The sequence below is a fragment of the Parapedobacter sp. 2B3 genome (genome assembly GCF_041925275.1).
In the GTDB taxonomy this organism is placed as follows: domain Bacteria; phylum Bacteroidota; class Bacteroidia; order Sphingobacteriales; family Sphingobacteriaceae; genus Parapedobacter; species Parapedobacter pyrenivorans_A.
Genome location: NZ_JBHEUZ010000005.1, coordinates 56,666 through 172,008, shown reverse-complemented (window position 1 = coordinate 172,008; position 115,343 = coordinate 56,666). Strand labels below are relative to the sequence as shown.

Below are 115,343 nucleotides of genomic sequence, written 5' to 3'. Positions count from 1 at the left end.
ATCGAGGGTAAGCAGCTGAAAATCCAGCTGGACGTAGTGGGATTAGCCGAACGGCTGGACGAACAGACTGAAACCGTGCTGTACCGGGTCATTCAGGAAACCGTCACGAATGTAATCAAACACGCCCAAGCCACTAAACTCAGCATCCAATTGGTGCGCGACAACGACGGCATCGATGCGACGATCGAGGATAACGGCATCGGTTTCGAAACGGCCCAGATCGCCGGAGGGGAAGGCATCGGCCTGAAAAGCATTTTTTCACGTATCGCTTTACTTAACGGAACCGTTGAGATGGATACAGCTCCCGGACGGGGAACACTGGTGGCCATTCATATTCCCGCCTGATGATATGCATTACTTGCCTTTCAGGGACGGGCTTGTCGTGCGGAGATCCAGAAGTTGTTGAACCCAAGCCCGCTCTGTAATTCGAGCAATTGTTGCTGTAGCATCTCCAGAATGGCCAAGAAGTTGTATACGAATTGGACTTTGTTTTCGGAGTGTTTCACAACCGCGTTGAAATCCAACTTTTCATTAATGGCTAGCAATGAGGCGATGGCCTTCTTCTGCTGTTCGATGGTGTACGGGTATTTCACCACGGTATGGCGAACTTCGTTGCTGCGTGAGGTATAGCGGTGCATTGCCCGCTCATAGACCAGCATGAGCTTGTAGAGATCAACGGTGGTAAGTTCGTCGCCCTGTTCGGCATAGTCGCCCGCCCTATGTAAATCGGCAAGGATGTTCCCCCGCTTGGCCCGCAGGTGCCGGGCCTCTTCAAGCGCCCGTAATTGCTCCGATACCTCCTTGAATTGTTTGTACAGGACCAATTTCTGTATCAGATCCTGTTTGGGGTCTATCTCGTTTCCGGCTTCATCGAGCTCCGGCCGGGGCAAAAGCATCTTGGCTTTGATACGCATCAGCGTGGCAGCCACGAATATAAATTCGCTCGCCAGCTCCATATTGAGTGCCTGCGCCCGCAAGAGGTAGTCGAGAAAGTCGGTAGTGATTTTGGCAATGGGGATATCGTGGATATTCAATTCGTCACGTTCGATGAAAAACAGCAACAAATCAAACGGGCCTTCAAACTGAGGTAGTTTTATTTCATATCCATCGGACTGCATTGAGGTCAAAGGTACTATTTCGTCGGGATATTTAACGGCGGCGGGTTGCTAAACAATATGCCTGCGGTGTTGTTCATCTTTATAAATTCAGGTAGTAAATCCGTACGAAATTCGGAACGCCCGATATCAATAATTATTAGTTACTTTGTATCGATTTTCCAAACCGGACATTATGGAGATTGACGCCGGAGAACTGCTGAAGAAAATAAATACGCCTGCGGACTTAAAGCTACTGAGCCAAGCTGAGCTGGTAAAGGTATGCGGCGAGCTGCGCCAATACATCATCGATACCGTATCGGTGCATGGAGGGCATTTCGCGGCGAGCTTGGGTGTCGTGGAGTTGACCGTGGCCCTGCATTATGTGCTGAATACGCCCTATGACCAATTGGTATGGGATGTGGGACACCAGGCGTACGGGCATAAGATCCTTACCGGCAGGCGCGACGAATTCCACACAAACCGTGTGTTGGAAGGCATCAGCGGATTTCCGAAACGTGGTGAGAGTGCGTACGACGCATTCGGCGTGGGCCACTCGTCTACGTCTATTTCCGCAGCATTGGGGATGGCAGTGGCGTCAAATTATAAAGGAGAGACGGATCGCCAGCACGTCGCTGTAATCGGCGATGGGGCTATGACCGCGGGCATGGCGTTTGAGGCGCTCAACCATGCGGGCATCGAAAAGTCCAATCTGTTGGTCATCCTCAACGACAACTGCATGTCCATAGACCCGAATGTGGGCGCGCTGAAGGAATACCTCACCAGTATTACCACGTCGCGGCCGTGGAACCGGTTTAGGGACGATATCGTACACGTATTGACGAAGATCTCGGAACTCGGACCGGATGCGCTGGGTGTCGCCAAAAAAATAGAGAAGAGTATCAAAGGAACGTTGCTCAAAAACAGTAACCTTTTCGAGTCACTCAATTTCCGTTATTTCGGTCCGGTGGATGGGCATGATGTGAAGCGGCTGGTCAACACGCTGGATGACCTTCGGGGCATCCCGGGGCCCAAGTTGCTGCATTGCATCACCGTGAAGGGGAAAGGGTATGCACTGGCTGAAAAGGATCAGACAACCTGGCACGCGCCGGGCCTGTTTGATAAAATCACGGGTGAGATAAAAAAAGCGAAAAGTGATAAGCCCGTAGCCCCGAAATACCAGGAAGTATTTGGGCATACGCTCGTGGAACTTGCCGAGAAAAACGACCGCATCATGGGTATTACGCCCGCCATGCCGTCGGGCTCATCCATGAACATCATGATGAAGGCCATGCCCAGCCGGGCGTTTGATGTCGGTATTGCCGAGCAGCATGCCGTTACGTTTTCTGCCGGATTGGCTACCCAGGGGATGGTGCCTTTTTGCAACATCTATTCGAGCTTCATGCAGCGGGCCTATGACCAGGTTATTCACGACGTGGCCATCCAAAACCTGCACGTGGTATTCTGCCTCGACCGTGCCGGCATAGCCGGTGCCGATGGGCCCACGCACCATGGAGCTTACGACCTGGCCTACATGCGCTGTATCCCTAATCTTACCGTGTCTGCGCCGATGAACGAGGAGGAGTTGCGTAACCTGATGTATACGGCACAGCAGGAGGGTATGGGCCCGTTTGTGATCCGGTATCCACGCGGACAGGGCGTTATGCCCGACTGGCGGCGGGCGTTCCAGCCAATCAAAGTGGGAGAAGGCCGTAAACTATGCGATGGCGAGGAGCTTGCTTTGTTGACTATCGGGCATATTGGCAATGAGGCGGTCAACGCACGGATGACACTTAATGAAGAAGGGATATTCCCGGCCCATTATGACCTGCGCTTCGTAAAACCGCTGGATGAGGCATTGCTGCACGAAGTCTTCGGTAAATTCAAAAAAATCATTACCGTTGAAGATGGCTGCATACAGGGCGGCATGGGCAGCGCGGTCTTGGAGTTTATGGCCGAACACGGTTACCAGGCTACCGTTGTGCGGCTCGGCATACCGGATAAGGTGGTCGAACATGGCGAACAGCGCGAACTGTGGGCACAGTGCAACTATGACGCTCCCGCCATCGTGGAAGCGGTACGGAAAATAGCCGTAAGCCGAAAAACCGATAGCTTGGCCGGATAAAAATTGCCGGCAAATAGTTAAGTTTGCGAATGCATTGATTCGATAGCGTTTGCAAACTTGTTTTCCAATGATTTACCGTTTTACTGTATCGAGATCCCAATCAACCATCCTACTCGGGTTTTTCTTGTTTGCCCTAATGCATCCTGCCATAACAAGGGCCCAGCTGGACGGCGCTAAGCATGCCATCTCCGTAAAAGCACAATACGGTGTGGACGTCAATTCGGACAACCCCAACCGGAAGGAAAACTACTTATATGGCCTGCATATCAGCTACGATAAAAATGTGGCACATAGTGGCAAGGAATGGGTACGTGTACTGAACGCGAAAAACGTGTCTTTCGGAGCTACATGGCACAACCTGAACGATATGGAAGAAGTTGTGGACGGCGTAGCGTATTCCGGAGGGCAGGCCTTCGGGGCATTGGCGGAGGTCGACCTGCAACTTTTGAAATTAGGTAATGCAAGGCTGCTGGTCACACCGGGCCTCGGTTTGGCGTACATCACGGAGAATATTTTTACGCAGCCAGCCACGTCAACCATTGGTAGCCACCTAAACTTGATGGTAACTGCAGAGGTAAGCGTTGAAGTTCCCGTGAGCCGGAGCACCAGCCTGGTGGCGGGCGGACATATCCAGCATTATTCCAATGGTGGTGTGGTGGTGCCGAATGGTGGTTGGAATACGGTTACGGGGTCTATTGGTATAAAGACAGCACTTGGCCGGGCACAAGCACTTACCGACGAACTTGAAAATTACCCCCACATAGAAGGCAACAGCGCCGAATTATGGTTTGGGGCCGGTGTGCGCGGGCGCTACCGCGATCGGCACGGGAAATTCTTCCGCTCGGGGGCGTATGCCGGCTACAATTTTTACCTCAACCGGGCAATCAGCCTCAAGGCAGGCTCACATATGGTCTACTACCATACCGTGTTTGACCCCGATCGGTTTGACGAGACCTTCCAATATTACGGGTCGTCGTTAGACCCAATCCGATGGGGCGTAGCTGCGGGCGCCGATTTCACGATGGGCCGTATGGTCATCAATGCCATGTATGGCAAGTACCTGCATTATCGCAACTACCACAACGTCAAATGGTATTGGGTAGCGGGCGCCCGGTATTACTTTACCCCTCACATTGGCATACAAACCACCCTGAACCTGCACGGCGTGCAGGCAGACTACGCAAATTGGGGGCTGATCCTGCGCATCTGATGTGCAGGAACGCAACAAGCTTGTTACATCCCCCTTGCGATTTCGCAATTGGAATTATTAAATTAGCCGCCCAATACCCGCCGAATCATGGGTGTCCAATCTCAATAAGATACAACAAGATGAACCCTACATGGTTAAAATAATTAGTAAGCACACAAGGCAATGATTATTTTAACCATTAAAGGCTCCATCTGACGACAAAGAACAAAAAATAAGCGGATGAAATTAAAGAAACAATTTTTAGCGGTGCTAGCGGTTGGCCTATTGGTGGGCCCTGTCTGCGCACAGGAACGCGTTGAACGGCCAAAATTGGTCGTTGGGCTGATGGTAGACCAGATGCGGTGGGACTACCTGTACCGGTTTTATGACCGCTATGGGGAAGGCGGGTTCAAGCGTTTGTTGGGTGAGGGCTTTTCCTGTGAGAACACCTATATACCCTACGTCCCTACCTATACCGCAATTGGCCACAGCACCGTATACACGGGCAGCGTACCTGCTATACACGGCATCGCAGGCAACGACTTCATTATCCAGCAAACGGGCCAGCGTATGTATTGCACGCAGGATGACGACGTGGACGGGGTAGGCACGGATTCAGATGCGGGTAAACAGTCGCCCCGCAACCTGTTGGCCTCCACCATCACCGACCAACTCAAACTCGCTACCAACTTTCGCTCGAAGGTGATCGGCATAGCCATCAAAGACCGGGGTGGTATCCTTCCCGCCGGGCATTTCGCGGATGCTGCCTATTGGTTCGAAGGCAATTCGGGCGACTGGGTATCGAGTAGTTTCTACATGCAGGAACTGCCAGATTGGGTAAAGCAGTTCAATACGCAGAAGTTGGCGGAGAAATACCTGCAGCAAGACTGGAATACGCTTTATCCCATCGATACGTATGTGCAAAGCATTGCCGACGACAATGCTTATGAGGCGACCTACCGGGGTGAGGAAGCCCCCGTATTCCCCAAGAAACTGGGAACCTTGGTTAAAGACAACGGTTTGGGTATGATACGCGCCACCCCGTTTGGCAATACGCTTACGCTGGATTTGGCAAAGGCCGCCATTAGCAATGAACAATTGGGGCACAATACGGACGGGGTTACGGATTTCCTGTGCGTAAGTCTGTCGTCTACCGACTATGTAGGCCACCAGTTTTCGGTCAATGCCATTGAGATCGAAGACACTTATTTGCGGCTCGATAAAGAATTGGAAGCATTTTTCAAGTACCTGGATAGCCAGGTAGGGGCAGGTGAATACACCTTGTTCATCACCGCCGATCACGGCGCTTCCCATAACCCCCTTTTTTTTATGGATAAACGCGGCAACGCCGGCTATTTTGACGAGCGGAATGCGCTTTCGGGACTTAATGAGTTGTTGGAAAAGGAATTTGGGCAAGAGAAGATTGTGCGTAGCCTGATGAACTACCAGGTACACCTCAACTACGAAACTATCCATGCCAATAACCTCGATGAAGACGATATTAAAGAGCGGGCCGTCAAGTTCCTACGTACATTGGAGGGCGTCGCGTTCGTAACCGATATGGAAAAGGCCAGCACATCCAGTATACCCGAACGCATAAGGGAACGTATTGTGAATGGATACAACCCCAAACGAAGCGGTTGCATCCAGGTTATTTTGGAGCCGCAGTGGTACAGTGGATCACCGCGCTCGCGGGGTACGACCCACGGCACTTGGGCGTCATATGATGCCCATATCCCTTTCGTGATGATGGGCTGGGGCATCAAACATGGCACTACCAACCGGGAGACACATATGACCGATATTGCACCAACCATTGCGGCGTTGCTCCATATCGAGGAACCGAATGGGAATATTGGCCAGCCTGTGCAAGAAGTATTGGGGCGCTAACATGGCCTAACGGTCAAACCGTGGCAACCCGGCTTTTTGCATGGGTTGCCATTGTTGTTTCAATCTTGATACTAAAAAAATTATCCGTACTTTTGTAGACCCCGAATCGGTATCTACGGGGCGATTTATGCATATGAATATAGCAACGCTCGATCCCAAAACCCACATCGTCATCAAAGGCGCACGTGTCCATAACCTCAAAGATGTGGACGTGGCTATCCCGAAAAACAAGCTGGTGGTTATCACTGGCATGTCGGGATCGGGTAAGTCGTCACTGGCTTTCGATACGCTGTATGCGGAAGGCCAACGTAGGTATGTGGAGAGTCTCTCGGCCTACGCCCGCCAGTTCATGGGCCGGATGAGCAAGCCGGAGGTCGATTATATCAAAGGCATTGCCCCTGCCATTGCTATCGAGCAACGTGTTATCACGAGCAACCCCCGCTCTACGGTGGGGACATCCACGGAAATATACGATTACCTGAAGCTCCTCTATGCCCGCATCGGGCGAACGTATTCACCCATATCGGGTGAGGAAGTGAAGAAAGATACCGTTACGTCGGTGACCAATTTCGTGACCGCCTTGCCGCAGGGCACCGCTGCAACCATCAGCACTCCCCTGCATCCTACCAATAACCGCAAGCTGAAAGAAGAGCTGGCCATCCTGCTGCAGAAAGGGTTTGTACGGGTTATCCATCAAGGGGCGTTGCAGAAGATCGAATCGTTGCTCGAAGATGCGGCCATTGAAAACAAGGCCACCAAAACGGATGACCTCCTTATCGTGATCGACCGGATTGCGGTAGATGGCGAGGAAGATACGGTGAATCGGATAGCGGATTCCGTGCAGACGGCATTTTTCGAAGGCAAGGGCGACTGCTATGTCGAAGAGAACGGGACGGTGCATACGTTTTCGGACCGGTTTGCGCTGGACGGCATCACATTTGAAGAGCCCATTCCCAACTTTTTCAGCTTCAATAATCCCTACGGTGCCTGCCAACGCTGTGAAGGATACGGGCGGGTCATCGGCATCGATCCGGACTTGGTGGTTCCCGATAAAAGCCGGTCCGTATACGATGGTGCCATCGCGCCTTGGCGCGGTGAAAAAATGGGCGAATGGCTACAGCAGCTTATCCGCAACTCTGCGAAGTTCGATTTTCCCATACATCGTGCTTATGCCGACCTCACTTCGGCGCAGAAAGAATTGCTATGGACGGGTAATAGCCATTTCCAGGGGCTGAACAAGTTTTTTATCGAACTGGAAGAGCAAACCTATAAAATCCAATACCGGGTGATGCTTTCCCGTTACCGGGGGAAGACCAACTGTCCGGAGTGCCACGGCACCCGCCTTCGCAAAGATGCGACGTACGTGAAGATAAACGGAAAATCCATCTCGGATGTTGTGTTGATGCCGTTGGACGTGGCCCTCGCGTTTTTCCAGCAACTCGAACTAAGCGAGAACGAAGCGAAGATTGCCAAACGGCTCCTTATGGAAATCAACAATCGCCTGCAGTTCCTTACGGACGTGGGGCTTAGCTACCTGACCCTGAACCGGCTATCGAACACGCTATCAGGGGGCGAATCACAACGTATCAACCTGGCGACGTCGCTAGGCAGTTCATTGGTGGGGTCTATCTACGTGCTGGATGAGCCAAGTATCGGACTACACCCCCGTGATACGCAACGCCTCATCGGTGTGTTGAAATCGTTGCGTAACGTAGGTAACACGGTGTTGGTAGTGGAGCATGAACAGGAGATGATGCAGGCGGCAGATTACCTAATCGACATCGGGCCCGAAGCCGGTGTAAACGGGGGACAGCTGGTTTTTGCCGGTGACTATGCCGACATTTTGCGTGATGAGAACAGCCTGACCGGCAGGTATCTAAGCGGAAGGGAACAGATTCCGGTGCCCGCCAATAGACGTAAGTGGCACGACGCGATTGCAATAAGAGGCGCGCGTGAGAATAACCTCCAAGGCATTGATGTTCGCTTCCCGCTCAATGTGTTTACCGTGGTAACCGGTGTTTCCGGATCGGGGAAGACCTCGCTCGTGAAGCGGATCCTTTACCCGGCATTGCAGAAGGCCCTGGGAAACTATTCGGGCGAGCAAACGGGGCTGTACGATGGGATCGATGGCGACATCCAGCGAATCGAGCAGGTTGAGTTGGTAGACCAAAATCCGATTGGGCGTTCATCGCGTTCCAACCCGGTAACCTACGTGAAGGCGTGGGACGAAATTCGTGCCCTCTACAGCGCGCAGTCCGCCGCAAAGGCGGCAGGATTGAAGCCAGCCGCCTTTTCGTTCAATGTAGAGGGGGGGCGCTGCGACGTGTGCCAGGGTGAAGGGGAGGTGAAGATCGAGATGCAATTTATGGCCGATATCGTGCTACCTTGTGAGGCATGTGGGGGCAAGCGGTTTAAACCGCATGTGCTGGACGTCACATGGAAAGAGAAGAACGTTTCGGATATCCTCGGCCTCAGCGTGGATGAGGCGTTGGCAATCTTTGCCGACCAGCCGAAAATCATGGCGAAGCTACAGCCGTTGGCTGACGTGGGGTTGGGTTACGTCAAACTAGGCCAATCATCGAGCACCTTGTCCGGCGGCGAGGCACAACGTATCAAGCTGGCATCGTTCCTCATCAAGGGAAACACCAATAAAAGCACCTTATTCATCTTTGACGAGCCCACCACCGGACTGCATTTCCACGACATCAAGAAGCTGTTGAAGTCGTTCGACGCGCTGATCGCCCAAGGGAACAGCATCCTGGTCATCGAGCACAATATGGACATGATCAAAAGCGCTGACTGGATTATTGATATTGGTCCTGAAGGCGGAGAAAAAGGCGGTGAATTGATCTTTGAAGGCACGCCGGAACAGATGGTTGCCAATGCCGATTCGCATACAGCCCGGTTTTTGAAAACATACATGGCCGACCGTCCCTAACCCATAGTTTAAATTATATGGTGATACCCATAAGAATAGGGTACGTTCTCGGCGACCAAAACACGAGACATTAGTAAAGACAGTTCTTTTTGTTGCAATTTTGTAGTAGGTTTGTAGTTCATTAGACAGTTATAAACTTATACTTACAAAATGTCTTCCGTTGATTCCTCGACTATCCGGCGTTTGATTGCCGGCGACGAAGTCGCCTTCGGCGGAGTCTATGATTTCCATAGCGGGCAAGTATACCAGTTGGCTTTCCGTTTTTTAAAAGACACGGCTTGGAGCGAGGAGATCGTACAAGATGTGTTTTTGAAACTGTGGCTAAATCGAGAGGGCTTGGACGAGCAAGGTAATATCTGGCTCTATTTGTATGTGTTAACCAAGCGGCTATGTCTAAACAAGTTAAGGGAAGTTCGCAAATCCGCGGTGTTGTTCGAGCAGCTGATGCGGAATATGGAAATCGCAGGCAATCTATCGGAAGAACAACTCATGGCCGATGAATTGGAACGTCATGCGCAGCGACTTATTTCGCGCCTTCCTAAGCAACAGCAACTGATATTTAAGCTAAGCAGGGAAGAAGGGCTTACACACAATGAAATTGCCCAGCGGCTCGGCCTTTCGCCCAATACCGTAAAAAACCACATGGTACAAGCGCTAAAAACCCTGAAAAGTACCCTCCAGCAATCCGGTTACAACTATGTATTGGCGTTGATTTTCCTAAGCCAAGTGGCATCGTAAAGTTTTTCCAAAAAAAACAACGGCCGCACTAGTCCTACCCCTGCCTTTTTGTGTTCTATATATGTAAGCGGCCCTTCGGGGCGCCCGATTATAACTAGATACATGGACAACACCCGTTTGCAACAGTTGCTGACGCACTATTTTGAGAACACCATCACCCGGGCGGATTGTGAGGAGTTATTGGCTTATTTGGATGAAGGGGGCCCATCGGTCATATCCGGTGCTATCGATCAAGTGCTGCAGGTGAGTCCTTCAAAAGCTTCGCCGTTTGATCTAGGTAGGAAGACCGACGTGTATAATCAGCTAATAGCTGAAATACACCAACGGCAAACGCCGGCCAACCAACCACCTCCACGTAAGTTAAGCATCGCCCCCTGGCTAAGGGTCGCGGCACTTCTGGTAGCCGTTACTTCAATCGGCATTTGGTTATACACTACCGGGGTAGCAGATTTCGATGCATCCGCCATCGTTTCTGAAACGGAAAATGACATTACGCTGCCCGAGTATAACGAGGCGACGCTCACCCTTGCAGATGGCCGTACCATTGTATTGAACGACTCGTCGGCTGGCATTTTAGCACAGGAGCTTGGCGTTGAGATCAGGAAGGCCGATGACGGGAGCATTTTTTATGAAGCGAAGCAAGCCGACGTCGCCGAAGGGCAACCCAGTTACAATACATTCAGCACGCCGAAGGGCAGCAGCTACCGCATTCTGCTGCCCGATGGTACGAAGGTGTGGCTGAATACGGCGTCGTCGATACGGTATCCAGTGGTTTTCACCGGTAATGAACGTAACGTGTCGCTCAGTGGGGAAGCCTATTTTGAGGTCGCTCCGGATGTTTCGAGGCCCTTCAAAGTAGAAGCGAACGGAAGCGTTATACAAGTGTTGGGTACGCACTTCAATGTTTCTGCATACGCTGATGAGCCGAGAACAACGACGACGTTGGTGGAAGGGGCGGTGAATGTTTCCAAGAATGGAAATACCGTTACATTGAAACCCAACCAGCAGGCCGTAGTGGATGGAGTGACAGGCGCCATTCGACAGTCAACAGCAGATGTATGGGCGGCGGTCGCGTGGAAAGACGGTTACTTCCGGTTTGACGAAGACCCCATCGAAGAGATTATCTATAAGATATCGCGTTGGTACGATATTGAAGCCGTTGAGTACCAAGGAGCGTTTAATGAGCGGTTCTCAGGTACGTTTCAGCGATCAAAAAATGTGGCGCAGCTCTTCAATCATCTGGAAAAACTCGCCCCCATACACGTTGAAATCAAGGAAAGGAGGGTGGTCATCATGAAGTAGCATTACGTATATGCAATGACCATAAAAAAGCCGGAAGCGTTCGCGGCGCACCCGGCGTAAAATGTTGGCATTGACCCAATTCAGTTAAGAAACAATCAGTTATTTACCAAACATTTTGTCAAATGTATAAAAATTCTATTGTATTTCGCCTTCCCCGGCGATATGTGTTCAAATTGTTGCTGACCATGAAACTTGTCACCTTATTGTTGACCGTGACGTTCCTACAGGCTGGGGCGATGGGCTATGCGCAGAAAGTGACTATCCATGTCCAGAAAGCATCCATTGCGAACGTGTTGGAACAGATCCAACGGCAAACCGGCTATGACTTCCTCTACAACAGTGCACACCTGCAGGGAACAAACGCTGTAGACCTGAATTTCAAGGATGCACCGCTGAACGAGGTGCTCGAAGCCTGCTTTTCCGGTCAACCACTTACCTATGAAATTGAAAACTCGACCGTGCTTGTACGGCGAAAACATGAAATGATAAAGCCGGTCGTTGAAGAGATACAGCAACGGGAAATCTCGGGCAAGGTTACGGACAACGAGGGCCAACCGTTGGAGGGGGTCACCGTTACGGTAAAAGACATGTCTATCGGCACCACCACAAATGTGGCGGGGCAATTCTCTTTACAGGTCCCGCCGGAAGCGACTACGTTGGTATTCACGCTAGTGGGATTCGATTTGCAAGAACGCCCCATTGGCAGTTCAAACACGCTCGTAGTTTCCTTGGTGCCCTCCCTCAGTGACCTCGATGAGGTCGTGGTCATCGGTTATGGGAGCGTAAAAAAGAGCGACGTAACCGGGGCTATCGGATCTGTCGATCGCGATGCCATCGTACGCACGGCCAACATACAGGCGGCCGGAGCCATACAAGGGCAGGTGGCCGGTGTTAATTTACTTAAAGTCAACGGAAAGCCCGGTGACGATTATAGCATCGAGGTGCGCGGACTGAGTTCCATCGGCAAGGGCAATGCGCCACTCGTAGTCATCGACGGGGTGATGGGCGGGGCGTTGAATTCATTGAATCCGGCTGATATCGAAAAAATTGATGTGTTAAAGGATGCTTCCGCGACAGCCATCTACGGTTCGCGTGGATCGAATGGGGTAATCATCGTGACCACCCGACAAGGCACGCCTGGGAAGAATCGGATTGCCTATGACGGCTATGTTGGCATGAAGACGCCCACCAACTTGCCGGATATGATGGACGGCCCTCAGTTTGTCGCGAATTTCAATGAGATTTTAAAAAATGGCGGTAATCGCTATTTCGATGAAAAGGAACAGCAAAACATCGCGAATGGAACGTACACGGACTGGATAGACCTGTTGCTTCAGAATGGCATGCAGTCGAGCCATAACGTGTCGCTTTCGGGGGGCGGTGAAAATTCGAGGCATTTCTTTTCTGCCGGTTACCTGAAGGAAGAGGGGAACGTTCCTGCCGAAGAGTTCAGCCGCTTTACGTTGAAGTCGAATATCGAGGGTAAAATAAACAGTTGGATCAATGCTGGTACGTCGACGTATGTTTCCTATGGGGTACAAGACCAAGGATCAAACGAGGCCCTGCGGAGTGCTTATCGGCTGCGGCCCACGGGCGATGCCTATGACGAGAACGGTGAGCTGCTTTTCTGGCCCACCACGAGTGACAGTCAAACCCCAAACGCTCTTTTCGATCCCCTGAACGTCAAAAATGAAACGAGAAATTTCCGGGTATTCGGCAACTTATTCGTAGAATTGAACCTATTGGATGGGCTGTCGTTCCGGTCGACCATTTCACCTTACTTCGCAAGTGTGCGCGACGGGAATTTTGCTGGCAAGTATTCAAAAGCGAATACGGGAACCCGGAACGGAAGCGGCGGATATAGTAACCAGCTGAATTTCTCCTACACACTAGACAATGTACTTTCTTACAATAAAACGGTCAACGCCCATTCCTTCAGTGGCGTACTGGCCAACAGTGTCGTGTCTAGCCGCGGCGAAGGTGCGGCACAAGACGTCTTGGATCTGCCGTACGATTCTTTTTGGTATAATACAGGATCTGCCGGCAATATCGAAGGGGTGTCTAGCTACCTGAGCGAATGGGCCTTGCTTTCTTATATGGGGAGGTTCAACTACTCCTTTAACGACAAGTACCAATTGACATTGACCGGAAGGGCGGATGGTTCTTCCAAGTTGGCGACGGGGCACCAATGGGCTTTCTTTCCTTCGGCGGCTATCGCGTGGCGGGTGAGTGAAGAGGATTTCCTTCGGGAGGCAAAAGCACTTTCCAACCTCAAGCTCCGTGTGAGCTACGGGGTGGTGGGCAATGACGCGGTGGCTCCCTACTCTACCCAGGCTTCGATTGCACAGACCCTATACGACTGGGGCGGCAATGCCGCAATTGGTTTTGCCCCCGGTGCCATTGCCAACAGAGCGTTGGGCTGGGAAAAAAGCAAGGAGGTCAACCTCGGCATCGATTTCGGGCTTTTCAAGAACCGGATTTCCGGGTCGGTGGATATTTATAGCAGGAAGACCGAGGACCTAATCCTTAGTCGGGCACTCCCCCAGCACACCGGTTTTGGCTCGATTACGGCCAATGTAGGCTCCACAGCCAATAGGGGGATAGAAGTGGCGCTCAATACCGTAAACATCCATAGTGGCAATTTCACATGGAAAACGACCCTTACATTTGCCAAAAACCATAACGAAATCGTCGAACTCTATGGCGACAATAAGGATGACCTCGGAAACCGGTGGTTCATCGGCCAACCCATACAAGTACATTACGCGGAAGTATTTGATGGGATTTGGCAACTCGACGAGGCTGAAGAGGCTGCAAAGTATGGTGCCGAACCCGGTCACGTAAAAGTAAAAGACCTGAATAACGATGGAAAGATTGATGCAGAGGATCAGCAGATTATCGGCAGTCCGCTCCCCAAGTGGATCGGTGGCATGACGAACACCTTTGCGTACAAAGGGATTGATTTCTCCTTCATGCTGTATTCACGGCAGGGATCCATGATTTACAGCCCGTTCCATCACTCCAATTTCGCAAGGGAATGGAACGGCCGGTACAACAAGCTCAACGTAGACTACTGGACGGAGACCAACCCTTCCAATGAGTGGCCTGCCCCTAACAATACCGGTGGCAGGGCACGAGAGGAGCTGAAGGCCTATGTAGACGCCTCATTCGTTCGTGTACAGAACATTACATTGGGGTATACGTTTTCGCCGAACATCCTGTCCCGGTTGAAGATGTCGGGCCTGCGGTTGTACCTGACGGCCAACAACCCGCTGATATTTACAGACTATGCGGGATTCGATCCCGAATGGAGTGGGCAAAATACATTCAATATGGGGGTAAGTTCAACGACCTATTTGTTTGGGGCAAACATATCTTTTTGACAACCCACTATTTAAAGAATAATTCAGACTCGGTACGCTTGCGTACCGAGCCGTCAAAGAAAAAACTATATGAAGGCGATTATAAAAAACGTACCCGGCATTGCATTGATGGCCTGGGTAATCTTAAGTACGGTTTCATGCAGTGGCTTGCTGGAGGAGGATCTCGTCTCAGCCCGCACCACCGACAATCACTATGTAGACGAACAAGGGTACGATGACCTGGTGAAATCTGCCTATAGCCCCTTGCGCGAAATCCATAAGCTCCGGGCATTGACGTTGCTGGGTACCGATGTCTTTACACAGCAAGGCGATCCGCTATTAGGGGGGCTATTCGGATTGAACGAATATTCGGCACAGGCCCTCAATCCCCAGGATGGAAATTCAGGAGTTTATTGGTTGTTTTTATACACTTCTATCGCACGCACCAATACCGCCATTGACCGTGCCCCGGGAGTAACGATGAATGAAGACACGAAAAAGATCAGGGTTTCTGAAGTGAAGTTCCTTAGGGCCCTTTATTATTTTTATCTGGTGCAGCAATTTGGCGACATCCCGTTGGTACTCAACGAAATTACAGAGGTGGTCACCAGCGCCGAACGGATGCCCGAAGAGCAAGTCTATGCACAGATTATCAGCGATCTGGAAGAGGCGATTCCGGTTTTACCGCCTTCGCAGGCAGACTATGGCCGGGTGACAAAAGGAGCGGCCCAACACCTGCTCGCCAAGGTGTACCTTACCCGGGGATACCGCGATTTTGCCGGATCCGATGATTTCGCAAAAGCAGCGAGCCTAGCTGCCGAGGTCATCAATTCGGACCAGTATCAATTGCTTGACACTTTCGGTGAGGTCTTCCGGCAGGGCAATGAAGAGAACAATGAAATTGTATTTGCGGTACAGTACAGCGCCAATACGGTCTTGAACGGCGATGGCAACGATGCCCACGCAATCTTTGGTCAGGGAGTGGATGGCTTGATCGGCATGGATCGGTCGAGCACCTATAACCGGCAACAACCGCACTATGTTCCCACAAGGTACCTAGCTAGCTTGTACGATACGGACATGGATACGCGCTATGACGTTACATTTCTCCGGGTTTTCTACGCCACCGTAGCCCAAGGCAACGTAAACGTGGGCGACACCGTCCTGTTCTTCCCGAAATGGGGCGAGCCTTGGACTTCCGAACGCATGGCAGCAGTGGACTACACCGTTGTTAACTACGACGAATATTACATGAACATAGCAAAGCAAAACCAATTTCCGCCCATATGGAAATTTTTCGAGGCCGGCTTACCGTATGGTGATGACAAGGGCACCCGCGACCTGTTTGTATTCCGGTTGGCCGAAACACACCTCATTGCCGCAGAGGCTTATCTCAAGGTCGGGAATGGCATCAAGGCCCTCGAACACATCAACGCGGTACGCCGTCGCGCCGGTGCGTCAGGGATGAAAGATGCGATGGAACTCTCCTCGGTAACCATCGACGACATTCTTGACGAGCGGGCGCGGGAGCTCTGCGGCGAAGAGCCCCGGTGGACCGAACTAAAACGGACGGGCAAGCTGATCGAACGGGTGAAACTGTACAATGAACGGGCGTCGGAAGCCAATACGATCGAGGATTTCCATTTGTTGCGGCCCATCCCCCTGTCACAGATTGAACGTTCATCGAACACCGTTCCGCAGAATCTGGGCTATTAGCACGTAGATAAAATCAATATACCCGTGCCGGCTTCGCCGGTTGGTGGGAACCCAATGGGTCCCACCAGCGGGCGAAGCTGTGTTTACCGTCGGGCAAGCCGACAAACTAAAATGGATGAATGATGCGATTAAAAATGGATGGATTTCTGGTTGGCTTAGTAAGTGTAATCTTTGTATGCTGCTGTCAACCCACGTTTGCCCAACAAGGGTGGCACGCGCTATTTAATGGCGAAAACCTGGATGGCTGGGAGAAGAAAAACGGTACGGCAACGTATGAAATACGTGATGGGGCCATTGCCGGTATCTCGCAGCTGAACACCCCCAATACGTTTCTCTGCACGAAAGAAACCTATTCGGACTTCATCCTCGAAATGGATGTCATGATCGATGCCGGCCTCAACTCCGGGATACAGATCCGGAGCCAGAGCCTTCCCGAAGTAGATAACGGTCGGGTGCACGGCTATCAAGTGGAGATCGATCCGGCGGAACGCGCGTGGAGCGGCGGTATTTACGACGAAGCCCGCCAAGGGTGGTTATATCCGCTCTCCATAAACGAGAAAGGCAGAAAAGCGTTTAAAAACGGCGAATGGAACCGCTACCATATCGAAGCCGTGGGCAACAACATCCGGACGTGGGTAAACGGCGTGCAGTGTGCCGATTTGGTCATCGATTTAACAGCCGAAGGGTTCATTGCCCTCCAGGTGCATGGCATCAAACAGAAAAGCCAAGAGGGACTCACGGTCAAATGGCGCAACATCCGGATCAAGACCGAAGGCCTCGCCGCCGAACGTTGGAAACCGGATAACGATGTGGAAGAAGTAAACTACCTCGTCAACCAGCTGACCGACCGCCAGATCAATGAGGGCTGGCGCTTGCTTTGGGACGGCAAAACCACGACAGGATGGCGACGGGCGAGTGCCAAGGATTTCCCTCCCACGGGATGGCAGATTGAAAATGGCCTGTTGAAGGTACTGCCTTCGGTAAAGGGGGACCGCGATAAGGGCGGCGATATTATTACCGATCGAGAATTTACTAATTTTGAGCTGGAATTGGATTTCCTGATCACCGAAGGGGGCAATAGCGGAATCAAATACCTGGTGGTTGAGGAACTCCGGGAGCAACGGCCGGGAACGGGCCTCGGTCCGGAATATCAAATCCTCGACGACGAACGGCATCCCGATGCCAAAAACGGCATCGACGGAAACCGCACGGCAGGATCGCTCTATGACCTCATCACAGCCGGAAACTTAAGTGAGCCGGGAAAAAGCAAGCGGATCAACAAGCCGGGAAAATGGAACAGGGCAAAGATTGTCGTAAACGGAAACCATGTGGAGCATTGGCTCAACCACATCAAAGTGGTGGAGTATGACCGCGGATCAGCAGCCTTCAAAGCCCTGGTCGTGAAAAGCAAGTTTCACGAAGTGCCTGATTTCGGGGAGGCACGATCCGGCCATATCCTCCTTCAGGATCACGGTGATTCAGCGTATTTCAGGAATATTAAAATCAAGGAACTTTAAATCTCATGAAAGCTACATCCCTCGTTACCCTTTCCCTTTTGGCTCTATGCTTGGCCTGCGGTAGTCCGAATAACGACGACCCATCGCTATACTACAAGGGTTCCGCTCCGGTTGACCTGGTGGAACCACTGGTAGACGCGGCCAATTCCCGGTGGTTCTTTTTCAACTCGGCAACACGGCCGTTTGGAATGGTCAACCTAAGCCCTGATATGGAAGTGGATGGCGATTGGGGAACCGGCTACCGGTATCACCGGGATACCATCCGCTGTTTTAGCCACGTACACGGCTGGCAGCTGTCGGGCATTCCCGTATTGCCTACAACGGGTCCTTTCCAGGGGCACCTAGGCCCGCATGTATACGGATCGGCCTACACGCACCAAACCGAAATCGTGCGGCCGGGCTACCACAAAATCGTGCTGGATGATTACGGGATTACGGCGGAGCTAACGTCCACCACACGGGTCGGATTCCACCGCTACACCTTTCCTGAATCACCGGAAAGCCACATCCTCTTTGATTTTACGACCGCATTGGGTCCCTCAAAGACCGACAGGGGTTATGCCCGGAAGGTCAATGACCGGGAAATCGAGGGCTATGCCGTCATGGGGGCCACCGTACGCCGCCCTAAACCGATAACCGTATACTTTGCGGCTCAGGTCGACAAGCCTTTCCAACAATTTTCGGGCTGGCAGAACGGGGAACTCATAAACGGAATCGACGAAGTGGATGGCGAACACACTGGTATTTTTATCAGCTTTCCGACCACGCAAAACGAGGAGGTGAAGATGAAAGTCGCCATCTCCTACGTTAGCGTGGAGCAAGCACGGATCAATCTCGACGCCGAGCTGTCCCATTGGGACTTTGACCGGGTGGTCCGTGAATCGAGGAACGAATGGAACGAATGGCTCAGCCGGGTCGAAATTGATGGGGGGACAACCGAAGAACGCCAACGGTTTTATACCGATCTGTGGCATGCCTTGCAGGGGCGGCGGATCATTAGCGACGTGAACGGCAAATATTGTGACATGACCGGCGATACGCCACGGATCGGCCAGATACCGCTCGATGGAAGCGGTAAGCCCAAATTCAACCACCACAATTCGGATTCCTTTTGGGGTGCCCAATGGACCATCAACACGTTGTGGCACTTGGTCTATCCGGAAGTCACCCAGTCGTTCGTCAACTCGATGCTGCTCATGTATGACGATGGCGGATTGATTCCCCGCGGACCAGCCGGAGGCAATTATACGTTCGTGATGACCGGCGCCTCATCCACGCCGTTCATCGTTAGCGCGTATCAGAAAGGCATCCGCGATTTTGACGTGGAAAAAGCGTACGAAGGCCTTCGGAAAAACCACCTGCCGGGCGGGTTGATGAGTAAAGCGGGTTACGAACACCATACGTTCAAAGGTGGCGGCATCGAGCAATACATCGAGAAAGGCTATGTGCCCCATCCACTTAGCGACACCCGGTATGGATTTCATCAAAACGGGGCGGCGCAGACTTTGGAATACGCTTACCAGGACTTCGCCTTGTCGCAATTGGCGCATGCGCTGGGCAAGACGGACGACGAGCAGGTATTCCGCCGCCGGGCCGAAAACTACGGGAACCTATGGAACGACCAATTGGGCTGGATGTGGGTAAAAGACAGCACCGGCCAATGGCGGTCGCCCGCCAATGTACTGACGTATGAAAACGGGTGGGTAGAAGGCAATGCTGCGCAATACACGTGGTTTGTCCCCCACGACGTTGCCGGACTGATCAACCTGATGGGCGGTACCGATACGTTTAGCGGAAAGCTCGACAGCGTATTCCAGGTGGCCCAATCCCATCATTTCACGTCGGGCAAATCCCATTCCGTGGAGACACAAGCCCAGAACCGGGAGGTTTACATCAACTATGGCAACCAGCCCAGTATACACACGGCTTTCTTATTCAATTACGCAGGAGCTCCCTACCTTACCCAATATTGGACCCGGCAGGTCATCAAGGAGGTTTACAGCGGCGTATCTCCTGACTATGGGTACAGTGGCGATGAAGACCAAGGGCTGATGGGCGCGTTGGCCGTACTGTTCAAGATCGGACTGTTTGCCACCGACGGTGGCGTGTCGACCACACCGGTATACGAGATTGGCAGCCCCATATTCGACAAAATAACGCTCCACCTCAATTCAGCATATTACCCCGGCAAGACATTCGTTATCGAAGCTAGCCACAATGGCCCTGAAAACAGTTACATCCAATCTGCGACGTTAAATGGCAAGCCGTTGGATCGGGTGTGGATACCCCATGACACGGTGGTAAACGGCGGTGTACTGCGGCTGGATATGGGGAGCGAACCCAACAAGCAATTCGGTGCATCGCCCGAACAGGCACCACCCTCGATGTCCAAGCGTGAAGCCAGCGAATAAAACGGAGGTGACGATGCGAAAGATCTGCTATCCGGTTCTCTTCCTTGCTATGCTAGCATTGACGGCTTCGTTGGATACGTACGCACAGCATCAACCGAACATCGTGGTTTTCCTTTCGGATGATCACGGGCAGGAAGATGCGGGATGCTATGGAAACACCGAAGTGATAACGCCCGCAATTGACCAGCTGGCACGGGAAGGCATGGTATTTACCCGGGCCTATACCCCGGTTTCGGTATGTGCGCCATCGCGTTCGGCATTGTTTACTGGCTTATACCCCCACCGTAACGGGTGCTCCCGCAACCACGGATCGGTATTCGAGGGTATCAAGTCACTGCCCCATTACTTCTCCGCCGCCGGATACGATGTGATATTGGCTGGAAAAGAACATATCAAGCCAAAAGGAGCGTTTCCATTCACGTATATGGAGCGCCACCAAATTCCGGCTTACCTAAGGGGCAAGCACACGCAGCCATTCTGTCTGATCGTATCGCTAAATGCACCCCATCAGCCTTATTTTAACCTCAAAGGGGGCCAGGGTAACATCACCCCAAAGCGATGGCTGCCCAATACGCCGGAAACCAGGCAATATACGGCGGCTTACTATGACCACGTGACATTGGCCGATCAGGAAATCGGATCCGTACTGTATTGGCTAGAGCGGCTGGGTCTCAATGAAAACAGTATCCAGCTGTACCTCAGCGATCACGGCCCCGCCTTCCCATTCGCCAAGTGGACGCTTTACGAACAGGGGATACGCATCCCGCTCATCGTCAAGTGGCCCGGTGTGGTGCAACCGGGCACCAAAACGGATGCCCTTGTGAGCATGGTCGATATCCTGCCGACGTTGCTAGATATGGTGGGCATCGCCGCTCCCGAAGCACTTGACGGACGGAGCATTACGCCGGTACTGAAACAGCGGACAACGGCCGTAAATGATCGGATATACGGTTGCTATACGAATCTGGGTGTACAGGGCGCCAATGAATACCCCATACGGACGGTAATAACCGATCGCTACAAGCTGATTGTAAACCTGCGTTCAACCCATCGCTTTTCGCTGAAGGCGATGGACGAGCCGGACAAGCGGGCGGTCATCGATGCGAAGCGGGTGCTTGATTCTTGGCTGACAAGTGGCGACGCCGATGCCATCCATCGTGTCCAACACTACCGGAGCCGTCCGCCTATCGAATTGTACAACCTAGCGGAAGATCCCTATGAGCGGGTCAACCAGGTGCATGATGAAGCACTGGACGGCACCGTAATGGAAATGTATCAAGCGTTGACGGATTGGATGAAAGCGCAAAACGATCCACTACTGGATGAAATGGAAGCAATTAAAACACAACTACGCAACAAATGACCCGGAAAGAATTTATATACAAAACCTCGGCTGGCTTTACCGCGATACTGACAATGCCTAGCGTTTGGGCCCTCCAGATTCCAAAGGGCGAAGACGGCTGGATGCCGTTTGATTTCCGTTCCTTCCGGAGGGGGCAGACCGCGGCACCGGTTATGCAGGTAACGCCGGATGACGGGTTTTACCTGCATACTTTTTACGATGTGTGCCCCTGGAGCCCATCCGGACGATACCTCACGATAACAAAGCTCCCGTATCAACGGAAAAAACCTCAATGGGGTGATACAGCCGCCGTCTGCGTAGTCGATCTGGAAAAACAAGCGATACGCACGGTTTATCAGACCAAGGCTTGGTCTTTTCAGGTGGGCGCCAATGTGCAGTGGGGGCACACGACCGATCGGTATCTGTATACCAACGACCTCATCGACGGTATCCCGGTATGTGTACGAATCGATCTGATCACCGGCGACGTCAACGCCTACGCGGGGCCCAAATACGATATCGCGCCGGATGATAAATCAGTGATCAGCCCGAATCTCCTGAACATGAACATCCACCAATACGGCTATGCCGTGCCCGACCCTCCTCCCGGCAAGCCCCAGCCCTTCCGGCCGGACAACATGTCCCATGAAGGGTTGTGGAAAACCGACCTGGAACGGAACGAGACGATGCTGCTGGCCTCCATCGATCAATTTTTCAACACGGTGGCCGAAAGTGACAGCAGGCGGTACCGGGGCAGTATCGGATACCTCTTCCACTCCAAATTCAACCGGCAGAATACCCGTATTTTGCAAGTTTTCCGTGCGCAGGTAGATGGCGAGGGCCGCAACGCCTCTTTGTTTACTTTGGACCCCCACGGAAACGAACTGACCCAGTGCCTGTCGGCCCAAAAGTGGAACCAGCGTGCGCGGTTGGGGGGTTCGGGCAATCACCCCAACTGGCATCCCGATGGTGAACGGGTGATTATGAACTGTATCCCGACCTGGTTGGGCTATCAAGACATGCTGTTTTGCACCTTTGATTATAAAGGGGACAACTTTACCGTACTCTCCGAAAAACACCTCGGCAGCGGCCACCCTACCATGCACCCCGGTTCGCGGTACCTGCTCGCGGATGCATACCCCAAACAAACCTATGTGGTGCCCGAGAGTGGGGAAATCCCCCTTCGGCTCATTGACCTGAAATACGACACCGAAACGATTATCTGTACCCTACCGACCGATGTGGGCGGCGGACGCAACCAATATTTGCCGCAGGACCGCATAACCGGCGGAAGCCACCATAAGCTGGACCCTCACCCCACCTGGAACCGGGACTATACCCAGATCTGCTTCAACGGAGCTCCCGGAGGAAATAGACAGGTGTTTATTGCTGACATTCATACGTTATTACCATGATTAGATTGATTATTACCCTATTACTTTTTAGTACCGCAATACAAACCGTCAGTGCACAGGATGGCTGGCAAAAAGACAACATACTCAACCTTATGAACAAAACGGCACGGTGGCAGATGCAGCAACCGGCCAAATATCCGAAGCTTGACTGGCACGAAGGAACGTGGTACGCGGGTTTGATGGCGCTCTATGATACCACGCACGACTCCATTTATAGCGATTACCTTTGCCATATCGCTTCCGGACATCAATGGCAGGGGATGCAGGATATCTATGATGCCGATCGCTTGATGGTGGTACAGACTTACCTGGACCTCTTCCGGCACCAGCCCGATAGCCAACGTATCCAGCACAGTAAATGGATGATGGATGCGCACCTCGCCCGGAGGCCCAAAGCCGATGTGCAGTTTACGGACAATCCCTACCGCAGGGAGTGGTGGTCGTGGTGCGATGCGCTTTTCATGGCTCCGCCTGCCTTTGCAAAGTACTACCGGTTAACGGGGGATGAAAAATACCTCGACTACCTCACCGAACATTGGTGGAAAACATCGGAATACCTCTATGCCCAACCGGAAAACCTCTTTTACCGAGACGACCGGTTCTTCGACACCAAAAGCCCCAATGGTACGAAAGTTTTTTGGAGCCGGGGCAATGGCTGGGTGTTGGCCGCAATCGCGCGGATATGCGATGAGTTGCCTGCCGGTTTCGAAGGACGCCCCCGATTCGAAAAGCAATTTGTGGAGATGGCCGCGGCCATCCGTGCGCGCCAGGGAGCCGACGGCCTCTGGCGCGCAAACCTGCTGGACTACGATGCATTCCCGGAGCCGGAGTGCAGCAGCACGGCACTCTTTTGCTATGCCCTTGCCTGGGGGATCCGCACCGGCCTACTCGACGCCGACACCTACGTCCCCGTAGTGAAGAAGGCTTGGGCCGGGCTGAGCAGCCACGTCAACGCGGAAGGACGGCTGGGTTTTGTGCAGCCGCCGGGCATTGAGCCCAAGGCATTTTCCGAAGAAAACTGGGAATCATACGGAACGGGCGCTTTTTTACTGGCGGGATGTGAGATCCTCCGGCTGCTTGAAGCACCCAGTCCCGCGATGACCTACGAGAAAGGGGAACTGCTTTACGAAAATAAGCTGGCAGACTCGGCCGCGGTCCGCGGATGGGTGATGGAAGGGCCGGGCAAGCTGGAATTTAAAAACGGCTGGATGGAACTCTATGCCGAACAACAGCAATGGCACCACGTACTTTGGTGCCCCGAAACCTTTCCGGCTAGTTTCATCGCCGAATGGGAGGTGCAGAACCTGTATCCTGAAGCCGGCCTGTTGATTACCTTCTTTGCAGCAGCCGGAAGAAACGGCGAAGACCTCTTCGACCCCGCTCTTCCTCCGCGCGAGGGCACATTCAAGTATTACACAAAAGATCAGATCAACAGCTACCACATCTCTTACTACGCCAACAATCCCAAGAACCCCACGCGCGAATTTGCCCACCTACGCAAGAACAGCGGCTTCGCATTGGTACAAACCGGTCCGGAGGGCATCCCAAAGACATCCCCTGCCGTTCACCGCGTCAAGCTGGTCAAGGACCAAAGCCGTATCTGTTTTTTTATCGATGGCCGTAAAATCATTGACTGGATAGACGGCGGGGGCACCCACGGGCCAGTCCTGGGTGCTGGCAAAATCGGCTTCCGCCAGATGCAATGGTCACACTTCCGCTACCGGGACTTCCGGGTTTGGCAACTCACCCATCAAAACCGTACACAGCATGACTCGTAAGATAACAATGCTTTTACTGGCTGGCGTAGCCGCAATTATCCTCGTCCAATGCGGTACACCGCGCACGCAGCCGACATCGTATCCCGATGCGGTCTACGCGCGATACCTTTCGGCCGCCGAGCCGACGGCCGGTATTGCGGCACAATTCAATACGCCTATCCTCCGCTGGCCCGCGGAAAAGGAAAAAACAGCACATTACGATGTCCGCCTATCCCGGGATTCACTGTTCGGGAGTGACGAGACGCTGCACCGGGAAAACATTCCGTGGGCACTGTTCAATCCGCACCAGCGTCTTGCCGAGGGAACTTGGTACTGGCAGTACCGGCTATCCGGCGGAACTTGGTCTGCATTGCAGACGTTCCAGGTCACGCCGAAGGCCATCACTCTGGTGTCGCCGCCCGTAGACCGGTTCCTCGCTGGTATACCCACACATCATCCGCGATTGCTTGCAGATGGATCCGATACGACCCGCATCCGGTCCCTCCCCATGAATAGTGATGTGCAGGCCATCATCCACGAGGCAGAGATGGTCCTGAAGCGCAACATCATTACAGAGCAGCGCGGCTTGCCGAATAGGCAGCTCAATGACGCAGAGCAGAACCGCAAGCTAGCGCAGGACGCCAGTAAGAAATTGGGCGATTTTGCTTATGGAGCCACGCTGCCGCTCTGTCAAGCCTACTTGCTCACAGGCGACAACCGGTATCGCCTCCACGCGATACGCATTGCCAAGGAAGTTGCCACCTGGGATCCCCAAGGGATATCCCAGATCAGTGATTTCGGCAATGCACGCTGTATGCTCGCCCTCGCGCTCGTATTCGATACCTTTCAGGCTTCGCTTACCGCCGCAGAGAGGTCCGCGATGATTCGGCCAATCGCCGAACGTGCCGTCGGCTTTTACACCAGTTGGCGGAACGATGTCGAAGCAAAAATATTAAGTGGCCATGTATGGCAGCACATCCTGCATTATTTTTTTCAGACCGGCATTGCCGTGTATGGGGAAATTCCCGAAGCTGCCGAATGGATTGAATATGCCTATGAACTGTTCCTTGCCCGCGCACCGGTACTTGGTGGGGTGGATGGTGGTTGGATTGAAGGGGCGTCGTATTTTCGGATGAATATGGCGACACTGATCGATATCCCGCTAACGATTAAGCAATACACGGGGTTTGATTTTATCAATGCGCACCCCTGGTATACGAATACCGTCGACTGGCTACTATACCACGTACCCCCCGGATCTTCGGCGGATGGGTTTGGAGACAACACGGAGGAAATCTTTTCACCGGGCGTGGCGTATATCGCTTATGCGGATATGCTCGCCAGACTGACTGGAAACCCCAAAGCCGCAGGGTATGTGGAAATGTGCCGGCAATACGAAAACCTGGATATCACTGCCGATCGGTCCCTGCGGTGGATCCGGCTGGCCCGGACGGAAGATAGGGATATCCCTAGCTTGGCTTCGGTGGAGCTGGAAACCGGAAAGATCTTCCGGGAAATCGGTCTGGCGGCATTGCACTCCAATCCTGGCAATACCCCTGAAAACCTCGTGGTGGCCATGCGGTCGAGCCCCTTCGGTTCGTACGGACACTTCCTTTCGGATCAAAATGCGTTCAACATCCTGTACGGCGGTAAACGTGCGTTCTTCCGCACGGGCTATAAGGTAACGATGAAGGACCCACATCGCACGGGCTGGTATCAGCACACCAAGAGCAATAACAGTGTGTTGATTGACGGTGCCGGCCAACCCTATAGTGTGGAAGCGTACGGCTGGATGCCGCGGTTCCTGCAAGGGGAAGACATGGCCTATGTGATGGGGGATGCATCCGCTGCCTACAGCAGTGCCGAAACCGGCGAAGACTACGGGCTGAAAAAGTTTCATCGGCATCTGCTCTTGCTTAAACCCGACATCATCGTGGTGTATGACGAATTGGAGGCTGACCATCCGGCAAGTTGGTCGTGGCTGCTCCATAGCATGGCCGAAATCCACATCGATACCGTAGCCAATCGCTTTTCATCCCACTTCGACGGATTCTCGGGCGCAGGTAAATTATGGACACCTTCGGCGGTGTCTTGGAGTTTGGCGGATACGTTTGAAGTACGTGCAGAAAATTGGCGCGGCAGCCGGAACCCCCAGGGAGAGCTGAAGCGCTATGACGATGGGCAATGGCACCTCAAGGCAATCAATGTTTCCAAGGTCCGTTCCACCCGTTTCCTCGCGATCTTTCAGGTGGGCCCTTCGGTTAACATCGAAGCAGCCGAAGAGATGTACCAAGACGGCGTTTTGAGCATTTCGTTAGGCGACTGGGACATCCGTGCGCAATTGGATACGGCACATTCACCGGGTTTATCCGTCACGAACCGTTCGGGCACAACCGCCTTTTCTACGCACGCCGCACAGATTTCGCTGGCCGGAAAGACCTTTGGCCAACAGGAGGACAGCGCCAAACTCGCCGAAAAGCTCAGTAATCATATCCGATATGTGGAGGCTTCGGATGAGTTGCCGTACGCCATCCAGCAACGTTTACTAATCGGCAGCAAAAACAAGAAAAAATGAACAAGTTACTCATATGCAACCTACTGATCGGATGTCTGTTCGTTTGGGGTAGCTGTACCCGGCAGACCGAGAAAACGAAGCCCCAGCGTCCCCCAAATATCCTGTTTGCCATCGCCGACGACCAATCTTATCCGCATGCTTCGGCCTATGGCATGCGGCAGTTTAAAACGCCGGCGTTTGACAGCGTGGCAGCACATGGCGTCCTGTTCAGCAATGCATTTGTTGCCGCACCCCAATGCAGCCCTTCCAGAGCGGCCATCCTTACCGGCCGCAACATCTGGCAATTGGAAGAAGCGGGCACACACAGCAGCTATTTCCCCAAGAAATTTCCGGTATTCACCGATGCACTGGTATCGGCCGGCTATGCTACCGGCTATACCGGCAAGGCTTGGGGACCCGGCAACTGGCGCGATGCCGGGTGGAAGCAGAATCCCGTAGGCCCCGAATATAACAACGAAAAATATACCAGCCTACCCACCAACGGGATCAATCCCACAAACTACGCCGCCAATTTCGAACGCTTCCTGGAGGAAAAGCCCGATGGACAGCCTTTCTTCTTTTGGTTTGGCTGCCATGAGCCGCATAGGGTATACGAATACGGATCGGGCCTTCGCCAGGGGTTGGACTCGGCCGGAATGGATGTCCCCCCGTTCCTGCCCGACCACGATACAACGCGGACCGACTTATTGGACTATGCGTTGGAAATCAACTGGTTTGACCAGCACCTGCAAAAAATGCTCGACCTGCTGGAACGTATGGGCGAACTGGAAAATACGATCATCATTGTCACGGCCGACAACGGCATGGCGTTCCCCCATGCAAAGGCCAGCCTGCATGAGTATGGCATCCACGTGCCCCTAGCTATTTGCGGTCCGGGCATTAACAAACAACGCCCGATGGATGCGCCGGTGAGCCTCATCGACCTGGCACCCACCATCCTCGATTGGGCCGCCGCGGAGCCCCTGCCTGCCATCGCCGGGAAAAGTCTTATCCCCCTAGTGCAAGGCGATGTACCCGATACGACCAACCGGTATATACTAACCGGAAGGGAGCGGCATACCCATGCCCGGCCGGACAATCTCGGTTATCCCGCACGCGCCATCCGTACCGCCGATTACCTGTACATACGCAACTTTAAACCCGATCGGTGGCCCATGGGCGATCCGCCGCCGGCTCATCCCGGCGATGACCTGACCGGTACGGGCATGAAACCGATCGTATCGGGCTTCGAGGATATCGACGACTCGCCCACCAAAGAGTTCCTACTTGCCAACCGCTACCGGTGGCCGGCGCAATATGGCTTGGCTACTGCCAAGCAGGCCGCCGAAGAATTGTATGCCATCCGCGAAGACCCGGCCTGCGTGTCAAACCTGGCAACGGATAGCCGCTATGCCGATGTACTGGCTGGGCTCCGTGCCCAACTCGAACAGCTGCTGACCCAGCAGGGAGATCCCCGGATGGTTTCGGGGAGCGATGTATTTGACAGCTATCCGCGGTTCGGCAGGATGCGCCCGTTCCCGGGTTTCCGTGAACAGGGGGCGTATAACCCGGCTTATCAAAATAGGGAATAACATGACGAGGAATAACATACGCACACAAAGTCGAAGAAATTTCCTTAAAAAAACGGGGATCGGCCTAATGGTGCTCCCCGCTTTCGATGAAATCGCCGCCGCTATTTCACAACCGGTTTATTTCACAACCGGCTTTAAAATCTCCGAAGTGACCGACCGGTCGGCCATCTTCTGGACCCGATTATGCAGCCAGGAGACACCCGTTCCCATCCGCCACAGCCGGCGGGGAGAGGTATTCAGGCATCCCATCGATTTCGATGAAAACCAACCCGTGGAGAAAATGGACGGTGCTGTCGCCGGGGCCGCGGGATTTGTGCGGATCACCCTCGTTAATGACCATACACGAGCTTTCCGTTCGGATTGGCATGCGGCCACACCCGGTGATGATTATACCGTCAAAATCCCGATAGACGGCCTGGAAAGTGCCACCGACTATCGCGTTGAAATCGAAGCCCGTGCGTCAATGGCTGGAACCTCCGTCTATGCCAGCGGTTCGTTCCGGACGGCACCGGATCCGCGAACACCCGCCGCAGTAAACTGGGTGGTCTGTACCTGCCAGTACCTTTGGAGTTACGACGATGAGGAACGGGGATTTAAGGTATACGACAGCATGCGCCGGTTGCGGCCGGATTTTTATGTCCACACGGGCGACTACGTCTATTATGATAAACCCGGGCCGCTGGCCTTTACGCGGGAAAAGGCACGGCATAAATGGCACGCCATGGATTCGAGGCCGTCTATCCGTGATTTCTGCCGGGAAGTACCCATCTACATGCTGAAGGACGACCACGACCTATTGAAAAACGACGTCGACCCTACTTCCGCTCCTTACGGCGAGCTTTCCTATGCCGACGGCCTGAAGGTGTGGAACGAGCAGGTGGCGCTCCACGGGAAACCCTACAGGACGTATCAGTGGGGTAAGGACCTGCAGATCTGGCTCATCGAGGCCCGCGAATACCGATCCAACAACGACCTCCCCGACGGCCCTGGCAAAACCATCTGGGGCGATGAGCAACTGGCGTGGTTCAAGGAGACGGTCGCTGCCTCCACCGCGACATTCAAACTGCTGATTTCGCCCACGCCCATCGTCGGCCCGGACCGGGACACCAAGAAGGATAACCACGCCAATAAAAACTTCCATACGGAAGGGGCGTGGTTGCGGCAGTACCTGTCAACCGTGGAACGGCTGTTTGTCATCAGCGGTGATCGGCATTGGCAATATTTTTCCGAAGACCCTGAAACAGGCCTGATGGAATTTGGCTCCGGCCCGGTGAGCGACTTCCATGCACAGGGGTGGAGGTCGGACGATGTGCGACCGGAACACCGCTTCCTGCGCGTCAAAGGCGGTTTCCTGCAGGTCCGCGTATTCCGGAAAGACAAAAGCCCCTGCATTCAATTCAATCATCACGATGTGGACGGCAACATCGTCAATACCCATACACACTATGCTTATACATAACCCACCAATCATGACCCGGACAATCCCTTTTATAGTTGCATCCATACTGTTAATTGGATGTTCAGAACGGCTCTGCGGGCAACAGTCTGCGTCGCCGAATATTGTGCTTATTTTAGCCGATGACCTCGGGTGGTCATCCCTCTCCACGCGGATGGATAAAGCCGATCCGCAGTCGGCCAGTGATTACCACGAAACACCCAACCTGGATCGGCTGGCGGCCTCGGGCATGCGTTTTTCCCAAGCCTATGCCCCCGCATCCATCTGTTCGCCCTCCCGGCGGAGCATCCTCTATGGCCATACGCCCTCCCGGCAGGGAGATGAGTCGTTTGAAACGCATTACCAGCCAGCGGCGGGGAAATACCCCACTTTGCCCCAGGTGCTCAAAGGCATCAACAGTCAATATAAGACGGCCCATCTCGGCAAGTGGGACATCCGTGCCGGATTTTCTCCCGAAGATGCGGGCTACGATGAAAGTGACGGTGATACCGGTAACAAAAATGGCAACTTTGCCATCGAGGGAATGGATAAGTGGACCGATTATTTCATCACGGGCGATCCGAAACGGGCGAATACACTGGCGGCACGGGCGGCCAACTTCATGACACGCCAGGCGAAAGCCGGAACGCCCTTTTTCCTGCAAATCTCGCACTATGCGACGCACGTAGAGAAGCAGACGACCGCCGAATCGTATGAAAAATACCAGAAAAGACCAAAGGGAACGAAACACGATGACCCCGCATTCGCAGGCATGCTGGAGGACCTTGACCGGAGCATTGGGGCCGTATTGGATACGCTCGAACGGCTGGGTATCGCCGAAAACACCTATGTGTTTTTCATGGCCGACAATGGGGCTACCGAATTTATGCCGGCTGTACGGAACCGGCTGGACCATCCTTCGCAGTTCGACAAACCGATGCGGAACTATCCCCTCCGCGGCGGAAAATGGACACTCTACGAAGGAGGCATACGGGTACCGTTCCTGGTCATGGGCCCCGGTATTACGGCCGGTAGCCAATGTGATGTACCGGTTGCCGGTTGGGACCTGTTAGCGACATTTGCCGAGCTGGCCGGTGAAAACGCCGGTGCTGGTGCTGCGGACACCGATGGCGGCAGTTTCGTGCGCCAGCTTTCGGGTGAGACGGACACGCCCGTCGTTCGCGCAAACAGCGCACTCGTGTTCCACCGCTATAATGATGGGTATCCCCATTCGGCGGTAATCCATGGCGACTACAAACTGCTGAAATTCTGGAAATCCGGCAAGGTGGAATTGTACAACCTCAAGGAAGACCGGGACGAAACGCACGACATTGCCGATGAAAATCCCGGAAAAGTCAAGGAATTAGCGGCAGAGATGACAGCCTATTTCCAAAAAGTGAATCCCGAATTATTAACACGTTACCAATAGCAAAACCATGAAGTACGGTTCTTTTTCCTTTCTGCTTACGGCGTGTCTGCTTATGGCTGCCCGGTCATCCGGACAGCGGAAAGACCCCCCACCGATTATCGTCATCATGGCCGACCAGCTGCGGGCCGATGTCATCGGCGAAATGACACCGAATATTTCGGCACTTGCGCAAGCCGGTGTCACGTTTACTTCCGCCTATGCGACAGCACCGCTATGTGCCCCTTCCCGGGCCTCTTTTTTTACCGGACTATATCCCAACCGTACCCATTCACTGATCAACCCGTGGGCTCCGCAGGATGCCCGTTTCGGGCGGGTACGTACGGGAATCCCCACTATGTACACCCTGATGGAAGAGGGCTGGGACAGCTGGCATGTGGGCAAACAACACCTTTTTACCGTGGATCCGCTTGAAAAGGACCCGGAAACCAAAACCAAATGGATTACCCAGCAGACGTATGCGCAGTGGATGAAATCGGAAGGTATGGACAAGCCCGGAGGGCGCGTTTTCAAGGCGTTGGTTCCCGAACAGGTGTCCGGACGCCATACCGGCGCCCGGTATTATTCAACACCTTTTGCAGCACCTTATGAGCCGGGCGTCGCATATTTTACAGACCATTATTTCAGCAACGAAGCACAGCGGGCCATCCGGCAACGCGACAAATCCAAGCCGCTGCTGCTCAACTGCATGTTTCTGGCTCCGCACCCACCGTTCCATATCCCCGAACCTTATTTTTCTGCCATTGCCAGCCAACAGGTTGATCTGCCGGAGAATGTCGGCCAGTGGTATCCCGGCCAATCCCCCTTGCAAATGTACAACATCACCGGATTTTTGGGAACCCGGTACACCCGCGAAGAGTGGCGGGATATCTGGACAAAATACCTCGGCCTGGTCAAACTGCTGGACGATGAGGTGGGCCGGATTGTCCAAACACTTAAAGACGAAGGCCTTTACGAGCAAGCCATCATTGTTTTCACCGCAGACCATGGCGAAATGCTCGGTAGCCATTCGCTCTGGCAGAAGAATTGCATGTATGAGGAGTCTGTGCGCGTGCCCTTGTATATCCGGTTTCCGGACGGTTTTCCGGTTGGCCGCACAGCCATTGATGAGCCGGTGAGCCTGATGGACGTATTGCCTACTTTATTGGACTATACGGGTGTGCCCGTTCCGGAGGGTCTTGATGGCCAGTCGTTGCTACCGCTGGTGCATGCCAAGCCGGCGGATTATGTACGGCCGATATTCCTCCAGTACGATGGGAATGGTTCTTTGGGCAATTTCCAGCGGGCGGTAGTAAAGGATGGGTATAAGCTGATTGCCGATATGTTCGGCGATGAGGTATTCCTCGAACTGTACCAAATAACCAAAGACCCGCAGGAAAAAATTAACCTTGCTTTCCAACAGGGAAGCGAAAGCAAGGTACTCGAACTGTTAGGATGTCTCAAGAAACATATGAAGGATACGGACGACCACCTGACAATCCCGGAAGATGCATATACGCGGTTTTTTAACCATTACAAGGAATTGGATTAAATGCATGGAGATGTCGATTTGTAAAAAAATCCTTGGTGGCTTAATCGCACTAGGTGCGATGGCCCCCCCCACGGTAGCCCAGCAGGGCAAGCCGAACATCGTGTACATCCTTGCCGATGACATGGGATACGGCGATGTAAGCATCTACAATCCTGACAGCCGGATCAGCACGCCCCACATCGACGGTCTCGCTAGGGAAGGCATGCGATTTACCGATGCCCATGCCCCCACCTCAGTCTGCACACCCACCCGCTACGCGATCATGACAGGTACGTACGCCTGGAGAAGCCGTTTGCCGGTCGGCGTGCTGCGGGGATATGGCCGTACGCTCATCCCACAAGGCAGTTTTACGGTAGGTAGCTTACTCCAACAGCAGGGCTACCACACCGCCGTCATCGGCAAGTGGCACCTGGGATTGGATTGGGCCGTCAAGGAAAGCCATCGAGGCGTGCTCAACCCCAGCAATCCGCAAATGAACGAGTTTGGGATGCTGAGAGACATGGATCCCGAACATATCGACTTCACCCAACCGCCAAAGGGGGGTCCGTTGAGCCTCGGGTTCGATTATTCCTTTATACTCCCTGCTTCGCTCGACATGGAGCCGTACTGTTATCTCGAGCGGGATACATTAATTGAGCTTCCCACCGCCCACACACCGGGCAACGACCTCAATACCGGATACACCGGTGCCTTTTGGCGCGCAGGGAAAATGGCGCCTTCGTTTGAATTTGACCGCGTGCTGCCGACGTTTACCGATAAAGCCGTGCAATACATAGAACAGCAAGCAAAGCAGCCGCAGCCGTTCTTTCTGTACCTTCCCCTTCCAGCACCCCATACCCCGTGGCTGCCTGCAGACGACCAGCGCGGCGCATCGAGTGCGGGAGATTACGGTGATTTCGTCCAAATGGTAGACGATGCCGTGGGTCGCGTGCTACGGGCGATCGACAGCCTCGGTATTGGCCAAAATACACTGGTCATCTTCACCAGTGACAACGGTCCCTACTGGCGGCCACAATTTGCCGAACGCTTCGATCACCACGCAACCGGTCCCTACCGCGGAATGAAGGGCGATGCCTTCGAAGGCGGCCACCGCATCCCGTTTATCGTGCGCTGGCCCGCTGCGGTGAAGCAAGGCACAGCAAGTGACGCGTTGACAACATTGGCCAACCTTCCCGCTACCTGTGCCGCCATCCTGAAAACCGGAATACCGACAGATGCTGCCCCCGACAGTTACAGCATTTTGCCCGTACTGAAGGGGGAAACAGCCGTCATTCCCGGTCAACGCGCCGTCATACACCAGGCTTCAAACGGCTATCTTGCCATCCGCCAAGGTCCGTGGAAACTGATAGATGGCCTCGGATCCGGAGGCTTTTCCGAACCCCAAAGCGAAGAGGCCGTTTCCGGCGGGCCTGCCGGACAGCTGTACAACCTTGAAAAGGATCCGCAGGAAACGACAAACCGCTATCAACAGTTTCCGGACAAGGTAAAGGAATTGCGAGCGCTACTCGAAGAAATAAAAAAGATGCAAAAAACACATTAAAACCGATGAAGACAACCATTTTTTCGCTTGTGTTGCTGCTACTTGCCGGTTGCTATATCCGAGGCTTCGCCCAAAAGGGCACCGCAGATCGCCCCAACATCGTGATCATCCTCGCTGACGACATGGGTTATTCGGACCTCGGTTGTTACGGTGGCGAAATACAAACGCCTAATATCGATAAACTTGCCGAAGAAGGGCTACGCTTCCGGAGCTTTTACAATGCCGGAAGGTGTTGCCCCACACGCGCCTCCTTACTGACGGGCCAGTACCCGCACGATGCTGGCATGGGCCATATGGTCAGTTATGCTGATGAACCAATCGAACCGGGCCCCTATCAAGGATTCCTACGGACAGATCAGCCGACAATCGCCGAGGTGCTGCGCAACGCAGGATACAGTACCTACATGGTCGGAAAATGGCATGTGGGCGAACGGCCGCAACACTGGCCCCGGCAACGGGGCTTCGACCGGTATTTCGGGCTCATTTCTGGAGCCAGCAGCTATTATGAGATTATTGACGAAAAGCGGCGGCGGGTGATGGTACGCGACGATGATGTTTGGAATCCCCCAGCAACTGGGTTTTACATGACCGATGCATTCACCGATACTGCGCTCACGTTCATTAATCAGCATTATACCGATAATCATACCGCAAAGCAACCCTTTCTTCTTTACCTCGCCTACACCGCACCGCACTGGCCGCTGCATGCACCGGACTCCATAGTGGCCAAGTATGAAACGCTTTACTTCCAGGGTTGGGATGCGGTACGCACATTGCGATTTGAGCAGATGACGACCAAAGGAGTGATTGACGACCGTTACACACCCGGTATGCGACCCGAAGACATTCCAGCTTGGGAGTCGATTGCAAACAAAAAACAATGGGCCAGAAAAATGGCCGTTTATGCGGCGATGATTGAGATCATGGACGATAACATCGGAAAACTGGTCCACCAACTCGAAGAAAAAGGAGTGTTGGACAATACACTCATCGTGTTCCTTTCGGACAATGGTGCCTGTGCCGAGAGCGTTGAACGGCGAGGGCTCAACGACACCACGAAGCGCATCGGCGAACGCGGTTCCTATACCGCATATGAGACTCCGTGGGCGTACGCCTCGAATACGCCTTTCAGGAAGTACAAGAAATACATGCACGAAGGCGGCATTGCGACGCCGTCGATCTGGCACTGGCCGCAGGGGATTAAACAACCGGGGGGATTCATCGGCGGTGTGGGTCATATCATCGATTTGATGCCCACCCTACAGGAGTTATCCGGAGCGAATGCCAACAGCCACTTGCCCGGTATCAGTCTGGTTCCGTTGCTGCAAGGGAAAGACGCAAACAAAAAGCATGAACGGCAAATCTATTGGGAGCATGAGGGAAATGCGGCAATGCGCGTTGGCGACTGGAAGTTAGTTAAAGACAAAGAAGACCCATCGTGGGGTTTATATAACTTGGCGGAAGACCCGGCGGAGTCAACCAACGTAAGTGACCGTTACCCTGCTAAGCTGAACGAGTTACAGGTTATCTTGACTGAAAGGCTACAGGTAACTAAGCAGTGAAGCCACCGCCCTGTTCTATTCATACCGCAATGCTTCCACGGGGTCGAGCCTTGAAGCCTTGGACGCCGGATAGTATCCCGAAACCATGCCCACGCCCACGCAGACAGCAACACCAAGGATGATCCAATTCCAGGGGATGATGAAGCTGGCGCCCATCACTACCGCGAGGATGTTGCCGATGAGTATGCCCAAAAAGATGCCCGCAAATCCGCCCATGAGGCAGATAACGACCGCCTCGGTAAGGAATTGCTTCCGGATAACGGTCGGGGTTGCACCGATGGCCTTGCGGATACCGATTTCTCGCGTGCGCTCGGTTACAGATACCAGCATGATATTCATCAACCCGATAGAGGCACCGATGAGCGTGATCAACGCAATGACAACCGCACCGATGGTGACGTAGGTAAGGCTTTCGATCAGCATCTGTGCCACCGCGTCGCTTTTGGTAATCTCAAAGTTGGTTTCCTGCCCTACCCTCACTCCGCGGATGTTGCGGAAGAGTGCGGTCGCTTCGCCGATAGCCATTTCGATTTGCTGTGGGTTTCCGGCCATCACGGTAATGGTGTAGGACGGTCGGCCTAAGGCCATCACGGCCCGTGCTTTAACCAAGGGGATGATACAGGCCTTGTCTCCACCGAAACCCGCGCTGGACCCTTTGTCTTCCAATACGCCGATGATGGTGTATTGGGAGCTGCCGATACGGATGACCTGATTCAGGGGGTCTTCGTTGTTTTTGAAGAGCCGTTTTACGATTTCCGAGCCTACGATGACCACATTGCTACCATATTCGATTTCGCGCAGGGAAAAGTTACGGCCAGCCGAGAGATTGTATCCCGCGGTTTGCAGGTAGTTTTCATCCGCCCCGAGTACATTGATGTTGGGGTTGGTTTTCTCGCTTTTATATTTCACCGTACCGCCGAACGATGCGTAGGTGCTCAGCGATACAATCGCTGGGTAATTGAAGTCGTCCTTGAACGCCTTGGCTTCGTAGTACGTAATCTGCGGAAACTGCTTAGGCCGGGTGCCGCTGCCCCCGATCTGTATGTTAAGCCCCCGGTTGCGTATGTTGAAGGAATTGGAGCCCATGGCCGAGAACGAATCGGTAAGTGAGTTTTTGATGGCGTCGATAGACGTAAGGATACCCACTAGCGCGGTAATGCCGATAGCAATGATCAGCGCTGTGAGGAACGTGCGTAGCTTATTGCTGCTGATCGATTGCAGCGACAGCTTGACATTCTCCCTATTCGACATTTTGACTGACATCTCACCCTTTGTTTATGAATGATTAGACCACATAGGTAGCCAGGTGTTACAGCTTGCTGTTTATTTCTTGGTGTGGCCGAACAACCAAGGTAGCAACTCCGGTTCGGCAAAAGCGTCGTCCCAACTGTTGTGGTTGGCCATTGGGTAGAACGTCGCCTTCGGAGCGGTGCCCAATCTTTTCAGTTCGGCAACGATGGCGTGTGAATGGGTTGACGGCACCACGTTATCCTGCTCGCCATGGAAAATCCATAGGGGCACATGTGCATATTTTCTCACGTTGGCGGTGTTGTCGCCCCCACAGATGGCAAATGCCGCGGCAAAAACCTTGGGTTTGCGCCGTAGGGCCTCATAGGTCCCCATAGCCCCCATTGATAATCCCCCAATGTAGACGCGTTGTTTGTCTACCGCCTCTTGCTTAAGGACCTGTTTTGCTAACCGCAAGAATAGCGACATCCCAACGGAAGGTTTGCCCTTTGTGCGGAAGTAGAACGCCCGCCCGCCTTCGGGGGTCGATTGGATATCCACATTGCTCCAATACGAATCCAGCGGGCATTGGGGAAAGATGACGATGGCAGGGAATGTACTACGCACGCTATCTTCCAAGAATAATTTTGCGCCATGCGCAAGCTGCTTTTCGTTGTCGGCACCGCGCTCACCTGCTCCGTGCAGGAAGAAAAGAACCGGATAGCTGCTTTCGGGATTGTAGTCTTTGGGATACAAAATCCGGTAGGGTAGTGTGTCGCCCCGATGGATGAGTTGTTTAGCCTGGAAAGCTGAGGAATCCTGGGCAAATGCTATCGTAGACATAAACAAATAACCGAAAACAATCAATGATGCTCGCTTCATACAAAAAGGGGCAAATTATTTCACCAAACCATAAAAGTACTATTTTATTCTTTTTTGTCAAATTAAAGTAACATATCCTCACGTATTCCCGGCTGCGACGACGTTCTTTTTGAATAACGACGGAGACATACCATATTTATTTTTGAAAGCGGTCGAAAAGTAAGCGGGCGAGGAAAATCCGGTCTGGTAGGCAACGCTATTGATGGCCTCCCCTTGTTGCAGCATTACGGCCGCTTTGCGAAGCCTTCGGGCAGTGATGTAGTCGTTGACGCTGCAGTCGAGCAACGATTTTACCTTTCGGTATAGCTGAATGCGTGACAACGCCAGCCGCTCACAGAGGTAATCCACATTCATTTCGCTGTTGGCGATGTTCTCCTCGATCAACGCCGCAAGCTCATTCAGGAAACGCCGGTCAACCACGGAAAGGGTGGAAGCGGGTTGGAACTCGGCAACATCACAACTGTAATGCCGGTGCAGCAGCTTCCGGTTTTCCAGCAGATTATTCACCTGGGCAATCAGATGGTCTACATTGAAAGGCTTGGTCACATAGGCATCCGCTAGGACACTCAGGCCCGTTGCCACCTGTTCGTCCGTACCCCGCGCCGTCAGCAGTATAATCGGAATGGTGGCGGTGCGAATATCCGCCTTGAGCTTTTCGGCCAGGGCGGTCCCCAGCTCGCCGGGCATCAGCACATCGGAGATGATAAGGTCGGGCAATTGTTCGTGGGCCATGTCAAAACCCGCCCGCGCATGGGCTGCGGTGTAGACGGTGAAATGGGCGCTCATTTTTTCCGCCAGGAATTGTCGCATGTCGGGATGGTCCTCAACGATCAGTATCGAATGTTCTTTGACGGGACTGCCATCCGCTGGATTCACGGCCATGGGCATTGGCTCACCCGTCTCCATCTCATGCGTCAACAGCGAAAGGTGGGTGGCCGTTTCGCGTGGACCAATGGCACTGCCGGTCGTGGGCTGGGTCGTCGCTTTTTCTTCCGTTTGGAGATGCCGGTGGCCCCGTGGCAATGTTACGGTTGCCGTGGTGCCCTGCCCCTGCTGGCTCTGCACCGTTATGCGGCCATGGTGCAGGGCGGTGATTTCTTTACATAGCGATAGCCCGATGCCCGTCCCCCGAACGTGGTTCTCGCCCTGGTAGAACGGCTCGAACAAGTGGACGATGTCTGCGTCGGCAATCCCCTCTCCCGTATCGATTACCTGTATCTCGATTTCGTTGGGTTTGGCGTGCAGTTCACGGAGACGCAGCACGATTTCACCTTCAGCGGGCGTAAATTTAAACGCATTTGAAAGGAGGTTATACAGCAACTTCTCCATCAGGTCTTCATCAAACCAGAGCAATGCTTGGCGTAGGTCGCTTTCCAGTCTGAAGTTTATGGATTTCCGCTGCGCCAGTGGCCTGAAGGCCTGAACCACCTGGCTACAGAACAGGGTGACGTTTCCTTCTTTGGCTTTTAGCTGCAGTTTCTCATAGCCCACGCGCCTCAGATCGATCAGCTGTGATACCAAATGCTGCAGGATCAGCGCGTTCTTTTTGATCAACCGCAACGAACGGTGCGTGCTCTCCGGCAGTTTTCCGTTGCCGAGCAGCTCTTCGATCGGAACGATCATCAACGATAGCGGCGTTTTGAACTCGTGTGAAATGTTGGTGAAAAAGTTGATCTTGGCTTCGGTAGCCCCTTCTACGGCTTTTGTCATTTCCAGGATGCGCTGCTGCTGCCCAAGAATCTCCTGGTTTTGATGTTCTAGTTGCTTGTTTTTGTCCCAGTTGGCTTTCAACGAATAAAACGAGATGCCCGCAAACACGATGGCCAGCACCAAGCTGACCACGAGGATATTGAGTACCCGTTGTTGGTCGCTGAAAATACGTTGTTGCTCAACAAAGAGCTGTTGTTGCTTGTCTATGTCAGCCTGCTGGTCGATGATTTTGTCGGCCTGCAGTTTCATGAGCTTTACATTTGTCGAGTCGACGACCACTGATCCGAGAATGTTCTCACGCTGATACGGTCTGTCTTGCAGGATGGCCATGGCCGTCTGTATGCATTCTTTACCGCCCGTGGGGTACAGCATGGAAGCATCCAGCATCCGATCAGCAACAAACTGCAGGCCATTGCGGTCGCCGGGTAATGCGTCTACGCCCACGATCTTGATGTCGTTATCCGGTATTGCTTCCTGCAACGCCTCGTAGGTTCCAAGAGCCATCTGGTCGTTGTAGGCGAATATGGCATCAGAGGCGGCCAGCGCATCGACCCGTTGTGCCGCCTGCCTCTTGGCTTCGCCAATGAGCCACTGCCCGTTGATCTGCTCATGCAGCACGACGTTCGGAAAAGGCTTCAACGCTGCGTGGAAGCCTTTCTGGCGTTCGATGGCCGCGGAAGAGCCAGGCAGGCCCGTAACCTCACTGATAACGCCTTTACCATGCAGTTTATTGGCGAGGTATTGTCCGGCAAGGTAGCCGACTTCGTAATTGTCGGCGCCTACATAGGCGTGGTACAAACCCGAAGAGGTCTTTCGATCCGTCACAATGACCGGAATTTCACTCCGGAATATCTCGTCGACCACGGGGGTGAGCGGTTCCGCCTCGTTGGGAGACACGATGATCAGGTCGGGCTCCATCCCAAGCAATTCATGGAGCTGCTGGATCTGCCGGTCACTGCTATTGTTCGCATCGCGGTAAATGAACTCCACATCGGGGTAGAAAGATAACTCCCGCCGCATCTCCTCCAGCATCGTCTGCCGCCAGGCGTCATCGCCCACGCACTGCGAAAAAGCGATGCGGTAAACGGGTTTTTTGTCCACCAACCCGCAAGCATGTGCGCAAAGGGCCAATAACAGCATCATCAACGGTTTTCTCATGGTTTTTTGTAGTTAATCTCGAAATACCCAGTAGGAATACCTCCCCCCGTTATGGGTAATTCCAGGTGAAGGTAGCAAAAATATGCTCCATCGGCGGAGCCATGACCCATTCGGGAGTTACCTTCCATGCCGGCGATGATTAAAAATCAAAAATAGGGGATACGAAATCGAAAGTCCAGTGTGCATTTGTTTTGGTAATCTACTGCCTATAAGCCGGTTGCATTATTTGAGCAAAATCGATAGCATTTGAAAGAATCCTGAATCCCCGGTTTTCAAGACACGTCTACATTTGCTTCCGTTAGTGCCAATAAAAATCTTAAATAAATTTACATGACAAAAAATACTGTAATCGCATGGTCGTTCGTCGTCGCTTTGGGAGGTTTCCTTTTTGGCTTTGATACTGCTGTCATTTCCGGTGCTGAGAAAGCCGTACAGGAATACTGGAGCCTGAGCGCGTTGGAACACGGTGTGACCATGGCGATTGCTTTGCTGGGTACAGTAGCGGGTGCGTTGATGGGCGCCTACCCGTCCGATCGGTTCGGCCGCAAGCGGACCCTGTTCTTCATTGCCGCCCTGTACTTTTTTTCGGCGCTTGGCACAGCGTTGGCACACGATTGGTATCTCTTTATCCTGTTCCGGTTTCTAGGCGGTATCGGCGTGGGCGTATCATCGGTCACGGCCCCGATTTACATCTCCGAAATTTCACCGGCCGACAAGCGCGGCCGTCTGGTTGGCCTGTTCCAATTCAATGTGGTGCTGGGCATTCTGGTTTCTTACCTGTCTAATTACCTCATCGGGCAAGGGGGCGAAAGCGCTTGGCGATGGATGCTGGGTGTCCAGGCCATACCAGCTCTGGTATTTTACATCCTTATCCATTTTGTTCCGGAGAGCCCGCGCTGGTTGCTGCTGTATCGCAACAACCGTGATGAAGCGCTGCGGATACTGAAGAAAGTCAACCCTATCCATTACGTTGCCGAACTGGAGAGTATCCTGGCCTCGGCAAAAGCAATGGGCAACGGGGGGGCATCCTCCTCGTTGTTTAGCAAGAAATACCGGTTCCCCGTGTTTTTGGCCATCCTCTTTGCCGTATTTAATCAAGTATCCGGCATCAATGCCATCATCTATTATGCGCCGCGTGTATTCGAGATGGCCGGTCTCGGTGCACAGAGTTCGTTGCTATCAACGGTGGGCATCGGCTTGGTGAACTTCACGTTTACCTTGATTGCCATCAATGTGATCGACAAGGTGGGACGCCGTAAGCTCATGCTGATCGGCTCAGTGGGCCTCATCGCTGCGCTGGCGATGGTATCGCACTCGTTTTACGCCGAAAACCCCAATGGCCTTGCCGTAACGGCGTATCTGATGATTTACATTGCTTTTTTCGCCTTTTCGCAGGGTGCAGTTATCTGGGTATTCATTTCCGAGATTTTTCCAACCGAGGTGCGGGCGAAGGGGCAAACGCTGGGCAGCCTCACCCACTGGGTAATGGCCGCTATTATCACCTTCGTGTTCCCGATGCTCAGTTCGAGCCTGGGCGGTGGTACCACTTTCCTGATTTTCACGGGGTGTATGATCCTCCAGTTGCTTTTCGTTTGGAAGCTCATGCCCGAAACGAAAGGAAAATCGCTGGAACAGATCGGTGGGACGATGATGCATTAGCCAAACAGGGGAAGGGCGTGATTTATTGAGAGAAATAACCATGATAAACAGGAGAAACAATAGGGTCGTATGCTTTGGTGAGGTGCTCTGGGATATGTTGCCTGCCGGAAAGCAACCAGGGGGTGCCCCCATGAATGTCGCTTATCACCTCTGCCAGCTGGGAATTGACAGTGCCCTGATTAGCCGCGTTGGATGCGACGCCGACGGCGAGGAGCTCCAGGCTTTCCTATACCGTATGGGCATACCTACTTCGTTCGTCCAGAAAGACGGCATGTATCCGACCAGTAAGGTGTTGGTCGCCCTAGATGGAGATAGCGAGGTCAATTATGACATTGTAACTCCCGTTGCTTGGGACGCCATCGAATACGAAGATCGTTTTGACGACTTAATTGACTCGGCTGACGTGTTTGTGTATGGTAGTCTTGCTGGCCGCCATACGGCAAGCCGCGAAACACTGCTGCGCCTGTTGGATAAATCGAATCGTTACCGATTGTTTGATATCAACTTACGGGCTCCACACTATACCCCTGAAACCGTTGATACGTTATTGCAGCGAGCCGATGCCATCAAACTGAACTTCCGCGAGTTGATTGAAGTTTCTGCGTGGTTGGGGAATCATTCGGGTCAGGAGCACAGGGGTGTCGAGTTGTTGCAGGAACGGTATGATCTGCAGGAGATTATCGTTACCAAAGGGGCTAAGGGAGCCTCCTATTATACCCCAACCTCTCAATATAATTGTCCTGCTGTGCCGGTGGAGGTGCGAGATACGGTGGGAAGTGGAGACGCCTTTCTCGCCGCATTTATAGCACAAAAACTAAAGGGCGCGGACATGGAACATATACTGGGGTTTGCGACAGCAATGGGAGCCTATGTTGCTACCCAACCGGGCGCATGCCCATCCTATTCAGTGGCAAGCTTTAATCGGTTTATGTTAGAAAGTTGTCCATATGGGGTGCTTTTCAAAAAATGAGATATGCTATAAAAAGTTACAGACCAAACTAAAGAATGAAGAAAAATGATTAGAAGTTGGAGTTTTCTATTGTATTTCACGATTATCATTCCACTACACTTGACCGCCCAGCAGGTTCGGGTAGGTGGAAAGGTGGCGGCGGCGGACACGGGAGAGCCGTTGGCCGGGGTGAGTATTATGGTTGATGGGTCGACCAAGGGGGCTAGTACCGGCGAGGACGGTACTTTTGAAATCAGCGTCTTGCCCACCGATAAATTGGTTTTTTCGTTTACCGGTATGGAGCCTCAGACCCTTGATGTGGGCGCGCGGACTTATTTGGAAGTTGCTCTGGTTCCTGTATCAGACGAATTGGAAGAGGTGACTGTTGTGGCTTTCGGCACCCAGAAAAAAGAAAGTGTTGTCGCTTCGATAACAACGGTAAACACCAAAGATCTGCTCGTGCCAAGCAGTAACCTAACCGCTTCGTTTGCCGGCAAGATACCCGGTCTGATTTCTTACCAGACCACCGGTGAGCCCGGCAGGGATAATGCCCAGTTTTTCATACGGGGGGTCACCACTTTCGGCTACAAGGCCGACCCGCTGATCCTCATCGACGGTTTTGAGGCCTCGACGGATGACCTTGCGCGGTTGCAGCCGGATGACATTGAGGCTTTTTCCATTTTGAAAGATGCGTCCGCTACGGTCCTTTACGGGGCGCGTGGCGCAAACGGGATCGTATCGATTACCACCAAATCAGGCAAAGCGGGGGAACGGGTCGCGATTTCAGCGCGGTTCGATGCGAACGTTTCCTCTCCCACATCGATGCTCGAACTCCTTGATGGTGTTTCTTATATGAGAGCTTACAATGAGGCCCGACTTTCACGCCACAATGACGAGATGTCGAAATACGAGGGCGACCCCGCCCAGATTGTCCCGATGGGCAACTGGTACAGCGAGGAAAAGATACAGGCGACGCTGCGAGGTGAGAACCCGATGGTATTTCCTAACGTGAACTGGTACGATGCATTGATGAAAAACAATACGGTAAACTCCAGGTTCAACATGAATCTGTCGGGCGGTGGGCAAGTGGCTACCTATTACGTTTCGGCAGGCGTTGATCGTGAAACCGGTTTGCTCAAGGTGGACAACCAAGATAACCTGAACAATTTCAATAGCAACATCGATATCAGCCGGTATAGTATCCGGACCAATGTTATTTTTAACCTTGGCAAGACGACACAGCTGGATACCCGAATTTCCGGGAGGTTTCAGAAATACAATTCGCCATTCCGGTCTGCGGGCGAGATCTTCGATATGGTGATGGGCATCAACCCTGTTGAGTTTCCGGCGGTATGGCTGCCCGATGAGCGGCATCAGTATACGCGCAACACGATGTTTGGCATGGTCGATCCCGGCTTGGTGAACCCCTTTGCGGAAATGGTCAGGGGCTACACGGTCTCGGACGAGAACAATATTTCTGCCCAGGCCACGCTGAAACAAGATCTCGGCAATGTTATGGAAAACCTGAAGCTGGAACTGAAAGCCTCGGTGAACACCTGGAGCGCCTCGTCGCAGACGCGGAGTTATAACCCCGTTTATTACGCGCTTGAAAATTATGATGACCAGAACCAGGAATACACCCTTTACCCGCTCAATCCGAACGAAACGGGCCGCCTGGGTGATGTCACGGGGGGGCGCAACGGCGAAACGCACTACTATTTTGAGGGGCGCTTGAATTGGAACAACAGTTTCGGCCCCCATAACCTGGGATTTATGACCGTGGGTTTCGCGGGAGAAAAGCTGCTTACCAATGGGTCAAACGGTTCTATTTACGAGACATTGCCCGAGCGGAATGTCGGCAACTCTTCACGGTTCACATATGACTATGACTCCCGCTATTTTTTGGAAGCTTCTTACGGGTACAATGGTTCAGAGAAATTCGATAAGTCGCATCGTTTCGGCTTCTTTCCATCCATCGGTTTTGGTTGGGTGGTTTCCAATGAGCCTTACTACACAGACGGCCTGAAGCGTGTGTTCGATCTTGTAAAATTGAAACTCACCCACGGAAAAGTGGGTAATGACGCCATCGCCGGCCGCTCAGGCAGATTTTTCTTCCTTTCGGACATATATGCCGGCGGCGGTATGTATTCATGGGGCAGGGATTTCCTCCAGCGGTACGAGGGATACAGTGTTGCCCGATACAATAACCCGAATATCCAATGGGAAGTGTCAACCATATCTAACCTCGGGTTGGAGCTGGGCCTGTTGAATGGCCTGAATATCCAGGTGGATTATTTCCACAATATACGTGATAAGATTTACTGGCCCAGGAACAACATTCCCCAAACGATGGGCTATGAGGCGGTAATAAGCGGAAATATCGGAAAGGTGAAGTCTCAGGGCATTGATGGGTCTGTTGACTATAAGCACTTCTTCTCCAACAGCTTCTGGATGACCGCCCGGGTGAACGCAACTTATGCCACCAATCGGATTGTCCGGACCGACGAGCCTTCCTATAAAGAGTGGTACCTGTACACCGCCGGGCAGCCAATAGGGCAGCAATGGGGGTATGTGGCCGAACGCCTGTTCGTCGACCAGGAAGAGATCGACAACTCGCCCAGCCAGATCGCCTTCGGTTCATACATGCGCGGCGACATCAAGTATACCGACGTGAACCAGGATGGCGTTATCAACGAAAATGACCGGATTCCCATCGGTTATCCGACCGTGCCGCAGCTTCAATACGGTTTCGGGGCGTCATTGGGTTGGAAGAAGGTGGATTTTTCCTTCTTCTTCCAGGGGAACTCGCGGGTTTCATTCTTTATCAACCCTTCAGGGATTGCTCCCTTGGTTAACCGGCGCAACGCACCGGCTATCATCGCGCGCGATTCGTGGAGCGAGACCAACCCCGATGTCCATGCATTCTGGCCCCGGCTTGCGGTCTACGAGGTGAACAACAACGTCCAACCGTCCACATGGTGGCTGCGCGACGGGAGTTTCATGCGCCTGAAAACCCTGGAAGTGGGTTATAGCCCCGGCTTGCTTGGACGCGTAGGCATCGCCGGCGGGCGGATCTACCTGAGCGGGGAGAACCTGTTTTCCCTCAGCTCCTTCAGGCTTTGGGACCCGGAAATGGGGGGGAACGGGTTGGCTTATCCGATAAATAGGCGTATTAACATGGGAGTCCAATTATCATTTTAATCCTAACGTATCATGAGAAAATTGCTGTATAGCCTTGTCCTTATCGTGTCGTCTTCCGCATGTTCCGATTACCTCAGCATCGTGCCTGACAACACGGTGACACTGGAGGATTACTTTGCCAACCGGGAGATGGCGCTTAACGCGCTATCGAAAGTATACAGTTTCCTGCCGCCGGTCCACAGTATGTCGAATTCGACCTTTCTATTGGGCGACGAGTGGGTGTCACGCGAGGTCGATAAAAACGACCTTTGGCGCCAGTCGCCCCTGGGGATTATGATGGGAGGCCAGAACAATAGTAATCCCATGTACGGGTTATGGACGGGGAGTGGAGGTGCTCCCCACCTCTATAAGGGTATACGGGCCTGCAACACGTTCCTTGACAAGATATCGCTCGCTGAAAACGTGCCGGAAAGGGAGTTAAAGGACTGGACCGCACAGGTAAAATTCCTTAAAGCCTTTTATCATTACCAGCTGATCGAACATTATGGTCCCATCGTTATCGTCGATCGCACGGTGAATGTGGATGAATCAGACGACCAGATCTTGCCGAAGCGCCAGAAGGTAGACGATTGTTTCGATTATGTCATCAGGTTGATTGACGAGGCGATTCCGGATTTGCAGGACCGTGTGCCCGACATCTATTTGGGGATGGTCGACAAGCGGGTGGCCTTGGCGATCAAGGCACGGGTCATGCTGCTCAGAGCGAGCCCTTTCTTCAATGGCAACCGCGAATATTACAGTGATTTCCTGGATTTCGATGGACAGCCATACTTTCCGGTGGATGAAAATCCCCAGAAATGGCGGGATGCACTTGATGCTGTAAACACTGCTATTGCCTTTTGCGAGAGCAATTTTAACGAGTTATACCGGTTCACAGGGGCGCCATTCAGCAAAGCAGATGAAGCCCTTTTGGAACAAAGCCCCGAGCGGATGACCGATTATTTTTCGGTAAAAATGACCATTCCGGATCCTTGGAATCAAGAACTGATATGGGGGCGGACAGGCGACCGGAACGGCGGTGACTTTCTTCAATACGCCAGTGCTATCCGGACCAACAACGACACCGACCCGGACTGGCAAAGTAACGGCTACGTGGGCAATTGGCTGGGGGCGAATTACAGCGTAATTGAACGCTATTACACGAAGAACGGGCTTCCCCTTGACGTGGACCTGACGTTTTCGCAGAGCGACAAATATGACCTCTTCGAAGTTCCGGATTCCGCCGATCAGGCGTATCGTGTTTATGCCGGTTTCCTGCAGCCGAACGTGAAAACCGTCTATCTATATTTTGACCGCGAACCCCGTTTCTACGCTAACCTTGGCATAACCGGGGGCTATTGGCGTCAGTATAGGCGTTCCATCCCCACGATGCTGCTGCCTGGGACTGACGGCGGGATCAGTTTCATGCATGGAGGCACGGGGCAGACCGACTTTTTCTGGACAGGGATAGGCGTCCAAAAGTTTGTCCATCCTGAATCGATGAATGCGCACTCGGCCCGCATGGTAGCATTCCCCTATCCCATTATCCGCTTGTCCGATCTATATTTGATGAAAGCGGAAACCCTAAATGAGGTGGAAGGCCCCAGCCAAGCGGTGTATGACGCGCTCAACAAGGTGCGCCGTCGTGCAGGTATCCCCGACGTAGAAGATGCCTGGTCCAACCCCACTTTGGTAAGCCCCAACAACATCAACAGCCATCTGGATAAGGGTAGGCTCCGGGAGATCATTTTACGCGAACGTAGTATCGAACTAGCATTCGAAGGGGCCCGTTTTTTCGATATGCGGCGGTATAAGCGGGCTGTCCTTGAATTTAATCAACCGGCGATGGGCTGGAATGGAAAAGGATCGTCGCTCGGGGCTTTTTTTATACTTTCGATTAAGCAGGGCCGCAGTTTCCAGATGCGCGATAATCTTTGGCCCATACCCATCGGTGAGCTCAACATAAACTCCAATCTAAAACAGAATCCAGGATGGCCCGGGGCAGAAAACTAAGGATTTATAAATTGAATGACAATGGGTAACATATTTAAGATTATAATAATAGTGGTGTCCTTTAGCGCCATTTACGGCTGCAAGGAAAGTGAACGGTTCAAAATTAACTATGCGGATGACACCCCTCCCGGGAAGCCGTTTGTTGACCCGGTATATAAGCCGCTTTATGGGGGTGCCCGGATTTACTTCACTCCCCCTGAGGACCGGGATGTGCTGACGGTTAATGCGAGCTACCTCAATCAAGAAGGACAGGAGGTATGGTTTTCATCTTCTTATTTTTCGGACTCCATTGACGTGGAAGGCTTCCCCGATACACTTCCCAAGGAGGTCAGCGTTTACGCCGTGGACCGTGCGGGCAACAAATCCGAGGCGCAGACCATCACGGTGGTCCCAAAGGAACCCAGCATTTCCCGCATCGCCCGTAGCATAGCGGCCAAGGGAGGCTTCGGGTCGTTCTATGTGGAATGGGAAAACGAATTGAGCCAAGTGATCAATATCCACGTAAACTACGCATACGGGGATTCAGAGAAGAATGCCATTTTCACTTCTACGGATACGGTCGAGCGGAGGTTTGTCCTTGTCGGACAAATACCGGAATCTATGCCGGTGCGGGTTCGGGTAGCTGCGGAAGACCGTTACGGGAACATCAGTCAGACCGTCGAAAGTGAGATCCACCTGATAAAGGACGAAGAAATCCCTAAGGACAAATGGGTCATTCCACAAACGAATGATTCGGTAGGCGGAGTGCCGCAGGGATTCTGGGACGGCTTCGAGGGCCGTGCACGTTTCCTTATCGACGGTATCATAGACGATGGGCTGAACAGGAATTTCGGCAATACAGCGGCCAGAGGCCAGACAGGCCAAGTGAACGACGGAGATCTGCCAGCCAACTTCATCATCGACCTGGGCGAGGAATGGGAAATCAGCCGTATCATCACCCACCAAAGGGATCATATCTGGGATTCGAGACCGGTTGGGCGGGGTTGGTACTACGGTGGGGAGAACGTAGGTGTTTACGGTATCCATATCTGGGACGGGGCGGGCTGGGACTCGGTGCGGACGCACAAAATACCGTTCCCGCCCGATCTGCCCGGCCAGCAGTACCGCGTCATGGCACAGGCCGGTGACATGGCATACCTTTACCCGGATGACCCACGCTTTTCCGCCCCTACCCGTTGGTTCCGCTATGAAGCGCAATATGGATTCCAAAATGATTATACCGGGCGCGGTGTGATGGGTCTCTCCGAAATCACACTGTATGGTAGGAAAAGGAAGTAGTTTTATTTAGTGATAATCGTTATGAAGCAATTAGTTTATTTGTGGACCATGTCGCTTTCGGCAATCGTACTGGCCTCGTGTTCCAATATTTACGATAACATAAAGGAATTCTCACCCGAAGAGATGATCTATCCGGCAAGTTTCGATACCATCAGCTGGAAACTTGGTTATGAACGGGTCGAGTTTTACCTCAGCAAGAAAGGTAAAGTCCCATCAAGCCAGATGAAATTGGGAAAGGCAGAGAAGACCGTTATCGAGTACGATGACGAACGCATTGTCATCGACAGCGTGTGTTCGTGGGTGAACATTACGGGATTAACCGAACAACGGACGTATCATTTCAGGATTTACACCGAAAACGAACACGGCGACCGATCCATCCCGCGGGAAGCGCGTTTGACGCCTTTTACCAAAACAGACCTTGACGTGCTGTCGCTGGTGCCACCCAAAGTAATTGAGTCCACGTCTGCTGCGGTCGTTGAATGGGCCGCACCGATCGAATCAGATCTATACCAATTCTTTGGCTATTCGGCTGAATACACAGACAAAGACGGACGGGTCCGGTCGTTTGAAGGGGGCACGCTGCCCAGCTTTATTGTTGAAGAAGTCCAGGTCGGGGTTGAGGTCCCCATTAAGATAAGTGCAAAGATCCTTCCCTATATCGGCGGACAAGCGCTTCTGGATACGATTCCCGAATGGGAGACGTATTATAATCTGCGTATTTCCGAATCGGCACGGCCGGCCATCTTTCTGAAAAGCCCATCTCCTGCAGCAGTTTTGAACATCTATAAGGAGGAGTTTCCACTTGAGTTTTCCTGGACCAAGGTGGACGGCGCGGGCGGTTACCTGCTGAAGTTTTCGAAAACACCGGATTTCAGTCCGTCTTCCACCAAGACCATTGAAGTAGGCGATGTGGGTTCCTACCTTATGGATAAAGAGGAGGCGACCAGTCAGGTGTTTTCCGATTATGATCCGATAACTTCGCCCGATGAATTTTTCTGGAGGGTCGAACCGAAAGGACAGGCGTCATCTGTCCGCATCCAGTCACGGGCTATCAATTATAAGCATGTGGAGGGGGAGCTGGTCTATGAATATGTCGAATCGACGAACCCGCTGAACCGTTATATGGGTAATTTTGAGCATATTTGGGAATCCGGACCGTACCGGAACGATGACGCGACGTTGGTGTGGGGGTCGGTGGCGCTGAATTTCACGGGCCGGTATATCGCTTGGTACGGGCTGACAAACAACGATCTCCCGATTGCGCAGGTACGTGTTGACGGCGAGCTGGTTGAAGAGGTAAATACATATGGTGAAAGACAGGTACGCAAGCTATACGAAAAAACGTGGTCGTCGGATGGCGACCATACCATAGAAATATCACCGTCCACATTTCTGCTAGTCCATGATTACATGGTTTATGTACGCGAGGTGAAGAATGATTAGGGTGGTAATAACGACAAGATAAATTAAATACACATAATAATAACCGAAAACATGAGACAACTTAAAATAGTAGCATTCGCATTGTTTACGTTTCTTTGCACCAGCTTGGCGCTTTTTGCCGAAGAGATTGAGATTAAAATCAACAAAAAGTACCTCAACTTCCCGATATCGCACCAGCAAGACCGTGCGAGGATGACTTTCGAGGTAGCCGGCGAGCCCGACCTGTCCGTAGTGGTGCGGCTGGCACCCGGAGAACCAGATTACTGGGTATTCAAAGATGTATCTCACCTGAGGGGAAAAACGGTCAAGATTACTTACGAAGGTGATGCCCGGGGTTTGAGCAAAATTTTGCAGGACGACGCCATTGTCGGTCAGGACAGTCTCTACAAAGAGAAAAACCGTCCGCAATTTCATTTCAGTACCCGCCGCGGGTGGATCAACGACCCCAACGGGCTGGTTTACCACGACGGTGAGTACCACCTCTACTACCAGCACAATCCTTATGAAAAGGAATGGGGAAACATGCATTGGGGGCACGCCGTGAGCAAGGACCTGGTTCACTGGAAGGAATTGCCCGTAGCGTTGTTTCCCGATCATCTGGGCACGATGTTCTCCGGCTCTGCCGTTATCGACTATGAAAACACTGCGGGCTACAACAAAGGCAACACGCCGGCAATGGTGGTGGCGTATACCGCAGATGGTCCGGAAAAACAGGTACAAGCCATTGCGTATAGCCTCGACAACGGACGTACATTTACCAAATATGAAGGCAATCCGGTTATTGATTCCAAAGAAAAATGGGACAGCCGCGACACGCGTGATCCGAAAGTTTTCTGGTACGAGCCGGATGGCCATTGGGTGATGGTGCTCAACGAACGCGACGGACACTCTATCTATACTTCCGGCGATCTCAAAGACTGGAAATACGAAAGCCATGTAACGGGGTTCTGGGAATGCCCGGAGCTGTTCGAGCTGCCGGTAGATGGCAACCCCGGCAATACCAAGTGGGTAATGTATGGCGCCTCGGGTACCTATATGCTTGGGTCATTTGACGGTAAGGTGTTTACGCCCGAATCCGGCAAACACCAATACACCGCCGGCGCAATGTATGCCGCCCAAACGTTCACGAACATGCCCGATGATAGGCGGGTACAAATCGGTTGGGGCCGCATAAGCCATCCAGGGATGCCATTTAACGGCATGATGCTGCTCCCTACCGAACTGACCCTGCGTACAACAAAAGATGGCCCCCGCCTGTTCAATGTGCCGGTAAAGGAAACCGAGCAGCTATTTACGCCGGTTGAAAAATGGGAAAATCTATCGTCAGATCGAGCAAATGAATTGTTGGATGCATTCGACCATGCCGATCGCCTGCGGATAAGAACCACCCTGAAGCTGTCGCACGCCACAGGTGCCGGGTTTAATCTGTATGGACAACGTATTGTGGATTACGATCTGAACTGGAATACACTGAATGGGTCCTTCTATTCGCCCGAAGACATGACGAGCACGGTGGTTTCTGCCGATATTTATATCGACCGGACCAGCATCGAAGTGTTCATCGACGGCGGTAGGTTCTCTTATTCAATGGAACGGAGACCCGATGAGAGAAACAGGGAAGGCTTCCACTTCTGGGGAAACAATATCGAGGTGAAAAACCTGGAGGTATTCCATGTAACCTCTATTTGGGACTGATGGGGGGAATCCGGCGCTCGGCCAGTTAGCCGCGCGCCGGGTTCGTACCTTTAATTAGTTCGAAGACGGTGATTTCGGGAAGGATACCGACACGGCCGGGGTAGCCAAGGAAGCCGAAGCCGGTGTTTACGTACAGTTGCTGTTGCCCTTGCCTATAGAGCCCGGCCCATTCTTTGTAGATGTACTGTGCGGGGCTCCATTTGATATTGCCCATGCGTACGCCGAACTGCATGCCGTGGGTGTGGCCGGCAAACATCACGTCCACATCGGGCCGGGTAAGCACTTGGGCACGCCAATGGGAAGGGTCGTGTGAGAGCAGCAATCTAACGGGCATGTCGTCGGTTCCTTGCATTGCTCGGTCTAAACGCCCATATTTCGGAAAGCGGCCTGTACCCCAGTTTTCGACCCCGATGATGCCGATTTCCTCGTTGCCCACCTTCAGCCTGCGGTTTTCGTTGAGCAGCAGGTCCCAGCCCATCACCTTGTGCACTTCTTTTACATCCTGCAGGTTTTTTGCTTTTGCGGCAGATGGTTCCGGACCGAAATGGTAATCGCCGTAGTCGTGGTTCCCCAACGTGGAGAAGACACCCAGCGGTGCCTGTACTTTTGTGAAGATGTCTTGGTAATCGCGCATTTCACTGGCCAGGTAATTGACCAGATCGCCGGTAAAGAAAACGGCGTCCGGCTTTTCAGCCAATAACATATCCACGCCGCCCTGCACAGCAGTTTTGTTGTAGAAGCTGCCGGAGTGCACGTCAGACAGCTGGCCAATCTTCATCCCATGGAATGCCTTGGGCAGGTTAGGAAGGTAAAGTTTTTCACGGCGAACACGGTAGTCATAAGCGCCTGAAATGATTCCCCACCCCAATGGGGCTAACGGTGCGGCGGCCAACATAATTCCCGCTTTGGTCAAAAACTGGGAGCGACTGATCCCTTTTACCGGGTTCTCGGGCAGTGGTGCGTCACTGTCTACCGCCGCTACCTGCTTTCTTTTCGGCAATAGCAGTCGCTTCAGCCACACGCCTCCTCTACGGATGTCGTCTGCAAGCAAAACCAGGATAAAGGTAAACTTACTGATGAACGTAAGGAAAAATGCTACCAGGATGATGGAACGGAACATGAGCGGTATGCTCACATAGATGCTGACAAAAATGCAGGCCGTGAGGAGCAAGCTGTACCCCCACCAGATTTTCGGGAACAGCGGGGAAGCCGCCCATCGTATCCGCGTGGTACGCAATGCCTTGTAGATATAAAAATCTATGAGGAGTAAAACTATGCTGTTAAAAATAACCATTTACCCTGTTATTCTACAATCGTCGTTTTTTGGGGTGCACGGTTGTGCAGCTGGGTATCGCGTGTCGTTTCACCGGTTGCCAGTTGCTGCAATGCCGTTATCCAAAGTGGGTGGTCGTTGAGGCTTTCTACCAATTGCACTTGTTCACCTCCCAGCGCCTTGAACTCGGTTGCATATTCTGTGCCAATTTCGTAAATGGTTTCAAGGCAATCGGCCACGAACGCGGGGCTGAAAACAAGCAGGCGTTTCGCGCCGTTGGCCGCTACGGCCTTCAGTGCATCCGTTGTATAGGGTTCTACCCAAGGGGTTTTGCCCAACCGCGATTGGAAGCATACGGTGTACCGGTCCGCATCGATACCGATTTTCCCGGCAAGTAAGCGGGTTGTTGCATAGCATTGGGCAACATAACAATACCGGTTATGTTCGTCGATGCGCTCCCGGCAGCCCGCCGTTTCACACCGATGCGACCCATCGGGGGTTACGTCGTTCAGCTGCCGTACGGGCAAGCCGTGGTAACTGAATAAGACGTGGTCGTAAGCGGTCAGGTCATGCTTGCGCGCATTTTCGGCAAACACATCGATCATCCGCTCATTATCGTAAAAATCATTGACAATAGAAACCTCGGGAAAGGTGTGCCAAGAGCGTATCAGCTCCATCACTTTGTCGATGACCGAGCCCGTGCTTGCCGAAGCATATTGCGGAAAGAGGGGAATGATGCGTAGCTGTTCCAGGTTCATGGGTCTCAATCTCGCCAATGCGGAAGCGATGGACGGGTTTTGATAGCGCATCGCCAATTCTACGTGGTACTCATCGCCCAAGCGCTCCTGAAGTAACCGTTGCTGGAGCAAGCTATAATGCAACAAAGGTGACCCCGTTTCATCATTCCACACGGCCCGGTACAATTTGGCGGAGTTGGGCGCCCGGAAGGGCACGATGATTCCCCGCACAAGGAAAAAGCGACGCCACGCGGGGATGTCGATGACCCGGCCGTCCATCAGAAACTCGTTAAGGTAACGTCGTACATCGGGTACCGACGGACTATCTGGCGTGCCCAGATTGACCAATAAAATCCCTTTTTTTGCCTTATTCATGGCCCGCAAAGATACATAATTATGGTGCCAGCCTACCTAAAACGAAGACAATTTGATGCTTAGATGACGATTTGAGCAATTATTTCCGACTTACCGCACCGCAAACCGGACACGGAAATATACCAGGCTTCTTGGGGCAAAACCGCCCGCATAGGCTGTCCATGACCGTGTGGTTACATGTATTTCGCCCCAGATAGGGTTGCCTTTTTTGTCGACCGCTGTGGCGAAGCAATAGTCGTAAAACATATCCCGCCCCACGGGTTTGAACCCAAACGCGACCTCGCCGCTCCGGCGGCCGTCGCGCAGGAACGGCTGGCCCGGCGTGTCGGGAGAACGCCCTTTCTTACGGCGCTCCAGTACCGGGAAACCCGAACCGTGCAATTTGTTCAGGTTGCCGTCACTCACCACATTCACATACAGCGCTAGCTTCTGCAGTAGGTCGGCCAGCCGGCGCTTGCTTTCCCGCTTGGCGGTGTTGTAAAGGAGCCCACCGCCCGCGGCTGCATACACCTTTTGCTGGTAGTCTTCAAAAGCCGTTTCAATTTCTTCCAGCGAAGGTCTAGGGTCCGTGAAAACCAGTGAGTTTTTCATAGCCCGCAAAATCACGCCCGCTGCAACCAGCAGCTTGGCGTCCGGATAACGAATAAAGCCTGCCTTCGCGCGTTGGTATTTCATGGTAATCGCATTGTTCTTCTTGGATTTGGTAAGTGTGTATGGCAAACATAGCCAATTGCATACGGAATCACAACGGTTTCTCTGCATTAGCACACAGGGATAGCCCAGAGCCGTATAGCGGGTGCCCATCAGTTTAACGAGATGCACCTGGATGAAATACATATATGCGGAAACGGGACCGTTGCGTGTGGGCACAATATCGGTGCGTGCCGACGTACCACAACGGTGGGTGGTCCCCGCAGCGGGTGGGTGTTACAAGCTTGCGATAAACGATATACGCCCTGCTTTAAGCTGATGTCGTCCGTTTCGCCGCCCCGACCGGATGGAGCCTCCTCACGGGCAGCACGAGTTGCACGGGAACGGTCTTAGGTTGTCATCATGTTACGCAACATAAGTGTAAGGATATAATGTTTCTTTATGAGACAATAATATTCCGAAGTACCATGCCATCGTTGCCGGATAAGGCAGTGTGTGGTTGGCCAAACCCGGTCTCCGGCCGGCTTAAAACAAGGTGGCGGCTATGTTTGCCACTACCATGCCCGCTTGAAACGGTCCAATTTCGACACCGATCAATAGGAATATGCCGAATAGGTGCGTTGTATACATGCAAAGGAAGGGAGTGGGCGTACATACCCAAATTGTGTTGGCTGAAAAGATAATGAAGTTTACTAATAAGAAAACTCAAGTGCCGCACTACTGTGTCGGATTGCTGCAGAACGACATTGTTTGGCAGTAAAGCAGTACGGGAGGGAGCCAAAAGTATTCAGGGTCGATGCATCGGAAGAGCGTTCCAGCGCACCCCAGCACAGTTTTAATTTGTCCTGATGCTGTTTTGGGTTAAAACAGTATTGTTTCTGTTCAAACCAATACTGTTATCGCGTGATGTTACGTAACATCGCGCTGTCAGTAGCCTTCCAATTCGGCCTTTACATGCTCCATGAGCCACATCGGTGTGGAGGTAGCGCCGCAGATGCCCACGGTATCGCCGGGCTCAAAGTTTTCGGGATTCAACTCGGAGGGATCCGATACGAAATAGGTGTTGGGGTTGTGTTTGAGGCAAACCTCATAAAGCACCTTCCCATTGGAAGATTTTTTGCCTGAGACGAAGACAACCTTATCGTATTGACGGACGAAGTCGCCCAGGTCTTCATACCTATTGGATACCTGTCGACATATCGTATCGTTCGCTTTCACGTCGTACCCCCGATTCATCAGCTCATCTTTGATGGCGTAGAATTTATCCACGCTCTTTGTCGTCTGGCTGTACAGCGTAAAGCTATCGGGAAGTTCCACGCCGTCCAGTTCGGCGATATCCTGGAAAACGATAGCGTCGCCGCCGGTCTGCCCTTGCAAACCGATGACTTCGGCGTGTCCGTGTTTCCCGTAAATGAGGACTTTCTCTTTCTTGTCGAACGACGTCTTCACCCGGTTCTGCAGTTTGAGCACCACGGGGCAGGAGGCATCGATGAGCGTGATGTTGTTTTCCAATGCTATCCGGTAGGTCTCGGGCGCTTCGCCGTGTGCGCGGATCAGCACTTTTTCGTTTTTCAGCGTGTGAAGGTCGTCGTGGCCGATGATGCGGAGTCCCTTGGCCTTGAGCCGCGCCACCTCCTCGTCGTTATGTACGATGTCGCCCAGGCAGTACAGGTAGCCGTCTTCTTCCAGGATTTCCTCGGCCATGTCAATGGCGTAGACCACCCCGAAGCAGAATCCGGAGTCCTTGTCGATGGTTGCCTGTAAGTTGAGTTCCATGCCCATGCAAAGTTAGGCAATAAATCGTTATAAGACGAAATGCCGGTACAGGCAATTGATGAGATCGCGGTGGATATCAGGAAAATCATCCGTGTATGTGGTCCGGCTGCCGTTGATGATGACGACGAAACCGAATTTCTTCTGCGGCTGGAAGAACATGGCGCTGTTGAGTCCGTAGGCCAGGCCGGTGTGACCTTTCATGATTTTGCCGGAGATGAGGTCGTCCTTGGTCCGCAATGCCAGTGCATACCCCTTTCCGGCCGGGACAGAAGTCTGCATGGTCCGCGCACTTTCTTCTGATAGGATACGGGTGGTGCCGCGTATACCATAGTTCATGTGCATGGTCATGTACCGGGCCAGGTCGGTAGCCGAGATTTTCATGCCGCCGGTAGGTGAAAAGATGGGGGCACTGTAACCCATTTGGTAGTCTTTCAATGATGCAGCGGGCGACCGGTAGGCGGCGGGAGATGCTATAAAGCGATTACTGTCTGCATCGTACGTATACAGGGCTGCAAACCGTGCACGATCCAGTTCGTCTACATTGTAGCTCGCATAAAGGCCTAAAGGTTGTAGGACGTGTGCACGGACATATTGGTCAAAGCGCTCACCGCTGTACTTTTCAAGAATGGCGCCAGCCAGGTTGAAGTTGAGGTTGCAATATTGGTAATCCGTGCCGGGGGCATAGTCGTTGTAGGCTTTCGCCCAATCGGGATTCTTCTCGGGGTTGAAGGCATCGAGTGTAAAATACCCGTTTTTATCGCTGATGCTGGAGGTGTGCGACAGGATCATGCGCAGGGTGATGACCGAATCGGGGAAGTTGGGGTTACGCACCGGAAAGCCGATCAGTTCACCCACGTCGTCATCAAGCGAAAGCTTCCCCGCTTCGATCAATTGCATGAGGCTCGTGGCGACGAACGATTTGGATATGGAGGCAATACGGAAGACGTCGTCGTTTTCCAGTGGCTCCTGTGTGGCCAGGTTCCGGTAACCAAAGGACTGGTTATAGATGATGTCGCCATCTTTCACGACAGCAACGGATGCGCCCACGGCGTCGTAGTTGGCCATGATGGCAGCGATTTCTTCTGCTGCTTTCGCGACGGGTTGTGCTGTGGTTGCTAGCATCGCGGTCACCAAACTGGTGAAGGTCAATACTGCATGATTAAAATAGGAGTTCTTCATAACATGATTAATCGGTAGACGAAGGTACGATTTTCCACGACTTGTTTACCAATCTGCGTAAGCTATGCGAATCAATACCTTATGGTATCTGCAATCATTCATCCCTCAGGCTGTCCACTGGATTTGCTGCTGCTGCCCGTATGGCCTGCCAGCCCACGGTAACCAAGGCAACTATTACGGCAGTCAGTCCTGCTGCCACGAACACCCACCACTGTATACCGATACGGTAGGCAAAATCCTCCAGCCATTTGTTCATCGCCCACCACGCAATGGGCGATGCGATGACCATGGCCGCGCACACCAACTTCACAAAGTCTTTAGACAGCAAACCGGCAATGCCCATTACCGAAGCGCCGAGCACCTTGCGGATACCAATCTCTTTCACCCGAAGCCCCAACGTATGCACGACGAGTCCGAAGATGCCCATCGTGGCCAGTAACATCGTGAGCAAGCTGAACGTGCGGAACAGTTTCTGCAGTTTTTCTTCGGCCGCATATTGGTGGGCTAATGTCTCTGTGACCACCTTGATATCAAACAGCTTTTCGGGGTATAGTTCTTTCCACACCGCAGCGATATCACGCATAACGGCAGTCTCCATCCCCGGTTGTGTACGGATAAGCAGCGCTCCGTAAGCAGGGTCGCGATAGCCCACGATAACCGTCGGCACCGTTTGTTTGTGGAGCGACTCGCTGTTGAAGTCTTCCACGATACCCACGGGAATGATACCGGCTTTTTGCAACGGGCGGTTCAATTCCGAAACCTGCAGCAGGCGGGCCGTGCTGGCCGTCATCAGGCAGGGCCGCAAACCATCCATCGCCTCAAAATCATTGGCTTGGATAGCATCGCCCATGTTGGCCGGGTCAAGAAACCGCCCTTCGGACAGCCTCAGTCCCAGCGTCTGGGCCATATTGGGCTCTCCGTCGATGTACCACAGTTCGATTTGTTCGGTGGGGTCTTGCGGGTCGGGTATGCTGTTTAACATCGGCCCCGCACCGTCTGTGGGCAACCAATTGGTAAAGCTCAGGGATTGGATAGCTGGGTTTCTCAACAGCTCGTTGCGGAGCGCTTCCGACTTATTATCCCATGAAACGTGGTTGACGCTGAGCAGTCCTTCGGTACCAAAGCCGACATCCCTGGTTTTGAGAAAAGCCACCTGCTGTTGAACAATCAGCATAGCAACAAGGATGGCGATGGAAATGGCAAACTGGGCTACAACTAGGCTTTTTCTTAGCCACCCCTGACCAGCTTTGCCCGTTTTCAGCACCTGTTGCATGGTGCCTACCGCACGAAAACCAGACACCAGCCACGCGGGGTACAGCCCGCTGAATAGGCAAATGGAAAAGAACGCGATAAGGGCACAGGCGAAGTAAGGCCCCGCTGCCGTGAAGCTGAACGCCAGTGGATAGCCGATAAACCGCTCCATGGCTGGAAATGCCAGTTGATAACACAACGCTGCCAGGCAACCGGCCATGCTGAAAATGAGCAGCGATTCAAGCAGGGATTGCAACAGGATCCGCTTGCGTGAAGCACCCAATATTTTCTGAACACCCGTTTCCTTAAGGCGGCTGCTGGCGCGGGCCGTGCTGAGGTTGATGTAGTTGATGTTGGCAATCAGCAACAGCAACGCGGCCACGGCAGCGAAGATATAGCTGTGCTGTATATTGCCTTTTACCAGTTGATAGGCCGGAAAATCCGTCTTCAGGTAAATGTCGGCCATGGGTTGCAGCGCAAACTGCATCTTGTCGTTTTCGGTGAACCGGGCGTACCAACTGCTTATCTTTTGTTCAAACTGCCGGGGATCTGTCCCTTCACGCAGCAGGAGGTAATGCCGGGCATATCGCATGCCTGGGCCCTGGCCGTCTTTCGCAAGGGCATGTTCTTGGCGCTCTTTAAGCAGTATCATGTCAGCACGGAGGTGGGTGTTTGGGGGGATGTCTTTCATCACACCTGCTATGATATATTCTTGGGCGTGCTCACCGTATTGGGGCACGTCGTATATCCGCTCGCCTAGCGGGTTTCTACCGCCAAAGTGAATCCTGCTGAACGATTCGGATAAGATGATTTTGTTGATGCCTCCGGCGGGATTAAGGTCTTCATGTGCTAGTAGGCTGATATCCAACAATCGTAGTGCTGCCGTATCTGCGTGAAGCATCGTTGCTTCGAGCGGTAGCGGGTCGGTCTTTCCGATCTTCAGGTGAGCAGGTACGGGATAGACTTCACTGTAATCTTCCACTTCGGGAAAGTGCTGCTTCAAGGCGGGGGCGAGTCCGGCGTATACCGTTCCGCCCTTCTGGGAATAAGCGCCGCCGCCTTCGCGGATCGACAGTAACCGGTAGGTATCGGCCGAACGGCTCCATTGCTTGTCGTAGGAAAGCTCGTCGATAACGACCGTGCCGATCAACAAACAGGCGGTGATGCCCAATGTTAAGCCGAAAACATGGATAACCGTATATAATTTTCCTTTCTTCAGGCCGCGGATGGCAATTTTTAATGCGTATTTCATAGCATAATTCATTCGTCTCTCAAACTATCCACCGGATTAGCCACCGCAGCCCTTATGGCCTGCCAGCTTACCGTAACCAGGGCAATTGCCCCTGCAAGCAATCCGGCTGCAGCAAACATCCACCATTGGATGTCGATGCGATAGGCAAAGTCTTCCAGCCATTTGTTCATGGCCCACCACGCTATCGGTGAGGCGATGGCCACCGCAATCAATACCAGTTTTGAAAAATCTTTCGAGAGCATGGCCGACAGTTGCGTTGCGGTAGCACCGAGCACCTTGCGGATGCCGATTTCTTTTGTACGTTGCTCGGCCGTAAATTTTGCAAGGCCAAATAAGCCCAGGCAGGCAATAAAAATGGTGAGCATTGCAAAAACACCCAGTATCGTCCCGATCTTTTGCTCCGCTTTGTATGTATTATTGTAGCGCTCATCTAAAAAAGAATAATCCATCGGGTCTTCTGCACCATATGCTGTAAATCGTTGTTGCAGTTTTGCCGTAAAGCTGGGAATATCGGCCGTGTTAATTTTTACCACGAGATTGCCCGGATCAGGAGCCAGCACCATGACCAATGGCGAAATCCGTTCGTGCAACGACCGGAAATGAAAGTCTTTGACCACCCCGATTACGCGATATATTTCTTCGCCATTGTTGCCGTTTCGGGAGATGGTTCGGCCCAACGCGTCCCCTTTCCACCCCAGCGCATTTACGGCCGCCTCATTCATGATGACGGCTGCTGAATCCGTGCCGTATTGCTGGGAAAAATTCCTGCCACTTTCCAATTGTATCCCTAGCGTTGGAATATAGTGTTCGTCGATTTCGTACCGCAATGTTTTTACAAGCCTATCGGGTTCCTGTTCGGTAGAAACAAAAAAATTGTTGTTGTCACTGCCACCCGCAGGCAAATACCTTGAAGCGCTTACGTGGGCCACCGCAGGGTCGTTCTGCAATTGTTGCTTGAAAACATCCACGTTGTTTCCCAATGCCCATACATTGGAGATGACCATTACTTTGTCTTTGTCATATCCCACATCTTTATTGCGTATATAGGAAAGTTGTTTGTAAACCACGATGGTACTTACGATGAGCATGATAGAGATGAAAAACTGGAACACCACCAACGTGCTCCTGAAACTCACGCCATTTTTTACCGGGTTCCATTTTCCTTTCAACACCGCCACGGGTTTAAATGAAGAAAGGTAAAATGCGGGGTAGCTTCCGGCAAGCAACGCCGTGATGAGGACAGTACCTATCAAAGCAGGTGTCATCCATGGTTTTTCGGTGAAACTGAGTGTTAACTGCAATCCCGAAAGGTCGTTGAAAAACGGTAGTGCCACTTTTATTAATAAAAGTGAAAGCAATAACGCAATCGTTGCGATGAGAATCGTTTCCATCAGGAATTGCTTTACCAATTCGCTTTTTAGCGAACCGAGCACTTTGCGTATGCCGACTTCACGTGTGCGTTTAGCGGCCTCGGCCGTGGAAAGGTTCATGAAATTGATACAGGCTATCAATAACATAAACAACGCAACGGCACTGAAAATATACACATAACGAACATCCCCCGGTGCACTCAGGTCGTAAGGAAAATCTGAATATAAGTGAATATCGGTAAGACGCTGTAATTGGAAAGTGAGGTTGCTGCCGCTCTTCCTGAATTCGGCTAACGTTTGGCCGGTACCATCTTTCATCTGTGGGCCAATGTACGTGTCAACCAGCCGCGGTACCTTTGCGTCCAGCTTTTCAAAATCCCTTTTATCTTTTAATAGTACATAGGTGTAGTAGTTTGAATTCATCCAGTTTTGCTGCCTTGCATCATCAAGGCTATTCATAGAAGTCAAAAGCCCAAATTGAAAGTGACTGTTCAGCGGGATATTTTCAATCACACCCGTTACCTTCATGGGCGCTTTATCCTCCGTTTTAAAATGGATGATTTGCCCCAACGCTTCTTCATCACCGAAATATTTTTGGGCGATGGCCTTGGTGAGTACAACCGTGTTGGGATCTACCAACGCAGTTTTAGGGTCTCCGGTGATAAAGGGCAGTGTGAATACATCGAAGAAATTCGCATCGACGTAGGCCAATGCATCCTGTTTGAACACATGGTCATGCACAGCCAGCTGGGGAGCCCAATCATAGCTTCGGAGCCTGGTGGCATCCTCCACTTCGGGAAAATCTTTTTTCAGGGTTTCCGCTACTGGTGCCATCACCACCGTTTCTTTCATTTTTTCACCCTGCACATTGCCCTCAAAGTAAATACGCGCAATGCGGTCTGCCTTTTTATGAAAGCGGTCGTAACCCAACTCATGGTTTACAAACAGCAAGATAATCAAACAGGTAGCCAACCCGATAGCAAGTCCAATAATATTAATGCTTGATGACCATTTATTGCGGATTAGATTCCGCCAGGCGATTTTGAAATAGTTCTTGATCATTTTTTTTAGATATGAGACATCAGACATGAGAGCCCCTACTCTTTATTCCTTATTTCTATTAATTACTCATCGCGTAAGCTCTCCACCGGGTTCGCCACTGCTGCCCGGGCTGCCTGCCAGCCTACCGTAACCAATGCAATTGCCCCAGCAACCAATCCGGCCAAAGCAAACACCCACCATTCCACATCGATGCGGTAGGCGAAGTCTTCCAGCCATTTGTTCATTGCCCACCAAGCGATGGGTGAGGCGGCAAGCAGGGCGAAAACGACCAGCTTGATGTAGTCCGCAGCGAATAACCTGACAATGCTGCTCACCGAGGCACCCAGCACCTTCCGTACACCGATTTCTTTGACACGTTGTTCAGTGGCATGCACAACGAGGCCAAAGAGGCCTAAGGCGGCCAGGAACAGCGTCAATGCACTGAAGACTGTGAAGAGCTGTGCTTGGTTGGTTTCTTTTTCGTACTGGGCACTCACCATATCGTCCAACCATTCCAGTTTGAGGGGCTTTTCCGGGTGGAATTGCCTCCAAAGCTGGCCGACCCCTTGCATCACCTGCGATTCACTTCCCGGGGTTACCTTGATTAGCGCATACGCATATTCCATGTCTTCGTCAACCTGGATCATCGTCGGTTTAATCGGGTCGCGGAGCGATACGCTGTGGAAATCACTCACAATACCTATCGGTGTGGCGCTCAATGGCGGGGCAAATTCGTTTAGTAGCGTGATATCGAACAATCTGGCGGTATGTGCCATGATAAGGGCTTTGGCTTGTTCCCGGTAGCGTTTCCGAACGTCTTTGTCTTCTGAAAACATCATATCGCGCGTCAGACCGGAGTTGGCCTCCCGTTGGTCGAACAAACGGCCATCCTCAACATGTAGGCCCAGCAATGCAGGTAAATCTGTGTCGCCAAAGATAACGTTCAACTGGATTTTTTCACCGGTCCGTTGCGGGTGGGGGAGGTTCAACGACATGCCTCCCGTACCTTCGGTAGGTATCCACTCCGTAAGGCTCACACGTTCAATGCCGGGGAGGCGGGCAATCTCCTGTTTCAGCACGCTGCCATTGCCCTTGGTTGAGAAACCGGGAATGCTCAACACATTGGCGGGCTCAAACCCCAGGTCCTTGTCGGCCATGAACTGCATTTGCCCCCACACCGTCATCATACCGATAAGCACCAGTAAGGCCAATCCGAATTGGGTGGCGACCAGTGTTTTCCGCACGGCGGAAACACTCACGAGTAGGTTCGGACCGAACCGATTGCGCAACGCGGTGCTGGTGTTGAATCCCGAGAGGATCAAGGCCGGGTAGGCACTGGTTAACAAGGCGGTGCAGCAGATGGCTCCGATACCCGCGATGAGTAACGGCAGGCTGCTCAGGAAGCCGACGGTGAGCTCATGTTTGAGAAAGCCTTCCAATGGCTGAAGGGCCAACGCATATAGCGCGAAAGCCAGTGATGCGGATAGGCCAAAGAAAAGTACGCCTTCGGCAAGGAATTGGCGGATGAGCTGCCCCCTTGTAGCCCCCAGCACTTTGCGTACACCTGTTTCGCGGAGCCGACGGACGGCCCGTGCGGTACTGAGGTTGACAAAGTTGATGCAGGCGATAGCCAGCAGCAGCAAGGCGACTACCGAAAAGATGTAGCTATTGCTCAAGCTGCCTTTTACGGCCTGATGGGCAAACTCCGATTGAAGGTATATGTCTTTGATGGGCTGAAACGCATATACCGGGAGACGGTTCTGGGTGCTTTCCGAGGCATCGGTGAGGAAGTCGCGGTACCAACGGTTTGCTTTCGCGGCAAAAGCAGCCATATCCGTGTTTGGCTTCATGAGGAGTAGCTGTTCTTCGTAATAGCCCCATCCCTCCCGACTAAGTGCCGCGTCGGAAGGCTGGGTTACCTGCAACCCGTCGGCCCGAAGGTAGGTGTTGGGCGGCAGATCGGCCATCACCCCCGTGATAAGGAAGGGTTGGACCTCGTCGTCATAGGTGGATACGCTGTAGATGGTTTTCCCTACAGGGTCTTCATCGGCAAAGTGCCTTTTCCGGAAGCGTTCTGTAATGATGAGGTTACCTACCCCCGCGGTATAGTGTTGCGGACGGCCCGCCAAGACGGCAATGTCTAGCATCTTCCACACGTTGGTATCTGCTTTGATGACGTCCATGTCGATCGTTTCGTCATCGGTCTGCGATTTCCTGAACGTGTATTCCCACCGGTCTATCTCGGCTGCTCGCTCCACCTCAGGGAAGTTTTGTACGAGCTCATTCCCTAAGTTGGCGTAGGCCGCCGCCGTTCTCCCTTCCAAACCAGCGGCGGTGTCGACAGTAATGATGCGGTACAGTGCATCGCGATGGGTCCAGAACCGGTCGTACGATAGGTCGTCGAGCACCACCGTACCTACCAGCATGCAGGCGCAAAGCCCCACGGTGAGGCCGACAATATTGATGCTGGCGTAGGTTTTGTCTTTGACCATCGAACGCCATGCGGTTTTGAAGTAATCCCTTATCATTTTTTAGTCGTTAGCTATGAGACATCTTTAATCCATGAATCATTCATCCCTTAAACTATCCACCGGATTGGCCACCGCTGCCCGTATCGCTTGCCAGCTTACGGTGAGCAGCACGATGACTACAGCCGTCATGCCCGCAATGGCAAACATCCACCATTGGATATCGATGCGGTAGGCGAAATCTTCCAACCACTTGTTCATTACCCACCACGCCATAGGTGATGCAACCATTATCGCAATCAATACCAGTTTCACGAAATCTTTGGAGAGCAAGCCCACAATGCCAGCTACCGATGCACCGAGTACTTTGCGGATACCGATTTCCTTAACCCGTTGTTGGGTTGCAAACATTGCCATTGCCAATATGCCAAGTGCGGAAATGAGCAAACTCAAACCGGCGAACACCATGGAGAAAACCAAGGCTTTTCGATCACTTTTGTAAAGCCGGTCGAATTCCTCATCCAAAAATGTATACTCAAAGGGTTTACCGGGATATTGCCTTTTCCAAGCCATTTCAGTAGCGGCAAGTGCTTCCGCAACACGCCCGCCTTGCGCCTCCACCATGAATTTGCCTCCCATGTCTTGCTGATTGAGCTCAATGACTACCGGCTCAATCGGCTGGTGTAAGCTGGCGTGATGGAAATCTTTGACGACGCCTATAATTGACCCTTGGTATATGCCGAGCACATCGAAGGCGGTACCGACGATGGGTTCATTCAAACCAAAAGCCTTGGCCGCTGTTTCATTGATAATGATATTATGCTGGTCGGATACATTATCCTTATCAAACCAGCGACCGGCCACTAATCGGATATCGGCCAAATTTAGATAATCATGGTCGACCCATAATCGCACGGCTTTGGACGGTTCCTCATTTTTTGGATAGCCAATCCACTCATGCTCAACCTCCATGCTTCTGGGGTTGTCAATCAACGAACCCCCGTTCACCCGCGTTACCGCTTTAATCGAGCTGTTTCGCAAAAGTTCCTCTTTGAGCGTAGTGACACCACGGATGTAATTGGCCTGTTCTGGCGACCCTGCGCGAATTATTTCGCCCGAGTTTGCTTTTCTGTGGAAGATGAAAACCTGGTCCATCTGGTATGCTCCGGTAGTTTGTTGGATATAGTTGAATTGGCCATGGATAACGATAACGGCTACCACCATGGTGACGGCAAGAACCATCTGGCCCACCATCAACACCTCACGGAGCCGCCGGTTGTCGCTTTGCGTTATAACCCGCCCTTTGAAGAGATTGAGCGGACTGGCCTTGCCGGTCAATAAAGCTGGATAAATCCCTGTAAGGAGCACGACCACGATAAAGGTGGCCGCCAGCAAAACCAAGGTTTCCGTGTCGGTCAGCGAAAATATCAGTGAGGTTTCAAAATACCGATTAAAATGTGGCAGCAGTAGCGCAACGAGCAACAAGGTCAATGCCGAACTGATGAGAACCATAACCAGTGTTTCGGTCATTATTTGGCCGAATAATTGCCATTTGGCCGCTCCGGTTACTTTTCGGATACCGATTTCCCTATGGCGGGTAGTCATCCGTGCGATCGAAAGATTAACGAAATTCACACTTGCCGTAAGCAGTAACAAAAACGCCAGCGCCGAAAAGATAACGATCGATTGTTTGTTGCCTTGGGGCAGTGTTGAGAATTGGAACCCTCCCAAATGGATACCGGATAAGGGCACCAATTGATGGTGAAATTCTCCATCTTTTTTGTAACTCTGATTTTTCGCGAATATCGGTGTTATCTTGGAGGCGATTGCCACAGGGTCTGCGCTGGGATGTAGTTTGATGAAAAGGTAGGGGATGTATGCACCCCACCAATCCGTATAACTTTGGAAGGAAGGCTTTTTTAATAAATCTTGATGGGGCATTAAGACCCCTTGATGAAAGGTGGAATTTGTGGGGACATCGGCAAATACCGCTACGACCGTGGTAGGAACGCTGTCGACGACGATTGTTTTTCCAATTGCAGGTTCCCTGCCAAAATAATGTTCGGCCTTCGACTCGCTGATGGCGATGACATTCGGCTCTATCCGAAACCGATCGAATGATCCGGCGGTGAGTTGATAGTCGAACAGGTCCAACCAATTTGAATCGATGAATAAAAGGTCCCGTTCAAAAAAGCGTTTGTCACCCGAAACAAAGACCAAATCCATATAAGTTCCGGGAAAGGCCACAGCAACCTGGTCCACCTCGGGGATTTCTGATTGGATAGCTTGGCGAGCCGGATATGGCGTTGACTCGCTATACTCCCTACTGCCGTTGTCGAATTCCGTTAGCAAGAAAATATGGTCGGCATCGCTATTACCTGAATTATACGAACGTTCGTGTTGTACCCACAACAGAATCAACACGACGACCGATAAGGCAATAGCCAGCCCACCAATGTTAATGGCATTAGGAAAAATATTCCGAGACAATGACCTGAATGCGATGCTGAAATAGTTCTTTATCATTTTTTAGACATTAGCTATGAGACATGAGACAACAGACATTAGACATCAGACTGGCCTGTCTTTACTCCTTGCTCTTTTTTATCTTTACTCCATGAATCATTCATCCCTTAGACTATCCACTGGATTGGCTACCGCAGCCCGTATGGCCTGCCAGCTTACCGTAAGCAGGGCAATGACCACGGCAGTGATTCCCGCTGCGGCGAACATCCACCACTGGATGTCAATACGGTAAGCGAAATCGGCTAGCCAGTTATTCATGGCCCACCACGCGATGGGCGAGGCGATGACAATGGCTATCAGCACCAATTTAACAAAATCTGTCGACAGCAACCCTACGATACCCGTTACCGTAGCGCCCAGCACCTTGCGGATGCCGATTTCTTTGGTGCGTTGGAAGGCAATCAGTGTGGCCAAGCCGAACAAGCCGAGGCAACTGATCAGAATGGTAATCGCTGTAGCAAGGTTTATCAGCTTGCCAACCTGCCTTTCCTGCCGGTACAGGGCCTCCAGCGTTTCATCGTAGAAACGGTGCTGATAAGCGTCTGCGGGGTAGAACTGCGCCCACTTGCTACCGATGGCTTCCAATGTTGCCTGCCACCGGTGGGGGTCGCTGCTATCCAGCTTGATGTTGAATGACGAGAGATTGGCTTTGTAGCTCGATAAAATTGCCGGTTTAATGGGCGTATAGAAATCCTGCGTATGGAAATCCTTTACCACGCCAACAATGGGATGTTTGTTATTGCCGCGTTGCCCGATAAATTGTCCGATAGCATCCTGCGGGCTGGCGAATCCGAATGCTTTGGCGGCCGTTTCATTGATGATAAATTCAGAAATGGTGTCGGATGCATGGATGTTCCTACCTGCCAATAGCTCCATATCATATAACGCCAGGTACGCGGTGTCGATGGTCTTCTTGAAACCGGTGATTTCCACGGGCTCCTTGCTGTCTGCCGCATAGTCGAACGGGCTCGACGAGTAGCCTGACGATAGGGGAGCATCCCCCATGGCCACGTTGGCAATGCCCGGCAATGTGCGGATTTCGTTCAACAGGGTGAATTGTTTGCCTTCGTAATGTGGGTCGCTCGTATATTTCCAAGGCACATACACCAATACAGTTGCATCTTTATTAAAACCCATATCGGCTTTCAGGGTATGGCGCAGTTGGGTGCTTACGATAATGGTACAGATGATAAATACCAATGCAATGCTGAACTGGAAAACAATCAACACTTTCTGTAAGCCAAATCCACGTATCGGCGTAGCGCCATCAAACCAGTTCTTGAATACATTTACCGTTTTTATCCGGGTAATCAACCAGCCCGGATACAGGCCGGCCAAGAGGGTGATGAGCGCGGTTAGTGCTAGGATAAACCCGATGAGTTGGTAACCGTTTCCTTGGGGCGATACACCCGCGGGGATAATGTCTGTCAACAACCAGAAGCCTAAGCGCGCCAGCGCATACGCCAGTACCAAGGCCATCAGCGACACAACGAGCGTTTCGGCGAGGAACTGGCTAATCAGTTGCCAGCGACCACCGCCGAGTGTTTTGCGCACACCGATTTCCTTGCCCCGTTGCGGGATTTGTGCCACACTCATATTGATGTAGTTGATGCAGGCGAGCAGCAGTAAGAAAATGCCGATCCCAATGAGGCCGTACAACACCGGTTTACTGGTTTTGGTCACGCCCCACTCAGCTACGTGGGTGGCGAAGTGGGCTTCGCGGACGGGGAGGAGCTCGTAGGTGCGGCCACGCGGAGGAACGGCCGCCTTTCCTTCGGTCTGCCGCTCTTCTGCAAGGGCATTCCAATGACGGGCATCCAGCTCGTTGATTTGCCGTAGTTTGGCGTCTACATCCACGCCTTCACCGAATTGCAGATACAACCGGTCGGTGCCATTGGTGTTCGTCCACTGATAGGTCTCGTAAGTAATTTTAGGTAGTACAACGAACTCCTGCGCAGTAAACTCGGAAGGGGTGTCGTAGTCGGCAACGATGCCCGTCACGGTACGGGTTACCGTATCCTGGCCGTAGTAGGTGATGGTGTTGTTCAGCATGGCCTCCGGCTCGTTGTCCGGAAAGTACAGATTGGCACGGCTTTCGGTAAGCACCACACTTCCGGGCGCGTCAAGCGCGGTATGCTTGTCGCCTGCCAACCATCGATAGGGAAGCATTTCGAAGTAGGCGGCGTTCGTGGCTATAATCCCTTCGGGCTCTTCCTTCACAAATGCAGGTTGGTCTTCGCGTGCGATTTCGACATGGAACGTCCACTGGCGGAAAGCGGGCACCACATGTTCCACTCCCGTTATTTCGTTTTCGATGCCTTGGTATAGCGGTGCCGACACCCCACCCAATGCAGATTGTTCGCCATCGCGTTCGAACGCACTGATGACCTTGAAGACATGTTCACTATTGGGCAGTTTGGCATCGTAGCTGAATTCGTGGCCAACGATGCGGAAGATGATCCAGCAGGCACTGATGCCGATGGCCAGGCCCAGGATGTTCAGTCCGGTAAAGAGCCGATTGCGCCACAGGTGGCGAAGGGTGGTTTTTATGTAGTTCTTTAGCATTTCACAACCCACTCCATTTACTGCGCCAAATCTGTAAATTATTGATGATGTGTTGAATAGGTTGCGGTCGCGTCTCGTAGGTGTTCGATATCGAACACTTGGTGTTCAAAAGCGGACAATGCGCGGCCTTATCTTTGAAGGCGCTAAGTGCCCTCAAAACTTCAAGTCAATGGGGAATTGCAGAAAACATAAGCCGGGAGGACATCAATGTTGAAAGCCATTGCTGTCGATTTTTAATCAAATATCCACCATAATTGCTGCTTCATGTCGAATGAATCAACAACCAGGAAGCCACATGTCGAAAATACAAACAATTTTCGACATTAATTAAAATTGATGTCGAAACAATACCCCAATTCGTGAACTAACGCCGGGATTTTAACAAATTTTCGTTACCGACCATTCACCCAGTCCCTATCTCGACAATCGGGATTTCCCCCATCACTCATCCCTCAGCGACTCCACCGGATTAGCCACCGCCGCCCGTATGGCCTGCCAGCTTACGGTGAGCAAGGAGATAAGAAGTGCGCTGATGCCAATTACTGCAAATACCCCCCAATGGATGTCGGTATGGTAACTGAATGTATCCAGCCAGTGATCCATCACCCAATAAGCGATGGGGAAAGCCACGAGGCAGGCGATACTAACGAGGACCAAAAATTCCTTGTTAAGCAGGTTGACCAGTGACAGCACCGACGCACCCAATACCTTGCGGACGCCGATTTCTTTCGTGTGGTTTTCGGCCATGTAGGCGGCGAGGCCAAACAGGCCGAGGCACGAGATGAAGATGGTGAGGAAGGTAGCCGATTGGAAACTACTGGGTGAAAATGATGTGTATAAATATTTTGCTAATTTTGCATACTTAGTAGATAATTGATAATTAAAGCAAAGTGATGTCGGAGTTCCGCCTAAATAGAGGTGCTTTTAAGGCGCAAACGGCTCAAGAGGCAGCCAATCATGCGTTGTACTATAAAAGTATGGATTGGACCGAACGATTGGCCGTTGCCGCATACCTAAATAGTGTTGCTTTTAATTGCCCTCTGGATTCTCCGCCTCGTCTTGACCGCACGAAATTTAGCACTAGGGGGAGGAACTGACTTGCGGAGCAACATCTTTAACGAAGATTTCAGGGAGTTTTTACTTGCGCTAAATGAAAAGGGTGTCCGGTACCTCTTAGTAGGTGGGTTTGCCGTTATATTGCATGGGTACTCGCGGACAACGGGTGACATGGATATTTGGGTTGAGCGGACAAGGAGAACTATTTGCGTTTACGGGATGCTTTCGAGCAGTTCGGGATGCCTGTTTTCGATATGACTGTGGAGAATTTTTTATCACATCCGGTCTGGGATGTGTTTACATTCCTATAGCAATTTTTTTTATTCGTCGCGTAGAGAATCAACCGGATTGGCCACTGCCGCCCGTATGGCTTGCCAGCTTACCGTAAGCAGTGCAATAACTACCGCAGCCAAACCTGCTAGGGCAAACATCCACCATTGGATGTCGATACGGTAGGCAAAGTCGGCCAACCATCGGTTCATCGCCCACCACGCAATGGGTGAGGCGATGACGATGGCCAAACACACCAATTTCACAAAATCTTTGGAAAGCAAACCTACAATTCCGGCCACCGTGGCACCCAGCACCTTGCGGATGCCGATTTCTTTGGTGCGTTGCCGGGAAACGAATGTGCTGATGCCAAATATACCCATCATGGCAATCGAGATGGCCACCAGCGTCAGTAGGGTCATCAGGCGATCTATTTTTGTGTATTTATCCAGCAATTTTGCAAAATCATCGTCCAACCATGAATAGCGCATGGGCCCATAGGTTTCAATACGCTTCCAAATCGCTTGAACCTTTTCAAGTGCTTGTTGCGCCGCATGTCCGTCATGGAATTTAACCAGCAATTGCCTGCGTCCGCTTGTCATGCCCGGAGCGGTACCGATCACATATAGTTCCGGTTCGATGACTTTTTGGTATCCTGACAGGTGATTGTCTTGTGAGACCCCGATGATCTGGTATTCCATGCCGAGTGCTGCCACTTTCTCTCCAATGGGGTGTTGTAATCCCATCCGTCTGGCGGCGGTCTCGTTGATAATGGCGGCATGGAGGGTATCCGAGGCATAATCGGCGGAAAAAGCCCGTCCCTGGACCATCGCTATGTCCAATGTTTCGAAATAGCCCAATCCCACCCAGTTGGCTTTTACAGAAAGCGTGTCTGAATTGGTGCCGAAATTCGCTTTTTGCAAACTATGAGAGGCTCTGCCCGGATAGAAATGGGTGGTAGCGACGCTTTTTACTTCGGGTAATGCTTTGAGACTGTTCATAACGGCTTCCTGTTCATCCAGGTTGGCAAAAAAATCCATGTTTACCCGTTCTCCATTGATCCGCAATACCTGCTCGGTCGTAAAACCGGGATTACTGGTTTTCATGAAAGATAATTGGGAGCGGATAATTACCAGCGAGGTAATGAAAACCATTGCTAACGTAAATTGGATGACAACCAAGGTGTTGCGAATACGGCTGCCCTGTTGTCCTGCTTTTAATTCGCCTTTGAGCAATTGAATAGGTTTGTAACGAAGCATGATGTAGGCAGGATAGAGGCCTGTCAGCAAAGCCACGATCAACGCAATGCCTACCAGTTGGACCAATAGCCGGATATTGGCTGCGGAATAGCGGCTACTCCAGATTTCCAGTTCCATACCGAAGTTTTTATTGAGGTATTCGATAATGAATGCGCTGAACAGTAGCGCACCCACCATGGCAATACTGATCTGGATCATTGAGTTTGTGAGGGAGAGCAAACTAAGCTGTGATTTACTGGCTCCGATGATTTTTCGCAGTCCTGAGTCCTTGGTCTGTATGTAGCCAATGGCGATGGCAATATTGGTGTAATTGATGGCTGCCAGTGAAAGTACCAAAATCCCGATGACTGAGAATATCCAAACCGAAAGCTGGTTTTCTTCGGAAAAATCCAAAACGGGATGATTAGCCGCGGCATCGCGCCAACCAAACGCTTTGGGTTGTAGATGGATATCGACCACTGGCTCCAGAAATAAGTCGATATTCCTGATTCCCATAACGTCGTTCAGCCACGCCTCGGCCTCTTTCTCATTAGTGATCTTCGCCTCGGGTTTATCTTTATTGTAAGGGCTACTCTGCTGGCCTAATGCAAAATGATAGATGAAACTTTGTTTGGCTTTTTGTTCCAGGGTCTGCAAGTTTGCATGTGGTTTTACCAACACATAGTTCGTAAAGACACGGGCATTCCAGTTGCTTGGGTCAAATTTGGCGGATATACAGACGTGGAAATCCAGGTGTGATGGCCCCGGCTTGTCGAATACACCGCTGATGGTATAGGTCCTTTTGCTGATTTCGAATGTTTTGCCGGTGGGATCGTCGGTGCCGAACCATTTCTCTGCGGTTGCCCGGCTCAAAACAGCTTGATCCGGTTGGTTGAGCGCGTGTGCCGGATCTCCTGCCCGGAATGGATACGGAAACACGTTGAAAAAGTTGCTGTCAGCGATGATGACATGGCTGCTGTAGAATGCTTGGTCGCCGATGGTAACGAGCGTTTCTCCTACTTCACGGAAAGCGGTGCTACGTTCTACTTCTGGCAGTTGCTGGTGCATGTACACCCCCAGTGCTGCCGGAGTAAAGGAAGTGAGCTCGAGATCTTCTCCCCACTGATCTTGGGTAATCACCCGGTAGACGCGGTCTAATTGATCATCCCACCTATCGTAGCTTTTTTCACGGTTTACATAGATTAAAGCAGTAATAAATATCGCCAGGCCTAGCGAAAGGCCGAGAATACTCAGCCAATTGTACTCGCGGTTTTTATGGATACTTCTCCAAGCTGTTTTGAAATAATTCTTTATCATTTTTTTTAGACACTAGACACTAGGCACTAGACAAAAGATCCTTATTCCATTCATCACTCATCCCTAAGCGATTCCACCGGATTGGCCACTGCCGCCCGTATGGCTTGCCAGCTTACCGTAAGCAGTGCGATAACTACCGCAGCCAAACCTGCTAGGGCAAACATCCACCATTGGATGTCGATACGGTAGGCAAAGTCGGCCAACCATCGGTTCATCGCCCACCACGCAATGGGTGAGGCGATGACGATGGCCAAACACACCAATTTCACAAAATCTTTGGAAAGCAAACCTACAATTCCGGCCACCGTGGCACCCAGCACCTTGCGGATGCCGATTTCTTTGGTGCGCTGGAACGCCGTGAGTGTGGCCAGGCCGAATAGTCCGAAGCAACTGATCATAATGGTTACACCCGTAGCCAATCCGATAAGCTTGGACATCCGGTATTCCGATTCGTATAAGCTTTTTATCCGTTCATCATTGAACCGATAATTGAACGGAGCATTGGGGTAGACCGCTTTCCATTCCGTCTCCATTACGGCAAGGCTTTTTTTCCATTGTTTACGGTCGGCCGGCAGTTTTATGTTGAAGGTTTGCAGGGAGCTCCTTTTGTTGGTGGTAATGAGTGCCAGCGGTTCGATAGCGACATGGAGCGCCTTTTGGTGGAAGTCGGCAACGACCCCCACAATAGGGTATTGATTCATGCTCCCCCCCATGACAACCAGTTGGCCGATAGCGGCCTCGGGTGTCTCGAATCCGAAGGCCTTGCGTGCGGCGTCATTGATGATGACATCGCGCGTGGTGTCGGTCTGCTGGATGTTACGGCCTGCTAATAATTTGATTTGATAGAGGTCGAGGTAGTCCGCATCGACGTATTTTCGGGGCATGTTTACCCGTCGTTCGCCCGTGTCCGCCGCGAAGCGGAAATCCGTTCCCCAATGGTTGTTATTGAGCGGCTCATGGCCTAACGCTACGCCCGCGATTTCGGGACGCTGCGCGAGCGCGCGTTTGTAGATGAACGGATCGATATCGGCGCCTTGGTCGGAGCGGTAAGGTGTGCCGATGTTGACGACCGCATCATGGGTAAACCCAAGGTCTTTCTTTAGCGTGTAATTGAGCTGCTGGCCGATGATGAGCGCGCTGACGATAAACACCTGTGCGATGATGAACTGGAAGACAATCAAGGTCTTCCGGAGGTTCAGCCGCGCGCCGGCCACCATCTTATCACCCTGTCCTTTCAGCACCTGCACGGTGCGGACCCTGGTGATAAGCCAGGCCGGGTATAGCCCGGAGGCGAATGTAACGGTGGCGAGCAACGCCAAAAGGAACAGGGTTAGGCCTAGCGGATTGGCGTAGGTACCCATGCCCTGGGGGATAAATTCGGGGAACATCCGTATAAAGAGTACGGTCAATGGGATGGCGAGCAGTAGCGCCACCAACGTGATGGCCAATGTTTCCAGCAGAAAGCTGCCGACAAGCACGCGGGGGGTGCTCCCGAGGGTCTTTCGCACACCGATTTCTTTGGCCCGCTGGGGCACCTGGGCTGTACTTAGGTTGATGTAGTTGATGCAGGCCAGTATGAGTAGGAAGAAACCGATGGCCATCAGGCCATAAAGGACATTCATGCTGGCCGACCGCGAGCTGGTGGCGTATTCGGCAGCGAAATGCTTGTCGGAGAGCGGGATGGCATCGAACCATGCTTCAAAGCCATATTCATTCATCGCCTCACTGGCCACCTCCTGCCGTTTCCTGGAGGCTATGTCAACGATGGTTTCAATGGAAGCTCCTTTAGCCAGCTTAACGAACACGATGTGGTCGGAGTTCGACCCCAGCCAATTGTCAGACGTCCATTGTTCCGAAGGCACGGCGGTGAACTCGTTTTCCTGAAAGCTGCTGGGGTAACCCAGGTCGGCGACTACACCGGTGACGGTGCGTGCCACTGTATCGTACATCAGCGTTTTGCCGACGACATCTTCCGGCTTCAGGCCGGGGAAATACTGTTCCGCCCGCGATTCCGTAAGTACCACCTTGTCCGGGGCGCTGAGGGCACCTTGTTTCGAGCCAGCCAGCCAGCGGTGGGGTACCGTGTCGAAATAGGCGGGTAAGGTTGCCACCACCTGCGGGTCTTCCACTTTTTCCTCCGGCCGGTTGCCCGTGGCGGGAATCGTGAGGGTTTCCACGTAGTTGTTATAGATGGGCACCACCAGTTCCACGCCCGAAATCCCTTCCGACAGCAGGGGCGCCAACGGCAGCGGTACGCCGCCGAAGCCGCTTTCTTGACCATCCGCTTTGAACCGACCCACGATTTGGTAGATGTCCGCAGCATCGGGATGTGCTTTATCGAAACTCAATTCGTAATCCACAATGCGGTACACCACCCAGCACGCGCTGATGCCGATGGCAAGTCCAAGTACGTTTAGCGCCGTGAAGAGGCGGTTGCGCCAAAGGTGGCGGAGGATGGTTTTTATGTAGTTGGTTGTCATTTTTCCGTTAGTACGTAAGTTAGTACAAAGTACTTAGTCTTTAGTATAATTCGTCTTTGCTCCTTGTTCCTTCCATCTTTGTTCCATTTATGTCATTCATCCCTCAGCGAGTCGACGGGGTTTGCCACAGCCGCCCGGAAAGCTTTAATGCCGATGGTTAACATGGCGATGACCAGGGCCGACAGTATCACGGTTAAGAACAGTCCGACCCCCAAATCGATGCGATACGTGAAATTAGCGAGCCAGCCGTGCATGAAGTAATAGGCCAGCGGTGCCGCCACGCAGAAGGCCAGCGCCACCATATATATAAACTCCTTCGAAAAGAGGTATACGATGCTTGCCACGCTGGCGCCGAGCACCTTCCGGATGCCGATCTCCTTCACTTTCTGATTCAGCATAAAGGATACCATCCCATACAGGCCGATGCTGGATATCACCAGCGATAGTACCGCAAACAGCTGGTAAACCAATGCCATTTTTTCCTCTTGTTCATAAAACTCGGCGATATTGTCATCAAGAAAATCCGCTTGGTAGTAATGCTCGGGATAAAGCTGTTCAAACCGTTGTTGGACTTCGGCCAATGTGTTTTTTCCTGCGCCTTGCTCCAGTTTGATGCCGGCCACGTAGTAATTTGATTTGTCTGTGGCGATGATGATGGGCCCGACTTCTTCCCGTAGTGAATTGGGGATAAAGTCGTTCACCACCCCGGTAATGGTCATCCAAACACCTCCCCCGATTCGGATACGCTTGCCGATGGCGTCTTCGGCGGCAGCCAGTCCCAGTTTTTTGCGCATAGCATCATTGATAACCGCCTCTTTGAGTGTATCGCTCGCTGCGTAGGGTTGCCCCGCGGCCCAGGTGAGGCCATAGTTGTCGAAATAATCCGCGTCGGCGAATTTCACAGCGGTAGGAAAGTCGATCTCATTGCCCGACCCCGTGCCGTCGAAATAGAAATTTGATTGCCACTTGTTGCCCGACGAAGGGACATCACTCGCCAAGCTGACCGACCGGACCTTGGGCAGCTGCAAGAGCTGCTGCTTGAATACAGCCATCCGCGGGTTAGCAACGTCGTCGGAAGGCACTTGCACCATATACAGGGCTTCCTTGTCAAACCCCAGGTCCGCGTTGCGGATAAATGCCATTTGTTTCACGGCCACGAGCGTACCGATCATCAGCAATTGGGCGATGGCGAACTGGACAACAACCAGACCCTTCCGCACGGGAACGCCCGCCAGCTGGGTGGTATGGATTTTATTCCGGAGCGCGGCAATGGGTGTAAAACCGGAAAGGATGAGTGCCGGATAACCGCCCGACAGCAGGGTCATCACCAGCAGGGTTAGGCTGAGGAATACAACGGTGTGTCCCTGCAACAGTGGTGGACGATCGGGCATATTGGAAAAATGATGCACATGGGGGAGGGCAACGTAAGCCACACCGATGGCCACGACCATCGACAGCAAGACGAGCAGGAAGGTTTCGCTGAACGACAGTGCGATCAGGCCGCGCCGGGTACCCCCCAGCACTTTCCGGACACCAATTTCCTTGCCTTTGCCAAGGGCCTGGGCGGTGCTGAGGTTGATGAAATTGATGGCTGCCATGACGAGGATGAATATCCCGATGAGCGTCAGCGTGGTTAGTGTGGATCGTTTGATTATCTGGCCGTCGACCAAGCCACCATAGCGCGGGTCAAAATGGATATTGCTCAGCGGTTGTAGGTGCAGACGCCTGTTTTTTCCGTTGTCTTCAAAATATTTTTTGGTCAGCCCGTCCAGTTGTTGGCTGATAGTGGCTTCGTCTTCATTGGGGCCAGCTAATACGTACGTTTGGAAGCTGCTGCTTACGCTGCCCCAATTATCGGGGTCATAGTCAAACATACCCGGATTTGCCTCCAATGTGGGGAAGGAAACGAGCAGATGATAAGGGAAGTTGCTGTTTTTTTGGGCGTTTTCGACAATGGCGGAAACCTGTAGCGTGATCGCATTGGCCAATTGGAACTGTTGCCCCACGGCTTGCTGCCATGAGCCGAAGAAGCGGGTGGCTGTTTCGCGGTCGAGGACCACACTGTTAGGGGCCGACAAAGCAGATGCGTTTCCCGCAAGCCATGTCGCATCGAAGAGCTGGAAGAAGTCGGGCGTTGTAAAAACAACCTGTTCGGAATACTTGTCGATTGGATTTTCTTGATTTTTATTAGGTACATCTACTTGTCCGCCGGTTGCCAATAACGGTACAACAGCCTTCAGCTGTGGCATGTCTATCCAGAGTGCCCGGGGTAGTGGATTGGCAACGCCCGGGTTGTAATCGGACGAGTTTTCGCGTTTCGTCTCGGTAACGATGCGGTAGATGCGGTCATAGTTTTTATGGAAGCGATCGTAGCTCCATTCATATTGTACAATGACAAATAAAATCAATGCGGCAGCAATTCCCAGCGAAAGTCCCATCAAATTGATGAGCGATGTGCGCCTTTCGCGGATGATGTTTCGCCAAGCTATTTTAAGGTAGTTCGTTATCATTTTTTAGTATTTAGTACAAAGTACTTAGTCGTTAGACAAAGCCAGTCCTTGCTCTTCTCATCCTTGCTCCAAAACATCACTCATCCCGCAGCGACTCCACCGGATTTACGATGGCAGCCCTGATGGCTTGGAAGCTCACGGTCATTAATGCGATGGTGACGGCGGCCACTCCTGCTAGTGCGAATATCCACCATTCAATGTTAATCCGATAGGCGAAACCGGCCAGCCAACTGTCCATCGCCCACCACGCAAGTGGGCATGCGATGGCGATGGCCACCAACACAAGTTTTACAAAGTCTTTCGAAAGCAGGGCTACCACATTACCCACGGACGCACCCAACACCTTTCGGATGCCGACTTCTTTTGTACGCTGCTCGGCGGTGAATGCTGCCAAACCAAAAAGACCGAGGCAGGAAATTAAAATGGCGAACAGGGCGAAGGAATAAGATAGTTTGCCGACAATGGCTTCGTTTTTATACAATTTGGCAAATTCTAGATCCGAAAATTGATACGAAAAGGGGGTTTTCGGATTCAGGGTTTTGCATAGCTGTTCTAGGGTTGCGATGGCTTCCTTTGTGCGACCCGCTTTGGTACGCACCAAAATGGTGCCCCATGACCAGTTTTCGTCCAGCCGGATGATCAGCGGTTCGATGGTTTGATGAAAGGAGGTGAAATGGAAGTCGCGGAGTACGCCGATGATTTCACCGGGACGGTTTCCCCAATCTACCGTTTGTCCGATAGCCGATTCGAAACCCATGCGTGCTGCAGCGGTCTCATTTAATAGATAGGCAGCCGAATCTGCGCCGAAGGCCCGTGAAAAATCGCGCCCCTCTTTTAGCTGGAGGCGCAGCGTTTCCACAAAGTCGTAGCCGACCACGGCATCTGCAAACGAAACGGTGAGATTAGGGTCTTTACCGGGCCACGCAATGCCATCCACATGGTGCTCAATAAACGTCGGCGAATTACGCATCTTGGACACGGAAAGGATTTCAGGCCGGTTTTCAGCTTCCGCTTTGAAGGCTTGATAGTTCTTCACCAGATCACCTTCGATGGGGATGTATACGAGGTTTTCGCGGTCGTAACCCACATGCGTGGTCTGGATGTAGTTTAGTTGCCGATAGATGACGAGCATGCCAACGATCAGCAGCACCGAAAGGGCAAATTGGAAAACCACCAACCCTTTCCGGAGAAAAACAGCGCCGCCCAGGGAGTGGTTGTTTTTCAATACCTGGATGGGTCGCATCGAAGATAAGAACAGGGCTGGATAACTTCCGGCAACTAACCCGATGCCCATGAAAAGCGCCAACGCAGCGCCCCAAAATCCCAGCTCGGCCAGCGGTAGCGTCAAAGCTTTACCGGTAAACTGGTTGAACAGGGGGAGCAAGCAAAAAGCGAGCACTAGCCCCACCAAGAATGCACAAGCGGTGAGTAGGAACGCTTCCATATAAAACTGCCTGATTAGGGAGAGCCGGGAAGCACCTATGGTTTTGCGTAACCCGATTTCCTTAGCCCGTTTGGCGGAGCGTGCCGTTGCGAGATTCATGAAGTTGATGCAAGCGATCAGCAGTACAAATGCGGCCACCCAACTAAATAGTCGAACATATTCAATGCGCCCGCCGGCGATATGCCCGTCCTTAAAGCTCGAATGCAAATACCGTTCACCGTACGGCTGCAAGGCCAATTCCGTCCGGAAGCTCTCGCTCTGATCTCGGTAATTATGGACGAAATCTTTTATTTTCGATGCTACCTGTTCGCGGCTCGCATCCGCACGTAACTGGACAAATGTAGCCGGCGAGGTGTTGCCCCAGTTGTTTACCCACGCATTTTCACTGACAAAATCGCCCCACCCCATCAGAAAGTCAAATTGTTGGGAGGATTGGGTGGGGATATCTTCAAAGACCGCCGTCACCTGCAGGTCTTTCTTATTCTCAAAACGGATGGTTTTGCCGACAACGTTTGTGATGGTACCGAAAAAGTTTTCGGCCATTTGCTGTGAAATGGCGATGCTGTTCGGTAGGGTCAGCGCCGACTGCTTATCACCGTGCAGCACCCGGTAACTGAACATGCTCAAAAAGTCAGCACCAACAAAAAAGCCCGTCATTTTGTTGATGTTGCCATCCACCGAAAATGTACTGCTTGTCCCCGGAGCCGCGACATACTCCATGCCGCTCGCATATTCGATCTCCGGGATATTCTTTTTCAGTTCCGATGCTAGCAAGCCTTGGGTATGGTAAGCACCCACGATCTTGCCATCGTAGTAACTCCGTTGGTATACTTGGTAAAGGCGACCGTCGTTGGCATGGAACCGGTCTACGCTCAGTTCATCCTGTACCCATAGCAGGATGAGCAATGCACAGGAGATGCCCAATGCCAAGCCTGCTATATTCAAAAAGGAAAACCCTTTATTTTTCGTGATCGTCCGTAAAGCCGTGGTAAAATAAGTTCTTATCATGTCTAATCGAACTGAATACAACCCGCCTCGCGTTAGTCCTACTGCCGCTCAAGTCGCTGTCTCTTAATTTGTTCATCCTGTTGTTCGAAAAATAGCAGCAACTAAGCCAAAACAATAACGGATTGATTATCAATATAATTAACGAAGTGCTTCTTTGAAATAGTGTTCGATATCGAACACTTGTTGTTCGCTCGCGGACACTTCCATGGTTGTCCGTATCTCCGCATTAGCCGTTACGTACACACCTCGTATTCGGTATGATGCCACAAATCAAATGCGTATCTTTGGCGGTGTAAATCAAGATAAGATGGGTGTAGGAAGTATAAAGCGAGCAATTTGTATGGCGGTTATGGCTGGGCTATTCGCGATGCCGGCCGCGCAGGCCCAAAGCATCTTCGACAAGGTGAAGAAGGCCGTTAAAGATAAGCAGGAGGGCGAGGCCGGAGAGGATAAGAAGAAAAGCAATCTGGACCTTACCGGCATTTCCACAGGAGAAATGTCCGGCGCACTGAAGGAGGCGTTGAACATCGGCGTAAAAGAGGGGATACAGAAACTTGGTGCCGAAGACGGGTTTTTTAAGAATGAATTGGTGAAGATATTGCTGCCTGAGAAGCTCAGGAAAGTAGACGCTACCCTGCGCGGTATCGGGTTGGGTAGCCTGGCGGACCAAGGGCTACTCTTGCTGAACCGGGCTGCCGAAGATGCCGTACAGGAAGGGGTGCCGATATTCGCCAATGCCATTACGTCGATGTCATTCGATGATGCGAAAAACATTCTACTTGGCGATAGCGTAGCAGCCACCAATTACCTGAAGGGCAAAACCTCAGAACAGCTCTTTACCGCTTTCAAACCAAAAGTGGAAGGGTCGCTGGGCAAAGTGGGTGCCGATAAGATCTGGGAACAAATCATTGGCAAATACAATGGGATAACCAACCAGTCGCTCGAAACGGATTTAAACAGTTACGTTACGCAGGAGACCGTCAGCGGTGTATTCAAGATGGTCGCCGAAAAAGAAAGTGCCATCCGTGATAATCCGGTGTTCCGTACCACTTCGCTGTTGAAGAAGGTGTTCGGGGCGGTGGATTAACCCTGCGAACCGCATGAAGCTGGATTGTGAATACGCCATTGTTGGCGGCGGGGTCGCCGGGTTATCCGCAGCCGTTGCTTTTCATAAACTCCGAAAGGATTTTCTTGTTTTCGAACAGGCACTAGCGCTGAAAGGCATTGGCGCCGGTTTTGGTTTGGCTGCCAATGCCATGCAGGCATTTGAATACTTGGGCCTACGGCAGGAGGTCGAGGGTATCGGCTTCTATACCGACACTTATGAAGTATTGGATCACAAAGGCCGTGCGCTGATTGTACCCGATACCCAAAGGCTGAGCACACGGTACAATCAGAAGAACCTGACGGTACACCGCGCTGACCTACATCGTTATCTGCAAGGGAAAATACCTTCGGCGGCAGTACAACTCGGTAAGCGACTACAGCGGCTTGAACAGCGGGATGAGGGAATCGTGTTGCGTTTCGAAGATGGTACAAGGTACTGTTGCCGATACCTGATCGTTGCGGATGGTGTCAATTCGATTGCCCGGCAACAATTGGTTCCAGGCTCGGTGGCCAGGTACGCGGGTTACACCTGTTGGCGGGCCACAATAGGCAATGGTACCATCGGGTTACAGCGCGGGTCGGAAACCTGGGGCCCTAATGGCAGGTTTGGAATGACACCGTTGGTCCAAGAGCGCATTTATTGGTACGCATGTATCAATGCCCCGCAAAACAGCAATGTATATAAAAATTATTCAGTGCGTGATTTGCTGCACCACTTCAGCCGTTACCACGATCCCATTCCAGAAATCTTGTCGAATACGAAAGACGAAGACCTGATATGGAACGATATCATCGATATCAAGCCGTTATCGCGTTTTGCTTATGGTAACATCCTGCTGATTGGCGATGCTGCCCATGCCACCACCCCAAATATGGGACAGGGGGCATGTCAGGCCCTCGAAGACGTCGCGGTGCTAAGCGACGAAATCAGCCGGGCTGACACCGTTGAAGATGCGTTTAAAAATTTTGAAAAGCGGCGGTTAAAGCGGACCAAATACATCACCGAAACTTCCTGGCGAATCGGCCGTGCAGCCCAGTACACCCATCCCCTGATGGTCGGTGTCCGCAATTCGTTGCTACGGCTCATGCCCGCGGCATGGGCACAATCGACCTTAAAGAAATTATTGGAGGTGGATTTCATGTCGATAGCATCGTCCAAATGACGCAACAATGCTGTAGCGTTTATTGCTTGGCGTTGGCTAAGCGGGCGACACAAACAAATCATTCAGTGCTTCGGTCATGCTGGGGTGCGTAAAAATCATATTGGCCAATGTGTCGTAAGTGACGCCCGCATGAATAGCCAGCTGGACGGTATTGATCATTTCGTGCGCCTCCGCGCAGAAGAATGTACAGCCGAGGATGCGGTCGGTTTTTGCATCAACAACGGCTTTGAGTACCCCCCGCCGTTCGTTTAAAATGGCAGCCTTAGGGATGGTACTTGCCTGGATTTTAAACACTTTTACCTCGTATCCTTTTTTGTGGGCTTCCTTTTCGCGAAGGCCGGCCTGGGCTAACGGTGGGGTGACAAACACGCAGGTCGGAAACGGCTGCCTATCCTTCAGCGAAGTGTATTGTTTGTTGCCGGCAAGCTGGTTGCGGATGATGCGGAAATCATCCAGCGAAATGTAGGTAAACTGCGGCCCACCATTGCAGTCGCCGATTGCCCAGATGTTTGGTGCGTTCGTTTTCAGCTGGTCGTCGACCTGTATGTATCCTCGCTTGTCTGTTTGGATGCCCGCAGCGGCGAGGTTCAAATCGTCGGTACTGGGTTTCCGGCCGGTAGCGAGGAGCACCGCATTGGCTGTTAACGATTTTTGGTGCCCATTTTGTGTAAAATAAACTGTTACTAGCCCGTTGCTCACATCTTCCACTTTTTCTACGCTAGCATCATTCACGAGGTGTATCGTTTTTTCGGTCAGTACCTTAAAGAGCTCACCGGCGATGTCCTCGTCTTCATCCGGAAGGAATTGTGCATGCCTGTCCAGCACGGTAACTTGGGTGCCGAATTTGGCAAACATATCGGCAAACTCCAGCCCGATGAATCCGCCGCCGATGATGACCAGCTTTTCCGGCCTTCCCGCTTCGGCGATCAGCCCCGCGCTGGTGAATACCTTTTCGGAGCCTATTCCTTCAATAGGCGGAATGCTTGGTTGGGAGCCGGTATTGATAAAAATGCGTTCTGCTTCGATCCGGACTTCCCCACCTGCCGCCAGCTGCACGGTTACCTCATTTTGGGAGGCGAAAGCAGCCTTTCCGGTTATGACCTCCGCGTTTTCGAGACCTGCAATTTTCTCGAAGTTTTTTTGCCGCAGGCTAGCCGTCAACTGTTCTTTAATTTCGTATGCACGCGGATAGTCCGTACCTTTTTCCGCTTCCACGATGAGTGATTTTGTGGGTATGCAGGCAATGTTGATACAGGCGCCACCGTACATATCGGCCGACTGCTCTACAAGCACCACGGGTTCACCCCGTTTGGCGAGGAATGCGGCCAAGGTTTTTCCGCCCTTGCCAAAACCGATGATCAAATTCTTGACGTGCTTCTTCGTTTCCATACTGCTTACCCGTTTAAGATGGTGGTCAGTTTACTATACCAATGGGCGGTCAAAAATGTTTTAAAAGTTCATTGGCGATTGCCTGATACCCTTTATCTGAGGGGTGCAGTCCGTCGTAGGTCATGTCGATGGCCTTTTCGGGGTAGGGGTACTCATCCGACTCGGGGTTGAAGAGAATTTGCGTATATGCCGGATATCGGTACCTACGGTATGCATCACCTCCGGGTTCCCTCAGCCACTTGAACTTCACCAGCTTTTCGAGTTTCAGTTTGGGGTGGTGGTACAGATCGACCACCTGGAAACCAGCTTCGTGGCCGATAGCAGCGATGGTATCAGCGAACTGTTCCAATGTCTGGCCATTCCGATTCGGTTTATACGAACCCCAGGCGTTGTTTTTAGGGTCATTGATATACACGAAATCGGCCCGCTGCATGGGGGTTATGAGAATGATGGGTGCATCGGGATTCAGCTGCCGGAGCTTATCGGTGATGATGCGGAAGGCGCCGCTGGTGGTACCGGCGCCGGTGTTGTTCCGGTAGTCAGCCACTGACCCAAGGGGTAGCCCCGCCCACCAGTCGTTGGTGCCCAGGAACACCGTATAATAATCGGCTTTTACCAGCCCGAGGTTATCGATCTGTTCGGCAATCCGCACTGCCGTCCATCCATTATGCCCTTCGTTGATGTAACGGAGGTGGGGATGTTTTTCTGTGACGAGTGTCATGTACCCTTTGGTGATGCGGTGGCCCGTTTCGTCGGTATGTTCGTTGAGGTATGTGATGGAGTCGCCGAGCGCGAGCCAAGTTTGCTGCGGCTGGCCGAAGGAGCAGCAGAGGAGCGTAATTAACAGGAATAGAATTTGACTTTTAGAAGCTTTCATTATTTTTCCGAATATTAATTACCAATTTTTGAGGAACACGTTTATATCTGGTTGGTTATTGCTTCTAGTTCACTAAGCGTGACCATTGTTGTATTCTCATAGATACCCACTTGTAAGACGACTTTGTCCCCCGATACAAGATAGTTTGCATTTGATTTTGCACAGAGGGCGAAGAGATAATTGTCTTTACCGTCTGATACGATTTGAGGGATGTTGGTGAGTTTGTAGGTTTTGCTAACAAATCATGTAATTCAGCAACTTTGGCAACGCTTTCGGGAGGAACAAATTTTTGAAGTTTAGGCCTAGCCAAAACATCTGTAATCTCGGCTCTCAATTCCCTGCAGCTTGCTATCCTAATGCCTGTTTCCGCCATACGGACGATATAATCCAACCTGCGGTTGATAGTCAGGCTAATCCATATATTGCAATCCAGTACAACAATCATTACTGGGGCTTGGCTTCGCGCACGGCGCGGCTTTCCTGTACGATTTCATCCATCGTCAGTTTATTGCCGGCCTTAATCGAATCGCCGACTTCCCGGGCAAGTATCATGGCTTTACTTTCGCGCGTGACTTTTACACCCAGCTCCTTCAGTAGCTTTTTCACCAGCGAGGTTTTATTTTCCGGTACCTTAATTAGAAACGTATCCATAAAAGCAAATTTAAAGAAAGAATCGTTGTTTGCCAAATCCCCGTCAATTGGCAGCCTTCAACGCCAAATGCCCGCAGAGTGCGTTTAACAGGTCACATGGTTCCATGTCAATCGCTTTCGCGATGAGGTAGAGCTCATCTGCACGCAGCTTGGCCGTAGGTGTTAGTGTGAGTTCATTCATCCGTGCTTTGCTTAGCCCCGTACGGCGGGCTACCATCGATTTGTTGACCGACCGCTTCGCTAAAATTTCGCCCAATAGTGTCATATTCCTAATCATTTGTTCAAGTAAACATACGTTTTGTATATAAAATCTGAATAATTGTTTGGTTAATTGAAATAATGTCTTTACGTTTGTATTGAAAATCTATACAAACAATAAGTCATTATGAAAGAAGTAATCAACCAACAACTTGTCGAGCGGCTGACCCAGCGCATGGATTTACACCGTATTTTCCTGTTTTCCTACCCCTACCTGGAAGAAGAGCGGCCGCACCTGCTGCTGGTCGTCAACCCGGTAAAAGGGATAGCGCCCAAGACGATGGCACCCCTGGTGTCGTTATGCCTGTCAGACAGCGAGGAAATCCCATTTGACCTGGTGCTCACCGGCGAATGGCAAAACCAGTTGAAACAGGGGAGCCTGTATTACACCTATGCATCGTTGCCCCAGCACGAGCTGTATGCTGCATCTAAAAAGGGCAACCCGTTGTTTTCCCATAAAACCGTTACGGGCCTGCTGGAACTCGCTGAACTCAACTATGAAAAATGCCGTAAGACATCGGACGATTTCCGGCTTGGCGCAGACAACTTTGTTGCCAAAGGTGAATATGGGCAAGCGACGTTTATGCTGCACCAATTCCTTGAACTGCGGCTGAAGGGCTTCCAAGCCACTGCTGGAATCAATGGGGGCAAGGGGCATAATGTGGAGCATCTGTTTAAAACCCTCCGCAGCATGCTGCCGCAATTACAATCGATTTTCCCGTATGACGGCCCATCGGTGGATTTGTTCCGCCTATTGGATCAAAGCTATCTGCGGGCAAAGAAGGGAGAGTCGATTGAAATCGAAGTGGAGGAGTTTGGTATATTACTGGACAAGAGCGAACAGGCGAAGGCTGCGATGGATGAAATGGTCGCCTCGATGGTCGCACGGGTAAAGGTTTATCGGGAGCAATTGCCGAAAGAGGTGGAAAAGCCGGCCGAAACAGCTGCGGCAAAGCCCGCAAAAGAACCCGTGGCTGCCCCTACCCCCACCACACAGCTTATCTGCGAAGATTTCAACGGCTTCCCATGGCCGGAGCAGTATAAGCAGGATGTCAATAAGCTATTGGATAAGATCCGCCAGAGCCATAATCCCGAACAGGTCATGATGCTGAACTACCATACAGGTGGCTTTTCAGGAAATTACCTGTTTCGCCCAGAAGAGCGGGAGGAGAGCGGGGGCGGGTCGAAAGTGGAGCTTTACCTCGTCGTATTGATGAACAACAAAGGGCCGTTCCATTTCCGCTGCATGCAGGTGGGAGAAGCCAGTGCCATGGTGGTTTACCTGAACACGAAAACCGTGCAGAAGAACCTGGCGGAAGGCAATCGCTTTTTCCATACGCTGTGGACCAAGGGGCGGGTCTTGCGCAGGAAATCAACCTTCGAGCCTGCTTTTGACGTGGTGGCTGTGGATTGGAAAGCCGAGTATGAGCGGGTTGAAAAAACCTGGCAGAACGCAAAGGCCTGCATGGGCAATTTGAACGAGTTGATTCAGTCAGCGCCGTCATTGAAGCTTGACACCTGTTTCTTATTACTGCGGAACCTGCTGGAAGTGGGCATCAGTACCTATTTACGGTGTGCCGTTGGGTTTGAGCCTTATGGGGTGGATTTAGCGGAATTGATTGATTGGAGTGGGGTAACGGGCCGGAAGCTACTGGATTTTATATACCCGGCGAGTAAAATCGAAACAGCACGCATGCAGTTGATACTAAGCCCGCACACGGTATGGTGGCAAAACATCGAAATAGGCTTATCGGACACATCGCAACCGTTTTACAAAGATCGAGCGAAGGACATCGCCCATTTCTTTGAGGGGATTTGCGAGGAGGTGGTGAAGGAGTTGGAGGGGAAGATGGGAGTAGACTCCGGAGAGGGGGTGTCGGCGTGAGTAAGCTGTTTGCTGACAACGAGGTAAGCGTATTTTCCACGGAATGCTCACTCACCTATTCCAGTTTTATCTACTGCATGATGTTGAACCGTATGGCTTGGGGCTATTCTGCACAGGAGTTGTCTTTTCTGCTTGGTCAGGATGATGATTTTGTCCCGAATCTAGAGCGGTTTAAACGGTTCGATATGGGTGTAGAGTTGTACGGTCAGTTATGTAAGGTTTTTCGTCACGCTTCCTTTATTCAGCACCAACATCACGGAGAAAAGGAATTGCGGCACGAAATGCATATTTGGAAGGCAGGTGAGACCATTTTCTATCGGATGGAATGTTACAAGAGCCAATTTGAAAGCATAACCCTGTTTCAACTCAGTGAAGAGGATCCGGAAATCGGTAAATACAGGTATAAGAATTCTGTAACGATTTATCAGCAACAGTCATTAAATGCATTGTATACAATGTTGACAAGAGGTCTTTTCGACAAACCAATTGAGGCACAAGAACTCTATAGGCGGCTCGACCGTATGTCAGAAAATATAATAGACCCGATTTACTTCAAAACCGCGCTTTATAAGCTGGTTGGACGTAAAGGAAAAGCTCCTTTGAAGCGGACGAAACAACGGAGTTATAGTTATCGCTACGCGCTGCACCCGGGGGTGGACTTGGAAGCGGCGACGGATTTCGTTCACCAGAAATTCCATGAACTATCATGAAGGTCGAAACAGCATTTATCGATGTACCGAGAGACTGCAAAATTTCCTGCGAACTGATAGGAATTGCGGTTCCTGATTTTCTACAATTGATGGTTAATCATTTCAGTTACGCCCATCTCCACATGCATGACACTTCAGAATACGACATGGTAACGAAGGCATTTTTGGAGGCGGAACGTTCGCTTGGAGAAAAGGAAATTAAGCCCGCCAAGCATCTGTCAGCCAATCAAAAGGAACGTTTCCTGAAACTGTTCCGGCAGATACTCAAAACTTCCACGAATCGCAATTACAGTTTTCCGGCACGGAGAAACAAGGTAAAGGTACTTGCAGGCAAACTTCTGCAGAATTACGAAAAGGGGCTAGATGTTAAGCGGGTAATTTACTACGACGAAGAGACGAGAATCAACTTAAGTGGAGAATTTTTATGTATGTCCGTCTTCTTCCAACGTACGCCAACGGAGCTGCTAAACGCTATGATGCGACGGATATCGTATGCCGAGTTCTACGCGCGATACCATTTAAACCAGGAAGCATCTAACCCCGCTATGGCCTTTTTCCTACGTGTGATGGACGGCTATGGAGATATTCAGGACCAGGAATACCTAGGCTCCCAATCATTTAAGGAATACTTTCTATGGGACATACAGGAGTTTCGAACTCGTTATCTCTTTTATCGTAACGTCGAAGACCGTGTAGATATGTACCGCGAACGACTCGAAGAAATTTACCAACAAACTCAAAAACCATACGTTGACCATGACTAATCTGGAAAAAATTACCATCACACATGAATTCCAACAGGTGTGTGACATCTTTAAGTTAAGTCCGGAAAAAATCGTCCAGGACTTCATTGACAATGTGTCGATAGCCGAATACATGTGTGACCCGTTTTCCCCCACACGGTGGGCCAACACCTTCGTACTCGAATACGTCATCGCGCAGGTGGAGTCGGAGGATATCTTGATAAAGTACGGAGAGTACGGCGAACGGATAATCAAAGCCGTACTGGCCAATCCGAAAGACGCGGAAGAAACTGCGAAGAAGATGGTGGACGAATGGCATAAAGCCGTGCTAGAAGACCGGATTAAAGACGTGATGAAAAAAGATTAACACCAAACCTAAAATCGATCACCATGCATGAAGTTCTACCTGTTGATTCAGATAGCTCAGGTTCGTCAGATAGCATAACCAAACGTCGCGCATCAGAGCCTTATGTAATTCTTTGGGAAGACGGCGAACCGTTCAAACTCAGCGAAGCTTACGTTCGGACGTTTTACGCAGGAAAAACCAACCTCGACAAGCACCCCTTCTGGACATACAATAAGGAGCTCGTCGGCGATACCCTGACCATGCAATTGCGGGGCAATGCGGTAAATGACAAAACACTTACGTTACGGTTATCTCTGGCTCACATCGCCGTATCCTGCGGATGTGCCCGCCCGGTCGCAGGGCTATGCAAGCATGCCTGTTCCGCACTCATGTACAAGGTAAAGTCCAACGATAAGTTTTTCGAACAATTCTATCGCCCTGAAATGGTCGCCTTGCCGGAGGAACAACAGCGGTTGTTCGCATTTGATTTGCCGAGCTACTACCGCAGCCATAAGGTGCCCTTTGAAAAGCATCCCGAACACGGTCGCGTTTTCGGCTATACGAACGGAGATAGCCACAATGGAGAGAAGTTTGGTAATACGATCCAGCTGGCCGAACGGGTGACGCCGCCAGAACGCGAAGCAAAACTGGTATTCGGAATCCCGGTAGGCTCGTACCATTTTCAGCTGCCGGTACTTTTGCCTTACTTAACCAAAACCGGAACGAGAACATCCAAAACAAACCCCTATTCAGCATTTGAAAAAAGTTATTTGCTCACCAATGAGGATGAACCTGAAAGTCTCAACATACCGGAGCAATTCGCCGAAACCGCTTGTCGAAATATGCTGCGCATCGTGGAAAAGACAACGCCACAAACCAAACAATACTTGTTCGACTATTGGGCGGAACTGATACCTAACCTTCCGGATAGTATTGACTTGCTGTTTTTTTCGACCAGGTACCATGCTTTTCCTGTCTCTGTCAAGCCCGCTACTGGCCCTCGAATCTTCCCTAAACTCACGGTTGCTTCCGTACAGCTTGTATTTGACCTGACAGAGGAAGCCAGTTCTTTCCGGTTGAAGCTTTCGCTCATTGTCAATGGAACCCTGATGCCAAACCCTCGTTTTCTTGGCGACTATTACTCATGCTTTATCAAAGAGCATGATGATAGCGTGTTGTTTTTGGCGGATGTTCAGGACGAGGAGATTATCCACCAATTCAGGAAGGCCGGTTTTGTAATCACCGTATTGTCGCAGGACTTTGATACCTTCTTTCGGGATATACTCCTGCCGCTTAGCGAACGATATACCATTAACTTGCATACGGCCGCCCACAGAAGTATGTTTAAAAGCCGTTCGCTCGAAAAACACAGCCAGCGGTTGAAAGTCGAAGAGCGCGACGACCGTGTATACTTTTATCCGTCGACTTATTATCCCGTAGGGTTCGAGGTAAATCCTTTGCAGGAAGCTAATTTGATATTTCGAAAAAGAGGCGAACAATACCATGTCCTTCACCGCGATAAGGTAGCCGAAGAGAAGTTCCACGAAATGCTACGTGAGTTGCATCCATCATTCAAAGCGGCCCAAGATGAAACCTATTTCGTTTTACCGGCGTCCGAGATCCAGAACAGCACTTGGCTGCGGGAAAGTTTGGAAAGGTTGCGTAGTGAAGGGACGGAGATCAGCCTGGTTAATTTGACGGAGGGAACGGACTATTATCCGCACCTATTGTCGTGGGAATTAACGTTCACGGAGGAAAAGGGCAGTTACTACCGTGGCGATTTGAGTGCGCGTATGGGAACTGTGCCGATTGCGCTGGATGAACTTAAAGATATGCTTAGGCGGAAAAAGAATTGGTTTAAGTTGAAAGATGGTACGTTCGGCTATGTATACGATAAAGATAAAACCAGATTAATGCCGCTGCTTGCATTAGGTAAGGAAGGAATTAAACAGTTGGAAATCCCGACTAGCCACTTCAATACGATCGCCAACTACACCGAGCACATTACGAATGTCGCTATCAAAAAAGGAATTGAAATCAAGCGACGAAAACTAACGGAGCTGGATACGGTCCAGCCTGTTGAACAGCCGCACACTGTACAGGCCACGTTGCGCCACTACCAGGAGGCAGGGCTGAGTTGGCTGGCGTTTCTGAGGGAATTCGGCTGGGGTGGTATATTGGCAGATGATATGGGCCTCGGAAAGACCTTGCAGGTCATCAGCGCATTGGAATACCACTACCAGCAAGAACCCAACTCGGCGGCAAGCCTGGTGGTAGTGCCCAATACACTGCTGTTCAACTGGCAAGCCGAGTTTGCTAAATTCGCACCCCAGCGTAAAATCCATGTACATCATGGTTTGGAGCGGCACAAATCTGTGAAACATGATGACGGCTTGGTGGTGCTCACCACCTACGGGACGGTGATGGCCGATATCGATTTACTTACGTCATTTGCTTTCAGCTACCTGATTCTCGATGAATCGCAAGCGGTAAAAAACAGGACCTCCAAGCGGTTCGAGGCGGCGAGCCAATTAAACGCCCGATATCGTATCGCCATGACGGGCACTCCTATTGAAAACGGCATCGCTGATTTGTATGCCCAGCTTTCGCTGGTCAACCCTGGCTTTTTCGGCACTTTCTCCGATTTTAAACGCGCTTATCCCGGTATTGCTGACGGGTCGGCTACTCCGGATACGAAAGAGGAACTGCAACGGGCAATCAACCCATTTATCCTCCGGCGAACGAAGAAGCAGGTGGCCAAAGAATTGCCGGACAAATCCGAGATGCTCTTGTACTGTGAAATGCTGCCCGAGCAGCGCAACGTGTACGATGAATATCGGACGTTCTTCAAAAGCAAACTCTCCGGCAGCCTTGAAGAAGGAAACGGCGGCCGTTCGAAATTTATTGCCATCGAGGGGTTGATGAAGCTGCGCCAGATTTGCAATTCCCCCGCACTGTTGAATGATCGTGTTTATCCCAATTCGTCCACCAAGATCGATGAAATTTTGGACCACGTCGTGGACGTGCAGGGACAGCATAAGGTGCTCATTTTCTCGGCATTTACTGCCATGCTGTCGCTGTTGAAGTATCGGCTGGAAGACGCCGGAATCGAATATGCCTACCTCGATGGTAAGACTTCCGGCGACGAGCGGCAAGAGCAAGTACTGCATTTTCAAGAAAAAGAACAGTGTCGCGTATTCCTCCTAAGCCTCAAAGCCGGCGGCACAGGGTTAAATCTCACAGCGGCAGACTATGTATATATCCTTGACCCCTGGTGGAACCCTGCGGCAGAAGCGCAAGCCATTGACCGCTGTTACCGTATTGGTCAGGACAAGCATGTGATGGCTTATCGAATGATTTGTAAAGACAGTATTGAAGAGAAGATACTTGATATGCAGGCCAACAAGCGCGAGCTGGCCGACTCGCTTATCCAAACGGATGGCAACGTACTGAAGGCATTAAATAAAACAGAATTATTGAAATTATTTGACTGATAAAGATAATGAAGACTCATGTGTTTGTAAGCCTCTTTACGCGTCCTGCCCTATTTGGGGCGGGGTGCAAAAGGGGTGAACCGACCAGCGTTATAACCCTAAACAATATGGAACCTAAAGTGACTTCTTATGCCGGGTTGCTTGACCAAAGTGGCTTCAAGCAGTGGTATAAATACCAAAAACTGCGTGCTGCCCATCGCTACGACGCGGAGGATGTATCGTTTTTGATGAGTAAGCCTTCCTTTTATTTTCGGGATTACGAAATGATGGAAACCGGTGCAAAGCTTACCTGTGAAGATGATGCCGTGTTATCGGAAATCTTTTGCGGGCAATATGTTGAAATCTTGGATTTTGACAAAGATGACTTCGGTATATTCGAAAAACGGATTATACGAATACGACGGACAGAAAGCCTCACTACGATAGATTATCTTGTCAGTACCCCTTGGAGGCTAAATGGGAAAAGCAAGGCTGCCAAATTTAAGATACAGCAAGAAAAGGGCGTTATCATGAGCCGTGAAGAAGAAGCCGACCTGCTACAACAAGTCAGTTTTATCCTCGACAAACTATCAAGCGCAGGTTTCTTCCGTTGTGGCCGCGCCGGGCTGGAGATTTACCAAGAGGTAGAAGCACGTGTCCGGTGGTCGCCATGCCTACGCCCGAGGTATGTAAAACAAGTGCTTTATCAGCAATTGAGTGCGGGTCGCCTTTACCTGAAGGCAAACCATGGTCAGTTGCGGTTTCAAGAAGCCCAGTTAAACCCAATTCGGAATTCCACTGGGAATGTACCTGTTTATTCTTTGTAAAACTTAATCGTTGTATTATGCCCTTTGCCAACCACACCCCATACGATTACTTCCCACGCCGGTTGCACCCGCGGGAGATCGGTAACCCCTACCTTGCCATCCACCAATTTTTCGATTGGGAAAACTTGCCGGAATGGCGTAATCAGCTTGATAAATGGTTGCAAGCTGCACTGAAGTCTGGATTCCAATTGAGCCGCGATGAGTTGGTGGAATTATTCGTGCGGTATGAATTCATCGAGTATCTAGTGGAAGCACTGTCATTAGTACACCGATTGATGGATAGTACTTATATGCCGGAACGCGAACTCCTACTCGATATGCGAAAAAACAGTGAAAGGTTACTTCCAGATGAAATCAACACCGCGCATGGCTATTTCAACAATAATTACCAGCCGAAACAGTTCGAACGCGAGGAATATTACCCGTTCCATTTGGATGCCGACGAAAAGGAATATCCTCACGGTGTCATCCGTGATTTCTTTGACTTTCAAAACTTACCGCAATACCGCGATGCCCTATACTGGTGGCACATCGTAGCCATTGATTTCACCAACGCAGATGACAGTAGGGGTAGCAACTACGTGTATAACCTACATAAGCATCTCATGAAGGTTATCGAGGCCGCTCATTTGATTCATATTCGGTCGGCGAACGGAGACGAGAATGAAATAGAAAAAGAACCCGAGAAAACCCCCGGATTGTAGAAAAGCTATCCGCCATTTTATTTGATCAATTAACGAAATGGAAAGCGCCGATGCCCGCTTTGAAAGACACGGGCCAACCGTTAACGACGATACTTTAAATTAAAAACGATATATCAATATTCCCAACCCGTGTAACCGAAAGGAGTTGTAATATTTGTGAGTATTTGTTATTTTTGATGTGAGTGTATAACAAAGCAAAAATATTGAAAATGCTCAAGGCTAAAAAGTCGGAGTTGGAAAGGAAATATCGTCTTTCCGAACTTGGCCTGTTTGGTTCGTATGCACGAGGTGAAGAAAATGATCAAAGCGACATTGATGTTCTGGTTGATTTCGACACCCGCATCGATGGTTTTCAATATATCCGGTTGGCACACGAACTGGAAGATCTATTCAATTACAAGGTAGATGTTGTATCGCGAAAAGGGATTAAGCCAGTCTATCTACCCAACGTAGAAAAGGATTTGGTCCATGTCTGAACCAGAGCTCCGCTGCTGTTACTTGATATTGAACAGGCGATCACGGCAATTCTCGAATACACGGAAGGCTACACATTTAGCGATTTTGAGGGAGATGCCAAAACAAGACATGCGGTCGAACGCAATTTCGAGATAATTGGCGAAGCCGCATCAAGGTTATCTGCGGAATTCAAAGCGCAAAATCCGCAAATCGAGTGGCGTATCCTGAAGGACTTCCGGAATTTCATTATTCATGATTATTTCGGGGTTAACAATGAAATCGTCTGGGATACGATTCAGTTACGTTTACCCGACTTACGAGACGATATTAAATCACTGGAAAGTTAATATCGAAATTGCTTCGACACTAGGCCGGCACAGCTTCGACGCGCGTGCACGGTCCGTGCATGGTGAGTCCACGTTTTAGGTGTTCGCACGTGCTTTCACCGTGGAGGGATGGCAGCCAACGCGTGCTGGCTTGGCGAACCGATCTCGAACGAATGGCGAGCCAGTCTCGACCTTAATCAATCGCCTCAATCGACCGAATGAAAATCCCCGAAAAACAATCGTCCATGCAATTGTTGGGCACAAAGCCCGCAGATGAAATCAGCCCGTCATTTTTTGCTTCGAAGAAAATATCGACGTCACCCCGCTTTTTGAGCCAAACGGCACGCGCAGTTTCATACACCTCGTCCAATGTCTGCACACGACCGGCTGGCGTTTGCTCGTGAAGTCCCAGTTCGGCTTCTGTTTCTATCCACTGAAGGTTATCATGGAAGTGCTCAAGCTCTTGCTCCGGAAGGTCTTCAGCATCGAAACCAAGTGCTTGCAGAAATTCTTCCAGGGGAACCGTTGCCCAACCACCCTCCGGAATGCGAATATCATTGAATACCTCGTACCGGAAATCCCGCTGCACGACCTTGCCGCTCCAGACAGTAATAGTGGTCACCCACGAAGAACCCGCCCATGTGGCACCGGAAACGGCATAGCGATAGGTATTGCCGCTCGATTCGCGGAATTTCAGCCAGGTTTGGTAACTGCGTTCAAACGAATTGTCGTGTTCTATGTCACTTTTTTTACAGGCACCAAAGAAAAGGACGGCCAAAAGGGTGAAGAGGGGGTAGCTTTTTGTCATAAATGCTCAGTTTTTAAGGTTAAACGCAACGAAATAGATTTTCGCTACACCTGAGGGTTGTTTAACGCTTACCTGCATGCATAAAACGGATAATGGGTATAATCAAAATATTTAATACCTTTAAAACCGCATCTGACATATGATTGCCCATGGCACACAAACAGACTAACCAACAACGGCCGGATACGCAGCTTCGGCAAACAGAGAAACGGCTTCGCGAACTTAGCGGATACCTGCACGCGATGATTGCGGCCATCGAAGACATTATTTTCGAGTTGGATGGCAACCTGGTGTTCCGCAATGTGTGGGTGCGTGACGAGTCTTTGTTATTTATGCCTAGGGCCCAATTTTTAGGCCAAACCATCCAGGAGGTGTTCGGTGATCAAGCTGATTTATTCCGGGGACCGGTAGAGAAAGCGATGCGTGAAGGTAAAGAGGCCGCTATCGAATACCAGCATATAGACGCATCGGTCAATAAATGGTACCGTGCGAAAGCTGTACCCGTGGAAAAAAGTGAAGACCCCAGTGAATATCGGCTAGCGCTCATCGTACAGGATATTACCGACCGCGTAAGGTACCTGGCAGAACTTAAAGAGGAGAAAGCCAAATTGGAATGGTATAATGCGTTGTACGATTTCAGCGCCGAGCTTGGGAAAATTGCCAGTTGGGAGTACGATATCAAAAAAGAAACCACCGTAGGCACCAAACAGCTTTATCTCATTGTGGAGCGCGATCCGGAAGACGAATCTGATAAGGACGCAGCATTCATGTTTCTGGATGATGCCGACAAATTGAAACTGGCATCGGGTATACAACGGGCTGTCGAAACGGACAAACCCTATGATTTGGAGCTGAGCATCACCACCGCCCGTGGAAACAGGAAGTGGATACGCACCATCGGTATGCCAATTACCGAGAATGGCGAGACTACCAAAATAAGGGGATTGATGATGGACGTAACCGATCAGGTAAAACAACGTCTTGCAATCCGGGAAATCCGTGATGAACTTGCACGCAGCAATCAATTGCTTGATTTCAGCCAGCACCTTAGTGCCACGGGCGGGTGGGAATACAGTCATCAAACAGGGAAAACCTACTGGACCAAACAGGTCTATGCGATTTATGAAGTGCCGCATGATTTCGACGTGTCGGATTCAAAAAAATACTTGTCCTTCTTTTCGGTGGCAGATCAGAAAATGATTCAGGAGACAATGAGCAGATGCCTTAACCAACGGATTGACTATGAATTTGAGGCGCAAGCTACTCTCAGCAAGGGACACAAAAAATGGGTACGTGTGCTTGGCGCGCCTGTAGTCAACGACGAACAAGTTATCGCTATGCGAGGTGCGGTGATGGACATTACCAAAGAAAAGGAAGATGCCGACCGGCTTCTCAAGGCGAAAGAAGCTGCGGAAGAGGCTGCAAAAGCGAAGACGGCGTTCCTTTCGGTGATGAGCCACGAAATCCGGACGCCGTTGAACGGCATCATTGGTATTGCCAACCTGCTCAGGCTGCGGCATACCGAGCAGCAAGCCGAAATCGTTGATAACCTCTTGTTCTCTGCCGACCACCTGCTCACCCTTATCAACGATATTCTGGACCTGAATAAAATCGACAATAACAAATTGGATCTGGCGCAAACCGAGTTCAGCCTCGGCGGGCTTGTCCGCAGTATACGGAACCAGTTCGTGTCGCTAGCAGATGCCAAAGGAATACGGCTGGTGAGCCTTTTTGACCAGGAAATTCCGGAACAATTGATCGGAGACCCGGCTAGATTGAACCAAATACTGAGCAACTTGGTCAGCAATGCCATAAAATATACCGATCAAGGAAAGGTAACGCTTTCCATACAGGTGATGCGCCAAACCGACGAACGGGTAACACTCCATTTTTCCGTTGAAGATACGGGTATTGGTATCCCTGAAGAGCTCCATGAAGAGATTTTCGCGGACTTCAAACAGGCGCAGCAGGATGCGCAACGCGCAAACACCGGTACGGGGCTGGGCCTGGCCATCACCAAGCGGTTGGTCGAATTGCACAATGGGCAGATTAAAGTAGATAGTAAGCCCGGCGCCGGGTCAACATTTTACTTCGAGCTAGACTTCGTGGTGGCCGATACAGGAACCCCGCAGGTACATCCCCTGCCTTCACCCGAACTGACCGCGTTCGAAGGGAAATTGAGTGCACTTAAGTTATTATTGGTAGAAGATAACCGGGTCAACGTCACCGTCACCCGCGAGCAATTGGCCTATTTCGGCATCATGCCCGATTGTGCGGTTGGGGGCCTCGAAGCGCTCGAATTATTGACGGAGCATACCTATCACGTGGCATTCGTGGATTTGCATATGCCTGGCATGGATGGATACTCGTTGGCAGCGACGATGCAGGAGAAATACCCCGATACAAAGGTCGTGATATTCACGGCCGACATCATGGCCGACGTACGCATCAAACTCGCCAAGATGGGCATTCATACCATACTGAACAAACCCTTCCGCCCGGAAGATATGTTGGCGATACTGCTGCATACCATGCAGGAAAAAGGAATCGACCAGTAAGGGTTGGCATCCGGTAAAACCTTTTTATCTTTGCTGCCATGAACGAAAAACTGTTAACCCGGAGCGGTGGTAAGTGCGAACTCTGCGGTAAGGATACGGACGTGGTGGTTTATGGCGTGCCACCGGATGGAAATGCTGAAAATGAGGTGGTGGTGTGCCAATCGCTGCTTGCGCAGATTGAAGGCCGGGAGCCGGTGAACCCCGACGAATGGCGCTTCCTGCCGGATGCCATGTGGAGCGAAGTGCCTGCCGTACAGGTGCTGGCCTGGCGGATGCTTAACCGCCTGAAGGGTGAAAGCTGGGCAGCCGATGCGATGGATATCCTTTACCTCGACGAGGAAACCCTGGCTTGGGCCGAGGCCGTTGCTGCCCCGGAAGAACCGGGCGAGGTGGTGCTTCACAAGGATGCCTTTGGCAACGTATTGCAAAATGGAGATTCCGTGGTGCTGACCAAAACGCTGGATGTAAAGGGCAGCAGCATCAGTGCCAAGCTAGGTACCGTGGTGCGGAACATCCGGCTGGTTGAGGATAACCCCGAACAGATCGAAGGGAGGGTAGACGGACAATTGATTGTGATCCTCACCAAGTACCTGCGTAAGCAGGGATAGGTGGCCTGTGCAGCACGCAGTAGGTATTTCCAACTGCGATAGCCACGATTCTATAAGACGGACCTTCGGTAAGTGTGCTGTTATCGAGACTTCCCATATCGAAATAATCATGCATTTGGCGGCTAGTCCTTACTAACAAAGCAGCGGGCGATGTAAATTGGTCTACCGCTTTTATGTGAAAAATGTTGCTGATTTCGGCATAGCTATCACTACCGATTTTCCGGTATATTTCAGCCTTAGCCTTTCGAAGAAAGGAAGAAAAGCTATTTTTGGAAAAAACGTGCCCGATGTTTCGCTGGATATGGCTTAATTGGCTGGGTTGGCTGGCCTCCGTAGGGTTGGCTCACGGACAGGCCCTCGATGCGCATGCGGACAGCCTGGAAAAGGCCTTGCGGATGGCCACGGACTATAACGCACAGGTCGAACTGCTTGGCGAACTGTCTGATTATTTCTCCTACCGCGACTCGGCGGCAGCTATGGGCTACGCGCTTCAGATTGGCGATTTGGCGCGTCAGCACAATGATCCACGTGGACAGGGAATAGGCCATTTCCGCGTTGGCGGCGTTTTTTACGAGCTTTTTCAGGTCGATTCGGCAATGGCTGCATATGAAAAGGCCAGCCGATTGCTAGAAAAAGACACCTCTTTTCTCGGGCAGCAGTACCTCGCCCGCACCTGGTACAATTATGGCGCACAATACCAACGCAAGGGCGACGAAGAGGCTTTTTTGGACCTTATCCTCAACAAATCCATCCCCATCTATGAGCGTATCGGCGATAGCCTGGGCATGGGTAAAAGCTTGCATAACATTGGCCTTATTTTCCAAAACAGTAAGGAACTTGATCGCGCCGTGTATTATCTCCAGAAAGCCATTGCTGCCTTGACGCCTTACCCCCGCACACCGGAGTTGGTGGATTCGTATAGTAAATTAGCCGAAGCGCTGATATACCTGTCGGAAACGCAAACGGTGAAAGCTGCAGAGGTGGAGCGCCAGCTGAACCGTGCGGATTCACTGCTGTCAAAGCACCCCGACAACTACTCGTACATCCTGTACCTCAATGCCCTCGGCATGTATGAAGAACGTTTCAACAAGCGTCTGGACAAAGCTCTTGAAGTATATCTCCGCGGAACAGCACTAGCCGACGAGTACGGGATGTATATGCTGAGCACGACGTTATTGAATCGTGCTTATTACATCTACGACAAGCAGGGTAAAAACCAGCTGGCCCTGAATACGGTGAAACGCATACTGGGCGATTACGATGGGTACCTCATGCCGAATGGCCGCAGTGTGCAGCTTCGTAACCTCGCGAATAGCCACGAGAAGCTGGGCAACATCCGCGAAGCCTACCGCGTACAAAAGCAATATATCCGGCTTTCCGACAGCATCCACAATGCAGAGATGGCGTTCAAGATCCATAGCCTAGAACAGCGGTTTGAGGCAAAAGAAAAGGAGGCCCAGATCATTCGGCTCAACCAGCAGATGCAAGCACAGGAAATGCAGGCGGAGCGCAATCGCCTGTTGACGGCATTGCTAGCTGGTGCGGTAGTGTTGGTGGCAGGTATCTCGTTTGCAGGGTACAATATTTTCAGGAAAAAGCAACTAATTGCCAAACAGCAGGCGGAGTTGCTGAAACAGCACATGGAAAAAATGGAGCAGGAGCAACATATCAGTGTTTTTTCTGCCATGCTGGAAGGTCAGGAGCAGGAGCGCAAGCGGCTGGCCATCGACCTTCACGACGGGCTTGGCGGTTCGCTGTCGAGCATCAAGATGAAGCTCTCTAAGGCCGTCCAATTGGCCAACGGGGCGGCGGGTAATGACCTGCCCGCCATCCTCCACCAGCTGGATGCCTCGGTAGATGACCTCCGCCGCATCGCGCGCAACCTGATGCCCGAAACGCTGCTCAAATATGGATTGGCAGTAGCGTTGCGCGACTTTTGTAAGAGCTTGGAACAGGAAGAAACATCCATTTCCTTCCAATCCTACGGCCTGAAGGACGACATCCCACGCGCCGTCCAGATCATGGTGTACCGCATCATACAGGAGTTGATTTCAAATGCGCTGAGGCATGCAAAGGCCACACATATATTGGCACAGTGCCTGCAAAGCGGCAACCAACTCTCCATCACCGTGGAAGACGACGGCGTAGGGATCGACGAAGCGAAGCACGGGCGCCCAGGGATGGGGTTGGCTAACGTGCGTAGCCGGGTGGCCTACCTCGGCGGCAGGCTGGATATCCATTCGGAGGCGGGTGTGGGCACCACTGTAAACATTGAACTGACTTATGCTACAGCAAAACAGCCCCATTGAGATGATGATCATCGATGACCACCCCATGGTTATCGAGGGGTTACGGTCACTGCTGGCCGACCAGGAGGGTATCCACATCGCGCAGGCACATACTCTTGGCGAAGCGGCTTTCCGGATACTGGGTGAACAACGGATAGATGTAGTCCTGTTAGACATCAACCTCCCCGACGTGAACGGCACCGATTTGTGTGCACGGATTACTTCTGCATTTCCGCAGGTCAGGGTGCTGGGCATAAGCACCTACAGCGAGGCGAGTCTCATCCACCGGATGATTCAAAATGGGGCGAAGGGTTACTTATTGAAGAACGCCTCCGCGGATGAATTGGTGCGGGCAGTCCAATTGGTGCATGGCGGCCAGGTATATTTCAGCCCGGAGGTACAGAAGATATTGGCCGAGTTTTCCATCCAGGAAAAGCCAAAGCTCACTCGTAGAGAGCAGGAGGTACTCCAGCTCATTGCCGCCGGAGTGACCACTCAACAAATTGCTGATCAATTGTTCCTTAGTCCGCTAACCATAGAGACCCATCGCCGCAATATCATGCAGAAGTTCGGAGTGAACAATGCACCCGCCATGATCCGCGCAGCGGTAGACCACAAGTATTTGTAATCAATCCCTTCCACCTTTTCCGCGCTCGGATTGGAATTCCTGGATTTTCGCTTTCAATTTTCCATTTTTCTTCAGCGTGGTAATCATACCCGAAATTTCCCCGGGGGTGTAGGCGTTCTTCTGTTTGCCCTTTTGTTCCGGAATAATCATACGAGCACCTTTGTTAGCCTGCTTCTGTATGCCACCAACAGCCTGTTGCTTGGAATTGCCGAATGCATCAGCGTAAATAACGCCTTCGCCGATGACTAAGGGCCAGCCGGATTCATCCGTCAGGAAGAAATAATTATTGGCCTCATCGGCTTCGGCCACAGTATCAAAGGCATCAGCGATGCAAACGAGGTAGTAAAATCCGCTTATGTTAGGCATGGTGTACGTCCAACGGACGCTTTCGCTATTGAAAAGCAGTTCGGCCACGCCTTGTTGCGGGGAGAGGTTGATGTGGTTCCACCAGTTGCCCGACTCGCCGTAGCCTCCGGTGGTCAGCTCGCCATTCTGGCCCAGGGTGCCGTATTGGTCGGTATATTCGTCGTACAGGATGATGCCAAAATCCTCGGCGTCGAAGGCATTGTAGTAAATGTAACAGATGTTCCAGCGCTGGCTTGCATTGACGGGGCTGCTGCCAATGTTGTATACGTTATAGTTCATCTGCCGACTGCGTTGGTTGGTCGATTCGGGGTTTTTGATGTCGGATACATTCCACGGAACGAGGTCATGCTCGCCGGTGGGGGCTACAGGCGGATCCACCGGGTCGAAGTCTTCGCTTTGGCCGTTGGTGGCCACAAAACCCATCATGCCGAATTCGGGGTTGGTCATAAACCGGTAATCCACCCAGATGAACCCCGTGTCGCCCCAGCTTCTTCCCCATGAATTGACCACGCGGAAAGCTCCGTTCGGGCCTTTGCTATCGTCATAGCCCACGATGACCATGGCATGGTACGCATGCATGCCCACGTTGTCGAACGTGGAATGGCTGGTGATGACCTGGTCGCCGCGCCAGGTCATGAAATTGTCGGCTAGCCGGGCACCAAACACCACGGGCCGGTTTTGCGAAAGATAGGTCTTGATTTCCGCAGTTTCCATGTTGATTTTCCGGAAATTGCTCAGCCGGTTGTTGGCCGCTTCCTGTGTGGCTGCGGCATCCGGTGCTTGTGTGCAATTGCCCAAGCCGGTGTAGGGTGCGGTGGCCAGGGTAGCAATACCACGGTCAATCATCTGCTGGAAAGCCGGTTCGAAGTTGGTGCCATTGCAGTTGGAGCCGCGTAAATTGGCCGGAATGGATAAGAACAGGTCCTTTGGACTGGCCTGCCGGCCATCGTCCGATAAATCGGCCGTTGTCCAATTATTGTCCATCGCATTGAGCATCGTTTTCAGGTTATAGCCGGCCGCCCACGTAACGCACGTGCCGTATTGTCCCTGGTCGCCGATTGGTGGAAGGCGGTCAACAATGGAATGGCTTGCCGGCAGGTTCGCATTGCCAAACCCGAGGAAGATGTTGGATGGGATTTCTTCGGCATTGTCTGTGCCCGACCAGCCAAATGCGTACTCGGTGTCTTCCGGATCAGGGTTGCCGTCATCCGGATTGTCCGGACTGTCTTTGGAGCAGGAAAGGAAGAGTAATGCGGCAACGCTCAACGTCGTTGTGGTTTTCAGGTGTGCAAGCCAATTGTGTTTCGTTTCCATGGTGTTTTTTTGATTATTGAGGATTCTTTTCGGGTTCGCCGCCATCGAAGCGGACGTTGCTCAAATCGATGCCCGCCCGGTAGTCTACTTCATCGAAGACCGGCTTAAATGAAAACCAGGCATTCTGGAAGTCGGCCGCTTGTTCAAACCGGGCTTTCGTCCATTCCGCACGGTAGCGGAAGATGGCACCGCTATAGTTCAACCGTCCGTGGAATTTTCCGTATTCGAAAAATGCCGACCTGCGGAATTGCGCCAGGCCAAAGTCGGCGTATCCCTGTATGTCTATTGCGGAGAATACCGCGTTTTGCCAGAAATCGGCCTGCTGTAAGGAAAATTGACCTAAGATATTCGCCTCCTTTCCCCAGAAAGTACCTTGAATGACTGCCTCCTGTGCATACAGGTCGCTACTGAAAACAGCTTTTTCCAGGCGGAGGTCGCCTCCCACACGCACAGCCTGGAGTTGCACCTGCTTGTCAAACAGGCTTTGGTTCAAATAGAGGTGATGCTGGAACGCCGCTCCACGAAAATCCACATCTGCTTGGAACCGGCAGTTGTTGAATGAAACGGACCCGAGGAAGCGTGTCGAAACAGCGGTATCGCCGTGATGGACAAACGCGACGACCCGTCCTTTGAACGTACAACGCTCAAAGTATAGCGGGACAGACGCCGTGCTGACGAAGTTGTTGGGTGTCAGCTGCGTTGTTTGCAGCGTGGTGAAATCGAGATCGCCCTCGATGGTTACGTCACGGTAAGCTACCGGCTCGCCATTGGCGATTGCGGAAATCAGTTGAGAAGCCGAAATGACATTATCTCCTTCGGCGTGTTGCGAGGAAGCACAGGAAACCACCAAAGTAAAGCATATCAACAGGATTATCGCACGGTCAATGAATGAATTGGAAAATGTCATATTATTATATAACTCGAATTGGATTTCTTGGCAATGGCTTGTTATTCCGTGTTTAATTGGTATAAGTACGACCTGACAAACGGAACACCTGCTTATCCTCGCCGTAGTAGCAGAAGAAAAAGCGTTTGGTATCGCCGTTGTTGAAATTGAGTGTAATCGTATAGCCATCCAATTCATACCGACCGGCCGAAGTTTGCCGCGAAAATGCGGAATGATCGCTGTTGGTGCCGCCTCCGAGTTTTTCGTTGGTAAACCAGCCATCCGGCGTGAAGGTCATGCTACTGTAGGAGATGACTCCCACCGTACCTCCAACAGCCAGGTTGCCCCCGCCGGAAATGGAACCAAAGGCACCACTCAGCGACTCACCCTTTTTCGCGGCGAACGCTTGCGCCCCCGGCCATTCCTTTTCCGAATCATCGCCATCCCGATTGGTGAGAATGACGTCACTGCCAGATCGTTTCCAGGTGCCCCAATTCACCGCCTGTTCGGTCGTCAAGGCATCCAGATTGAGTTCATTCACCGGTATCTTAGGTTCTTTCACATACCTGCCGTCCTTAAAAAACACATACGGATTATGTACGGGATAAACATACCCGCCATAGCCTGCTTCATAATCGAGCAACAGGGATATCCGTTCTACGTTGCTCCCCAGTCCCGGCGTAGCCGGGTCCTTTTCGCAGCTGCAGCTAAACATGGCAAACAGGGCGACACCCCAGGCAGCCCTAAACCGGGCGTTAACAAATCTGATGGATAAAGCTTTCATAACACCAAAGGTAGCCCGCCCGCCGACTGTGGTCAATCGCTGGATATGTGTATATTTTTATACCGGATTTCCAGTAGCTGTGTGCCAGCTGATAGCCACCAAAATCCTCTATTTCATCGCCAGTCTCATCTGCGCCAGCTTGCCGATTACCGGGTTTTATATCTGGTGGGGCAAACGGAAGAAGCGTCCGAGAGGAACCGGACAAAATGGTTGAATGGCAAGAAGCATTTGGCGCTATCTAATTTAGAAAAGTTTCAAATTAGATATTCCGGAAATCTATTTCCTAAATCGCGGGCATTGCCTATCGTTATTGCGTAGCTTTGGGGAGACAAATCGCAGTATCGCCATGGATGATTTTCTCGCGGCCCGTTCACAGATGGCCATGTCCCTGGGTTTCCATATCATTTTTGCATGCATCGGCATGGTGATGCCGTTTTTTATGTCCATTTCGCATTTCATTTACCTGAAAACGGGCAATGCGTTGTACAAAGGACTTACCAAAGCCTGGAGCCGGGGGGTAGCCATATTTTTTGCCACAGGCGCTGTGTCGGGAACGATGCTCTCTTTTGAGCTGGGGTTACTATGGCCGACCTTCATGGAGCATGCCGGCCCGATTTTCGGCATGCCATTTTCGCTGGAAGGCACCGCTTTTTTCATCGAGGCCATTGCGCTTGGATTTTTCCTGTATGGATGGGGGCGGTTTAACCGGTGGTTCCACTGGGCGACCGGTGTGGTGGTGGGCCTGAGTGGTATCGCTTCCGGTATCCTGGTGGTGGCCGCGAATGCGTGGATGAACAGTCCGGCAGGTTTTGACTATGTCGACGGGGAATACCTCAACATCGATCCCATTGCTGCGATGTTTAACGACGCATGGTTTTCACAGGCATTGCACATGGTGCTGGCTGCTTTTGTCGCCACGGGTTTCGCCGTTGCTGGCGTGCACGCCCTGATGCTGTTGAAAGGGAAAAACACATCGTTCCACCATGCGGCATTTCGTATTGCGGCACTTTCGGCATGTATCGCGGCATTATTGCAGCCCATCAGCGGAGATATTTCGGCGAAAGATGTGGCCAAGCGGCAGCCGGTGAAGCTGGCGGCAATGGAAGCACATTTTGACACCGAGCCGCGGGCACCGTTTATCGTAGGGGGCATCCCGGATGAGGCGAACGATACGGTGCGGTATGCGTTGAAAATACCGGGACTGCTGAGTTTTCTTACCCATGGTGATATCGACAAGCCGGTGATGGGGCTCAAGGATGTGCCGCGCGAGAACCGTCCGCCGGTGGCGGTGACGCACTATGCGTTTCAGCTTATGATCGGGTTGGGGATGCTGCTGGCGGCGCTGGCGGTCGTCTACCTGTATGGGTTGATCCGCAAACGGCCTTGGCTGTCCAGCCGTTGGCTACTGCGGCTATTTGTAATCGCTATTCCGATGGGGTATATCGCGCTGGAGGCCGGGTGGACCGTCACCGAAGTGGGCCGCCAGCCGTGGATTATCCATGAGGTGATGCGTACAGCCGACGCGGTGACGCCCATGCCCGGGATTGTCTATTCATTCTACCTGTTTACGGGGATTTTCATATCGCTTTCGCTGATTGTGATATTCTTGCTGTACCGGCAGATCAAGATGGTGGGGAGGTTGTATGATCCGACAGACCCCGAATACCAAATGAATCCATAACGACTATGCTGTATATCGTCATCGCTTACCTCTGGGCTTCCATCTGTCTGTATATCCTATTAGGTGGAGCTGATTTCGGTGCGGGCATCGTGGAGCTGGTGAGTAAACCCAAGCATCGCAAAACCGTTCGCAACATTATGTATGATGCCATTGGGCCGATCTGGGAGGCCAACCACATGTGGTTGATTATTGCCATTGTCATCCTTTTCGTCGGCTTTCCGGAAATCTACACCACCATGTCGGTTTACATGCACATTCCACTGGTGCTGATGCTGCTGGGCATCATCGCACGTGGCACAGCGTTTGCTTTCCGGCATTACGATGCGGTAACGGATGAGATGCAAACGGTCTATTCGCGCGTTTTTACACTATCAAGCCTTGTTACGCCGTTTTTTCTGGGCATCATTGCGGCAGCGACGGTTTCGCGGGCAATCGACACGGAAGCGACCGACTTCCTGTCGGCTTACGTATACAGCTGGCTGAACCCCTTTGGCGTGAGCGTAGGATTTTTCACGGTGGCCATATGTGGCTACCTCGCGGCGGTGTTTGCCGTGGGGCAAACGGCAGACGAGGGGCACCAGCGGATGCTGGTGCGGCTTGCGCGGGCATTCATTGCCATCGCGGTGGCATGCGGCGGAGCGGTTTTCGGCTCGGCTTATCACTCAGGTATCCCCCTTGTCGATTGGATTGTGGGAGACCTGTGGGGGCAACTGGCGGTACTGCTGGCTACGTTGTCGTTGGTCGCGTTATTTGTTGCGCTCAACAGGCGTTCCGTGCTATGGATGCGGCTGTTGGCCGGTTTTCAGGTGGTGATGATCCTTTTTGCCGCAACGTATCGCCACTACCCACACCTCGTCTTATTGAAGAACGGCGGAGACCTGTCGCTTACCGACCACCACGGGGGCCTGGCCAGTATCGATGCGCTGGGGTGGGCACTCGTGCTGGGTAGCATCTTCATCCTGCCAGCGCTGTTTTACCTCATGTACGCTTTCCGGGGAAACCGGAAATAGCTAGTAATGCGAACGGGAGCGGTAAGCCCAAACCCGCTCACGCAAAACAGCGTCGTCGGCCGCGCCGATTTCAAGATGAATCGGCACCATATAGAGGGGTATCCCCGCCCATAAACCCGAAATCGCCGGTTCCCGCAGTCGTTGTGCGTCTTTTTCCGTGGTAACCATCAGCTTATGTGGATTGCCTATTTCGCTGAAGCGGCGGATAACCTTTTGGATGTCGGCCGCGGAATAGTCGTGGTGGTCGGCATATCGGATGTGCACGATTTCCGACACTTGCGGCGATAGGTACTCATAAAGTGGCGTGGGGTTGGCAATCCCGGTAAGGAGCAGTACTGCGGTATCTTGATGCAAGGCACCCGCACTGGATTCATCCGCCAGTACCGGCGTAAGCGGCCCGTAACCAATGCCTGCGAACAATATGGGTATATCGCATGTGGTGGATAGCTGCTGGCGGATACGATTTTTTTCGGCCTCCGTGGTGCCGGTAGGTGTTTTGGTGACGACCATCACGTCGGCACGTCGGCGTTCCCTGAAAACGTCGCGATAGTTGCCGGCAGGCAGCAGCCACTTCGGCTTATCCATCGCATGGTAATCGAACAGCAGGATCGCAAATCCCGGCCGCAATGCCCGGTGTTGGTAGGCGTCATCGAGCACGATGGTATCGTGGCCGCTTTGGATCAACCGTGATACGCCGCGTACGCGGTCTTCATCTACGGCGACGGTAATTTCGGGGAACTTACGCTTGAACTGGAGGGGTTCGTCTCCCGCGCGGCGGGCGGTATCATCGGGCATCACTTCCAGAAATCCACGGGTTTGCCGCCCATAACCGCGGCTGAGCGTAGCCACGCGACCGTGCTGGGAAAGCAGGCGGACGAGGTACTCCGTCATCGGGCTTTTCCCGGTGCCGCCCACGGCGAGGTTGCCTACCACAATCACGGATCGGCTGAAAGCAACCGACCGCAGCCATCCCCAATCGTATAGCCGATTGCGGAGCCAAATCGCCAAGCCGTAGAGCAGCGAAAACGGCAGTAGGAGCGCCCTTAGATAAACCATTGCTGGCAAAAGTAATTCATTTTGCCTACATTCGTCGTCAAAAGCAGATGGATGTATTGGTCGTTGTAGCCACGGAAGCGGAGATTGGGCCGTTCCTCGAGTTGCCGCCTCCGCAACGGCAGGGGCTTACCACGCTGATTACGGGCGTGGGCATGGTCGCTACGGCGCTCGCACTGGGTGAACGGCTTGCCACCACCCGTTACGACCTGTTGCTCAACGTGGGCGTGGCGGGGAGCTTTGACCGTACCCTCTCGCTGGGTGAAGTGGTGTGGGTGGTGCAGGATACGTTTTCGGAGTTGGGAGTGGAAGATGGCGGCCGGTTCATCGATGGCCAAGCTGCGGGGCTGGCACCGTGTATGTTCTATAGCGGATATTCCCATTCGTCTGTCGACAGCCTACGCCAATGCAAGGGCATTACCGTGAATACGGTACACGGTAACGACCCCGCTATCAAAGCGGTTGTCGAACGCCTATCACCCGATATCGAAAGCATGGAGGGGGCGGCGGTATTCCAGGCAGCCCAGCATTTTGGCGTACCGGTGCTCCAAGTGCGCGCCATATCCAACTATGTGGAACGCCGCAACAGGGCCAACTGGCAACTTGCAGAGGCCATCGGAAACCTCAATTATTGGCTGGGAGACTTTGCACGTTATCTGCAATAGCCCAAATGCCCCTTAAACACAAAAATTTGACAGAAACGGGTTCAAAAATGTCGATTTTTTGTAGTAGGTTTGCGTGCTATATTTTTTGATAACGCTATACAGTCGACAACGATAAAACAACCGATGAGAGAAATACAATTCAGAGAAGCGCTTCGGGAAGCGATGAACGAGGAAATGCGCAAAGACGAAAAGATTTTTTTGATGGGTGAGGAGGTGGCCGAATACAATGGCGCCTACAAGGTGAGCCAAGGGATGCTGGATGAGTTCGGTGCCAAGCGTGTTATTGACACCCCCATCTCCGAATTGGGTTTCGCTGGTATTGGCATCGGTGCTGCGATGAACGGGCTGAAGCCCATCATCGAGTTTATGACGTTCAACTTTTCGTTGGTTGCGATTGATCAAGTGATCAATTCCGCGGCCAAGATGAACTCCATGAGCGGCGGCCAGTTTCCCATTCCTATCGTATTCCGCGGCCCTACGGGCAATGCCGGACAGCTCGCTGCCCAGCACTCCCAAAACTTCGAAAACTGGTATGCCAATACGCCGGGGCTTAAAGTGGTAGTGCCTGCCAACCCCTACGATGCCAAAGGGCTGCTGAAACAGTCCATTATTGACCCGGACCCCGTTATCTTCATGGAGTCGGAAGTGATGTACGGCGACAAGGGCGAAGTGCCCGAGGAAGAATACTACCTCGAGCTCGGCAAGGCACATACCGTAAAGTCGGGAAATGACGTAACCATCGTGACATTCGGTAAAATGCTGCCCCGGGTAGTGGAGCCTGCCGTGGGAGAGCTGACCAAAGAGGGGATAGATGTTGACCTTATCAACCTGCGCACGGTGCGCCCCATCGATTATGGCGCGATCATCGAATCCGTGAAACGGACCAACCGCCTGGTGATCGTGGAAGAGGCATGGCCGCTGGCATCCATATCATCCGAGATTGCCTATAAGGTACAGCGCGATGCATTTGATTACCTGGATGCACCCGTGGTGCGGATTGCATCGGCCGACGTGCCCCTGCCTTATGCGCCTACGCTAATACAGGCGGCCCTGCCCAATGTGGAGCGTGTGGTCAAAGCGGTGAAAGAGGTGATGTACATCAAGAAATGACCCCCAAATAAAGGCCGATAACAAAGAAGCCCGCTTTTCAAACAAAAGGCGGGCTTCTTTGTTCTGTGACCGGAAAGGAGGCCTATTATGAATCTCATCGAAAAAATCGAATACTGGGGCGATGCCCACCATCCCCGGTGGCTGGATATCATCCGCATCGGTTTGGGTATCGTCATTTTCCTGAAGGGCGGAATGTTTCTCGCCGACACGGAATCGCTACGGCAGCTGATTGAAGACACCCATATACAGGTCTATACCTGGGGTGCTGTGCACTACGTCGCCTTCGCTCACCTTGTGGGCGGTATCCTCATCGCGCTGGGGTTGACCACGCGCCTGGCGGTAGCTTTCCAACTGCCGGTGTTGTTTGTCGCCGTATTTTTCGTCAACATAACCCGGGGGCTTACGTTCCTCAATTCCGAGCTGTGGGTTTCGTTGGTGGTTTTGGCACTGCTCCTCGTTTTCCTCGTTGTCGGGTCGGGCCCTTACTCGCTAGACCACCAGCTGAAGACAAGGAGGGGTTGAAGAAGAGGCACCGGCCGATTTGTATTTGCCCGCTACATTGGCTAAATTTGTCCGATTAATATTGGAAATGAACGAACAAACGAAGGCCATCCGCGAACAGGCCGACCGCTCTCCTTACCGGGAACATGCGGTACCCCTCTACCTTACGTCCAGCTTTATTTTTGACAGCGCCGAACAGGGGCGGGCCATATTTGCAGAAGAAGAACACGGGAATGTATATTCCCGTTATTCAAACCCCAATACCACGGAGTTTATCAATAAAGTATGTGCCATGGAAGGCGCTGAGGCAGGGCTTGCATTCTCTTCGGGCATGGCGGCCGTGTTTGCATCGTTTGCCGCGCTGCTGAAAAGCGGCGATCACATCGTATCCTGCCGGGCGGTATTTGGTTCTACCCACCAGCTCTTTACCAAATTGTTGCCGCGCTGGGGCATCACCACCACCTATGTTGATGCGGCAGAGCCGGAAACATGGGAACAGGCCATACAGCCCAATACACGGATGATTTTTCTCGAAACGCCGTCCAATCCGGGGTTGGAACTGGTGGACCTGGAATGGCTGGGCAAATTCAAGGAAAAATATCCCGATATCATCCTCAATGTGGATAACTGCTTTGCAACACCGTACCTCCAGAAACCCATCCAGTATGGGTTTGACCTGGTGAGCCACTCGGCCACCAAATACATGGATGGGCAGGGGCGCGTGCTGGGCGGTGTGGTGGTCGGGAAA

At 51.9% G+C, this 115,343-nt stretch carries 77 protein-coding genes and 1 pseudogene (2 of these 78 running past the window's edge); 50 read left to right on the top strand and 28 right to left on the bottom strand.

Annotated features, from left to right (window positions below; genetic code table 11):
- Positions 1-345 carry the end of a sensor histidine kinase gene (locus ACEVG1_RS07880; RefSeq protein ID WP_374743085.1) on the top strand. 381 nt of this gene lie to the left of the window's left edge, so 345 of the gene's 726 nt are visible here — the last part of the coding sequence; its start codon lies beyond the left edge, outside the window; it ends in the stop codon at positions 343-345.
- A gap of 20 nt (positions 346-365) precedes the next feature.
- Here the strand turns inward: ACEVG1_RS07880 and ACEVG1_RS07875 are convergent, their stop codons facing one another.
- Positions 366-1,118, bottom strand: coding sequence for a ScpA family protein (locus ACEVG1_RS07875; RefSeq protein ID WP_374743084.1), 753 nt, complete (start codon positions 1,116-1,118; stop codon positions 366-368).
- Positions 1,119-1,290: 172 nt separating this feature from the next.
- Here ACEVG1_RS07875 and dxs point away from each other — a divergent pair, with 172 nt between their 5' ends.
- The 20 genes from dxs (at position 1,291) to ACEVG1_RS07775 (ending at position 36,436) form a co-directional block, all read left to right on the top strand.
- The gene (dxs, locus tag ACEVG1_RS07870; protein WP_374743082.1) at positions 1,291-3,219 is read left to right on the top strand and encodes a 1-deoxy-D-xylulose-5-phosphate synthase; all 1,929 of its coding nucleotides are present in this window, start codon (positions 1,291-1,293) and stop codon (positions 3,217-3,219) included.
- Between the two features lie 136 nt (positions 3,220-3,355).
- Entirely contained in the window at positions 3,356-4,429 is a 1,074-nt protein-coding gene (locus ACEVG1_RS07865; RefSeq protein WP_374743081.1) for an acyloxyacyl hydrolase, read from the top strand.
- A 219-nt stretch (positions 4,430-4,648) separates the two neighbouring features.
- Complete coding sequence (gene pafA / locus ACEVG1_RS07860; protein WP_374743080.1) at positions 4,649-6,298, top strand: alkaline phosphatase PafA; 1,650 nt, start codon at positions 4,649-4,651, stop codon at positions 6,296-6,298.
- 133 nt (positions 6,299-6,431) lie between these two features.
- Positions 6,432-9,236 carry an excinuclease ABC subunit UvrA gene (gene uvrA, locus ACEVG1_RS07855; protein WP_374743079.1) on the top strand — a complete coding sequence of 935 codons (2,805 nt, stop codon included), beginning with the start codon at positions 6,432-6,434 and terminating at the stop codon, positions 9,234-9,236.
- A gap of 150 nt (positions 9,237-9,386) precedes the next feature.
- Complete coding sequence (locus tag ACEVG1_RS07850) at positions 9,387-9,974, top strand: RNA polymerase sigma-70 factor (RefSeq protein ID WP_374743078.1); 588 nt, start codon at positions 9,387-9,389, stop codon at positions 9,972-9,974.
- Positions 9,975-10,076: 102 nt separating this feature from the next.
- A complete protein-coding gene (locus ACEVG1_RS07845) occupies positions 10,077-11,276 on the top strand; it encodes a FecR family protein (protein WP_374743076.1) in 1,200 nt (399 codons plus the stop codon).
- Positions 11,277-11,461: 185 nt separating this feature from the next.
- Complete coding sequence (locus ACEVG1_RS07840; RefSeq protein ID WP_374743075.1) at positions 11,462-14,659, top strand: TonB-dependent receptor; 3,198 nt, start codon at positions 11,462-11,464, stop codon at positions 14,657-14,659.
- Between the two features lie 69 nt (positions 14,660-14,728).
- Positions 14,729-16,354: a RagB/SusD family nutrient uptake outer membrane protein gene (locus ACEVG1_RS07835; RefSeq protein ID WP_374743074.1), complete on the top strand. Its 1,626-nt coding sequence runs from the start codon at positions 14,729-14,731 to the stop codon at positions 16,352-16,354.
- A 119-nt stretch (positions 16,355-16,473) separates the two neighbouring features.
- Positions 16,474-17,871: a DUF1080 domain-containing protein gene (locus ACEVG1_RS07830; protein ID WP_374743073.1), complete on the top strand. Its 1,398-nt coding sequence runs from the start codon at positions 16,474-16,476 to the stop codon at positions 17,869-17,871.
- 5 nt (positions 17,872-17,876) lie between these two features.
- Complete coding sequence (locus ACEVG1_RS07825) at positions 17,877-20,282, top strand: GH92 family glycosyl hydrolase (RefSeq protein ID WP_374743072.1); 2,406 nt, start codon at positions 17,877-17,879, stop codon at positions 20,280-20,282.
- A 13-nt stretch (positions 20,283-20,295) separates the two neighbouring features.
- Positions 20,296-21,645 (top strand): sulfatase, encoded by a 1,350-nt coding sequence (locus ACEVG1_RS07820; protein WP_374743071.1) that lies wholly within the window; start codon positions 20,296-20,298, stop codon positions 21,643-21,645.
- Positions 21,642-23,039: a hypothetical protein gene (locus ACEVG1_RS07815; RefSeq protein ID WP_374743070.1), complete on the top strand. Its 1,398-nt coding sequence runs from the start codon at positions 21,642-21,644 to the stop codon at positions 23,037-23,039. The genes ACEVG1_RS07820 and ACEVG1_RS07815 overlap by 4 nt, the downstream gene beginning before the upstream one ends.
- Positions 23,036-24,817 carry a DUF1961 family protein gene (locus ACEVG1_RS07810; protein WP_374743069.1) on the top strand — a complete coding sequence of 594 codons (1,782 nt, stop codon included), beginning with the start codon at positions 23,036-23,038 and terminating at the stop codon, positions 24,815-24,817. Before ACEVG1_RS07815 ends, ACEVG1_RS07810 begins: the two co-directional genes overlap by 4 nt.
- On the top strand, positions 24,807-27,371 hold the full coding sequence (locus ACEVG1_RS07805; RefSeq protein ID WP_374743068.1) for a DUF4962 domain-containing protein: 2,565 nt from the start codon (positions 24,807-24,809) through the stop codon (positions 27,369-27,371). Before ACEVG1_RS07810 ends, ACEVG1_RS07805 begins: the two co-directional genes overlap by 11 nt.
- Positions 27,368-28,942, top strand: a complete 1,575-nt coding sequence (locus tag ACEVG1_RS07800; protein WP_374743067.1) for a sulfatase — start codon at positions 27,368-27,370, stop codon at positions 28,940-28,942. Before ACEVG1_RS07805 ends, ACEVG1_RS07800 begins: the two co-directional genes overlap by 4 nt.
- Position 28,943: 1 nt before the next feature.
- Positions 28,944-30,401: an alkaline phosphatase gene (locus tag ACEVG1_RS07795; protein ID WP_374743066.1), complete on the top strand. Its 1,458-nt coding sequence runs from the start codon at positions 28,944-28,946 to the stop codon at positions 30,399-30,401.
- A 10-nt stretch (positions 30,402-30,411) separates the two neighbouring features.
- Positions 30,412-31,806, top strand: a complete 1,395-nt coding sequence (locus ACEVG1_RS07790) for a sulfatase (RefSeq protein ID WP_374743065.1) — start codon at positions 30,412-30,414, stop codon at positions 31,804-31,806.
- A gap of 7 nt (positions 31,807-31,813) precedes the next feature.
- Complete coding sequence (locus ACEVG1_RS07785) at positions 31,814-33,334, top strand: sulfatase (protein ID WP_374743064.1); 1,521 nt, start codon at positions 31,814-31,816, stop codon at positions 33,332-33,334.
- A gap of 10 nt (positions 33,335-33,344) precedes the next feature.
- Positions 33,345-34,874, top strand: a complete 1,530-nt coding sequence (locus ACEVG1_RS07780) for an arylsulfatase (RefSeq protein WP_374743062.1) — start codon at positions 33,345-33,347, stop codon at positions 34,872-34,874.
- 5 nt (positions 34,875-34,879) lie between these two features.
- Positions 34,880-36,436, top strand: a complete 1,557-nt coding sequence (locus ACEVG1_RS07775; RefSeq protein ID WP_374743061.1) for an arylsulfatase — start codon at positions 34,880-34,882, stop codon at positions 36,434-36,436.
- A 15-nt stretch (positions 36,437-36,451) separates the two neighbouring features.
- Here ACEVG1_RS07775 and ACEVG1_RS07770 read toward each other — a convergent pair whose 3' ends face one another.
- The 3 genes from ACEVG1_RS07770 to ACEVG1_RS07760 all read right to left on the bottom strand — a co-directional run bounded on the left by ACEVG1_RS07770 (position 36,452) and on the right by ACEVG1_RS07760 (position 41,413).
- Positions 36,452-37,699, bottom strand: a complete 1,248-nt coding sequence (locus ACEVG1_RS07770; protein WP_374743060.1) for an ABC transporter permease — start codon at positions 37,697-37,699, stop codon at positions 36,452-36,454.
- Positions 37,700-37,759: 60 nt separating this feature from the next.
- Positions 37,760-38,545, bottom strand: coding sequence for a prolyl oligopeptidase family serine peptidase (locus tag ACEVG1_RS07765; RefSeq protein WP_374743059.1), 786 nt, complete (start codon positions 38,543-38,545; stop codon positions 37,760-37,762).
- Positions 38,546-38,623: 78 nt separating this feature from the next.
- Positions 38,624-41,413 (bottom strand): substrate-binding domain-containing protein, encoded by a 2,790-nt coding sequence (locus ACEVG1_RS07760; protein ID WP_374743058.1) that lies wholly within the window; start codon positions 41,411-41,413, stop codon positions 38,624-38,626.
- 330 nt (positions 41,414-41,743) lie between these two features.
- Between ACEVG1_RS07760 and ACEVG1_RS07755 the strand changes: the two genes are divergently transcribed.
- Genes ACEVG1_RS07755 through ACEVG1_RS07725 form a run of 7 tightly spaced genes read left to right on the top strand, consistent with a single transcriptional unit; the run spans position 41,744 to position 53,633 of the window.
- Positions 41,744-43,072, top strand: coding sequence for a sugar porter family MFS transporter (locus tag ACEVG1_RS07755; RefSeq protein ID WP_374743057.1), 1,329 nt, complete (start codon positions 41,744-41,746; stop codon positions 43,070-43,072).
- Positions 43,073-43,112: 40 nt separating this feature from the next.
- The gene (locus tag ACEVG1_RS07750; RefSeq protein ID WP_374743056.1) at positions 43,113-44,042 is read left to right on the top strand and encodes a carbohydrate kinase; all 930 of its coding nucleotides are present in this window, start codon (positions 43,113-43,115) and stop codon (positions 44,040-44,042) included.
- Positions 44,043-44,087: 45 nt separating this feature from the next.
- On the top strand, positions 44,088-47,222 hold the full coding sequence (locus tag ACEVG1_RS07745; RefSeq protein ID WP_374743055.1) for a SusC/RagA family TonB-linked outer membrane protein: 3,135 nt from the start codon (positions 44,088-44,090) through the stop codon (positions 47,220-47,222).
- 12 nt (positions 47,223-47,234) lie between these two features.
- Positions 47,235-49,214 carry a RagB/SusD family nutrient uptake outer membrane protein gene (locus ACEVG1_RS07740; RefSeq protein WP_374743053.1) on the top strand — a complete coding sequence of 660 codons (1,980 nt, stop codon included), beginning with the start codon at positions 47,235-47,237 and terminating at the stop codon, positions 49,212-49,214.
- A gap of 21 nt (positions 49,215-49,235) precedes the next feature.
- Positions 49,236-50,492, top strand: a complete 1,257-nt coding sequence (locus tag ACEVG1_RS07735) for a DUF4959 domain-containing protein (protein ID WP_374743052.1) — start codon at positions 49,236-49,238, stop codon at positions 50,490-50,492.
- Between the two features lie 21 nt (positions 50,493-50,513).
- Complete coding sequence (locus ACEVG1_RS07730; protein ID WP_374743051.1) at positions 50,514-51,938, top strand: DUF4998 domain-containing protein; 1,425 nt, start codon at positions 50,514-50,516, stop codon at positions 51,936-51,938.
- Between the two features lie 51 nt (positions 51,939-51,989).
- On the top strand, positions 51,990-53,633 hold the full coding sequence (locus tag ACEVG1_RS07725; protein ID WP_374743050.1) for a GH32 C-terminal domain-containing protein: 1,644 nt from the start codon (positions 51,990-51,992) through the stop codon (positions 53,631-53,633).
- 25 nt (positions 53,634-53,658) lie between these two features.
- On the opposite strand, the gene ACEVG1_RS07720 is transcribed toward ACEVG1_RS07725, so the two are convergent.
- The 15 genes and pseudogenes from ACEVG1_RS07720 to ACEVG1_RS07650 all read right to left on the bottom strand — a co-directional run bounded on the left by ACEVG1_RS07720 (position 53,659) and on the right by ACEVG1_RS07650 (position 83,357).
- Positions 53,659-54,927, bottom strand: a complete 1,269-nt coding sequence (locus ACEVG1_RS07720; RefSeq protein ID WP_374743049.1) for a metallophosphoesterase — start codon at positions 54,925-54,927, stop codon at positions 53,659-53,661.
- Between the two features lie 8 nt (positions 54,928-54,935).
- Entirely contained in the window at positions 54,936-56,018 is a 1,083-nt protein-coding gene (gene hemH / locus ACEVG1_RS07715; protein ID WP_374743048.1) for a ferrochelatase, read from the bottom strand.
- Positions 56,019-56,108: 90 nt separating this feature from the next.
- The gene (locus tag ACEVG1_RS07710) at positions 56,109-56,693 is read right to left on the bottom strand and encodes a hypothetical protein (protein ID WP_374743047.1); all 585 of its coding nucleotides are present in this window, start codon (positions 56,691-56,693) and stop codon (positions 56,109-56,111) included.
- Positions 56,694-57,596: 903 nt separating this feature from the next.
- Positions 57,597-58,445 carry a 4-hydroxy-3-methylbut-2-enyl diphosphate reductase gene (locus ACEVG1_RS07705; RefSeq protein WP_374743046.1) on the bottom strand — a complete coding sequence of 283 codons (849 nt, stop codon included), beginning with the start codon at positions 58,443-58,445 and terminating at the stop codon, positions 57,597-57,599.
- A gap of 27 nt (positions 58,446-58,472) precedes the next feature.
- Positions 58,473-59,624: a serine hydrolase domain-containing protein gene (locus ACEVG1_RS07700; protein WP_374743045.1), complete on the bottom strand. Its 1,152-nt coding sequence runs from the start codon at positions 59,622-59,624 to the stop codon at positions 58,473-58,475.
- A 94-nt stretch (positions 59,625-59,718) separates the two neighbouring features.
- Entirely contained in the window at positions 59,719-62,127 is a 2,409-nt protein-coding gene (locus ACEVG1_RS07695; RefSeq protein WP_374743044.1) for an ABC transporter permease, read from the bottom strand.
- A gap of 8 nt (positions 62,128-62,135) precedes the next feature.
- Entirely contained in the window at positions 62,136-64,559 is a 2,424-nt protein-coding gene (locus ACEVG1_RS07690) for an ABC transporter permease (RefSeq protein ID WP_374743043.1), read from the bottom strand.
- A gap of 62 nt (positions 64,560-64,621) precedes the next feature.
- Positions 64,622-67,066: an FtsX-like permease family protein gene (locus tag ACEVG1_RS07685; protein ID WP_374743042.1), complete on the bottom strand. Its 2,445-nt coding sequence runs from the start codon at positions 67,064-67,066 to the stop codon at positions 64,622-64,624.
- A 39-nt stretch (positions 67,067-67,105) separates the two neighbouring features.
- Positions 67,106-69,532, bottom strand: a complete 2,427-nt coding sequence (locus ACEVG1_RS07680; protein WP_374743041.1) for an ABC transporter permease — start codon at positions 69,530-69,532, stop codon at positions 67,106-67,108.
- A 96-nt stretch (positions 69,533-69,628) separates the two neighbouring features.
- Complete coding sequence (locus ACEVG1_RS07675; protein WP_374743040.1) at positions 69,629-72,097, bottom strand: ABC transporter permease; 2,469 nt, start codon at positions 72,095-72,097, stop codon at positions 69,629-69,631.
- A 441-nt stretch (positions 72,098-72,538) separates the two neighbouring features.
- A pseudogene (locus tag ACEVG1_RS07670) lies at positions 72,539-72,889 on the bottom strand (ABC transporter permease); the annotation flags it as partial.
- Positions 72,890-73,473: 584 nt separating this feature from the next.
- Positions 73,474-75,978 (bottom strand): ABC transporter permease, encoded by a 2,505-nt coding sequence (locus tag ACEVG1_RS07665; RefSeq protein WP_374743039.1) that lies wholly within the window; start codon positions 75,976-75,978, stop codon positions 73,474-73,476.
- A gap of 53 nt (positions 75,979-76,031) precedes the next feature.
- The gene (locus ACEVG1_RS07660) at positions 76,032-78,458 is read right to left on the bottom strand and encodes an ABC transporter permease (protein WP_374743038.1); all 2,427 of its coding nucleotides are present in this window, start codon (positions 78,456-78,458) and stop codon (positions 76,032-76,034) included.
- Between the two features lie 92 nt (positions 78,459-78,550).
- Complete coding sequence (locus ACEVG1_RS07655) at positions 78,551-80,968, bottom strand: ABC transporter permease (protein ID WP_374743037.1); 2,418 nt, start codon at positions 80,966-80,968, stop codon at positions 78,551-78,553.
- 76 nt (positions 80,969-81,044) lie between these two features.
- A complete protein-coding gene (locus tag ACEVG1_RS07650) occupies positions 81,045-83,357 on the bottom strand; it encodes an ABC transporter permease (RefSeq protein ID WP_374743036.1) in 2,313 nt (770 codons plus the stop codon).
- A gap of 412 nt (positions 83,358-83,769) precedes the next feature.
- Between ACEVG1_RS07650 and ACEVG1_RS07645 the strand changes: the two genes are divergently transcribed.
- A complete protein-coding gene (locus ACEVG1_RS07645; protein ID WP_374743035.1) occupies positions 83,770-84,507 on the top strand; it encodes a DUF4197 domain-containing protein in 738 nt (245 codons plus the stop codon).
- Between the two features lie 13 nt (positions 84,508-84,520).
- Positions 84,521-85,690, top strand: a complete 1,170-nt coding sequence (locus ACEVG1_RS07640; protein WP_374743034.1) for an FAD-dependent monooxygenase — start codon at positions 84,521-84,523, stop codon at positions 85,688-85,690.
- A gap of 36 nt (positions 85,691-85,726) precedes the next feature.
- Here the strand turns inward: ACEVG1_RS07640 and ACEVG1_RS07635 are convergent, their stop codons facing one another.
- From ACEVG1_RS07635 to ACEVG1_RS07620, 4 genes are all read right to left on the bottom strand, one after another.
- On the bottom strand, positions 85,727-87,079 hold the full coding sequence (locus ACEVG1_RS07635; protein WP_374743033.1) for an FAD-dependent oxidoreductase: 1,353 nt from the start codon (positions 87,077-87,079) through the stop codon (positions 85,727-85,729).
- A 49-nt stretch (positions 87,080-87,128) separates the two neighbouring features.
- Positions 87,129-87,956, bottom strand: a complete 828-nt coding sequence (locus ACEVG1_RS07630; RefSeq protein WP_374743032.1) for an SGNH/GDSL hydrolase family protein — start codon at positions 87,954-87,956, stop codon at positions 87,129-87,131.
- Positions 87,957-88,400: 444 nt separating this feature from the next.
- A complete protein-coding gene (locus ACEVG1_RS07625; protein ID WP_374743031.1) occupies positions 88,401-88,607 on the bottom strand; it encodes a hypothetical protein in 207 nt (68 codons plus the stop codon).
- A gap of 43 nt (positions 88,608-88,650) precedes the next feature.
- Positions 88,651-88,884, bottom strand: coding sequence for a helix-turn-helix domain-containing protein (locus ACEVG1_RS07620; RefSeq protein WP_374743030.1), 234 nt, complete (start codon positions 88,882-88,884; stop codon positions 88,651-88,653).
- Positions 88,885-88,992: 108 nt separating this feature from the next.
- Between ACEVG1_RS07620 and ACEVG1_RS07615 the strand changes: the two genes are divergently transcribed.
- From ACEVG1_RS07615 to ACEVG1_RS07575, 9 genes are all read left to right on the top strand, one after another.
- Positions 88,993-90,750 carry a HEPN domain-containing protein gene (locus ACEVG1_RS07615; RefSeq protein WP_374743029.1) on the top strand — a complete coding sequence of 586 codons (1,758 nt, stop codon included), beginning with the start codon at positions 88,993-88,995 and terminating at the stop codon, positions 90,748-90,750.
- Positions 90,747-91,460, top strand: a complete 714-nt coding sequence (locus ACEVG1_RS07610; protein ID WP_374743028.1) for a hypothetical protein — start codon at positions 90,747-90,749, stop codon at positions 91,458-91,460. The genes ACEVG1_RS07615 and ACEVG1_RS07610 overlap by 4 nt, the downstream gene beginning before the upstream one ends.
- A gap of 89 nt (positions 91,461-91,549) precedes the next feature.
- Positions 91,550-92,224 (top strand): hypothetical protein, encoded by a 675-nt coding sequence (locus ACEVG1_RS07605; RefSeq protein ID WP_374743027.1) that lies wholly within the window; start codon positions 91,550-91,552, stop codon positions 92,222-92,224.
- Positions 92,217-92,570, top strand: a complete 354-nt coding sequence (locus ACEVG1_RS07600) for a hypothetical protein (protein ID WP_374743026.1) — start codon at positions 92,217-92,219, stop codon at positions 92,568-92,570. The genes ACEVG1_RS07605 and ACEVG1_RS07600 overlap by 8 nt, the downstream gene beginning before the upstream one ends.
- 23 nt (positions 92,571-92,593) lie before the next feature.
- Positions 92,594-96,043 carry a DEAD/DEAH box helicase gene (locus tag ACEVG1_RS07595; RefSeq protein ID WP_374743025.1) on the top strand — a complete coding sequence of 1,150 codons (3,450 nt, stop codon included), beginning with the start codon at positions 92,594-92,596 and terminating at the stop codon, positions 96,041-96,043.
- A 107-nt stretch (positions 96,044-96,150) separates the two neighbouring features.
- Positions 96,151-96,849, top strand: a complete 699-nt coding sequence (locus ACEVG1_RS07590) for a hypothetical protein (protein WP_374743024.1) — start codon at positions 96,151-96,153, stop codon at positions 96,847-96,849.
- A gap of 17 nt (positions 96,850-96,866) precedes the next feature.
- Positions 96,867-97,553: a hypothetical protein gene (locus ACEVG1_RS07585; protein ID WP_374743023.1), complete on the top strand. Its 687-nt coding sequence runs from the start codon at positions 96,867-96,869 to the stop codon at positions 97,551-97,553.
- Between the two features lie 209 nt (positions 97,554-97,762).
- Complete coding sequence (locus ACEVG1_RS07580) at positions 97,763-98,029, top strand: nucleotidyltransferase family protein (RefSeq protein WP_374743022.1); 267 nt, start codon at positions 97,763-97,765, stop codon at positions 98,027-98,029.
- A 12-nt stretch (positions 98,030-98,041) separates the two neighbouring features.
- Positions 98,042-98,356: a DUF86 domain-containing protein gene (locus tag ACEVG1_RS07575; protein ID WP_374743203.1), complete on the top strand. Its 315-nt coding sequence runs from the start codon at positions 98,042-98,044 to the stop codon at positions 98,354-98,356.
- A gap of 172 nt (positions 98,357-98,528) precedes the next feature.
- On the opposite strand, the gene ACEVG1_RS07570 is transcribed toward ACEVG1_RS07575, so the two are convergent.
- Entirely contained in the window at positions 98,529-99,143 is a 615-nt protein-coding gene (locus ACEVG1_RS07570; RefSeq protein WP_374743021.1) for a hypothetical protein, read from the bottom strand.
- A gap of 149 nt (positions 99,144-99,292) precedes the next feature.
- Here ACEVG1_RS07570 and ACEVG1_RS07565 point away from each other — a divergent pair, with 149 nt between their 5' ends.
- The 4 genes from ACEVG1_RS07565 (at position 99,293) to ACEVG1_RS07550 (ending at position 105,225) form a co-directional block, all read left to right on the top strand.
- Entirely contained in the window at positions 99,293-101,701 is a 2,409-nt protein-coding gene (locus tag ACEVG1_RS07565) for an ATP-binding protein (RefSeq protein WP_374743020.1), read from the top strand.
- A 38-nt stretch (positions 101,702-101,739) separates the two neighbouring features.
- Entirely contained in the window at positions 101,740-102,309 is a 570-nt protein-coding gene (locus tag ACEVG1_RS07560) for a PhnA domain-containing protein (RefSeq protein WP_374743019.1), read from the top strand.
- A 287-nt stretch (positions 102,310-102,596) separates the two neighbouring features.
- Positions 102,597-104,618: an ATP-binding protein gene (locus tag ACEVG1_RS07555; RefSeq protein WP_374743018.1), complete on the top strand. Its 2,022-nt coding sequence runs from the start codon at positions 102,597-102,599 to the stop codon at positions 104,616-104,618.
- Positions 104,593-105,225 carry a response regulator gene (locus tag ACEVG1_RS07550; RefSeq protein WP_374743017.1) on the top strand — a complete coding sequence of 211 codons (633 nt, stop codon included), beginning with the start codon at positions 104,593-104,595 and terminating at the stop codon, positions 105,223-105,225. The genes ACEVG1_RS07555 and ACEVG1_RS07550 overlap by 26 nt, the downstream gene beginning before the upstream one ends.
- On the opposite strand, the gene ACEVG1_RS07545 is transcribed toward ACEVG1_RS07550, so the two are convergent.
- Genes ACEVG1_RS07545 through ACEVG1_RS07535 form a run of 3 tightly spaced genes read right to left on the bottom strand, consistent with a single transcriptional unit; the run spans position 105,226 to position 108,575 of the window.
- The gene (locus tag ACEVG1_RS07545) at positions 105,226-106,905 is read right to left on the bottom strand and encodes a C1 family peptidase (protein WP_374743016.1); all 1,680 of its coding nucleotides are present in this window, start codon (positions 106,903-106,905) and stop codon (positions 105,226-105,228) included.
- Positions 106,906-106,918: 13 nt separating this feature from the next.
- Positions 106,919-107,812 (bottom strand): pentapeptide repeat-containing protein, encoded by an 894-nt coding sequence (locus ACEVG1_RS07540; protein WP_374743014.1) that lies wholly within the window; start codon positions 107,810-107,812, stop codon positions 106,919-106,921.
- Between the two features lie 52 nt (positions 107,813-107,864).
- On the bottom strand, positions 107,865-108,575 hold the full coding sequence (locus ACEVG1_RS07535) for a hypothetical protein (RefSeq protein WP_374743013.1): 711 nt from the start codon (positions 108,573-108,575) through the stop codon (positions 107,865-107,867).
- On the opposite strand from ACEVG1_RS07535, the gene ACEVG1_RS07530 reads away from it, so the two are divergent.
- The 3 genes from ACEVG1_RS07530 to ACEVG1_RS07520 all read left to right on the top strand — a co-directional run bounded on the left by ACEVG1_RS07530 (position 108,559) and on the right by ACEVG1_RS07520 (position 111,266).
- Positions 108,559-108,789, top strand: coding sequence for a hypothetical protein (locus ACEVG1_RS07530; RefSeq protein WP_374743206.1), 231 nt, complete (start codon positions 108,559-108,561; stop codon positions 108,787-108,789). The genes ACEVG1_RS07535 and ACEVG1_RS07530 overlap by 17 nt on opposite strands.
- 132 nt (positions 108,790-108,921) lie before the next feature.
- Entirely contained in the window at positions 108,922-110,256 is a 1,335-nt protein-coding gene (locus ACEVG1_RS07525; RefSeq protein WP_374743012.1) for a cytochrome ubiquinol oxidase subunit I, read from the top strand.
- A 5-nt stretch (positions 110,257-110,261) separates the two neighbouring features.
- Positions 110,262-111,266: a cytochrome d ubiquinol oxidase subunit II gene (locus ACEVG1_RS07520; RefSeq protein ID WP_374743011.1), complete on the top strand. Its 1,005-nt coding sequence runs from the start codon at positions 110,262-110,264 to the stop codon at positions 111,264-111,266.
- Here ACEVG1_RS07520 and lpxK read toward each other — a convergent pair whose 3' ends face one another.
- Complete coding sequence (lpxK, locus tag ACEVG1_RS07515) at positions 111,267-112,322, bottom strand: tetraacyldisaccharide 4'-kinase (protein ID WP_374743010.1); 1,056 nt, start codon at positions 112,320-112,322, stop codon at positions 111,267-111,269.
- Between the two features lie 47 nt (positions 112,323-112,369).
- On the opposite strand from lpxK, the gene mqnB reads away from it, so the two are divergent.
- The 4 genes from mqnB to ACEVG1_RS07495 form a co-directional block, all read left to right on the top strand.
- Positions 112,370-112,984 (top strand): futalosine hydrolase, encoded by a 615-nt coding sequence (gene mqnB, locus ACEVG1_RS07510; RefSeq protein WP_374743009.1) that lies wholly within the window; start codon positions 112,370-112,372, stop codon positions 112,982-112,984.
- Between the two features lie 123 nt (positions 112,985-113,107).
- Positions 113,108-114,094, top strand: coding sequence for a pyruvate dehydrogenase complex E1 component subunit beta (locus ACEVG1_RS07505; RefSeq protein ID WP_374743008.1), 987 nt, complete (start codon positions 113,108-113,110; stop codon positions 114,092-114,094).
- 87 nt (positions 114,095-114,181) lie between these two features.
- On the top strand, positions 114,182-114,616 hold the full coding sequence (locus tag ACEVG1_RS07500) for a DoxX family protein (protein WP_374743007.1): 435 nt from the start codon (positions 114,182-114,184) through the stop codon (positions 114,614-114,616).
- 67 nt (positions 114,617-114,683) lie between these two features.
- A protein-coding gene (locus ACEVG1_RS07495; protein ID WP_374743005.1) for a PLP-dependent aspartate aminotransferase family protein crosses the window boundary here: on the top strand, positions 114,684-115,343 show its 5' portion. The gene runs 510 nt beyond the window's last position; the window shows 660 of its 1,170 coding nt (coding positions 1-660); it begins with the start codon at positions 114,684-114,686; the stop codon falls past the right edge of the window.

Coding starts and splice junctions, on each gene's coding strand:
- ACEVG1_RS07875 (WP_374743084.1), bottom strand. CDS start 1,118: ATGCAGTCCGATGGATATGAAATAAAACTACCTCAGTTTGAAGGCCCG.
- dxs (WP_374743082.1), top strand. CDS start 1,291: ATGGAGATTGACGCCGGAGAACTGCTGAAGAAAATAAATACGCCTGCG.
- ACEVG1_RS07865 (WP_374743081.1), top strand. CDS start 3,356: ATGCATCCTGCCATAACAAGGGCCCAGCTGGACGGCGCTAAGCATGCC.
- pafA (WP_374743080.1), top strand. CDS start 4,649: ATGAAATTAAAGAAACAATTTTTAGCGGTGCTAGCGGTTGGCCTATTG.
- uvrA (WP_374743079.1), top strand. CDS start 6,432: ATGAATATAGCAACGCTCGATCCCAAAACCCACATCGTCATCAAAGGC.
- ACEVG1_RS07850 (WP_374743078.1), top strand. CDS start 9,387: ATGTCTTCCGTTGATTCCTCGACTATCCGGCGTTTGATTGCCGGCGAC.
- ACEVG1_RS07845 (WP_374743076.1), top strand. CDS start 10,077: ATGGACAACACCCGTTTGCAACAGTTGCTGACGCACTATTTTGAGAAC.
- ACEVG1_RS07840 (WP_374743075.1), top strand. CDS start 11,462: ATGAAACTTGTCACCTTATTGTTGACCGTGACGTTCCTACAGGCTGGG.
- ACEVG1_RS07835 (WP_374743074.1), top strand. CDS start 14,729: ATGAAGGCGATTATAAAAAACGTACCCGGCATTGCATTGATGGCCTGG.
- ACEVG1_RS07830 (WP_374743073.1), top strand. CDS start 16,474: ATGATGCGATTAAAAATGGATGGATTTCTGGTTGGCTTAGTAAGTGTA.
- ACEVG1_RS07825 (WP_374743072.1), top strand. CDS start 17,877: ATGAAAGCTACATCCCTCGTTACCCTTTCCCTTTTGGCTCTATGCTTG.
- ACEVG1_RS07820 (WP_374743071.1), top strand. CDS start 20,296: ATGCGAAAGATCTGCTATCCGGTTCTCTTCCTTGCTATGCTAGCATTG.
- ACEVG1_RS07815 (WP_374743070.1), top strand. CDS start 21,642: ATGACCCGGAAAGAATTTATATACAAAACCTCGGCTGGCTTTACCGCG.
- ACEVG1_RS07810 (WP_374743069.1), top strand. CDS start 23,036: ATGATTAGATTGATTATTACCCTATTACTTTTTAGTACCGCAATACAA.
- ACEVG1_RS07805 (WP_374743068.1), top strand. CDS start 24,807: ATGACTCGTAAGATAACAATGCTTTTACTGGCTGGCGTAGCCGCAATT.
- ACEVG1_RS07800 (WP_374743067.1), top strand. CDS start 27,368: ATGAACAAGTTACTCATATGCAACCTACTGATCGGATGTCTGTTCGTT.
- ACEVG1_RS07795 (WP_374743066.1), top strand. CDS start 28,944: ATGACGAGGAATAACATACGCACACAAAGTCGAAGAAATTTCCTTAAA.
- ACEVG1_RS07790 (WP_374743065.1), top strand. CDS start 30,412: ATGACCCGGACAATCCCTTTTATAGTTGCATCCATACTGTTAATTGGA.
- ACEVG1_RS07785 (WP_374743064.1), top strand. CDS start 31,814: ATGAAGTACGGTTCTTTTTCCTTTCTGCTTACGGCGTGTCTGCTTATG.
- ACEVG1_RS07780 (WP_374743062.1), top strand. CDS start 33,345: ATGTCGATTTGTAAAAAAATCCTTGGTGGCTTAATCGCACTAGGTGCG.
- ACEVG1_RS07775 (WP_374743061.1), top strand. CDS start 34,880: ATGAAGACAACCATTTTTTCGCTTGTGTTGCTGCTACTTGCCGGTTGC.
- ACEVG1_RS07770 (WP_374743060.1), bottom strand. CDS start 37,699: ATGTCAGTCAAAATGTCGAATAGGGAGAATGTCAAGCTGTCGCTGCAA.
- ACEVG1_RS07765 (WP_374743059.1), bottom strand. CDS start 38,545: ATGAAGCGAGCATCATTGATTGTTTTCGGTTATTTGTTTATGTCTACG.
- ACEVG1_RS07760 (WP_374743058.1), bottom strand. CDS start 41,413: ATGAGAAAACCGTTGATGATGCTGTTATTGGCCCTTTGCGCACATGCT.
- ACEVG1_RS07755 (WP_374743057.1), top strand. CDS start 41,744: ATGACAAAAAATACTGTAATCGCATGGTCGTTCGTCGTCGCTTTGGGA.
- ACEVG1_RS07750 (WP_374743056.1), top strand. CDS start 43,113: ATGATAAACAGGAGAAACAATAGGGTCGTATGCTTTGGTGAGGTGCTC.
- ACEVG1_RS07745 (WP_374743055.1), top strand. CDS start 44,088: ATGATTAGAAGTTGGAGTTTTCTATTGTATTTCACGATTATCATTCCA.
- ACEVG1_RS07740 (WP_374743053.1), top strand. CDS start 47,235: ATGAGAAAATTGCTGTATAGCCTTGTCCTTATCGTGTCGTCTTCCGCA.
- ACEVG1_RS07735 (WP_374743052.1), top strand. CDS start 49,236: ATGGGTAACATATTTAAGATTATAATAATAGTGGTGTCCTTTAGCGCC.
- ACEVG1_RS07730 (WP_374743051.1), top strand. CDS start 50,514: ATGAAGCAATTAGTTTATTTGTGGACCATGTCGCTTTCGGCAATCGTA.
- ACEVG1_RS07725 (WP_374743050.1), top strand. CDS start 51,990: ATGAGACAACTTAAAATAGTAGCATTCGCATTGTTTACGTTTCTTTGC.
- ACEVG1_RS07720 (WP_374743049.1), bottom strand. CDS start 54,927: ATGGTTATTTTTAACAGCATAGTTTTACTCCTCATAGATTTTTATATC.
- hemH (WP_374743048.1), bottom strand. CDS start 56,018: ATGAATAAGGCAAAAAAAGGGATTTTATTGGTCAATCTGGGCACGCCA.
- ACEVG1_RS07710 (WP_374743047.1), bottom strand. CDS start 56,693: ATGAAATACCAACGCGCGAAGGCAGGCTTTATTCGTTATCCGGACGCC.
- ACEVG1_RS07705 (WP_374743046.1), bottom strand. CDS start 58,445: ATGGAACTCAACTTACAGGCAACCATCGACAAGGACTCCGGATTCTGC.
- ACEVG1_RS07700 (WP_374743045.1), bottom strand. CDS start 59,624: ATGAAGAACTCCTATTTTAATCATGCAGTATTGACCTTCACCAGTTTG.
- ACEVG1_RS07695 (WP_374743044.1), bottom strand. CDS start 62,127: ATGAAATACGCATTAAAAATTGCCATCCGCGGCCTGAAGAAAGGAAAA.
- ACEVG1_RS07690 (WP_374743043.1), bottom strand. CDS start 64,559: ATGATCAAGAACTATTTCAAAATCGCCTGGCGGAATCTAATCCGCAAT.
- ACEVG1_RS07685 (WP_374743042.1), bottom strand. CDS start 67,066: ATGATAAGGGATTACTTCAAAACCGCATGGCGTTCGATGGTCAAAGAC.
- ACEVG1_RS07680 (WP_374743041.1), bottom strand. CDS start 69,532: ATGATAAAGAACTATTTCAGCATCGCATTCAGGTCATTGTCTCGGAAT.
- ACEVG1_RS07675 (WP_374743040.1), bottom strand. CDS start 72,097: ATGCTAAAGAACTACATAAAAACCACCCTTCGCCACCTGTGGCGCAAT.
- ACEVG1_RS07665 (WP_374743039.1), bottom strand. CDS start 75,978: ATGATAAAGAATTATTTCAAAACAGCTTGGAGAAGTATCCATAAAAAC.
- ACEVG1_RS07660 (WP_374743038.1), bottom strand. CDS start 78,458: ATGACAACCAACTACATAAAAACCATCCTCCGCCACCTTTGGCGCAAC.
- ACEVG1_RS07655 (WP_374743037.1), bottom strand. CDS start 80,968: ATGATAACGAACTACCTTAAAATAGCTTGGCGAAACATCATCCGCGAA.
- ACEVG1_RS07645 (WP_374743035.1), top strand. CDS start 83,770: ATGGCTGGGCTATTCGCGATGCCGGCCGCGCAGGCCCAAAGCATCTTC.
- ACEVG1_RS07640 (WP_374743034.1), top strand. CDS start 84,521: ATGAAGCTGGATTGTGAATACGCCATTGTTGGCGGCGGGGTCGCCGGG.
- ACEVG1_RS07635 (WP_374743033.1), bottom strand. CDS start 87,079: ATGGAAACGAAGAAGCACGTCAAGAATTTGATCATCGGTTTTGGCAAG.
- ACEVG1_RS07630 (WP_374743032.1), bottom strand. CDS start 87,956: ATGAAAGCTTCTAAAAGTCAAATTCTATTCCTGTTAATTACGCTCCTC.
- ACEVG1_RS07625 (WP_374743031.1), bottom strand. CDS start 88,607: ATGGATACGTTTCTAATTAAGGTACCGGAAAATAAAACCTCGCTGGTG.
- ACEVG1_RS07620 (WP_374743030.1), bottom strand. CDS start 88,884: ATGATTAGGAATATGACACTATTGGGCGAAATTTTAGCGAAGCGGTCG.
- ACEVG1_RS07615 (WP_374743029.1), top strand. CDS start 88,993: ATGAAAGAAGTAATCAACCAACAACTTGTCGAGCGGCTGACCCAGCGC.
- ACEVG1_RS07605 (WP_374743027.1), top strand. CDS start 91,550: ATGGTTAATCATTTCAGTTACGCCCATCTCCACATGCATGACACTTCA.
- ACEVG1_RS07600 (WP_374743026.1), top strand. CDS start 92,217: ATGACTAATCTGGAAAAAATTACCATCACACATGAATTCCAACAGGTG.
- ACEVG1_RS07595 (WP_374743025.1), top strand. CDS start 92,594: ATGCATGAAGTTCTACCTGTTGATTCAGATAGCTCAGGTTCGTCAGAT.
- ACEVG1_RS07590 (WP_374743024.1), top strand. CDS start 96,151: ATGGAACCTAAAGTGACTTCTTATGCCGGGTTGCTTGACCAAAGTGGC.
- ACEVG1_RS07585 (WP_374743023.1), top strand. CDS start 96,867: ATGCCCTTTGCCAACCACACCCCATACGATTACTTCCCACGCCGGTTG.
- ACEVG1_RS07580 (WP_374743022.1), top strand. CDS start 97,763: ATGCTCAAGGCTAAAAAGTCGGAGTTGGAAAGGAAATATCGTCTTTCC.
- ACEVG1_RS07570 (WP_374743021.1), bottom strand. CDS start 99,143: ATGACAAAAAGCTACCCCCTCTTCACCCTTTTGGCCGTCCTTTTCTTT.
- ACEVG1_RS07565 (WP_374743020.1), top strand. CDS start 99,293: ATGGCACACAAACAGACTAACCAACAACGGCCGGATACGCAGCTTCGG.
- ACEVG1_RS07560 (WP_374743019.1), top strand. CDS start 101,740: ATGAACGAAAAACTGTTAACCCGGAGCGGTGGTAAGTGCGAACTCTGC.
- ACEVG1_RS07555 (WP_374743018.1), top strand. CDS start 102,597: ATGTTTCGCTGGATATGGCTTAATTGGCTGGGTTGGCTGGCCTCCGTA.
- ACEVG1_RS07550 (WP_374743017.1), top strand. CDS start 104,593: ATGCTACAGCAAAACAGCCCCATTGAGATGATGATCATCGATGACCAC.
- ACEVG1_RS07545 (WP_374743016.1), bottom strand. CDS start 106,905: ATGGAAACGAAACACAATTGGCTTGCACACCTGAAAACCACAACGACG.
- ACEVG1_RS07540 (WP_374743014.1), bottom strand. CDS start 107,812: ATGACATTTTCCAATTCATTCATTGACCGTGCGATAATCCTGTTGATA.
- ACEVG1_RS07530 (WP_374743206.1), top strand. CDS start 108,559: ATGGATAAAGCTTTCATAACACCAAAGGTAGCCCGCCCGCCGACTGTG.
- ACEVG1_RS07535 (WP_374743013.1), bottom strand. CDS start 108,575: ATGAAAGCTTTATCCATCAGATTTGTTAACGCCCGGTTTAGGGCTGCC.
- ACEVG1_RS07525 (WP_374743012.1), top strand. CDS start 108,922: ATGGATGATTTTCTCGCGGCCCGTTCACAGATGGCCATGTCCCTGGGT.
- ACEVG1_RS07520 (WP_374743011.1), top strand. CDS start 110,262: ATGCTGTATATCGTCATCGCTTACCTCTGGGCTTCCATCTGTCTGTAT.
- lpxK (WP_374743010.1), bottom strand. CDS start 112,322: ATGGTTTATCTAAGGGCGCTCCTACTGCCGTTTTCGCTGCTCTACGGC.
- mqnB (WP_374743009.1), top strand. CDS start 112,370: ATGGATGTATTGGTCGTTGTAGCCACGGAAGCGGAGATTGGGCCGTTC.
- ACEVG1_RS07505 (WP_374743008.1), top strand. CDS start 113,108: ATGAGAGAAATACAATTCAGAGAAGCGCTTCGGGAAGCGATGAACGAG.
- ACEVG1_RS07500 (WP_374743007.1), top strand. CDS start 114,182: ATGAATCTCATCGAAAAAATCGAATACTGGGGCGATGCCCACCATCCC.